We start from the raw sequence: 115,343 nt of genomic DNA on the forward strand, positions 1-115,343 counted from the left end.
CGATGCTTGGTTGCCAAATTGTGTTTCTACTGCATTGGAACCATCAGGAACTCAATGCGGCACGCGTCCGTTGGACCAACACATTGTCCACGTCTTTTGATCCGCGCAGGTTATAGACGCTCGACGCTAAAAATCGATTTCGCCAAGTCGGCGAGACATGATAATAATCCTCCAAGACGGCCGAACTGAATTTGTAATCGTGCGCGTTCTTGCCTTTCATGAAGATCAGCCGCCGCGCTTCGTCGATCAACGGTTTGACGGGTTGATCGGCGTCGAGGTATCCGAGAACTTTCTCAGCCGCCATGCCGCGATCACTGCTCACGTCGTTGAAGATTTGCGCGAGCGCCGATGAATCCCCCGGCACTGCCGCTGGTTGGAGTTGATCGATCCGCGTGTCGCCGACTTTGCCTCGCCCGTGCATCGCTTCGCGGAACAGCGTTAAGAACGCGGCATTTTGCAAAAGCAGCATCCGCCGGGTTTTGTCGCGGCTGCTGGTGCTAAACAGATACCGCAGCGCATTCGTCGAGGTGACTGCATGCAGCGCCACAATACCGGGTTGGCGGATCAACAGTTCACCCGCTCCGACGAGTAAGGCGTCGTAAATCGATTGCGGAGCAATTCCCTGATTGAGCATCTGCACGACAGCAGCACAAGCGTCGTCGGGTGTTCCGCTCCGCAAGCCTGATAACAAGTCGGTCGTCGCTGCCGAATTGACTTCGCCGCCGGTCCATTCAGCGCGGATGGTTTCGGCCAGTGCCGCGTTGGTTCGCCAAGGGCGATCGGGCGCCAGGTCGCTATCAGCGGGATTGGGTTCGTTGTGGTGGTTGAGCAACGCATACGCTAACGACCGCAACACTGGTTCGGCATTTTGCCAGCCGATACACTGCAGCGTCCGCCAACTGTTGGCGACGTAGATTGCCTTATGTCCGATGCTGCGAAAATCGCGAGCAGCATAGTGCGCGAACAATTCAAACACCTGGTTCGCACCGGCAGTCCGCGCCAAAGCGGCAACAGCGGCATCGGCCCCCGCGACGTCCCAACGATCCATCGCGGTCTTGAACGCTTTGCGGGCTTGGTGCGCAGGGGGAACGGCCGCTTCGTTAACGGCTGCCATCGTCCAGTCCCCTTCGGTGATGTCGCGCTGCTGCGAATCTTTGAATTCGTCCAGCGCCCAAAAAATCGGCAACCAGCGATCCTGAGCGGGAGAAGAGAGGCTTGCCAAGTGCGCCGAATTGACCACGAGCACGGCATGGAATTTAAATCCGACCGACGGCCGCGGTTGCACATTGCGGACACCGGCCAACAGCAGCGCCGCTAAGACTTCGCGATAACTGAGCCCGCCGTGAATCCTCGCCGCGACTTTCTCCAGCAACTGCTCGCGCGGCGTCTCTTCCAGCAATCGAACTGTCGGTTCAATCTCCGCCCCGAAATGAACCTTTGCCGCATCCAATTTCGCCTCAGCCGCAGAGACAGCCGGCAATTGCGCGAGAAACGACGTGCCCGATAATCCAAACAGCCCGGTCGCAGAGGCACCCCGTAAAAAGTCCCGTCGAGTAGCATGTGTAGACATGAGTCGGTCCTCCTGGGGAGAGTTACCGTGGTGGAAACAAAACGCGAATTTGATTGCCCGTCTGGATCATAGCAACGGTAACACTCCGGTCTATAGATTTAAGGATACAACTAAACTTGCCAGAGGAGTGGACAGTTGTATACAATAGGTTTACTCCGGCCGACGGGACGAATTTCTGATATTATGTGTAAACAATTCGTCGCGGAATTTAAAAGCGAGGAGGAGGTGGAGAATGATCGACAGTTCAACGAATGAGAAATTGGTCGTTTCCGGCGATGGCAACGATGGCCCCTATATCATGGTCCCCATCCGGCAGATGGGTGCCGTTTGCGCAGTGCTGGACGACAGCCAGATTTCCTACTGGGTCGATGAATTCGCTATTTCATTGGATGGGGAACCGGAGATTTCTGTGATTAATCTCGGTAAAGGAATTGATAAGCAAGAAGTCCAACGAATACTCGATTGCGCTGCCTAATTATTAGAATTGGATGCACGCATGCCTTTGGTGGATGATATCGATCAATTGCGCAATGACACAGTGGCAGCGCTCAATGACGCTCATGACTACTATTGGAATACATCAGCCGCGTGGCGGCTTGTGCAAAACATGGTTCATCAGGGGCGTTCCATTTTGATTAAAAATGCGCCAACGGGTTCTACGATTCGGGGACCGGAGCTTTCGCTGCTTGGACAAAAGTATGTCGCAAGTTACCTCTCGTCGGCGACCTTCCAACATTTCATCGCGTTGTTTGAATGGTTCGCAGTCGATTTTATGAAGCTGTGGCTTCGTGCCCATCCTGGCTCGCTGGGCAAACAGCAAGTCGATGTTGCCACGATTCTTACATGTCACGACAAATCGGAGATCGTTGAACGGGCCATCGAAAAAAGACTGCTTGACGTCGCCTACGGCCCCATTACAAAGTGGATGAACTACATCGAGCAAACCACCGGCATTTCTTGTCTCGATAGCAATCAAGTGCAACGCCTGTCAGAAATCAAAGCCTCCCGCGACTTGTTGGCACATAACAACGGGATCGTCAATTCGCTCTATCGCGAAAGAGCAGGAGACCATGCTCGCTTTCATGATGGTGACACTTTGGAATTGCCGGCGCATTACCACCGTGAATCGTGGGAATTTATTCGACAGACGGTAAACGACATCGCCGATGCAGGCATCGACAAAATGCAGTCCTAGCCAAAACCTTCACCGCACTCCGTGCCCGCCGCGGTAATCTTTGATAGCGCGGGTTATCGCGTCCAATTCTTCAGCGGTGGGTTTGCCCTGCTTGAGTGCGTGGGTGATGAGCGATGCGGCGGAACCGGAGAAGGCGCGGTTGAGGAGATCCTTAACCAGTCCGCCGTTGGTCCGCTCCCGGTCGATGCGGGCTTTGTAAAGATAGGCCGATCCATGTGCCTTGCGCATCAACAGGCCCTTGTCGGTCATCGTGTTTAGCAAATTCAACACGGACGAATAGGCTCGCGGCCGCCGTCGACCAAGTTGTTCCATCATTTGCCGGACCGAACACGGTTCTTCTTCCCAGAGCACTTGCAGAACTTCGAGTTCTTTGGGTGTAGGATAGGGAAGTTGGGCTCGGGCCATGGGTCTCAAATGCCATGAGGTAACTGACGCAACAACAAGAGCGGAATTCTACTGCGGGCAACGTTACTGTCAACGGCAATTCGTGCGGCGGACGATGCCGTCAGGCGCGTCCCGGCGGAGCTTCTGCCAGTGTAGGACAGTTTTGAATAGTTCTACAAACGTGTTGTAGGGGGAGATTCGTTGGTAGTGCGAAGACCCTCACCCCGGCCCTCTCCCAGAGGGAGAGGGAGAAAAGTTGTAACGATGCGCAGCACCGTAGGATGCGTCGCGACGCACCTTTCTCGCGTAGGACGATCAGTCCCCCTAACCAAGGCGACGCGGCAAAACTTTGTCCGAACATCGTACTGCGAGAATTCAAAAAGTGCACAAGCGATGTGTTGGTATGGAGAACCACTCGGCAGTGCGAAGACCCTCACCCCGGCCCTCTCCCAGAGGGAGAGGGAGGAAAGTTGTAACGATGCGCAGCGACCAACGGGAGCGGCCTATTAAAAACCGAGCGGAAGCTCGCACCAAGCGGCTGAGCCGCCTGAGCCGCCTAGGTGAGTTCGGAGATGATTCTGGCGCTGCCGGGCAGGATGGGGACGGTGGCTCCGCCGGCGCGGCGAATGAAACGGTGCGGGTCGATGCCCAGGTTGTGATATAACGTCGCCAACACGTCTTGGTAATGCACGGGACGGCTTTGTGCTTCGCCGGCGATTTTGTCGGTCGAACCGATCACCTGCCCCGTCGGCATATTGCCGCCGGATAGCAATGCATGGCTAACCCGCGCCCAGTGATCGCGTCCTGCTTTGTCGTTGATTTTCGGTGTGCGTCCGAATTCGCCCCAGACGACAACGGAGACGTCTTGATCCAGTCCGCGGTCATAAATGTCTTGCACGAGCGCCGAGACACCCGTATCGAACAGCGGCAGATGTTTTTTCAAGTGGCCAAAATTATTGCCGTGGGTATCCCAGAATCCATAGGCCACGGTGACGCAGCGGACACCTGCTTCGACCAGTCTGCGGGCGGCGAGTAGTTGATCGTTCCACATCGGGGCTCCGTCGCCCAGATGCTTTGCCGAGCCTTTGCCGTATCGTTCGCGAAGTCGCGGGTCTTCGTTTTCTACGTCGAGCGCGTCGACCAGTTTGCTGGAGGTCAACACGCTGAAGGCCCGTTCGTAATTCGAATCGACGCCGCTCAATTGTTCGTTGTCGACCTGGCGGCGATAATCATCGAGACTAGCAAGTAGTTTTTGACGGTTGTCGAAGCGGCCCCCTTCGATATACCGCAATTTCATACTGGCCAGATCTTCGCCATCGGCTTTGATGCCGGCATGCGTGGGGCCTAGGACTCCCGAACCGGGACTGTTGTAGGGACGGTGTTGCATCGTCGGAAACAGGTCGACAAACGCGGGCGTGACTCCATCGGCCGAGCCGACTTCGTGGGAGATGATCGAACCGAAACTTGGGTGGCCGTCTCGCTCGCTTTCCCCTTTGGGGAAGCCGGTTACGTTTTGAAAGCTGGAATGTTCGTCGCGGAGTCCGACGATCGAACGAATCACCGCGATCTTGTCCATCAGTTGCGCCGTTTTGGGCAACAGGTTTCCGACTTGAATCCCGGGAACGTTACTATCAATCGGGTTAAACTCGCCGCGAATCCCGTCGGGTGCTTCGGGCTTGAGGTCGAAGGTATCTTGGTGCGAAAGTCCCCCGGTCAGGTAGACCATAATCACCGAATGCTTGCGCGTTCCTGTTCCAGCGGCGTCTTCGGCGGCGAGGAGTTGCGGCAGGCTCAACCCACCGACAGCCAGACTGCCAATTTGTAGAAACGAGCGGCGCGACAATCCGTCACAATATGGCGCACTTGATCCCAACAGCGTTAACATCGAAGTCCCTTGAAAACTAGTCGCGGTACAAACGTGCACAACCAAGACAGCGTGCCCAATGCATGCAATATCTTTGATGCTTTCATTCTACGTCATCGGCAAGTTGGGGCATAGTCTACATAAAATGAATTCAGGCCGAATCCGGGTGATTTTGGGGTCGTAAAAGTCATCCTTTTTAAGAAATGACCGCAAGCCACGGACTGTGGATTTTCGGTCCTTGCCGATGTTGCCGCGCTGAAGCAATGGCTGCTTTAGTAATTGCGTTTGCGCAATGCTGAGGACCAACTGGCGCGGTTCTATCGAAGTTAACGTCTGTTCGGAGGTCCGACCCCATAGAAACCCTAAGTGAGCGAGCGAGCACTCTAAATTCGTGAACTATACTTGCAGCGATGATGCGTCGCACCGGATCCAGCCGTGGGGAAACAGGTTGGTAGAAGGCGGCATCACGCTAACGAGTGTGCCTTGCGGGCTGATTGATTCTCCTCGATTTCAGATGTTGGATTTCCTCATGGCGGATATTGCATGGTCGTCGATTCTCGACGATTCATTGGGAAGTTTTACGCTGGCTGAATTGCCGCCGACATTGGAACTCCCGGCGCTACCGCATGCGGTGACGCAATTCACCGAAAAAGCGGGCCAAGACGAAGTCGACTTACTGGAGTTGGCGAAGATCGTCGAGACCGATAACGGATTGACGGTTGAATTGCTGCGGCATGTGAATTCGACCTATGTCGGCCTGCGCAACAAAGCCAAAAACGTACATCAAGCGATGTCGATGTTGGGCCTGCGGCAGTCGAAAAACTTTGTGATCACCACCGGCATGCGAGGAGCGGTGCAGTCACGGCAATCGAAACTGATCAACCAATCGTCGTTCTGGAATGCGAACCTGCAAAAAGCCTTGTTCGCGCGGGAAATTGCCAAACTGCTCAAGACCGATGAAGACGTTGCGTTTTCCGGAGCGCTGCTACAAGATTTCTTGTTGCCGGTGCTTTCCAACGACCTAATGAATGAATACATGCAATTTATTCAAACCCGCGAGCAACAAACGCAAGGCTTGCCGGAATTTGAGCAAGCCGTGTTCGGTTGGGACCACGCCCTCGCCGGTGCTTGTTTGGCGCGGCGGTGGAAGCTGCCCGATGAACTCGTCTGCTGCATGCTGACTCACCATTTTGGACTGCGGATTCTCAGCCACGAAGTTCTAGGACGCTCACCCGCAGCTGCGGTCGCTCTCTCGGCCATGCTGCCCGATCAACTGCGTCAAAGTCGCCTGGGCTTGGATTTGCTGCAACGTCTGCAGACCAAGTGGAAAGCGTTTGATCTGGTGACCATCGCAGAAAGAGTCGACGCGTTGCACGAAGAAAATGCCATGGGTGTCAAAAATGACTTTCCCTTAGCGCGGCGCTGTCAAGCTGCGGCGAACAGCGCTGATGCTTACGCGGATGGAACCTTGACGCGGCTTGCGTCGTAACAATCTAGCTGACCATCTGGACTACTGGTCTCACTGGCGGCTATCCGCTGGCTGTCCGTGCTTTCACGCCGCGCCCATCACACTGCTGGGCAAGCCAGCAGTGGCACCCAAAGTTAAAATGCCGATTCCAGCTCTTCTTGCAATTCGCACCACCGCTCCTCTGCTGCGGCGAGCTTTTCTTCCAGCTCTTTCACTTCATTGTGCAATCGCAGAGCTTCGTCCGGATTGGTTTCGGTGAGCAGTTGTTTGCTGAGCGAGGTTTTCTCGTCATCGAGTCGGGCGATGGCTTTTTCGGTTTTGGATTGCTCTTTGCGAATTTTGCGTTCATCGCGGCGGGCAGACTTCGCGGCAGCCTTCATCGGTTTTCCGGGCAGCGCCTTGGCCATCGACGCATTGCGTTCCCGTTCGCCGTCGTCGATTTCCTTGTTCACCGCGAATAGATACGCATCGTAATCGCGGCCATAGTTGTTCACATGACCATCGCGGACTTCGATGATGCAGGTGGCGACCCGTTTCATGAAGTGCCTGTCATGGCTGGTGAAAATGACCGTTCCCTGATAATCGACCAGTGCCGTTGCCAGCGCTTCGATCGTGTCGACATCCAGATGGTTTCCTGGTTCGTCCAACACGAGCACGTTATGTTCGCCGAGCAACAGTCCCGCCATGCAGAGCCGGGCACGTTCTCCCCCGGAAAGCACCGACACTGTCTTATTGACGGCGCCGCCGCGAAACAACATCGAACCGGCAACTTTCAGAATCGCCTGTAGTGGTGTGCCGGGCAGCGCATGGTACTCCAGATATTGCTGAACGGTTTGATCCGGCGGCAAACTGGTATAAACATGTTGCGCGTAGACGCCCACGTCACAATGATATCCCCAACGCACGCTCCCCGCATGCGGTTTGAGCGAGTCGACCAGTGTGCGCAGAAACGTCGTTTTGCCTTGGCCGTTGTCACCGACAATCGCCGCCCGTTCACCGTATTCGATCTCGATGTTGATTCCCGTCGCCACGGTGTGATCGGGGTATCCGATGGCAAGGTTTTCGCAACGAATCGCTGCCCCCTTGCGCGGTTCGACGATCGGCGTGCGGATAAACGCGTTCGGCTCTTCGCTTTCAATCTCCGTAACCTGCAACCGTTCGAGTTGTTTGGCCTTGGAGCGCGCTTGCGATGCCGTGTTGGCGTTGGCGCGATTTTTGTCGATAAAACGCTGCAGTTGTTTTTGTTTGGAGACCACGGCGGCGTTGGTCCGTTCGTCACGTATCCGGGTCTCTTCGACCATGTCGAGATAGGCGTTGATCGGGCCGGGATACATTGTCAACTTGCCGCGGGTCAGATCCAGCGTGTGCGCGCAGGTGGCATTCAAAAATGCCCGGTCGTGCGAAACAATCAAACAGGCCTGTTTGTAATGCCGTAAAAAGTGCTCTAACAAAATCTGCGTACGGAGGTCGAGGAAGTTTGTCGGTTCGTCCAATAGCAGCAGATTCGGTTCGTGCAGCAGCAGCGCGGCGAGCTTGACCCGCGTTTGCCAACCACCGGACAGCTCTTTGACGGGGCCTTCGAGATAGGCGCCTTTTAACTCGAATTCGCCGGCGACTTCGCCGCACTTCCAATCGGGTTGCTCGCTATCGCGCATCAGAAAATCGAGCGCGGACTCGCCCGGTTCGAACGGATCATGTTGACGCAAATAGCCGAGTTTGAGTTGTGGATGGCGAATCACTTCACCGCTATCCAGCTCCTCATCCCCCAGCAGAATCCGCAACAACGTCGACTTACCGGCACCATTGCGGCCGACAAACCCGACTTTGACGTCGTCGATTATCGTCGCTTCGGCGCCGTCCAGGAGCGTCTGTTCACCATAACTCTTGTGAGCGTCTCTAATTTGCAGCAATACAGCCATTCGATCTCAGAGTATGCTTTCAAAATACGTTTTCGTGATTGTCTTTTCAGCGCAGCGGGAGGGCGAAGCTTCTGCTGAGCCGTTTTTTCCACTGAGCGTGAAGCGCCCTACTTGTTTTGGCAAGCGTCTTGGTCCATGGCGGCTCGGCAGGAGCCTTGCCCCTGCCATTTTGAAAAGCGATCTCAGTTCTCTACTTCACATCAGGGGGGCACGCGGCTGATAATAAAGGCTCAGGCGGCGGCGGTAAAGGCGGGAGCGGTTTGCTCTGAGTCCTCACCCTGTGCAGGATCAAGTCGGCTGGCTACCAAATTGCCGGGGATTTGTTAAAACAGGCTTTTGCTCGGCGCGGTTGTCTGCGCGCGGAGGCGGGCGGCAGAGGGTATGAATTCACCGATGTGCAACTGGCGGAGACCTTTCACGCGTGGCAAGGAAGAAGAAAACTGATCCCGGCAAGGCCGTCGAAGAGACGACGCAGCGGGTCGGTCGGCAAATATTCGCACAATTGGAGCGGCGGACGCCCTCGATTTTTGAGCGGCGGTGGTGGGACGACCGTATCCTCTCGTGGGCTATGTCCGACGAGTCGGTGAAGGTACAGATGTTCCGCTTCATCGACGTGCTGCCGATGCTGCACACGCGGGAATCGATCACGCGGCATCTACAAGAGTATTTCGACGAGGTCCGCACCCATTTCCCCAAAACGGTCCGCTTGGCGCTCGATGTCAGTCAACCCGATTCATTGCTGGGACGGGCATTGGCCTTTGGAGCACGGAGCAATGCGCGGCGGATGGCCGAGCGATTTATCGCCGGGACGACCGTCGATGAAGTCTTGACCTCCGTCAGCCAACTCCGCCGCCGTGGTTTCGCTTTTTCGCTCGATTTGCTGGGCGAAGCGGTCATCAGCGAGAACGAAGCGGAACTGTACCAGCAGGCCTATTTGGACCTGATTGCCGGTTTGGCGCCGACGGTCAATGAGTGGCAAGAGAATACAAAGATCGACGTCGATCCGCAGGGCCCGGTGCCGCGGATCAATGTTTCCCTCAAATTGTCCGCCCTGTACAGCCAATTCAAACCGATCGATCCGATTGGAACCAGTGCGGGGGTCAAAGAGCGGTTGCGGCCGATTTTGCGACAGGCCCGTGAAAACCATGGCTATGTGCATGTCGATATGGAGCACTATGCCTACAAGGATCTCACGATCGAGATCTTCAAACAGGTGCTGATGGAACCGGAGTTTCGCGACTATTCCGATGTGGGAATCGTGATTCAGGCCTATTTGCCTGATGCCGAACGGGACTTGGCCGATTTGATCAAGTGGTCCAAAAAACGGGGCACGCCGGTTTGGGTGCGATTGGTCAAAGGGGCGTATTGGGATTTCGAAACGGTGCATGCCCAAGCCGCCAATTGGCCGATTCCGGTTTATCAACAAAAATGGCAATCGGACGCCGCTTTTGAGCGCTGCACGCGGATCTTGATGGAGAATCACCAATATCTGCGTCCGGCATTTGGCAGCCACAACCTGCGGAGCTTGGCACACGCGATCGGCTGGGCCGAAGAGTTGGGCATTCCGAAAAACGCGTTTGAAATTCAAATGCTGTATGGCATGGGCGGCGAGCCGGCGCAGCTGTTTGCCGAGCAAGGCTATCGCGTGCGGGCTTATACGCCCTTCGGCGAGATGATTCCCGGCATGGCCTATTTGGTGCGGCGATTGTTAGAAAACACCTCGAACGATTCGTTCTTGCGGGCGAGTTTTGCGGAAGACGTTTCGGTGGAGAATTTACTGATGAAACCTGATGATGTCGGCGCCGCGGCGCCACCGCTGGAAGAGACCCCGATGCCGGAATTCGTGAACGAACCACTGACCGACTTTAGCCGCCCCGAATCCCGCGACGCCATGCAACAGGCGATCGATGAAGTGGAATCGCAATTGGGCGAAGATTATCCGTTAGTGATTGGTGGACGGCGGATAGATACACGGGAAATGATCATCTCGCGCAATCCTGCCGATAGTGCACAAGTGGTGGGTAAAGTCGCCTCAGCGACCGACGACGATGTGCTAAACGCCATCGATGCGGCCCGCGATGCTTTTCGCCTGTGGGCGGCGACCGAAGCGAATTATCGAGCGGAATATGTGGAATTGATCGCGGACAAAATGCGTGAGCGGCGTTTTGAATTGGCTGCCTGGATGGTGTTCGAATGCGGCAAACCATGGGCCGATGCGGATGCCGATGTCGCCGAAGCGATCGACTTTTGCAATTACTACGCCGGACACATGCGGACTCTGGCCGAGCCGCAGCAATGCGATGTGCCGGGTGAAGAGAACACCTATTTCTACAAGCCGCGCGGCGTGGTGGCCGTCATCGCACCTTGGAATTTCCCGCTGGCCATTTTGACCGGCATGACCGCCGCGGCCATCGTCGCCGGGAATACCGTGATCATGAAACCGGCCGAACAATCCTCGGTGATCGCCTCGAAGTTGATGGAGATCATTGAGGATGTGGGGATCGACCGCGGCGTGGTCAATTACCTGCCCGGCGTTGGTGAGGATATTGGTGCGGACTTGGTCGGCAGCCCCGATATTGCCCTGATCGCCTTCACCGGTTCTCAAGAGGTCGGTTTGGCAATCAACGAACAGGCCTCGGTCGCCGATGACCGGCAGCTGAGCGTCAAGCGGGTGATTGCGGAGATGGGTGGCAAAAACGCCATTATCGTCGATGAGGATGCTGACTTAGACGAAGCGGTCGTCGGCGTGATGCACAGCGCCTTTGGATACTCGGGCCAAAAGTGCTCCGCCTGTTCGCGAGCAATTGTGCACGAAGCAGCCTACGATGATTTTCTACAACGGTTGGTCGGTGCGACAGAGAGTTTGAAAATCGGCAAACCGACCGATCCGGCAACAGCGGTCGGACCGGTGATCGATGAAGAAGCACAGCAGCGGATCCTGGAGACGATTTCCGAAGCCAAGGAAGAGGAGATCGAAGTCGCGCTGGAATGCGATCTGGGCGATTTGGCCGAGTCGGGCTATTACGTGCCGCCCACCATTTTCTGCGACGTCGATCCCGACTCGACGTTGGCCCAGGAAGAAATCTTTGGCCCCGTGTTAGCGGTCATTCGCGCAGCCGATATTGACGAAGCACTCGAAATCGCCAACGGCACGCGGTACGCCCTGACCGGCGGCGTCTTTTCCCGCAGCCCGGAAACACTCAAACGGGTCCGGCAGCGGTTTGACGTGGGCAACCTGTATTTAAACCGCGGCATCACGGGAGCCATGGTCAACCGCCAACCCTTCGGCGGCTTCCGCATGTCGGGCATCGGCTCCAAAACGGGCGGTCCGGATTACCTGCAACAGTTTTTACTGCCGGTGAACGTGACGGAAAACACGATGCGACGCGGGTTCGCGCCGGAGCCGGATGCGGAGAAGTAGGTGGTGAGTGGCCAGTGGCCGGTGGTCAGTGGCCAGAAGCCCCCCCGGCAGAGCCGGGGGCTGAGGAAATTTTGACGCCCCATATTAGCCCCCGGCTTTGCCGGGGGGCGGGGTGGACGCTGGCGGAGTGGGCCATTTCCGATGCGGTCGGCAGAATTTGCCTTGGAATTCGCGTGTTAAAAGGGCCAGATGCCTTCGGCTTGCCAGCGGGTGATATCTTCGGGTCTGACGCTATCGAACGCTTCACCTGCTAATTCTCCATCATCATACCTAAATCGGTATTCTCGGTACCGAGGCGTCGCAAGCCCATCGACTTCAAGCAGGATGAAACGGGTGAGATGGGAATCACTTTTCAGGAATCGGAATTCTCGGAACTTAGCGGAAGGCGAGTCACCGACTGAAAAAGAACTTGCGAGCATGCCGTCTCCCACTTCGTAGACCCACCCCGACGTCGTATCAGAAATTAGGGCAACGACGTGTAAAGGGTCGACCGCAACGGTGGGGTCGTCCTGTGCATACTGTTCCAATATGTCGCCAGCTGAAGCGGGACTCAGGTCGATGATCTCTTGGATCAAGCGCGCCTTGTCTTCCGCCGAGGGGGCGCGCTTTAACTGCGACATCAAACGCCGTTGGCGATAACTGGGATGCATCGCTACGACTACCACCAACACGATCGCAATCGCTGCGGCGATGTAGATCCCCCATTGTTTCATGAGCGCTTGCCTTCGGTAGCATGAAAAACGGCCCGCGAATTTCACTAAAAAATCGCGGGCCGTTTTTGATTGCTGACGGGAATTAGTGTTGGAACAGGAATTCCTTCGAGTTCAACAGGGCCCACCCGACGTCTTCCAACGTCATACGGCGTTCTTTGTCCTTGGTGTCGCCGACATGTTTTATGGCGGCGGCCAATTCTTCTTCGGCAGGTTGGCGGCTGAGGGCAGCCAGGTACAACTCGGTGATGATTGTCGCATTGTCTTTGCCGGCGGCGATGGCTGCGGCGATGCGGCCTTTGTCGTCACGCAACTTGTTGTGCACGACCGGTCCGTTGATCATTTGCAGGGCTTGCGACAGGTTCGACTCGTTGCTGCGTTCGCAGGCACAGGCCATTTCGCGTTGCGGTTGGCCGAAGATCTTCAAGAAGTAGTGATCGGTGGGCGGATCAGGCAATTCGACGGCACGGAAACCGACCGGCAGGCCTTTGAAGTTTTCCGGAACCGAAGTCACTTGGCAAATCGCGTCGAGCAACTGTTCGGCGCTGAGCATGCGGGTGCCGGCGTGCGAGTTGTAGATTTCGTCGGTGTCGTTGAAATCGTTTTTCCGCGAACTGAGCTGGTACGTCCGGCTGTTCATGATCGTGCGAATCGCCCATTTGCGGCTGTAGTTGTTGGCAATGAAATCTTCAGCCAACTTGTCGAGCAGCGGCGCGTTCGAGGGGGGATTGGAATCGCGGAAGTCGTCGACCGGTTCGACGATGCCCCGTCCCATCAGATGTCCCCAAATGCGATTGACGGCCACCTTGGCGAAGAAAGGGTTGTCCGCAGCAGTCAGCCACTCGGCGAAGACTTCGCGGCGATCCTGGCCCTCGGGAACATCGACGTCTCCCTTGAGCAACAGGTGCGGCTTCATGGTTTGTCCGGTCCGCGGTTGTTTGACCTCACCGGAGTTGCTGACGAAGATGATTTCGTCGTCCTTCTCGAAACCGGTCTTGCGACCGACGCGAGCGAAGACGGCGCCAATGCCGTAGTAATTGTCCTGCGTCCACTTCTCGAAGGGATGGTTGTGGCATTTGGCACATTGAATGCGAATGCCGAGGAAAAGTTGGGCTGTGGTTTCGGTAGCGTCCAACGGATCGCGACTGGCCCGCCAATAGTTGGCCGGCGGGTTCTCAAACACGCTGCCCTGTGCGGTTAACAGTTCCCGCGTGAATTGGTCAATCGGTTTGTCGGTACGGACAGCATCGTAAATCCAACGGCGGAATTTGTGCACGCCTTTGGCATTCAGCTTTTTGCTATTGGACCGCAGAATGTCGCCCCATTTGAGCGTCCAATACGATGCGAAATCGTCGGTGTCCAGCAAATGGTCGATCAGCAGAGCGCGTTTGTTTTCCTCCGAACGGCTGAGGAAGGCTTGTGATTCCTCAATCGTGGGGAGCCGTCCCGTCGTATCCAGGTAGGCGCGGCGGAGGAATTCCTCATCCGAACAAAGCTCCGATGGCAGGATTTGTAGTTGGTTCAGTTTGGCGAAGACCAGCGAATCGACGAAGTTGTTTTCCGGAGGATTGTTCCAGGCAAACCCTTCGACGTCATCCAAGAAGGTGATGTAGGAGGTCTCCATTTTGTCCAAATAGCGGACCAGCACGGCGGACTCGCCGCGTGTGTGTTTCGAAACCAGACCCGCGTCACCCACCGTGGCGACCGATTCGTTGGACGAACTATAGACGGCAATGGCCGTGACGTCGCGGACAGTGCCATCGCTGAAATGGGCATCGACGCGGAGTTGTTGGCGGTCGCTGCCGGGTTGGAAGACGCGTTTGCTAGGGAAGACTTCGACCTTCACGACGTCTGGGACGGATTCGGCATCGAGCCGCAATCCTTCGCCAATCCAATCGCGGAGGATCTTGTAACCGGGGTCGGTTTTATGAAGTCGCCGTCCGCCGCCATGGGCGACTTGCATCAGCGGTTTAGTGAGAATCAGACTTTCTTCCGGAGCCATCGCATTGGTGCGGCGACCGAAGAATTCGGTGCGAAGCGTGACGATATCGAGCGCCGGATCATAGCCACGCAGCGACAACCGAAAACCAGCTTTGCCGGAGGGGGAACCGTGGCAGGCACCCATGTTGCAACCCGCTTTGGAGAGGGCGGCGATGGTGCCGTTTTTGAAGCTGACCGGTGAGGGCGTTTCCATCCCGGCGACTGTGACGGCGATCTTGGCGGTTTGCCCGCCGGCGGTTGCGGTGATTTCCGCCGTTCCGTTGGCGACCGGCAGAGCGACACCGTCGACGACTTTGACGATGGCTTCGTCGGACGACGTGAACTCGGCGGCTCCCGTCAAATCCCGGACGTTGTTTTCGGAGAGGATGCCCGACACCTGCAATTGCTGCGTCGCCCGGGTCCCGTTGAGTTGGACCTGCGCCGGTTCCAAAACGAGTTGGGACGGATTGCCGATCTCTTGTCCGCCCCAAGCCACAGGGCATGAGGCCAAAAGCAGAGCCATGCCACAGCACATGATCAGGGACGGAAACCGGAGTTTCTGTTCGGGCAGCCGCATGACTCGTATCTCCATGTGATTTGAACCTAAATTCGTGTGCGGGGATTCCGTACCGGGCGATTTCACAATTCTGCGATTCGTTGTTGCCGTCTTACTCTGTTACTGCACCGTCAATTCAAAGGCTGGGGATTTCCCAGGAATTTTGGTTTTGCCAACCAGACCTTCACCCTGACTTATCGTATTTTTCACAATTCCGACAGCAGCGTCTGCAGCGGCAGTCAATTCGACTTCCACCTCGTTTTTGCCAGCCTCGATTGTGGCCGGTGCTGCGGTGACCCCTTTGGGTAGATTAACAAATGTTAATATGATGGGGCCAGTGTAAGCCGGGTTTCGCACGGCGGTGACCTTCATTTTGGCTTTGGCACCGCGTGCAATCGTTATATTTTCCGCTTTGAGCGAATAGGGGGCCTGCAATCTGATGCGGATTCCCGGAGCGGCTTGTGAACTGCTGGCTTTGCCTTTTTTACCGGTTCCTTTGAGCACGATGGTGAATTCGCCCAGCGGCGCTTTGGTTTTGGCCGAGACAACGATGGCGATTTCGTTTTTGCCCTTCTCAATCGGCTTGGCTGCGACGGCAACTTCCGGGGGCAGACCAGCTTTGGCCGGCTCGACTGCCAGGGCGATTGCTTCGCCAAAGTCTTTGGTACGATTCGCCTTAACGGTCACCGTTGCACTGAGATCCGGGCCAAGGACGACCGTGGCCGGATCGCTGGTCAGAGTAAAGAAGTTTGGTGCAGGTGCTGCCGCTAGGGCGACTTTCTCCGACAGGTTGAGCGGAGGCCAGGGCATGGCACTGAATAGGCCTTGTTGGGCGGTGGTGGCGGTGGCAACGGCTCGGTAATCGGCGTTGCCAATCTTGGCTGTGCCGATGAGGCGAATCTCGGAGATTGCTCCAGCGGCGGTTGTGCCGTTTTGAATCGTGACGACCGCATTGGGTCGGCCGGGACCGATAACGGCTGGCGTTACGGTCACTCCCTCGGGCAGGTTTTCGCCGGAGATTTCAATCGGTCCGTTGTAGCCGCGGCGTGTGGCGGTCACAGTGACGAACGCGGTTCCGCTGGCCGGGACATTGATGGTTTCCCCAGAGGTCGACAAGTCAAAACCGGGCTGATAGGGGGCCGTGGTGATGCGGTAGGCGAACTCCGGTCCGCCGCGGCGATGCAGGTCTTGGACTTCCAAGACATAATCTCCATCAGCGGGAAAAGTGTGATTGATCAATGCGTCGTTTTTTCCGGAATCCTCGGCGATCGCCAATTGTTTGCCGGTCGCATCCAACAGACGGACGTGCAAGTCGGTTGGAGCTCCCTGGCGGCGGGTGATGCCGGTGAAGAGAAATCGCTGCCCTTTGGCTGCCTTAAAGATAAAGCGATCAATATCGCCGGGGGTTTCGAAACGCCCGTTGATGTTGGCTCCTAATTCGACGCGGGTCGCTTGCGACTGGTCGTTGTTCGGTTCTTGTTCGACTGCTTCATCCTGGGGACTGACAGCCAACACGGCGAAGCCGCTGCTTTGACCATCCGCAGATTTTGCAGCCACCGGGATCCACTTGATGGACGGGTCGGAGGGGACGTTGACGCTGACCGGTTGTGCGTCGCGGAGATGGCTGCCGGCAAATCCAATTGTGGCGGTCGTGCCCGCTTTGGCCCCCATGGGATAGGGTGCACTGACGCAAGGGAAATCGCCAATGCGCAAACGATAGCGATGTCCTGCGCCACCGGTGTAACTGATGTCGCGTAGCTCGACGAAATATTCACCGGCGTCTTTGAAGGTGTGGCAGAGACGGGCATCGCCCATTGTGCCGGCTGCGTCGTCGCTATAGGCCAACTCGCGTCCGGTGGCATCCAAAATGCGAATCAACGGGTCGAGCGGCGAACCGATGCGGCGGGCCAGGACTTCAAACGAAACTGTTTGTCCCTGCTCGACGGAGAACTTGAAGTAGTGCCGCGCGAGGGCATCGACTGTCCCATCGACCGCGATGGGTAAGCTTAACGGTTGAGCGGCACCGGTGGAGTTGTTTGGTTTTTTCTCAGCCACCGACGCCAAATCGTCGACCAGAAATAAGACCGGTTTAGAAACACCGGTGGGAGTCACGGCACGAATTGCATGGATCCCGGCGGGGGTTCCTTCGGGAACGGTGATGCGATAGGTCACTTGAGCGGCGTTGGTGCCGTTGTCTTTCACATCGGGAGATAAGGCAGCTTCGGCTGGAAAGCTGGTCCAGAGTTGCGTGGGACCGGCAAGGCTGCCTCCCTTGAGCACAACATCGACGGCAGCGCCCGGCATAGCCGCTTGGGGGGAGGTTGAGGTAATGGACGGTTGTTGAGCGGAGACAATTGAGGGCAGGGCGATCACGGCACAGAGCAGGAACCCGGTCATCGAGAAAAAACGGGCGGAAACCGTCATCGGCACATACTCCGGAATGAAAACGCGGGGCGTGATGGTGTTCGCTTTAGAAATCGTCGAAAACGATTCCTCGATCACGAACTTGGGGAGTCGACATCCGTCGCCAACACATCTGTGGGAAATCGCAACAAGAGGCTGTTGAGTGTCTAGGAACAGCCGACAAAGTCGCAACACATCATCCTATCATCATAAGTTGACGCAACCCCATTCGTCAAAGGAAAAACGGACTTTCAGGTCAATCTTACCCATGAATCTCAGCAACAGATATCTGGGGGTGTGAGCAAAACGGCGCGTGAAAACGCCCCCGCAGGTCAACTTTATTAGAGATGTGCATGATAAAAAATGCCGGAACGATAGCAAACTAGCGGGCCGACCAACGACTCCGATGCGGAACCGCTCGAAATTTACCGAATCGAATCACGATTGGATTTCAGGCAATTGCGACAGGGGGTTCCTTGCGTGTGAAGCAAATCCAGCAATAATAGCCAGCATTGATAAACAATGATGCGATTCTCCCGTCGGCAGCGTGATGCGACGGAAATCACCAGACAACCTATGATCCAGGAGCAGTGACCGGTTATGGCGGACGTGGCAAAACTGGCAAGTGATGCATTGACTGCGGGCGGCGGAATTTTTCGATTGGCACCGAACTGGGTTCCCCGGTCGTTTCTGCAGCCGGGACGCCGCTTGAAACTGCACCCGGCCGATTATTATGCACTGGGCATGAATCGCGGCGGCATCGACGAACGCTGGTTCGGCTCCACCACTCCCGCCGCCAACGAAGGGGCTCCCCCCGATGAAGGTTTGAGTTACATCGAATTCGAAGGCTCACGCTTCACGTTGCGTGATGCGGTCGCCGAATTGGGGGCCACGATCGTAGGTGATTCGATCTGGGACAAGTATTCCCGCTGGCCCGTCTACTCGAAGTTTTTCGACAACATGGGACCGATTCCGCACCACATGCACCAAAACGAGGAGCAAGCAGCGCTCGTCGGACAGGAAGGCAAACCGGAGTCGTATTACTTCCCGCCGCAAATGAACGCCATCGGCGATAATTTCCCGTATACCTTCATGGGCCTGGAGCCGGGAACAACCAAGCAGGACGTGATCGATTGTCTGTCCCGTTGGAATGATGGCGACAACGGCATTTTGGATCTCTCGAAAGCGTATCGCCTCAAACCGGGCACCGGCTGGTTGATTCCGCCATGTGTGCTGCATGCACCGGGAAGTCTGGTGACGTATGAGCCGCAATGGGGCAGCGACGTGTTTGGCATGTATCAATCGCTGGTCGAAGGCCGCGAAGTGCCTTGGTCGCTGTTGACGAAAGACTTCCCCGAAGAGAAGCACAACGACCTGGAATACCTGGTCGAGGCACTCGATTGGGAACAGAACGTCGACACACACTTTAAGGACAACCATTACCTAGAACCGATTCCGGTAGCCGACACTGCCGCCGACGGATATGTCGACCGCTGGATTGTGTACGGCGATGTGAATGGAAAACAGTGCTTCACCGCTAAAGAGTTAACCGTTGATCCCGGCGCGAAATTGACGCTCAAGGACACCGGCGCTTATGGCTGGATCACCGTTCAAGGAGAAGGCCACATTGGCAAACTGCGGTTGCAAACGCCGGCAATGATCCGGTTTGGGCAAATGACCGAAGACGAAGTCTTCGTCACCGCCTCAGCCGCCGCCGAGGGTGTCGTGGTAGAAAACACCGGCAGCGAGCCGCTGGTCTCACTACGCTACTTCGGCCCCGATGCTAACCCGACCGCTCCAGCCGTTGGGGATCACAAGAAACGCTAATCACGTCGGCCGACAGAGGTCATCGCGCACGACCGCAAGCGGTCGGTTTGGGAAATGTCGTTTACGCACAATTAAAAAAAGGGAACACCACATATGAAACGCACGTCAATCGGATCATGGGCCTACACGATCGGACCCTATGCCGACAATCCTGTCGACTTTGAGACCGTTTGCACCAAACTCAAGGAACTCGGATTCGACGGCGTCGAATTGGGTGGATTTCCCCCGCATCCCAATCCAGATGACTTGCCGGAAAAATCGCAGCGTGATGAACTCGTTGGCAAGATGAAAGAATGGGGACTCGACTTCAGCGGGTTGGCCGCCAATCTGTGGGGCGAGGAGCTGATCAATACGGCTGACCAGTCGAAATACATCGCCGAATTCGCCAAGAACGCCCAATTCTGCGAGGACGTGGGCATTAAAGGGATTCGTGTCGATTGCGTACAACCACCGACCATTCTGGATGACGTCGACTACGACACGGCGTTTCAGCGTGTGACCGAAACCTGGAAAAAGTGCTGCCCGATCGCCGCCGATCACGGTCTGTACATCACCTGGGAATGCGAACCGGGGTTTGCGTTTAATAAACCGTCGGATGCGGTGAAGATCCTCGATGCGATTCCGAACGAGAATTTCGGTCTGCAATACGATACCTGTCACGGTCAAATGGTGGCCGTCAACGGGTCGCGGCATTATGGTGAAAAAGAGATTTTGCCGGGCGGACAATTGGAGTTCATCAGCATGGTCTCGGGCCGGATCAATCACATTCACCTGATCGATTCGGACAACAAATGCCACAAGGACGACAACGGCGAAGACGAAACGAGCAGCCATCCGCCATTCGGCGACGGCGTGTTGGATTTCGACGAAATCGTGCCCGCCCTGGCGAAAGAAAAATTGCCACACGACTGGTGGACGATCGACCTCTGTTTCTGGCCCAACGCCTGGGACGCCACCGCCAAATGCAAAAAGGCACTGGACGAATTGGTCGCCAAATACGGTTGAGCACGGCTCAATCCATCACAGCGAGAATCCCCGTAAACGGGGATCTGGCCTCATGTCACGGTCACGTATACCCCGCCGTAAACGGCGGGGCTAATACCGCTGGCGCGGGCAAGCCCGGTGAACCGGGCTGTTGGCGGCCGGTGGCCTGAATTTGAAATCGTTAATACCGAATACATTCGTCAACCAATATTGATCGACAGGAGACGTCAGATACGCCGGGGATGTGTCTGACAACCTACGGATTTGACAACAGTCCCGTTTACGGGACTTGGCCGCGATAGCGGTCATAGCCCCGCCATTTATGGCGGGGTTGTCTGTGGACAGAACCATTCTGGGGAGCCTCGTTTACGGGGCTTCTCGCCGTAACGGCTTTAGCCCTTGCTCGCGGGGGAAATCGGCATGTCGCGGAATTTTTACAGCGAGATCAATCTGCACATCGTCTGGCATACGAAACAGAGTCGCCCATTGCTGTCACTGGAAATCGAAACCGCAACGCACGCATTTTTGCGAAAGCGCTTGGTCGATTCGGAGGGCGTGTACGTCCACGAGATCGGTGGAACAGAAAATCACGTACATATTTGTTTGACTGTGCTGCCGACGGTATTGGTTAGCGAATTGATCGGGCAACTCAAAGGGGCCTCGGCCCACGAGATGAATCAGAATCAGCCGACACGGGACAAGGTCCTGCAGTGGCAATCGGGCTACGGAGTCGTTAGTTTTGGAACCAAGGATCTGCCCTGGGTCCGCGAATATATACGGAATCAAAAACAGCATCATGCGGCAGGGAGCGTGCATGAGCGTTTGGAACGGATGACGCAGGATTGAGAGCACGGCTCAAGCCATCACAGCGAGAATCCCCGTAAACGGGGATCGAGGTACACGCCAAACCATCGATTACCCCGCCGTAAACGGCGGGGCTAATACCGCTATCGCGGGTAAGCCCGGTGAACCGGGCTGTAAAACGGATTATAACAGTGGAATCACTCGTTTACATTGACTGATTGTTTCAACAAACCTAGCACCACCACACAACGAGAGCACAGCCATGACCAAACCGTTGAATATTGGCCTGATCGGCTACGGATTTATGGGCCGGACGCATTCCAATGCGTATCGACAGGTCAGCAAGTTTTTTGATCTGGAGTATCAACCGGTTCTCAAAGCGTGTTGCGCCCGCAATGAGGAAAAGATCAAAGAGTTCGCGGAAAACTGGGGTTGGGAATCCTATGAGACCGATTGGCGGAAACTGATTGCCCGCGATGACATCGATGCGATCGACATCGGCTCGCCGAACAATACGCATTACGAAATGGCACTTGCCGCTGCTGAAGCGGGGAAAATGATTCTCTGTGAGAAGCCGCTGGCGATGGATGTGGCGCAGGCCGAAGCGATGACCGCTGCCGTGGAAAAAGCGGGCGTGGCCAATATGGTTTGGTACAACTACCGCCGCGTCCCGGCCATTACGCTCGCTCACCAACTGGTCAAAGAAGGCCGCATAGGTCGACCGTTTCATTATCGCGCGACCTATCTGCAGGACTGGACGATCGCCGAAGACGTTCCGCAAGGAGGAGCGACGTTATGGCGGTTGGATGCGGCTGTTGCCGGGAGCGGCGTGACGGGGGACCTGTTGGCCCACTCGATCGATACGGCGATTTGGCTCAACGGCCCGATCACCTCAGTCAGTGCTGCTACGGAAACGTTCGTCAAAGAACGGATGCATCAGGACACGGGCGAAATGCAACCGGTCAGCATCGACGATGCCTGCATGTTTCTGGCGCGTTTTGAAAACGGCTCGATGGGGACCTTTGAGAGTTCGCGTTATGCACGCGGCCGTAAGAATTACAACACGTTCGAAATGAACGGCGAAGATGGTTCGGTCTTCTTCGATCTGGAAGACCCGCAGATTTTGCAATTCTTCGAATACGCCAATCCCACCACCGGCAAGAAAGTCGAAGACCACTTGACCGGTTGGCGGCGGATTCACGTGACGAACTTTGAGCATCCCTACATGGACCGCTGGTGGGTGCCGGGTTGCACGATCGGCTACGAACACACCTTCACCAACGCCCTGTCCGATTTCCTCAAAGGTCTGGAAACCGGCGAACCAGCGCAACCCACCTTCCGCGATGCCTTGCAAACACAAAAAGTCTGCGATGCCGTGCTGGAAAGCGCCCGGGAACGGATTTGGATTGATATCAACTAGCGTGGGTATTCACCACGGAGGCGGAAAAAGGCTGTAGGCTTTAGTCCGTAGACCTTAGGAAAAAACAGAGGCAATTCTGCCTACAGTCTAAAGCCTAAGGTCTACAGTCTTTTTAACTCCGTGCCCTCCGTGTCTCCGTGGTGATTTTCAACGCTCAGTCCAATCGCTTGATCGCGATGTTGCGGAATTCGACGGGGTCCTTGTGGCCGGTTAAACCGAAGTAGCCCGTGGTGCGGTCTTTGCCGGGATGCTCGGTGTCGTCTTTGAACTCCGTGACTTGGCTGACGTCGCCGTCGACGATCACCGTACCGTTGAGTTCGACTTTGATCTTCGAACCCTTGACGGTCACTTCTTCATAGTTCCATTCGCCAACCGGTCGCAAGTAGCCGCGATGGGCGGGGATCATGCCGTAGACGGACCCGTTGTATTGCCGCGGGTCGAGTTTGGCGTATTTCTCAGCTGTATCATCCAGGATTTGAATTTCGGTCATCCCGACCGTCGAAGCTTGCCCTTTGCCCGGGTAGCGAATCGCCAAGCCATTATTGCCGCCGGGGGGGAGTTTGAATTCGATGCGGGCGACAAAATCGCCGTATTCCTCTTCGGTGAAGAGCACACTCCCCGCTCCTTCTTTGCAGCGTAGCGTGCCGTCGATGACTTCGTAGCTATCCAAAGCGCCGGTCCAACCGGTCAGGTCCTTGCCGTTAAACAGCGACGTAAAACCTTGGGCTTCGTCGTCGCCACGGAGGATTTCGTTGGCCTCTTCGCCGGGGATGTCCCGCACGGCGATATTCCGCCAACGGATTTCGCCACCATGAGTTTGCAGGTGAATCGGTCCGCGTGCGGGCAGCGGTTTTTTGCGGTCTTTGTCCCAATAGTTTTCCATGATGGCATTCTCGACGACAAGTTTGTCGTTGAGATACACCCAGGTGCGGCTGCCGATTTGCCGGATGCGGAACTGGTTCCATTCGCCGAACGGCCGGTCGGCCAACACGAGCGGAAGTTGGCCCGGTGTATTGGCGCGGTTGTTGAACAGCCCGCCGGAACCTTTGTCGGCATTACGATCCCACTTGCCACCCTCTTCGGTATAGTCCCAAATTTGCACCTGTGGAGCGCCGCGTAGATAAATGCCGCTGTCTGCCTTCGCCACGGTTTTGTAGTCGATTAGAAAATCGATGTCGCCATATTCCTCATCGGTGGTCGCGTACGGTCCGTGTCCGTCATTGACCAGTTCGCCGTTGTCCACACTCCAATGAGCGAGGAACTCCGCTTGTTGTGCCTCAATGGCTGCTTTTTTTTCCTCGGCGGGCGCTTTGGCCGTTTGGTGCGGATTGTCACCATGCCAACCGGTCAGATCTTTACCGTTGAATATTGCCCGGAACCCTTTGGGGGTGACCGGCTCAGCGGCCAATGCGCCGCCGCAAATGATTGCCGTTACGGCCAACACCGATGTCCATCCACTGAAACGTTTCATCTCAAACAGCCTTTCGAATTCTAGTTGCAGTACGTCCGCGTTTGTTTCGTCATCATCCGCAGATTGAGGAGGCGGATGTGTTCTATTGATTGCGCTTTAGGGTGAGCTATTTTCGGCAGGGACGTCTTTCGTCCTACGCGAGAAAGGTGCGTCGCGACGCACCCTACTTTTAGGTGAGGCTCCAGCCTTTGCGGTAGTCGCGATGGATATACCGTTCGGCTTCGGGGGCGTTGGTGGCTCGCATGTTCTCCGCGTCCCATTGCAATTTTTTACCGGTGCGGAAAGCGACGTTGCCTAAATGGTTGGCTTCGGTCAGCCAGCCGGCGTATTCGAAGTTGCAGGTCGTCGGCTCGCCCGTTTTGCAGGCGTGGATCCATTCACCGTAATGGCCGCGGGACTTGGGAATCGATTGTTCCGGCGGAGTAAAACCGGCGAACTGTTCTTCGGGAAGCAAGACATGCTTGCCGTAATCGGACAGCAGCATCCCTTTGTCTCCCACGAACAACACGCCGCTGCTCCAACGAGGGATTTGTTCCTCATGCCACATTTGCGGCTTGTAGGTGCCTTGATACCACGAGACCCGCACGGGTGGTAGATCGCCGCGTGCTCCGTATTCGTAGACCGCTTGCATCGAGGCGGGAGCGATTTCCGGATGCGGTTGGGGACCGCTGGCTTCGATTGTCAGTGGGTGGTCGAGATTTAAAGCCCAAAACGGCAGGTCGATCCAATGGCTCCCCAAGTCCGACATTGTGCCGTTTCCAAAGTCCCACCAGCGGTACCATTTGGGGCCGGGAAAATAGGTCGAGTGAAAATCGCGTTTGGGAGCCGGTCCCAGCCACAAATCCCAATTCAACCCCGTCGGCACTTCCTCGGTTGTGAGCGGCCGTTCAGCAATGGCGTAGGGATCGCCCGCTTCTTGCCCCGCTTCTAGGCTATCATGCCGCCCCCACGCCCGCGAAACCCAGACGTGTACTTCACTCACGTCGCCAATCGCACCGGTTTGGATCAACTCCACGACGCGGCGATAGTTGTCGCCCGCGTGGATCTGTGTTCCCATTTGCGTTGCGACATTCGCGCGCCCGGCCGCCTCGCGAATTTTGCGGGCTTCCGCGATGTTGTAGGTCAGCGGTTTTTCGCAATAGACATGCTTGCCCAGTTGCAACGCCGGCAGCGTGGCGAATGCGTGCGTGTGCTCGCAGGTGCTGACCACAACGGCATCAAATTTGTTGGGATCCTCGTAGATCTTACGAAAATCGGTGAACTTCGCCGCCTGCGGATGTTTCTTAGCGGCGGCGTTCAGGTTGTTTTCGTTCACGTCGCATAGGGCAACGATGTTTTCTGATTTGACGCCGTTCAGATTGGCACCGCCGCGACCGCCGGACCCGACGATGGCGATGTTCAGCCGTTCATTCAAATTCCGCGCCCGCAAAATGGCCGGGGCGGCAAATGTGGCGGCTCCGGTTGCGAGCGCTGTTCCTAAAAAACGCCGCCGCGTGACCGCACTGCTACCGGATTGTTGATTGTCTTGCATCTGTTGTATTCCCTCAAAAGCAAATCGTCGGGATGGATGGAGAGCTTGCCGGTCGTGAGCGGGATACAAACGAATGATCCGCCGAAAACCGATATCACAGCATAACCGACGTTGCTGGTCGAGACTACCTAACGGAGGCTTGAGGCGTGAGGGAATAGGCTTGAGGGTTTGTGGGGGGGACGTCTGTTGCCCTAGTTTTCGAACAGACTGAAAATGATTACGACAACAACGAGCAGGGAAAATATGAGGACCCCGGCGATTCCAAGACGAATTGCCATTCGGCGATCACCGTAACTGTCGTACTCAACGGCATCAAGATCTTCGAAGTTTGTCTCGATGCTATCGCGACATTTCCGACAGACTCTTAAAGGGCCGTATTCCTGTTTGAGAAAATCAACGTCGATGTCCGGCGAGTCGAGTTCAAACTGTTCCAGCCACTCTAACTCATCCATCTCACTGACGAACGCATCTCCAGCGGAGAGAGTTTCGCGGCAGAACGCACAACGATATACCTCGCCTTGACTCATGCTCGACACCTTGCCGCGACGCTATGGCGTTTTCGGTTGTTTCAATAATTCCAACAACGCACTGGTCATCGCCGTGACACCGGTGCGCAATGTTTCTTTGGGCTCTGGGTAATACTGCGCCGAATGCAATGAGGGGAGTGGGCGGCCGGCAGATTTGGCTTCGGCCATTCGCGCGGGGTCGATGCTGCCGAGGCGAAACATCATTATGGGAATTCCTGCGCGGCCGTAACGGCTGAAATCTTCACCACCCATCGAGCGGGCCGACTCCAACACGTTTTCCGCTCCCAATGCCTGTTGAAAGACTGGGACGATGCGGTCGACCAGCCGTTCGTTGTTGAAGAGCGACGGTGTGCCCATGTCGTACTTGATCACCGGTTCCGGCGCGCGAAAACTTTTGGCAACTGCCTGCGTTTTGCGGATGATGGCTTCCTTCAAATGTGCGCGGACCGTTTCGCTGTAGCTGCGAATCGTCAATTGCAGATGACAACTGTCGGGGATAATGTTGTGTTTGGTGCCCCCGTGAATCGATCCCACCGTGATCACCGCCGGTTCCAACGGTGCAATTTCGCGACTGACGATGGTTTGCAAATCGACGATCAGATAAGCCGCTAGCACGATCGGGTCGATCGTCCCTTGGGGATACGAACCATGTCCGCCGCGGCCGCGGACGGTGATGTCGCAGCTATCGACATTGGCCAATGAAAACCCGGCCCGGTAGCCAACCTTGCCGGTCTCTAAAAAACTATCGACATGCAGGGCCATCGCATAGTCCGGTCGGGGAAAATGCTTAAACAAACCGTCGTCCAGCATCGCTTTGGCGCCCGCCCCCTTCTCCTCAGCCGGTTGCCCGATCATGACGAGCGTTCCTTGCCACTGATCGCGGTGTGCGGCCATATACCGCGCCACGCCGATGAAATTCGTGATATGAATATCGTGCCCGCAGGCATGCATGACTCCCACCTGCTCGCCGTTTTCGTTCGTGGTTTTCACCTTCGAGGCATAGGGCAGTTCCGTCGCTTCGGTGACCGGCAATCCGTCGAGATCGGCGCGCAACATGACCGTGGGGCCTTTGCCGTTTTTTAGAATGGCGACGATACCATGCCCGCCGACTCCCGTTTCGACTTCTGCGCCGAGGGCTTTGAGTTCCTGGGCCAACTTGGCGGCGGTTTCTTGCTCTTCAAACGAAAGTTCCGGGTGCGCATGAAACTGTTTATAGAGCGCAACCAGTTCGTCGACATGCGCATCGGTCCACGTTTTGACGTCCTCTGCATTGGCTGTGGATGCAGTCGTTACGGCAACGGTCAGTAGTAAAACTGCCATGATCATTCGTTTGAACATGTCTCGTCTCCCTTCGACTCAGTTTGATGGCCCGAACTCGATCCCTTACCCAATATTGCCGCAGTCGGCACAGGTGGGATTGCGTAACAAATTGCGGCGGCGAAATGTCATATCTCGTAGGTCGTAGGTCACCATCCGTCCTGCGAGCGGTTCGCCCAAACCGGAAATGACTTTGATCGCCTCCATGGCGCCCATGCACCCGACAGTTCCTGAGACGGCGCCGAAGACGGGAAATTCCCGCTTCCAGGCCGGCGGTGGTTCGGGATGCAAGCAGCGGAGGCAGGGGGTTTTTCCGGGAATGATGGTGGTGATCTGTCCTTCTAGTTCATACATCGCGCATTCAATCAGTGGCTTGTTTTGCGCCAAGGCTTGCTGGTTCATGGCGAAACGTTCTTCGAACAGCGGCGCGCAATCGACGATCACATCGGCTTGCGCCACGATCCATTCGGCGTTTTCTTCGGAAATGTTTTCGCCAATGGGTTCGATTTCTAGCCGCGGATTGAGTTCCAGCAACCGCTGTGTCGCCGATTCCACCCGCGGTTTGCCCAACCAGTCGTGCGTCATCAACAGTTGTCGATTGAGGTCGCTGTGTTTGACGTTGCCGGCATGTGCCAACACCAACTTGCCAATCCCCGCCGCTGCCAGTTCATAGGCCACGACACTGCCCAGTCCCCCGACCCGGGAGACAAGCACCGAGGCCCCCCGCAGTTTCTCCTGCCCCGCTTCGCCGAAACCGGGCGTCCACATTTGCCACTGATAGGTGGCGCGTTCTTCATCGGTGAGTGGTTGGGATTTGATCATGATCAATGGGGGTGGTGAATTTTCGTGTTGTGCAGCGCGACCCCCCGGCAAAGCCGGGGGCTGGGGGATGCATGTCTCGAATGTGTTTTTTTCCATCAGCCCCCGGCTCCGCCGGGGGGTATGGTCAGACGCCCACCGGTTGTTCGGCGACGGCCGCCAAGTTTCCGTTGGCATCAAATTGCATTTCGCTGGGACCGTCGATGATTTCCAAATCGTCGCGGCTTTTGATCTCAGCCAGATAGGCTTCGCTAACCAGCACTTCGCCGACATGCAATGTGTTGGATATATGAATCACCCGCGCATCCGGCGCATCGGCCAGTCCCGTTGTTGGCAAGGCCGCATCGAGCACTTCGCGGTCGCTGTCATAATGCACCGGAATCATCGCTGCTGAGGGGTGTCCACCGGTGAGCGAGTTGATCGTCGTGATGTTCTGATCGACGCTCTGGACCGTGCGGGAATTCGTAAATTCTGCCAGCCCCAGACCGCAGGCATTGCCGTGCGTTTCGTAGGTTAGCCCCCGCACAAAAATGCGTTTCACGCTGACGTCGTCTTTGTCCGTCGCGCAGTGATCGCTGTATTTGCGGCCGATCACGTTGGTGTCCATGCCCGATCCGCTGATGTCCTTGCCGATTTCATCGATGATCAACAGGCCGACTTTGTCAAACGGCAAACGCGGCATCCATTGTTTGGCCTGTTTGAGCAATTCTTTTTCGCGGCTGACAAAATTCTCCGGCGCCACAGCGGCCAATAGCGCGGTTTGATCGTAGGCATTTTCCACAATCGCCAAACCGGCGACAATGCCGCACTTGTCTAACACCGAATCGGCGACAGCGGTGATGATCTCGCCGAAGCTATAATCCAAAATGGCCCGGTGATAGATCTTGGCTCCCGCATGTTTGCCCAGACCGATCAGCATCATTTTGAGCAATCCGCTCTCGATTTCACCGACAAACCCGGTATGCGGTTTCACGCGTCCGCAGACCAACACATGGTCGGCGTCGTAGGCGTGCTTGTCAAAATGTACGGGAATCCCTTGCGGCGTTTTGTCGACGATGACTGTTTCCATCGACGAGCGGATCTCTGCGCCCGTGTAATCCTCCGTGATCCCATACCCTTCGACGATGCCCCGCTGTCCTTCAGGCGTCCCGCCGCCATGGCTGCCCATCGCCGGCACGATAAACGGAACGGCCCCTAGTGATTTGATATGGTCGACGGCGGCTTTGATGATGACTGCGATATTCGCGATGCCGCGGCTACCAGCGGTAATGGCGACCGTTTCGCCCGGTTTGATTTTCTCCCCCAACTGCAGCGAGGCGAGTTGAGCTTCAACGGTCGCTGGAATATCCTCGACGCACGGGCCCTCAAAGTGTTGCTTAATGCGTAACATCCGCGGATAGGTCATCTGAGTTAACTCCAAGTGTACGAGGGTTGCTGGCAGTGGAGGCTTGGGGGGTAAGGAGTGAGGCTTGAGGGGACAGGCTTGAGAAGTCGTTTCGTCAAGCCTCAAGTCTCAGGACTCTAGCCTCAAGCCTGTCCGTATTGTGATCCCCGCACCGGAATCACGCAACTGATCGGCTGTTGCTGAGCGGATTTCTGATAATTCAGCCTACCTCGTGCGAATTCATCGTGACTTGGCCGGGGCGCTTCGCTTGTCAAACAATGGCCGGCTAGCAGCCCGTTGAAAAGCCGAATCGCATTCAAGAGTCTCGTGCCACGACGACCTTGCCAAGCACTGTTTTGCCGGGCGCACGTTCCGCACTGGCGGACAAGCCGCCAGTGGCACCCTTTTTCAACGTCAGGCTGCTTTGCGTGCGGATGGACGCGCAGGTCCGGCAACCGATTGCGGCGGGTGGAACGGTGATACCTCGTCGATTGCGGCGGAATGACTTCGCTCGATTGAGAGTCTGCCCGTGCGGGACAGCACCTCCGAAACGACGATCGTCAATAACAGCATCAACCGCCCGGACAGCATCATGGCTGAGTTTACGCGGTACGGCCAAAGCCCGACGCGGACGCCCCAACTCCAGACTTCGGATGTCATGAGCATGGGCAGGCACTGACACAACAGGCTCGCCACCAAGAGACTGACCACCAGCCGATTTTGTAGATAGGGTCGCAGATCGTCAAACTTTGCCAAGGCGTAACAAATCAGAATGGTTAGGACGAGGGCCGTTCCCAGCTTACCTGCTGACATATCCACTGAGCGGTACCAAAAGCAACCGGTCAAATAAATCAGCCAACGGTGAAATAAATCACCGCGCAACACCCAGCAGGTCGCCGCTGTCATAAACGATGTCGCAGCCAGTGCGGTAGTGAAGGGTAACAAGAGACTCGGCTGGCCTGCCGGCCAAAAGTAACCGTACAGACTGCCCATGGTGGAGGCGATGGCGATCGCCGGCACAACCAACACCCAGGGGGAGAAGTGCCGCATGACGGCTCGCAAGCGGAGCATGTGCGCGACGACCGAAAACAGGATTCGGCCAACAATGCTGGCTTGCACTTTCGATGCACTCATCCGCATTTTCCTTGCTGAGAACGTTTCCCGCAAAATTGCGTCAGCCGACGAAGTGGGCAGGACCTTGGCCACGGCGACTCGCCCATTCGACTCGCACCGGACACAGCAATCTCGGGGTCCACTGTCACGTGCTCGTAGGTGGGTCAATGATGATGCGGGGGAATCGTACCCGCGATTCCAAAACAGCGGAACCTCAATTGGCGGCCGCCATCTCAAATCCGCCTCCGCTCTAAGGAGCATAGTTGCGCCGCAACCAACATTTGTGCATAATGGGACCAATCCAAACCGCTGGGTGCCAAGCAATTTTCCCGTTTAAGAGCAACATTAGAAACGATGGCCATCCCACTTTTCACTGACGACGATGTGCGGCACAAGCTCGATATGCCGACCGCTATCGAGGTGATGCAGCAAGCCTTTGGGCGACAAGCGGCCGGAACTCTTGCTGCTCCTGCCCGTTTGCAGGCGGACTTGGAGGTGGGCAAGTTGGTCTTCACCACCGGCGCCGCCACCGACATCCCAACATGCCTGGGGTTTCGCGTGTACGATGTGACGCAACTGCATTCGCCCGGTCGCGCTGAATTGACTGCTGTGTTCAATACCGACGATGGCGGCTTGAAAGGCATGGTCGTTGGCCCGTTGTTGGGAGCGTTGCGGACCGGTGCCATTGGGGGCGTGGCGATCAAGTGGCTATCGCGTCCCGACGCGCGGGTCCTGGGCATCCTGGGGAGTGGGTACCAAGCACGAACGCAATTAGAGGCGGCGGTGTCGGTCCGCGAATTTTCGGAAATCCGCGTTTATAGCCGTTCCGCCGAACGCTGTGCTGCGTTTGCGGAGGAAGCGTCGAAAATGACGACCGCGAATGTGCAGCTCTGTCCCTCAGCCCGCGAGGTGGTTGAAGCAGCGGACGTTTTGATTTGCGCTACAGCTAGTAGCGTGCCGGTATTTGATTCCGCCTGGCTGCGCCGTGGCGTGCACATCAACACGATCGGACCCAAATTTCACTCAGCCAGCGAGGTCGAAGCGAGCATTGCGGGAAAATCACAGCGGCTCGTCACCGATTCTCTTGCGCAGGCAGCCGCGTTTGGTGAAGATTTTATTCTGTATGGGAGCGACGACTTCGCCCGATTGACGTCCCTCAGCGATATCATTTCCGGAAACAAACCGGCGCCGCGGGCCGCCGAGGAGATTTCGCTATTTTATTCACTGGGACTGGCGGGAACGGAAGTGCTGTTGGCTAACCGGTTGTTCGAGTTGGCTGCTGCTGCCGACGATTCGCCGCTGGAGTAATATCAACAAGTCACATCACACGATCCACCGCCCAGGCGTAACGGCGGCCCGTTTTGAATTCCTTGTAGTCGGCCTCGGTTGGTTCGTGGATCCGTTCCCGTTTATAAGCCGTGTTGACGGTATCGAGAATCTTGGTGATTTCGGGTTGCGAGTACCCCAGTCCACGAATCTCGAAGTAATCGCCGTTGATATCAAACAGGCAAAACCGGTCGTTCCAAACGCGGACCCTGCGCAGCATCCGCAGTTCACTCCGCGAACGTTTTAAAAACGCAAGGGCATCATCCAGCGTTCCGGATGCGAAATCGTAACTTGCCAACGGTGTGGTTTCGGCCATGGTTCTGCAACTGTGCTTCTCGGACGTTAACATTCCTCCAGGATGGCGAGGCGACCTCCACTACTTATTTTTCTTGTTTTTGTTCTTATTTTTGTTTCGCTTTTTAGCATCCCGTGCCGAGCGGATGATATTGATGACATCTTTGGCGGTCGATTCGACATCGATTTTCTTCACGCCGTCATCCTTTTTCTCGGTCAATCCTCCCACCAATTCGATGACGGAATTCCCGATTGGTTTGGGCTCCTCCAGGGGTTGATTCTTACCGTTGAGCCGACCAGCCAGTTCATCCAAGAGGTCTTGTCCCTCGGCGAATCCGACGATCGGCGCGTCCAAGGTTCCATGCACGACCAAAGTCAAAGGGCGTTGGGTTAATTTCTCCAGAACCGGGACACCGACTGTCATTTGGCTGGGAAGTGCGACTTCGATTTTCAGGTCCAACTGCCGATCCACGCCGACCAATCCGCTGGTGCGTATCACCAGTTCCTCGGAGATGTCCGGCAAGACAAACGCCATCCCTTCGTGGTACACCCCCTCTTTGGCAACGTGAAAATGGACGCGAGAATTTTCTAACACGCGAATCGTTTCCGGCGGCGGTTTGTTGAGCAGGCCGGCGACCAATTTCGTGATCTCGACTAAAATCGGATTTCGCAAATTCGACCGCACATGGTGTAGCGCCACGCTGCCGGTAATCCGCATACGATCATCCGCTTCATCCGTTTCAGTTTGTTCGACAGGAAGCAAAAACTCCTCGATTTCGACAGAGACTTCTCCTTCGACGGTTGCCGCATCGGCCAAAACCGGTGCAACCAGATGCAGGCCGCGGTCGCACAGTTCCGGCGTCAATGCCTGATGGTCCAACACCACGGCGGGGTCGATCACAAGTTCGCGTCCCGATTCCGATCGGCGGAGTCTCAACATCAACGTCACATTATCGACATCGACAATCGATTCGTCGGCATCCACCGTGCTGACCACAATCCCTGCCTTGCTCACAGCAGCCACAAACGTTGATTCTGGTGGATCTCTGTCCTTAACCGCGTCGGCCAAATCGTCGAGCGGTAACTCTTGGCTACCCTGCCGCAATGTGAATTCCAAACGTGGCTGTTCAATTTCAATGCCGCCGATATCGGGCAATGCGAGCAGCAGTCCGAGCAATGAGCGTTCAACCAGCACACGGTCGATCGTGACCAACATTCGATCGTCGTCGCGAACGACTTGCATCTGGTTCAGAGAGGCGCTCGAGGTCCAACCAAACGAAGCGGAACCGACGGAGGCCTGCAACCGTGGATCATCGATCGCGCGATTGACCAACGTATTGCGAAGCGGAGTATTGGCGACAATCGTCGGCAGGCAGGCTATCACCAACACAACCACACCGACAACAGCCAGTCCGATTCGCAACCAGCGTCTTTTCGGTTTTGGCGTCTCTTCGTTCATTGTACCCCATCCTCACAGCGACTTACGTTATTAATCAGGCAACGCACGATTGTAACAGATCGAGGAACCTGCTGGGAATCGTGCATGCGCCCGCCCAGTTACTTTGCCGTATAAGAAATGTTGTCGGAGAGAATTCCCAGCCCGTTAAGGTCGACGCAGTTTCCATAGCCGGACCGGTTTGCAGCGAGTAGCGGCTTTCCGGCATTTTCGTTTTGGAATTAGGTAGCGCCCCACTTTAGAAAAGAGACTGGCAATTCGGTCGGTCATCAAGGGGGGGGGGGCGGAGAGATGCGCAAGTTCATTGGCGAATTCGTATTGGTCTGTCTGATTCTGCAAATGGTGATCCTGGTTCAATTGGACACGCGAACCTCGGATACGAAATCAGGAGCTGGAGCTATCACCACTGCGCCCGCCCCCCGCTACGTCCAGCGCAGCATCGCCCCAGCGGCGGCCTCGTCGTGGGAGGGGAACGAAACATTGACAGATGCGAGCTTCAGTGAGGCGGAATTGCAATCGCACACACGCGTGGCTGGAGAACTCTCCCTGCAAAAGGTGTCGCTACCGGCGACGGTACCAGCCCCTTAAAACGATGCGCAGCGATCATCTGCCGTTGCAGCCCCCTACTGCTGCGGCTTCGAGGGACGGGGAGATTCTGGCCTCGGCTCCCTGCTTTTGGTAATCTATCCGACTCGGCGTCGACTTCACGCCCAATCGCGATAACTTCCCAGATCATGGCTGCGCATGCGTATGATGAAATCCAAACACAGGGTGTGGGCGGCATTATTATTATTGGCCCCCCTGACAGCAACAGCGGATGAACCGGCAGCGAAACCAACGGCCGAGGCGCCGTTTGGCTTGCCGCAACGTCAACAATGGACCACGTCCCGCATCACCGGTTCTCCCGAGCCGCCCCAACCGTACACCGTGGAGCGGGTCTTTCCGGAGTTGTCGTTTGAAAATCCAGTCGAATTGACGCCGGCGCCGGGTAGCGACCGTCTCTTCCTGCTGGAATTGCACGGCAAGATCTACTCGTTTCCCAACCGCGATGACGTCGAAAAACCGGACTTGGTGGTTGATTTGCACAAGACGCTCACCAAAGCAGGCAATTTCTACGGTTTGGAATTTCATCCTGATTTTGAGCAGAATCGTTACTGCTATGTCTGTTACGTCATTGGTTCAAACATTCCGGACGGCTCGCACGTTTCGCGGTTCACAGTGAGCGATACCGATCCGCCCACGATTGATCCGGCCAGTGAAAAGCCGATCATCACCTGGCCCTCGGGGGGACACAACGGAGGGTGTTTGAAGTTCGGTCACGATGGGTATCTGTATGTCTCCACGGGTGACGGTACGGGACCGAATCCGCCGGACATACTGAAAACCGGACAGGATATTAGTGACCTGTTGTCGTCGGTGTTGCGGATCGATGTCGATCAGGCGGCCGAGGGCAAGGGATATGCGATTCCGGCGGACAATCCATTTGTTGACATCGAAGATGCGCGGCCGGAAATTTGGGCGTATGGATTTCGCAATCCCTGGAAGATGAATTTCGACACGCGTAGCGGGCGATTGTGGATGGGCGATGTGGGCTGGGAATTGTGGGAGATGGTTTACCACGTCCGTCGCGGCGGAAATTATGGCTGGAGCGCCGTGGAAGGTCCGCAACCGATTCACACAAGCGTCGACCGCGGTCCGTCGCCGATTTCTCCGCCGACCGTTGCGCATCCGCACTCCGAATCCGCTTCGATCACTGGCGGTCATGTGTATCACGGCACGCGATTGGGGGAACTCTCCGGCAAGTATCTGTACGGCGATTTCGAAACCGGAAAAATGTGGGCTGTGGGATACGATGGCGAACGGGTCACCTCGCAAGAGGAGATCGCCGATACGACACTCAAACTGGTCTGTTTCGGAACCGATCATGCAAGTGAATTTTACGTCGTGGGATATACCCCCGGTGAGATCTATCGCTTGATCCCCAACCCGGCCGCCCGTTCGCCAGTCGAATTTCCGCATAAACTTAGCGAAACAGGATTGTTGCATTCGGTGGCCGACCATATTCCAGCGGAGGGGGTGATCCCGTATTCCATCAACGCCGAAGCATGGGCCGATGGCGCAACGGCACAGCGCTATGTCGCAATACCGGGCGACGGCACGGTCACCACCAAAAGCAGTCCGTGGGTTTTTCCCAAAGATTCCGTTTTGGCGAAGACAATTTCACTCGACATGCAACCGGGCAGTGACAATGGCCGCCGCCGCATTGAGACGCAGATTCTGCATTACGACGGCAGTGCCTGGCAGGGATACAGCTATCGTTGGAATCCGGAACAGACCGACGCAACGTTAGTCGCCGCTGAGGGCGTGGATGTGCCATTGGACATTCAGGACCCGACCGCTCCTGGTGGACACCGGCAACAGACGTGGCATTTCTCCAGCCGGACGGAGTGCATGCGCTGCCACAATCCCTGGGCGGGAAACGCGTTGGCGTTCAATGCGCCTCAATTGAATCGACAACATCATTATGAAGCGGCGGCTGATAACCAACTTCGCTCGTTCGCGCATGTGGATTTGCTCGACCAGGATTTGTCGGAGCCGACTGACAAACCTGTCCTCGTTAATCCCCACGATCCGGCGGCCGATCAGAATTTGCGCGCGCGGTCGTATCTGCATACGAACTGTGCGCATTGCCACCGTATGCATGCGGGGAGTTCAGTCCTCTCCAAAATGCAATACGATTTGGAATTGCCAAAGACGACCATGCTCAACGAGCGTCCCTCGCAAGGGACATTCAGCATACCGACCGCGCGGGTGATTGCTCCCGGTGATCCGTACCGGTCGGTCCTGTGGTACCGCATGTCCAAATTGGGACGAGGACGTATGCCGCACATCGGTTCCACGATGGTGGATGACGCTGGAGTGGAGCTGATCTACGATTGGATTTCACAATTACCAGCAACGACCGATAGCGAATCCCCCGCTACAGCGACGGATAATCTCCTGGCTGCTGTCAATAACAGTGATGCGACGACTGACCAACAAGCCGTCGCCGTGACGCAACTGCTCTCAACAACGACAGGCGCACTTCGCGCGCTGCGTGCGGTGCAACAGTCGTCGCTGGATGAAACGGTGCGCCGCAACATCATCGAACAGGCTCTTGCGCATTCCGACAGCCAAGTCCGCGATCTGTTTGAACGGTTTCTGCCGGAGGAACAGCGTGTGAAGCGGTTGGGGAGCATTATCAAACCCGAACAAATCCTCGCCCTAAAGGGGGATGCGAATCGTGGGCGCATGTTGTTTGAAAAAAATGCGAGTGTGACCTGTCGTAACTGCCACCGCATCGACAAAACCGGCGAAATGCTGGGGCCGGATCTACGCAAGGTCGCCCAGAAGAAGACCGCTGCGCAACTTTTAGAAGGGATGCTCAGTCCCTCGACCAAGATCGAACCTGAGTTTGCTACGTTCCTGATCGAAACAATAAAGGGCCGCGTGTTTACGGGAATTGTCGTCAGCAAAACGGACAGCGAAATTGTGCTAAAGGACGCCTCGCTCAAGGAAACGCGCGTGCCGGTCGAGCAGGTGGAATTGATGGAGCAACAGACGACTTCGCTCATGCCCGATCTTCTATTGCGGGACATGACCGCTCAAGAAGTCGCCGATTTACTGGCTTATTTTACGTCGCTCAAATAACCGAGGCGGACGACACCGCGCATTTCAGGGAACGATACGCATGACCGCCGAGATTCAAGTATTAACCGGTCCAGCGAGCAGCGGCAAAACAGGCCGCATGCTGGGGCGATACCGCGCCCATTTGCACGATGCGGCCGACAAGCTAGAAATCGGTCGCGGCCTGTGGCTGACGCCGACTCATTACAGCGCGGCGTTCATCCGCGAAAATCTGTTGGCCGACGATCTGGCTGCCTGTTTCAATCCGCAGGTGTTCACGTTTTCGGGGTTTGCGGACCGCGTGTTGCGCGACAGTCCCGCAGCGGTCACACCGATTTCTCGCATGCTGCAACGGGTGCTTGTCCGCGGCATTATCGAAAAGTTGAACGCCGACAATGCGCTGCGGCATTTCTCGCCGATTGCGGTGACGACCGGATTCATTGATCAGGTGTTGGCATTCATCAGCGAGTTGAAACAGGCGGAGATTTGGCCGGAACATTTTGAAGAGGTAATCGCCGGCGACAACCCGCATCCCCGCGATGCGGAACTGGCGATGATTTATCGTGTCTATCAACAGCACCTGCTGGCGCATGAATTGTACGACGGGGAAGGTCGGTTTTGGTCGGCCCGCGATCAACTCACTCAAGGGCATTGGGGAACATTTGCTGATTTGGACTTTGTGGTCGTCGACGGGTTTAGCGACTTCACCAAAACCCAATACGAGATTCTCCAGCTATTGGCAGGCAAGGTGACGGAGATGTTTGTCACCCTGCCGCTGGAGTCGCCGTTACAGCGTGCGGACCTGTTCGCCAAGCCGCTCGGTGCGTTAAAACAACTCGAGCTACACACGAACGTGCAGCGTGACAAATGTGTCGAGATCGACGAAAACTGTCCGGCTGCTTTTTCCCAAATCGCCGCGAAACTATTTCAAAATCCCCGTGACGTCGTGCCGTGCGGAACCGCTGCGGATGTTTCTGTGATCGAAGCAACCGGGCAACAGGGTGAGGTTCGCGCGATGGCCTCGCAGATCAAAACGCTATTGGCGGCCGGGACAGCGCCGATGGATATTGTTGTTACTTTCCGGTCAATGACGGATTATGCCGATTTGCTGCACGAAACGTTTACGAACGCCGGTATTCCTTACATCTGCAAGTCATCCGAGTCGTTGGCCACCAGTCCCGTGATCAAGGCCTTGATGGCGCTGTTGCAAGTCGCCACCGAGGATTGGCCGTTTGAACGGCTCTTGCCGCTGTTGCAGAACAACTACTTTCATCCCGATTGGCCCGAGTATGCGGAAGGGGAGGCAACGCGGGACGTGGCGGCGCAGTTGCGGCGGCTGCAATTGCGCGGGGGACGGCGCGAGATTCTCAAACGGATCTACCGTGCCGCTCAACCGTCAGAAACCGACGAATTGCTTTCCGGCTCGAAATTGGAAAAACGCCGCGTCCAACAGCAATCGGCCGCAGCGGCGGGAGATTTTTTGACGCGATTGGCGACAACTTTAGAACCGCTGCAAAAACAGCATACCCGCAGCGGTTGGGCGGAGATCCTGGTCCGGATCGGACGGGAAATGCGTTTCGACCCACGGACGCTGCCGGCGCTCACCGATGAGGGGGAGCGTGACATGCGTGCGCGGGATACGGATGCCTGGCAGGCGTTTGAGAACATGCTGTATGCGGCGGCAGGATTTGATGAGCGTGTCCATGAGAATGGTCACTCGATTGATTTCCCACGGATGCTCACTGAACTGACGGATCTGATTCATCAGACGGAACTTTTAAACCGTGACTCGGCCGTGGGTAAGGTGCGCGTGCTGGATGCGACGCAAGTCCGCAACCTGGACATTCCGATTTTATTCGTGGGCGGATTGACCGAGACGGGATTTCCGCAGCGGCGCGGGGACGATTGTTTTTTCAGCGAAGCGGATCGCCGTGATTTCAACGAACGGGGCCTGCCGCTCCAGCATCGCACATCGCGGACGCAGGACGAGATGCTGCTGTTTTACGGAGTCGTGACCCGCGCCCGCCAACGGTTGATCTTGAGTTATCCGGCGATGAATTCCACCGGACAACCGCTCCTGCCCAGCCCCTATCTGCTCACGCTGCAACATCTGTTCGACGAAGGGGCCGTCCCGATTCTGCGGCGGATGGAACTCGATCCGGTGCCCCCGATTTCGGAGATGCTCACCGAGGCGGACCTCCGCGTCGTGGCTGTTGAGCAAGCGCTGAACAAGGACGCCGGTCCGCTGCGTTCACTGTCTGAGTTACCGGGACACGAACCGCTGGTTCGTAATATTCTCGCAGCAGCAACGATGGCCGACCACCGCTTCCGCATTCACGGTTTCACGCCCTACGAAGGTCTGATTCCCAGCGCCAAGCATCAGATTCTATTAGGCAAACGGTATTCGATAGCCCACGAATTCAGTGCGACGGAATTGGAAGCATACGCGAATTGTCCGTTTCAATATTTCGCGGGACATATTTTAAACGTGAACACGCTCGATGCCCCGGAGGTAAAAACAGATTACAAGCAACGGGGAAATGTGGTGCACGATGTGCTTAAGAAATTGCACCAGCAATATCTCGCCGTGAGTACGGAAAATGGCGACGCCCCCCCATCGGACGAAGAGTTGTCCGCACAATTCGATGAGCTACTGCAGACGTTGTTGCGGCAACACGCGGATGATCCGAAATTGATGCAGACTTTAACCGAAATCGAAACGCGACTGCTGTCGGAATGGGGTGAGGAATACGCCAGGCAATGGGCCGAGTATTCCAAGGATTCGGAGAAGAATTGGGACGAACCGCCGCAACCGGTGCGATACGAGGTCGGATTCGGCGCTGCACCGGGGGGTGATCCGGCGACGGATGCTGCGGAAACGGCCGAATGTTTGGTGTTGGGCGTCGCACATCGGGCGGTGCGGATTCGTGGACGGATTGATCGAATCGACGTTGGAGAAATCGCGGGAACGCCGGCGTTTAACGTGGTGGATTATAAAACCGGGACCTCGACCAAATTCACAGCGAAAAAAATCTCGGAAGGAGGTTTGATTCAATTGCCGTTGTATGCGATGGCTGCTGAGCGGTTGGGAATGGTCGCCGCCGGCGCGCAACCGATGGAACTGGGCTATTGGTTCGTAAAGGAAACCGGATTCAAAAGTAAGCTCACCGCCGGGCAGGTCAACGAAGGGGAATTCACAGCCAGCGAAGTCTGGGAGCATTTGCAGGCGACGCTCGAAGAATCAATTCCGCAAATGGCAGCGGGAATTCGTCGCGGACAATTCCCGGTTTACAACGAGGACACAAATTGCACAACGAACTGTCCTTTCAGTACGACTTGCCGTGTGGGGCAAATCCGGCCGTTGGCCGACACGCTGCATAAAACTTGGAAACTCAGCGATCAATAAACCCGGTGCGGATAGCAAAATTATTTCTACAACGATGATGAGCTGGCAAATTCCATGACGGACGACGCTTCAACACTCACGCCGCAACAGGCCGCTGCGATTTCCATGCGCGACTATTCCGTCGGCCTCTCGGCGGGGGCCGGTTGTGGAAAAACCTTTGTACTCACGCGACGGTTTTTGTCGCACCTGGAACCGGGGCCGCACCAAACCGATTTGAGCAAGTTGGTGGCGATCACGTTTACCGATCGGGCCGCGAGCGAAATGCGCGGGCGAATTCGTGAGGAATGCCACCGACGGTTGCAAACCTGTCCCAGTGACGAGGTGCCGCATTGGCTGGACATCGTCCGCGATCTGGAAACGGCCCGCATCAGTACGATTCACGGATTCTGCGCGTCCCTGCTCAGAACGCACGCCGTCGAAGCAGCGGTCGATCCTGGTTTTACGTCGCTGGATCAAAATGCCAGCAACGCAGTGCTACGTCATGCAGTGAATGAATCGTTACTCACGCAACTGGAACAGGACGACGAAGATGCCAAGGCCTTTGTCTTGCAGCATGGCCTGGAGCGTGCTCGGACGATTTTGGAACGGTTCGTTACGCTAAGATTTCGCGTCGACTTCGAGCATTGGTCGCACGTGACGGTTGAGGAATGTCTCGACAACTGGACCACGCAGGCCAATGAGGAGTTGCGTGAAGCATTGGTCGAATTGCGATGCACACCGGAGGCGCGGGATGCATTGCAATTGATGACCGAATACTGTCCGCCTGACCAGAAATGGCTCGGGCCGCGGCGGACAATTTTGCTGGATGCCCTTCCTGAAGAGGCTTCCACCAAAAACCCGGCAGCGATGCTGCAGGCGATCGCAAAAAACGCGACGTTGAGCTATGCGACAACTGCGAAGTATTGGCCGTCGCCAGAGATTCATCAACGTGTCCGAGACACGTTGAAAGCCCTCAAGGATTTGGCGGGCGCCGGGGCAAAAATCAAGTTTGGCGACGAGGACGATCTGCAACAGGCCGCCACGTGCGGATTGTTGGCACTGCGTGTCGCCCGGTATGCGGTGGCTGCGTATGAACGCCAAAAACAGCAAGCCGGGGCACTCGACTTCGACGATCTGTTATTGCGGGCGCGGAATTTGTTGCGCGATTCGCCTCGCGTCCAGCGGAGTGCCGCGGCGGGGATATCGTTGTTGATGGTCGATGAATTTCAGGACACTGATCCGATTCAAGCGGAAATCGTCGAAGCGTTGTGCGGAGACCGTCTCATCAACGGCAATCTCTTTTTGGTGGGGGACAAGAAGCAATCGATTTACCGGTTTCGTCGCGCCGACCCGGCGGTGTTCACCGACTTACGCAACAAGCTGCACAAAGACGCGCAGTTACCGCTGAGCATGAATTTTCGCAGCCAACCGGCGATTTTGGATTTCGTCAACGCGCTGTTTGCTGATGAACTGGGAGACGATTACGAACCGCTCATCCCGCACGTCGAACAACTCTCACCAGCTCCTTCGGTCGAATTCCTGTGGGCGACGCCCGATGTCTCTGACGAAGAGCCTGCGAAAACTGCAGTGGAACAACGTCGCAGCATCGAAGCCGATTGGATTGCTCGACGTTTGCATCAACTACTCCACGACGGCGTGCCCCGGATTCGCACGAAGAACCCGGAAACGGGGCAGGCTGAACTGCGCCCGGTGGAACCGGGCGACATTTGTATTTTGCTGCGGGCGATGACTGATGTGCGGTACTATGAACAAGCGCTGCGTGAGTATGGATTGGACTATTACTTGGTGGGGGGTCGGGCTTTCTATGCACAGCAAGAAGTCTACGACATTGCCAATCTGTGCCAATTCCTGGGCGATCCCGACGACGACGTCAGTCTGCTGGGGATTCTACGATCGCCGTTTTTTGGACTGCGGGACGATACGCTGTTTGCGATGGTTCAAAATTCGGGGACGCTGTCGGCAGCCCTTGCCGCCGCACCGCCGGAGAATATCGAGGAACAACAACAAGAACAGGTCCGCAATGCCTCGACGGTGCTAGCGGAATTGCGCCGCGAAAAAGACCGCATCCCGTTGCATCATTTGTTGAGTCTGGCGCTGGAGCGGACCGGCTATGATGCGGCACTTCTCACGGAGTTTATGGGCCGCCGCAAATTGGCCAATTTGCGAAAACTGGTCGAGATGGCGCGGCAACACGAGCGGACGGGGCTGTTGACGATGGCTGATTTCGTGCAGCGGTTGCAACAAGCGGTCGCCGATGAGGAGCAAGAAGAACTCGCGGCCACGCATCCCGAAACCAGCGACGTGATCCGCATTATGACGATCCATAAATCTAAGGGGTTGGAGTTCCCGGTGGTGGTCGTTGCCGACCTGGACCGCGGCGCCGAGTCGCGCCTCGACACGGTGGAGTTTGATTCGCAATTGGGGCCGCTGGTTTCGGTTCCTCCTAAATTCGGCCGAAAGTTCGAGCATCTGGGCAAGAACCTATTCAAAGCTGAGGAATTGCGACAGGATGATGCGGAACGGAAACGGTTGTTGTACGTGGCACTCACCCGCGCCGCCGACCATTTGATTCTCTCCGCCAATCTGGAGGCCATCGACAAACTGTCGTCGCCCTGGATGAAGATCGTGGCAAAGTATTTCGATCTGGAAACCGGAAAACCGAGCCTCGACGAAGAAACCGGGGCGGCCATCATTCCCGCAGACTATTTGCTCGCTGTTCCCGAAGTAGCCGTCTGCACGTCGCAGCCGGAGATCCCCCACATCAAGAAAGAATCAGTCACCGGGTTGTTACCGCTGAACCAACTGGCTGACGAATTGGCACAAGCCGAAGCAATGGTCTTGCCGGACTCGTTGCGGAGATTTGCCCCCAATTCTTCCGAGCGGCGGCAGTTTAGTGTGTCGGAGTTGGAACAGATCGACGCCCAACTGCACTCTCGTCCGGCAGCCATGCTCGATCAGGTTCGTCGACAAGATGATGACGAACCGCCGATGACTGCTGATGCGGCAACCATTTTAGGAACGTTGGTGCATGCGGCGCTGGAACAGGTCAATTTCCAAAACTTCGGCGACGTCGCAGCTCTCGTCGAGGAGTGCAGTCTCACCTTGGCTGATGGGGCGACCGAAGAGATTCGTCATCGCGCGGCGGAGATGATTCGTGGTTTCGAGCAGTCACCACTCGGCCGTGAATTGAGCGCTGCCCGACGGATTTTCCGCGAATTGGAGTTTCAATGGCGCTGTTCCAGCGAGGGAGACAGCCCGCTGCGTTACATTGCCGGCTTTATCGATTGCCTGTTTGAATCCTCCGACGGAACTTGGACGATCATTGATTACAAAACCGGACGGACAACGCATCACGGGGACGAAGCGGCGCAATTGGCTGCCTATGAATTGCAATTGGGGACCTATGCGCTCGCAGCGCGGCAACTGCTGGGACGTCTTCCTGATCGTGTGGAGTTGGTCCTCTTAGCGGACGATTGCCGACGACTTTCGTTGGAGGTGACCGAAGATCGACTGACAGCGATCCAGCAGCGATTAAGCGCAGCCATGGCGGTGGTCATCAACGGGGCTGCCACCCATTGATGAGAAACGCCCCGGGAGGGCGAAGCTCCTGCTGAGCCGCATCGGTACGCTGGAGATGGTTTGCGAATTGGTCAGACGAATGACACGTTTCGATCGCGTGCGGCTCGGCGGGAGCCTCGCCCTCCCTTTTCGGTCAACGTGATTTGTTATCGCTTGCCATAGCGGATGCTGAGCGGGAGTTCTAAACCGTGCAGCTCCATGAGTCGCTGGTTGGAGAAGATGGTTGCCGGTTCACCGTCCGCTTGGATTCGTCCTCGGTCCAACACCATCACGCGGGTGCACAGGTCGAGAATCAACTCCAAATCGTGACTGGCAATGAGCTGAGCCGCGGGACAGTCTTCTAACAAACGCATGAAACCACGGCGGGCGCGGGGGTCGAGATTGCTGGAGGGTTCATCCAGCGCCAAGACGTTCGGCTGGCAGGCAAGGATCCCGGCTAAACAGACGCGTTTGCGTTCGCCAAAACTGAGCTGCATTGTGCTGCGGTTTTCCACGTCGGTCAGCCCCATCGCGGCAAGTTGTGTTGCCACGCGCTGGAGCACTTCTTCACGACTCAGGCCCAAATTCAATGGGCCGAAGGCGACGTCTTCGCGGACTGTGGAACAGAACAGTTGATCGTCGGGATCCTGAAACAGAAAGCCTACGTGTTGACGAATCGCCGGCAGGTTTTTCTGCAGCGCAGGCAGGCCGGAGACCCGTACTGGATAACTGGCCTCCGCTGATTGTCCATCGGCGACTGGAAGATCATACCCCGGCAACAGGCCGTTGAGGTGCAACAGCAGTGTGGTCTTGCCGGCGCCATTGGGGCCCACCAACCCGATGCGCTCTCCCGGCTGGATGTCGAAACTAATATCCGTTAGCGCCGCTTGCCCGTTGGGGTAGCGGTACGACAGTTTGTCGACGCTGAGCACGGGTGAATTTATGGACGGGTCGTCGGACATGAATCTTGTAAAATACCCTACTACACTATTGGCCCGCTATTACACAGTTGGCCCGTTACGAATCGAGCGTACGGATTTCGCCGTCGAATCCGCGGGCACACATCGCGCCATGGACCCGCTCAGCGCGGTTCATTGAGCGAATCAGCAACATGCCGATCAACTGCGCGTTTGTCTTCCAAGCGGCCAATAGGCCCTGCTTCGAAAACGTGCGTGCCCGGCGGCCTTCGCGCATCCGCTCGAGTTCGTCAAAGACGACGAAAATATACCGATACATGAATGCCAAGATCGCTGCGAGCATTTGCGGTAGCCCGAGTTGTCGCAGTGCCACCAACAACCGGTCAAACGGCGTCACATTCACCAGCCACAACACCCCCATGAATGACAACGTACCCCGCAGCAACACGGTGGCCATCACGTCCCAGCCTTTTGTGAAACCGGTCGAAGCGGGCACGGCGATGGCCAGGCCCATGATCATGGGGAAAAAAAACATCAGCCGCACCAGTAAATACCGCAGAGGAATCCCGGCCAATGTCATCGCTAAAAAGACCGCGGCCGCCATGCAGCCATGCACGGGCCAATTCTCCGGCGGAACGAACAACGCGGTGATGATCATTGCCAGAACGAGCAGTATCTTGAGGCGATCCGGCAAGCGGTGGCAAATGGAGTTTCCACGGCTGTACGGATCCAGGAAGTCACGTGGCATGGCCAGCCTCAGCGCCCGGTTTTAAGCCGCGCCCCAACAGCAGGGCGATCGCGAAGACTGCCAACGTCCCCCCGATGCCGGCAATCGAGACGGAGAGTTTGCTCATGAACCAGGACTCTTCGCTGCCCAACGGGACTTGATATTCATCCAAGACCAACACCTGTGGGTCGGCATCGACCTGCGCATCGAATCCCATTTTCTCGGCGACTGCTTCTAGGCCGTCGGAGTACCCCGAGGCAAACGGCGCCAAAAATCCCGCCACCGCCAATGCGATCATCAAACCGATCACAGCAGTCCGCAACGGAGTCGCCTGCCAAGAGCGCCGCGGTGGCTCAGTTTCCATAATATCGAGGCTCGGTTGGCCATACACCAAATCGGGCCGTTGATCGAGTACGACACTTAACACAAAGCCGGTGATCAGCGCTTCGCCCAAACCGATGAGGCTATGGAAGGTGGTCATCAGCGCAAATAGATTCGGCAAGCTATAGTCACGGTGTCCCGAGAGTGCGAATTCCAGGCAAAACATCGTCGATGCCGCCAAGACGCTGAGCCAAGCAGCAATGATTGCCGATGTGATTGTGCCGCGCGGACTGGGCATCCAACGTCGCAAACCGGCGTAGACCGCATAGCCCCCCAGCGCGCCAACCACGCCCATGTTGAAGACATTGACCCCTAAAGCGACCATCCCGCCATCGGCAAAAAGCGCCCATTGGACGACCAACACCAAAGTCACCACCAAACACCCGGCCCAGGGGCCGAGAATCACCGATGCCAACACCCCACCCAGCAAATGTCCGGAAACGGGAGCGACGACCAACGGAAAGTTGACCATCTGACCGGCGAATACCAAAGCGCCCATCATGCCGGTGAGTGGAATTGTCTTGGTGGTCTCGGTTTTTTTCAGTTGCCGCAGGCTGAACCCCACTGCACCGGCGGAGGCAACTGCCATACCGGCACAAACTTCGGGGCTTATAATTCCATCAGCGATGTGCATGATTCTTCGTCGGTTTTCTGGCAAGGAGGAGGTACTGGGACCTCAGAACAATCGTGTGCGAGGCTCAAACTAATCTAGCCGAGTGAATCATTGATTGCAATTCGGTATACTTGCCTCTGTGGTGCTAATCAAACCGTGGAGAGGTTCCCTATGTTCCAGCGAAACCTGACAATTTTTGCCCTGATATCGGCTCTCACGATTTCACTCGGCTGCGACGTGAATATGAAACGCCCCGACGATCTTTCTGCGGACGAAAAATGGCCGGGGAGACTGAGGGCCGGAATTGCCCTCCCTCAAACCTTGCCAGATGGCACGCAGATCGGATTTTCTGTGGATTACCGATTTCGGACCTACACGCCCGATCCCCAGGCACGGTATGTCTGGGAGATCCGTCAAGGGAACGGCAACATCGAACGGCTGGATGTGCAAATCACGGAGAAAAAGGGGACGCTCAGCCAGTTTCTGCCTCTCCAACCGCAGCAGGGGCCGTTTACTTCACGGATTTGTGTTATGGAAGAGCAGGAAGGGGCTGTGGAAGGGCAGGAGGGGCAATTGACGCCCTTGACCGATTGGACTTCGATGCAATGAGCGGGCGTACTCCGGAATTGGCTGACTGGCAACAATGGCAGTTGTTGCATCAATTACGGAGCCAACCCCACATCTTGGAAGCCGCCGCTGCTCAGACGGGCGATGCGATGCGGGTGCAGCAACAATTGCGGCGCGAGTTTCCCGCGGATTTGGTGCGTGCTGCATTGACGTTGATCGAATTGCGGCAGAAGGCGGCGGAGAAATTTACTGCCGCTGAGCAAATGTGGTTCGATCGCCAAGGCATGGAACAGGCGACCTCGGAAATTGTTGCCGCTCACAAAGCCCAGCGGTTTACCGGCGATGTCATTGATTTGTGCAGTGGCATCGGCGCGGATGCCATCGCGCTGGCGGCCCGCTGCAATGTCGTGGCCGTGGATCGCAATCCCTTGGCCTGTTTGCGAACGCAATGGAATGCGGAAGTCGCGGGGGTTGCCGACCGACTGCAACCACTCTGCGCCGATGCAGAGCAGACTCCGCTTGCTGGACAACTCGTGCACATTGACCCCGACCGCCGCGCTAAAGGACCGGCACGGTCGATTAAATTGGAGGACTATCGTCCTGATCTGGAGTTTCTCCAAGGTCTACCAGCGCATGCCCGCGGCGGGGCGATGAAACTCAGTCCGGCCTCGAATTTTGGTGGGAAGTTTCCCCACTGCGAAATCGAATTGATCAGCCTCAGCGGGGAGTGCAAAGAGGCCACCGTGTGGTTTGGCGAACTGGCCGGCCCCAAGTCATGGCGGGCGACGGTGTTACCCAGCGGCGCGACTTTGACCGGCAATGATTTGGAAGTTTTCGCCGAACAGTCTCCGTTGGGCGGGTATTTGTTCGATCCCGACCCGGCGGTCGTTCGCGCGGGGTTGATTGACTTGGCGGCCAGTGAGTTGGGGTTAGCGCGGCTGGATGATGCGGAAGAATACTTGACCGGGGAACAGCCGATTCAATCGCCGTTTGTACGGGGCTTTGAAGTGTTGGCCGATCTTCCGAACAACGACAAAGAGATTCGCCGGTATTTCCGGCAAGCAGACTTCGGTCAAGTCGAAATTAAATGCCGACACATTCCAATCCAAGCCGAGGCCATCCGCAAAAAGCTACCGTTGCCCGGCACGCAGGCCGGGGTGTTGATCTTTGCCCGTGTCGCGGGAAAGGCCCGAGGGATTGTCTGCCGACGTCTGGCGGATCGCGATTAGCGGGCCGGTCAAATACGAAAAACGGCCGGGCGTCCTGTTGGATGACACCCGACCGTTTCGAGACTCGTGAGTTTGCTGATCAAAATCGCCAGCTCGCCTATTGGACATCTGCCTGTCGGAAGGGGAACTGGGAGACCGGTGTCAACTCTTGGAGTGCGGCCTGACGGGTGGTCCGCTCCCACGAAAAGGCATAACTACGGACCATGCCGGAGGTGAGTTCGGCGATGTAGATGATGCCCGGAGCGGTCTGCACTCGAACGCCCGGTTTGTTCTGCAACTGTGCATACCCGGCCACGATCGCGAACTGAGGTTTGCCCCCCAAGTTTTGCAGATCGAAGTCCTGAGCGACATTGCGGAAATAAAATGCGGTGAACGTCGCCGCTTGGGGATCAAGCACGGCTCCCCGCACTTGGCCGGTGATGTGATCAAATACAAACACCCCTTCATTTCCTGCCGTTGCGGCGGGACAGGTGATCATCTCGAATTTTTCCGCGCGGCTATTGGTGATGGCCTGTGCCGGTTCGTGGGGCCAAAGATAGGAGACCGCCACTCCGAATATCAGCCCCAATCCCATCCAAGTTGTGCGTTGGTTCACAAGACGATTTCGCATAGCGGCGCCCTTTTAAGATAAATGTTTTAAACCGTGACGAATCCGCCTCTCGCGTTGAATTTTGGAGGCGAATCGAAAAAGTAGTTTCCAAAGCCCATTTCTGGCCGGATGAAGCCCTAATTTTCGGGACCGGCCAGTACGTTCTTCAAAGTTTTTGAACTGCGACCGTAGTGTATCGCAGACGTTTTTTTTCCGCTAGATGCAAATCGTTTTCTGAGGCGAGCATTGTGTTTTGAGATTTGGTACAACTGGTGCTTCCCAAAAAGATTACGAAAGGTCTAGCACCGAAATCTCACCCGATTCGGTAAGGATGACCCATTCACCGAAATCGTTAGCATCGGTTGGGCTCAGAATTGGATGCGCAACAATTCTCAGGCCACGACTAATCCGTCATCCACAGGGAACGACTTTTTTGCCAAGGATTCACACCAAACCAAAAATATTTTTGACAACCCAGCTTGATGGCAGGCAAGAGCCTGCCCTACGGCTACGCGGACTGTTCATCCGAGAGATTTTTTCAGGAGTATCAAGACGATGGCAACCAACGGAGATTTGAATCGCAAATTACGCATGGCTTTGGTCGGCGGGGGCGCGGGGTCGTTTATCGGCCGCGTGCATGCCACAGCCGCTGTGCTTGATAACCGGGCCGAACTCGTTGCCGGAGCGCTCTCCTCCGATCCTGAGCGGGCCAAAGCATCGGCGCCGGATTACGACATCAAACCCGACCGGGCGTATGGCTCGGTGGATGAGTTGCTCTCCAGCGAAGCGGCGCTGCCGGAAGACAAACGGATTGACTTTGTCTCGGTCGCCACACCAAACCACACGCATTTTGCGATTGCCAAAGCCGCACTCGAAGCGGGATTCAATGTCGTCTGCGATAAGCCGATGACGTTTGATCTTGAACAAGCCGAGGAGTTGGCGACGTTGGTGGAAAAATCGGGAGCGGTCTTCGCGCTCTCCCACAACTACACTGGTTACCCGCTGATTCGCCAAGCGCGGGAAATGATTCTCAGCGGCGAACTTGGCGAGATTCAAGCCTTCCGTTCCAACTACATGCAAGGTTGGTTGCGTTCGCGCTTGGAAGACGACGACCAAAAACAAGCTGCTTGGCGGACTGATCCGGCCAAGTCCGGCGCCGCGGGCGCGTTTGGCGACATCGGCACGCACGCCTACAATCTGGCCCGCTATATGACGGGACTGTTGCCCGAGGAAGTCTCGAGCCATCTAAAGATCTTCGCACCCGGCCGACGGTTGGATGACTACGGACACGCCGTCATTCGCCTCGAAAACGGCGGACTGGGAACCGTAACGGCCAGTCAAATCTCCCATGGCCGTGAGAACGACCTGTTCATCGAAGTCGATGGCACCAAGGGAGCCTTGCAGTGGCGACAGGAAGACCCGAACCAAATGATGGTCCGCCGCAACGGTCAGCCGCACCAAGTTTACACGCGCGACCCCAACGCCCCGTTTACGAACGCATCGGGCGCTGCCGCTTGCCGGTTGCCAGCGGGACACCCCGAAGCCTTTTTCGAAGCCTTCGCCAATGTCTATCGCTTTGCCTACGATGCGATGGCCGACCGTGCCTTGGGCAAGTCGTTTGAGAAGACCGACACCATTTATCCCAACGTGGCTGATGGCGTCGAAGGGATGTATTTCATCCAACAGTGCGTCGCCAGCAGCGCCGAAAACGGGGCGTGGTTGCCGCTCAAACATCCACTGGCTCGCAAGTAAAGTGATCGGCCGTTTCAGACGCTTTGCAACATTTCCATCCCGTTTAAAAAAACTCGTCAGGACCGCATTTTATGAAACGTCCGGCGCTGCACATTCAGATCCTCATCGCGCTGATCGTGGGCGCTTGTCTTGGCTTGGCCTTCAATCTGGGGTTTAGTTCGGGAGCCTCGAATCTTGAGCTACCTGATGCGGTGATACGTATCCGGCCGAATTTGGATGTGATCACGCTTTCGCTGCAGGAATTGGGACCTGAGGACAAGTTGGTCACCAAGACTTTGTTTCGCGACGAACTGGACGGGCTGTCTGATTTTCAAAAAACCTATCCGCATATCGCGGAGGAAATCAAAGCGGCGTGGGATGCTGATCCGGAAACGGCCCAGATTGAAGTCACTGACCGCCGGATCGATATCGAAGAAAATCTGGACAAAATCACCGCCACCTATTCGCGGCGCGAAGCAGGGGCGGAAGAGTCGACGACATTTACGGGAAAAAACGTCGCGGAGTTTCAAAAAAACGCGCCTGACTGGGTGTTTGACGTCTATGAGACAATCGGCGGTACGCCGTCGTTGACGGTGGCCGGTTGGGCCAAAGCGATCGGCGATTTGTTTTTGCGGCTGCTAAAAATGATCACAATCCCGCTGATTGTGACGTCGCTGGTGACCGGCGTCGCCGGTTTGGGTGATACCAGTCGGCTTGGCAAGCTGTTCACCAAAACCATGCTGTACTACTTCACGACCAGCGTGTTGGCCATTACCACCGGGATCATCATGGTCAACCTGATCCAACCGGGGGTCGGGGAGCAATTGCCGGGGAATGATCACGCGATCGTCGGCGGAGCGGACCAGTCACTCACCGGGGTGTTTGGCGGGTTGATCCAAAACATGATCCCGTCCAATCCCATCGAATCGCTCGCCTCGGCCAACTTTTTGTCGATCATCACGTTCAGCATTCTGCTGGGCGTGTTCATCATCAAGGCAGGAGAAAAGGGGGACGGGCTGCGAAACCTGTTTGCCTCGGCCTTTGAAGTGATCATGGGGATGACCATGTTCGTCATTTCATTGGCGCCGATCGGGGTGTGCGCATTCATGGTTTATGCCACCGCGTCGCAGGGGATCGACATTTTCATGACCTTGGCCAAATACATGCTGACCGTGTTTTTGGCCTTGCTGGTCCATGCTGTGATTGTGTTGCCTTTGATTGTGAAGTTTGTCGCGCGGCGATCTCCCTGGGAATTCGCGCGGGCGATGAGTCCGGCGTTGATGACGGCCTTTTCCACGGCCTCTTCCAACGGCACCTTGCCATTGACCTTGGCCAGTGTCGAGAATCGGGGCGGAGTCCCGAATCGTGTGAGTTCGTTTGTGCTCCCGCTGGGAGCGACAATCAACATGGACGGCACGGCGCTTTACGAAGCGGTCGCTGTATTGTTTATCGCACAAGCGACCCCGGGCTTCGATATGTCACTGCAATCGCAGATCATTGTGGCTGTGACCGCGCTGATGGCGAGCGTGGGGGCGGCGGGGATTCCGCATGCGGGGTTGGTGATGATGGCCATCATTTTGCAGGCGGTCGATTTGCCGATCGAAGCACAGGGCGTAATCATCGCCGTCGACCGTGTGTTGGACATGTGCCGCACGTCGGTCAACGTTTGGAGCGATTCTTGCGGCTGTGCCGTTGTGGCAAGATTTGACGCTCCCGACAACGATAGCGAAGCGGGCGGTTGAGGCACAGTTCCGGCGCGCAAACAGCACCCGAATCCTCGTTGAGGGATCGCCTTACGGCATCACTGATCGTTATCAACGGCGCAATCGATGCATGTTCGGGCGCCCTCATTGCAGTTGTGGGCATTGGTCGATGGTACTGAAACAGCACCCGCCTTGGGGGCTGCAATATCATTCCCCCTTAGAAATCGACACCTGCCGGACGTCACGTATTATGACCGCACTGGTGACAGATTATCGCCGACTCGTTTTGCTCATCTGCCGACAGTTTTCCGAAGCGACTGGCTGGGTATTGCGTTTCACCCCCGCCACGGAAGAGACGGCTGAAGCGGTGTTGGACCAGTTGAACACCGATGCCTGCTGCTGTTGGCATGCGGAGATTCGTGACGAATTAGCCATCGCCGGCTACTTACATCTCGATGTCCCGGAATTCAACGAGCCGAATTCGTCGCTGGAATCGGTGACAGCGCTAGGGCAAACGTTGGCGAACCTGATTTCGGAATTGGTCTCCGCCGCACACCAGATCGATGCGTCCTCACGCGATTTGTCGACATTGGTCGACTTAAAATGCGCAGTCCGCGAGGGCACGGACCTGCCACGCACGATGTCGGATTTGCTGACCGCTGCGGCCCAATTGACCGAATCGTGGGGAGCGACGTTCTTTCTGCTCAACCCCACCACGAACTCATTGCGCTTGCGGGCCGTTTATCGTCAAGGGGTAGAGACGATTCCGCTGAAGACCCGCGAATTACGATCGGGGCAACCGGACTTCCAAGCATTGATTCATGGGCCGATCGTAGTGCAACGGGACGATCCGCACGGTGAACGACTCTTGCCGTCCGATGCGCTTTCGGGATTGTGCGTTCCGGTGATGGCGGAAAATGTGCCGTTGGGGACGATGTGGGTCTATGACCGGCGACAGCGGGAATTTATTGACCGGCAGATCCATGTTTTGCAGTCGATCGCCATTCAAACCGCTGCCATTTTGGAACGTATGGTGTTGTTGCGGGAAAGCGAAGTGCAACACCGACTGTCGCGCGAACTGCAGGTCGCCTCGGAGAATCAACCGGATGATTTTGTCAATCACGCCATTGATGACCCGATGTTCGAAGTCGCCGCCTTTTGCATCAGCGCGCATGAACTGGGGGGAGATTTGTGTGAGTCGATTCCGCTGTCATCTAATCGCACGGGGATCGCCGTGGGCGATGCCTCAGGAAATAGCATCCCGGCCGCCATGGTGAAGGCGACCGCGCGGGGGGCGCTGCGCACTCAGCAAGTGGAAGATCCTGACGTTGCTGGCGTCATGCAGCGCGTCAATGCGGCACTGCACACATTGACACATTCGCAGCACTTTATGAGCCTGGTCTATGGTGTGCTCGATTCCGAAAAGCGAACATTCACCTACTCCAATGCCGGCCATTGCAATCCGATCTTTATTCGTGGAGACAACGTCACCACGTTGGAGTCACACGGTCTGCTGTTAGGGGTTCTAGGCGATACCGAGTACGGGCATTCGGTGGTCGATCTGCAACCCGGCGACGTGCTGGTCATCTATAGCGACGGCATTAGCGAAGCGATGAACCGTTCGCGGGAATTGTTCCGCTCCAAAGGCATCATCGCCGCTGTCCGAGAATGCCGCGAAGGGACGGCTGCTGAAATCCTGCAAAACATCTGGGGCCGCGCCGAAGCGCATTGCGATGGTGATTCGCTTCCCGATGACCGGACCTTGATGGTGGTCAAGATTCGAGAATAGTCCTGCAGGCGGGCCGACGCGTCAGCGTACTGACCAGGAGGATGCCTACCAAGGGGTTTCCATCATCTGCACGATTTCGCGGGCCATTTCGTCCAACGCCACTTGATAGGCGGTCGCTAACGATTGCCCGACTTCCGGGGCGAAATCGCCTTCGGACATCAAGTGCACCACGTCCGGCGCCAAGGCCACTTCTTGTTCCTGAAGCAGCTCGCCTGTTCGCTGATCGACCCAGGTGACATGGATCCGCAAATCGAGTTCCAATTGCCGCGCCTCGTCGTAACTGCTTTGCCCCAACGTATGTTTTCTGGAGCTGACAATCCGTCCCGACAGTTTGGTATCGGCATCCGCGCAACTTGCTAGGCGAAGCGGCGTCTGCGTTTGGACTTGCCGCTGAATCGCCTCGGTCAACTGAATCTCGATGCCACGGCGAAACAAATCGGTGTTGAAAGTTTCGACGTAGACCGTGTGGACTTCGTTGTCAAACGCCGGCCCCACCGCGTAGCCGCAACCGCTCAGCGTGAATGCCAGCAGCATTAACGTCACGGCGCCTACAGTTCGTTGAACGGTGCGAATCACGGTCTATTTTACCATTGGGTCAGGGGAGGGGACGGAACGAGTTTCATACGACGAACGTTTAAAAAGCTTTGTACTTCTCGCATTTATTGAAGTTTTATTTCGAAAAAGATAAACCACGAAAGACGCGAAACACACGAAAATGATGTAGTGAAACCACGAAGAATTGCGACGATTCTGTTGAATTCAAATCAAAAGATCGGATTAAAAAACGTATATTCTTTTTCGTGTCTTTCGTCTTTTTCGTGGTTAATTTTTCTGTAATTGCGACCGAAGGCCGCGCTAGGTTATTCCGTCGGTAAGTTTTCGAAGAGATCCGGGACGTCTGAGAAATCGGGCGGGGCAATCGTATCTTCGGATTCGACCGTTTCGCCCTCTTCACTATCCCCGATGTAAAATTCACCGACCTCGCCGTCATACGATTCCTCGTATTTGGGCAATTCCGGTTGGACCAATTCTTCTGAGGGATCGATACCGGAGCGTTGCAAACGTTCCGCTCGCAATTCTTCCATTGTCTGCTTCGCCAATTCGGCAAATGCTGAATCGGGATGCTCCTGCAACAACGCCACGCAGTTGATTTCGGCTGCTTCCCGTTGCCCTTTGCCTAAACGGTATTGAACCCGTTCCCAGGACTTGCGGGCCTTTTCGTGATTGATATAGGCCAATGATTTTTGCAGTCGCTCTCGATTGACCTTGTCCGGAAACAGACTCAGCGTGCTCTCGGTGAGCTCGATCGCCTTGTCCAGCCCTCTCCCGTCATAGGCGGGGCCTTGATAGATCAACTGCTCGACATGCGCTCCGAATTGATAGGCGTTCGCTGCGTGGGGGCTGTTGGGGTACTGTTCGCGAAGCATTTCGAAGAAATGGCCAGCTTCCAAATAGTTGCCGGTGCGGTAGTGATGCACACCTGACAACATCACGGCATCGTCCGCCAATTTACCGGTGGGGTGATTCAACCAAATCGACTTGAGCGCTTCCAGGGCGCGCCCGTCGGTATCGAACGCAGGACGTTTGTTGTCCGTGATATTCGGAATCAATGGGAACGGCCGTTTTTGTTTCTCAATTCTGACGACACCCGATTCGGGATTCTCGCCACCCGAGGCTTGAATGACTTCTTGCTCTTGAACCGGGGCGGGGCCATCCAACCAGTCCCGCGCAATGGTGAACAGGCGGAATGTGGCCTGGTCCATATAGCGCGAGCCTTCGTATTTGTTCAACAGACGGTTATAGGAATCTTCCGCCTTGGGAAACCGCTCCTGTTGAAACTGGCTTTCGGCCAGCATGAACAAGGCTTCTTCCTCGATGGGGCGGTCTTCATATTTTTTGGTGACTTTTTTGAACGCCTTTTCCGCTTCCTCAAAATTCTTGGCGGCATACAGTTTTTTTGCCGCATTGAATTCGTCCTGACCTTCCATGGGGGCCAGAGAACCGTCGGCCAACAGGCGTTCCTCAGCGGTCCGCGTGCTTGACCCGAACATGGTGCCGATTTTCTCGCGTCCCGATTCGACTGTGGAACATCCAGCCAGATAGGGCAACCCCATCACGGCCCATCCCACCATCAAAAAGAAATGCGGGAGCAAGTTTCGATTTTTTAGGTTTTTAGGCATGACAATCACGGCGGCGACAACGCCTGTTCTTATATCGTGCGGTCCAACGTCAAAGGCACTTTGGTTGCGACTGACGGAACTTCCGCCAGGGCAAAGCGCACGAAGAACGCCGGCCATACGAACATGGTGAGATTTGATAAATCGAGACGTGAGATGGGGAGAACAGGTTTGGGTCGCGGGGAGAGATGAGAGTGTGTCGCAAATCTGCGACGAAACGCTTTTTGGATTCGTGTATTAAGTGAACTTCAAAAACTTCAACGTTTTAGGTCGCCGTCCCAATGCTTGCCGAATGGCTGCGTCGAGAACGTGGCGAATTTCTGTGAACTGTTGACGTGTTACGCTGACGCGCGATTGTGGCGATGTTGTTTCTTCCGACAGGCGCCGCAAGACAGCCACCGCTCCGGCGGTTAACCGGTGAAAATATTCTTCTTGTGCCAGACAAGAACGGCAAACCACGCCGCCCAAACTGGATTTCATTCCATACCAAGCCGCTGGTTCCACCTGCCGACCGCACCGCACACAAATATCCCATGCGGGCAACTGGCCGATTTCACGCAGCAGGCCTAACTCAAAACGCAAAATAGCTGTCGCAGCATTTCCAGCGACAGAAAACGCTTCTAAGGTCGCGACCACATCGTCGTATAATTGAGGATGCGGATCGTATTCTTCATTCAGTCCATTCAGCAATTCCGCGACATAATACCCGCCGTACAGGCCGGTTAAGTCGCGATCGTTTGACTGAAATCGTCTTTTGAGTTGAGCTTCGGTCAGTATGTCCAACCCGCCGGACGATTTGCGGATGAACACTATATTGTAAACGCTTAACAGGTCAAGACCAGCCTCGAACGCGCTCTTCGCGCGCTTGGCACCTTTGGCGACCGCCGACAACTTGCCAAACTCCCGTGAAAAGCAGGTGACCACGCGGCTGCTTTCACTGAAATCGGCCAACCGAATCACAATCGCTTCCGTCTGTTCAGTCGACAAAGATCGGTCACCTTTAAGAACGTTGATTCCCCCACCAAGAGGAAGGGGCCACAAAACATTTCTCCCTCTCGCGCGGAGAAGGGCAATAACTGTTTTCTCCCTCTCCCCCTGGGAGAGGGCCGGGGTGAGGGTTTTCAAACCACCATAAACCCCATCACTCCTGCCGTTCATCCCCGGCCGGTCTATCCAATGCCTGCAGCGGCACAAACCCCGATGAGGATTCTTCCGCAGTTGAACTGCCGGATGGACAATCCCCACAACCGCCAGACTGGCAGCCTCCCGAGCGTCCCCGCGCTAACTGCACGAAATCGCGGGTCAGTAGATAAACCGCCCAGGCGACGATCACTCCGCACACAACAAATTGCCAGCCAATTTCCGGCATCAGTGGTTTCTCATCTCAGAATCAAAATCTGCAGTGTAATACTTTAGCCGTCTGATGCATTTTTGGCCGAAGGTCATTCTCGAAACTCCAGCCATTTTTGCGGGCAGCCCATTTGTGAATATGGCCTTCGGCCAAAGCCGCTTCGTGAGCCTCACCATCCAGGGGCGTTGCCCCTGGCTAAGATGAAACAGGCCTTCGGCCAAAAATGCTTCGAACGGCTAAATTGTGACCCTGCATTTTATTTTCAGCGACGTTCACAAATTGTGGCAGGCAACCTGGGACTGTCAATTGGACGCGGACGGAAATTCACGAATCTGACAGCGTATTCAGGAAAATCACTTGCCAGGATCGACACTCACCACGTCCGGTTTGGGGAAATTCTTTGGAATCGGCAACGTCACTTCGCCCGTCGCTGCCCATTCGCAACCGCGATTCATCACCGTTTGAAAGCCGATACAACGCAGCGACGTGATGTCCTCGCCGCCAACGTGTCCCAGCACCGTGGTGAAGACGCGTCCTTTGCCGTAGGGAATCACCCACACCATCGGCTCATGCGTGCCGGTGCCGCCGGTGGCCTTGTCGGAAAAAGCCGTTGCCAAAATTTGCATGTTCAGCGCCGGGCCGCGTTGGCCGTGATACAACTCGTCCTTGGTGTGCATCCATTCACGGGGCATGCCACGGGTGACGGGATGGTCCGGATCGCGCGTCACGATTGCATACTCGTGTTGCCGACCATGTCCCGCACCGGGGCCTTTGCCGGCAGAGACCCGCTGGATCTTGCCCTTGTCATCCAATGCAACCCGTTCACCAAACTCTTTACCGCGCCACCCCAGACCGATCATCTCATTCCATTGCGGCCATTTGGGAAACGCGTTATTTGCCGCATGGATAATCACCAAGCCCCCGCCCCCTTTGACGTAGGCGGTGAGATCTTTCTGTACCTGTTGTGGCCAAGGTTGACCGTTGTAATTGCTCAGCACAGCGTCGTATTTTGAGAACTCAGGCAGGAAAGCATCCCAAGCAGCCGCCGGCGCATTTTTGGGAGGAGTCGTGACAACGTCGACGGTAAACCGACCGGTGTTTTCCAAGACCTGACTCATGTAAGGCGTCATCACATGCCAGTCGTGATTGTTCTGGCCATCGACGATCAGAATGTCGAGTTTCTCTGCCGCACGCAATTCGGCATTGCCATTGCAGATTCCAGCAACAAACAAGACCACCAAAGCCAGCACCTGATTCAACCGATACCACATAACCAAGACTCCCCCACTCCAAGTAGGGCAGGCTCCCGCCTGCCGTGAATTCTACGAACCGTTACCTTCCCAAACGTCACGGCCAACCAACGTCGATGACGATGGTAGAGCCGTCGGTTTGGGAGAGGGTTTCTCCCGCCGCTTTGGTCGCCGCTGCGATCAACGATTCGGCAGCTCCGGAATCTGGATGTCGACCGATTTTAAAAAGCCGTGCCGTTCGACGAGCAATTCCAGTTGCGGCGTTTGATAAAACGCGTCGCCCCCGATCGTTTCGAAATCGGCGACCTCCCGTTCCCCAATTTTGTAGATTCGGTCGTTCAACCGCAACCCGGCTTGTCCTGCCGGTGAGCCGGGGACCACGCGCGTCAGAACCAGACAACCGGGATCGGCGGGATCGATCCGCCAACTGATGCCTAACCGCGTCGGTGTCCCGTCCAGTGCGACCGTGATCGTTTTCGGCTCAGGGTCTTCGCCGCGGCGAATTACAAAGTCCGTCGGACTGGCTGCTGCCAAGACAGCGACCAGGAAGTCGCTGCCTTTGGTCACCGCTGTTCCTCCCACCTCGACTATCACATCCCCCACAACTAGCCCTGCGCGGGCGGCGGCGGAGCCGGGGCGGATTTGGTCCACGCGTATGCCGGGTGAAGGGGCGTCGACTTCACTCCAGCGCACCCCCAGTCGACTGGGACGCGGCGGAAGTCCGCGTTCGGTTTGTTTTTGGACGGCGACGGTTTCACCCAGCACGGAGCGACGAAACGGGGTGATTTCTTCTCGATTGGCCAGGTCCCACGTGACGTGAAACATCAATCGCGTAATGTCGCGAATTCCGTCGTAATTCAGTTTGTCGAGATCGTCGGCCGGCGTGTGGTAATCGTTGTGCAATCCCGTGTGAAACATCATTGCCGGCACCTGCCGCTGAAGAAACGGCCAGTGGTCGCTGTTGTCGGGCAACTCCCAGGTGTAGTCCAACTTCAAGGACTCGACGTGGTTGTTGTCGCTGATGATCCGCCGTAGTCCGGGAATGGTGCGGGCGCCGTAACAGGTTAAGACGCCACGACGCAACCGGCCAATCATGTCGACGTTGATCAGCATTTTGACTTTGTCACGGGGCACCGTCGGCGATTTGATCCAATGCTCCGAACCCCACAATCCCTTTTCCTCAGCATCCCACAACGCGAACAGTATCGTCCGCCGCGGCGGTGTGTTGAGGTTGGAAATCGCTGCGGCCAATTCGATCAGCGCCGCTGTCCCACTGGCGTTATCGTCCGCTCCGTTGTGGATGTAGCCGGTCGGTCCGCGACTATTGCCGCTGTTGCCGTATCCCACATGGTCGTAATGCGCGCTGACCATGACCACCTCGTCCCCCAAGATGGGATCCGTACCGCGGATCACTCCCAGAATGTTGCGGTAGTTGCCGTTGAAGGATTGGTAATAGCGATTGTCTTTGGTACCGCCGGCCAGTTTGAGCTTTTGGTACTGTTCACCCAAATAAACCCCCGCAGCCATCCCGCCCTGTGAACCGGCTTCCCGTCCTTCGAACGTGTCGCTGGCCAGCACGTTGACATGCTCCTTGATGTCGGCGACCGTAATCGAATCTTCCGCCTGGGTTATCGAAAAATTCCCCGCTGCACGCGCGTCAGCTACGATGCCAAAGCAGAGGAAGAGACCAATCCAAACGTTGCGTATCAAGGTGGTGGACATAGACGTTGGCGGGACCTTGTGGAATGGGTGGGGCCACAGTGAATTCATAGATTCCAATTTAGCATCCGTAGGAACCTGCGGCAAAGCTTTAAGGCAACTCGTCTGCCGCGCAAGATCCCCAAACCGAAGAGGATGTCCAAACTATCGAGCATCCAGGGAGGGACTCAGCCAGCTTATCCATTTTGGGCTGCGTGACTTGCGTCATTTCGAGGGACAGGTGTTTTAACTTGGTCAGCCCTGATAAATGCTTTACGCCAGCATCGGATAACTGGTTGCAATCCAAACGCAATATCTGGAGCTCGGTGAACTTCGCCAGATGTGCGAGCCCCGCGTCGGTAATTTTTGTCCCCGAGAGGTTGAGTGTGACGAGGCTGGTCAACCCGGCAAGTTGTTTCAGACTGGTATCGGTGACGGGGCAATTCTCAAGACTCACATGCTTGAGGGGGGGTGAACCGTGAAAGTGGGAGAATCCCGTTCCCGTAATCTTCGTGCCGTTGAGCGACAAATGTTCCAGCGACGTCAGCGCAGCCAGCTGCGCCAACCCGGTATCCGTGACTTCAGTTTTATCTAGATCTAGCGATACTAAGCCATTCAACTGACGCAAATGAGTCATCCCCGCATCACCGACGCCGGTTTCTCTGAGCGATAGGAGCTCCAGGCCAAACAGTTCGCTGACATGAATCAGCCCGGCATCTGTTATCGGTGTTCGCCCAAGTCCCAGTCGTCGCAACTTGTGCATATCTTGCAAGCGTTTCAGTTGTTCCGCAGTAACCGACCGATGATTGAGAGACAGCACGTCGGCGTGAGAAAACGCCTGTATGTATTTTTCGTCCACTGCTTCCGGGATCAAGGCAGGACGTTCGAGCTCTGTGGATACAAATCCTTCAAACTCGGCAATCGCCTGTTGCTCCCGGTAGTGTGGCCACCAGATCGGCAATACGATGGCGATCACCAATAACACCAAGCCCATGAAAATCAACAGCCCGGTGCGAGGAACATGCGATTTGCGGGTGTCGGGATCGGACATCATTAGTGCTTCATTCTCCTCATAGTTTAAAAACATAAATGAGGTCGTCGCTGTTTGACGTGAGCTTACAGTATCACGTTTGGCAAAGGATTCTAGACGAAAATCAGTCCGTGCAAGCTGGTGCAGCGACTGCGAGAATGTTAATTTTTAGTGGAGTTGCCACATCTCCCCCAGCAAAAAGGCTCGACTGCCATGTTTTTGCGTGCCGCTTTGATCTTTGTTGTTGTCTCCCAGATCGCAGGCTGGACCGAGCCACTTTTGGCGGCGACGGACAAGCCGAATATTGTGTTTATTTTCGCCGACGATTTGGGTTGGACCGATCTGGGCTGCTACGGCAGCGGGTTTTACAAAACGCCCCACATCGACCGGCTGAGCGAGCAAGGGCTGAAATTCACCTGCGCCTATACAAATGCCCCGAACTGCGCTCCCACGCGGGCCTGTTTGATGAGTGGACGCTATTCGCCCCGGCACGGCATCTATACCGTCAGTACGGGCGCTCGGGGGGATGAAAAGTTCCGCAAGATGATTCCGGTCAAGAACATCACTGACCTGCCGCTCAACGAAGTCACCATGGCTGATGCCATGAAACAGGCGGGGTATGTGACCGGTATGTTCGGCAAATGGCATCTCGGTAAGGGGCCGAAACATCATCCGTCGCAGCGCGGCTTTGACGAAGCGATCTCGGCGTCGCGGGGACACTTTGGTTTCAAAACCACACCTCATGTTCCGGTCGACGAAGACGAGTATCTGGCTGATTTCTTAACCGACCAAGCGGTGTCGTTTATTGAGCGACATCAGGACGAGCCGTTCTTTTTGTATCTGCCCCATAACGCCGTCCACACTCCGATTCATGCCAAAGAGACTTCGACCGCCAAGTTCCAAGGCAAAGCACCCGTCGGCGGGCATCATAATCCGGTCTATGCCGGGATGATTGACAGTGTCGACGAAGGGGTCGGGCGGATTATGGCCAAGTTGGATGAGTTGAAGCTGGCCGACAACACGATTGTGATTTTCTATTCCGATAACGGCGGGTTGGGCGGATACGGAGAATTGGGCGGCTCCACCGGGCGGAACATCACCAACAATGCCCCGCTGCGCGGCGGCAAGGGCATGTTGTACGAAGGAGGCGTGCGGGTGCCGTTGATTATTCGTTGGCCCAAAACCATTCCGGCAGGAACGGTCTGTGACGAACCGGTGATCTCCATCGATTTCTATCCCACGTTCCTCGAAGTGGCCGCCGCCCAGCCCAATACGACACACGAACTCGACGGCATTAGTTTTTTGCCGCTGCTCAAATCGGGCGGGAAAGCCAAACTGGATCGCGACGCGCTGTATTGGCATTTCCCTGGCTATCTGCAAGCGGACGTTAAAGCAGGTACTTGGCGGACCACCCCCGCCGGTGCGATCCGCGTGGGGGATTACAAACTGTTGGAATTCTTCGAGGATGATCACGTGGAGCTATACAACCTCCGTGACGACCTCAGCCAGCAACGAGACTTGGCGGCCAAGCTGCCGGACAAGGCAAACGCGTTGCGCGACCAATTGCACCAGTGGCGAAAAAGTGTGAATGCTCCCATGCCGACGCCTAAATAGCCGGCATCTCACAGTTCAACCACTGCCGACCAGATCCATCTGCTCGCGGAACCTCTCCAACACGCGGATCTTGAGCGGCGCGTAATCGGGATCGTCGAATCGCCCGGAGTCGACCAATTGAAAGGCCACTTTGCGGGCTTCGCGGAGGACGGCTGCGTCGGTGGTGAGGTCAGCGACGCGGAGCGGGAGGTCGCCGTGTTGCCGCGTGCCCAACACATCGCCCGGGCCGCGGAGTTCGAAATCGGTCTCGGCAATCTCAAAGCCGTTCGCCGTGCGCTCCATCGCCTGCAGCCGACTGACCGCTTCGGGGTTGTCGGTTTCGGAAAACAAAAAGCAGTAACCGTCGAAACGGCCCCGCGCAATCCGGCCCCGCAGTTGATGCAGTTGCGACAGGCCGAATCGCTCGGCTTGATAAATCACCATCAGCGTCGCATTGGGAACATCGACGCCGACTTCGACCACAGTTGTGGAGACGATTGCCTGGATCTCTCCGCTACGAAACGCCTCCATCGCGGCTGCTTTGCGTTCGCGATCCATTTGGCCATGCACAAGCCCCACACGAAAGCCGCTCAGTTCGCCGTCGCTCAATTTGCGAAAGACCGCTTCGGCGCTGGCGTCTTCCGTTTCGGCATCCGATTCATTCGCTTGGACGCGGGGGCAGACGATGTAGGCTTGGCGGCCCGATTGCAGTTTGCGGCGGATGAACTCCCAGGCTTTCTTGCGCGCGGCGGCGGTATAGACGCGGCTCGATGTCACCTTGCAGCGACCGGGCGGCATGTCGGAGACGACCGACAGGTCCAAATCGCCGAATTGTGTCAGGCACAGGCTGCGCGGGATGGGGGTCGCCGTCATCACCAAGACATGGGGCACCCGATCGCCGCTGGAAAAATGCGCCCGCTGCATCACGCCGAATTTGTGTTGCTCATCGATGACCACCAGCCCCAGGTTGGCGAAGTTCACGTCTTTTTGAATCACCGCTTGCGTGCCGACGATCAATTGCACCGCGCCGGAAGAAATGTCAGCCAATGCCTGCCGCCGTTCGCCGGCCGTCAAGCTGCCAGTTAGTAGCAAGCGGTTTACGCGGCTATGGGCCAAGATGGCTTCGACGGTCCCCCAATGTTGCGTCGCCAACAATTCCGTCGGCGCCATCAACACCGCCTGATAGCCGGCGGCGATGGCGACCAACGTTGCATAAATCGCCACAGCGGTTTTTCCCGCACCGACGTCGGCTTGCAATAAGCGGTGCATGGCGTGTCCCGAATCGAGATCCTGCACGATATCGGCAACCGCCGAGTTTTGTCCAGCAGTGAATTCAAACGGAAACAACCGCCGAATCCGCGCATCGATTTTCGACGTCGTGGGCATCTTGGCTGAGATCGGCTGTTGGGTCCGCAATCGGCGACGCAGCGCCAGTCCCAATTGAAACTCCAACAAATCCTGAAACACCAACCGCCGCCGAGCCGCATCGCGCTGTTCGATCGTCTGTGGAAAATGGACGCCGTGCAGCGCTGCGGTGATTGGCATCAAATCCGTGTATTGGCGAAACTTTTCCGGCAATTCTTCCGGGACGAACTCCGCATGCGATTCCAAGGTCTGGCGTGTGATGCGACGCATGGCTTGCATGTTCAGCCCTTCGGTGAGGCGATAAATCGGCAACACCCCGCCACCCGCCTCCGCATCCTCCTCGTCGAGCCATTGAATCATGGGGTGCGACATTTCCCAACGTCCCGAGGCGCGTTTGACCTTGGCGGAAAAGAGCACCAGATCGTGGGGTTGAAATCGCTTGAGCACCCAATGCTGGTTGAACCACACGCCGCGAACGAAATCGCCGTCGCAATCCAACAACACCGCCGAGAGCGTACGATTGCCGGAGATTTTTTTGCCGTCGAGATCCACCACGCGACCGCGGACCGTCTGCACCTGCCCCTCTTCCAACTCCGCCACCGGCTTGACGACGGTCAGATCGAGATAATCCCGCGGCAAATCAAACAACACATCCTCAGCCGTCCGGACGTCCAGCTTTTCCAACAACTCCGCGCGCGCCGGCCCCACTCCTTTCAGGAATTGCACCGGAGTTTGCAGGGGATCATCGGACATGGTTCTCTGGAGGCGCGATGGACGGCGAGTTTGGGGAATATCTTCAGCATAACTTACCGGCAACGGCCGTTGGCGTCCAATGGGGGGGGATCCAGCAAAACGATGATCGCTTGGCAAATGAATTTCTACCATTCTACAATGCAGTCATGTCATGCTCTTCTTCATTGCCGACTCGGATCGAGATCAATGCCTTATGGACAGGGTTTGCGTCACCGCAGAGGTCAGGCCGGCTAGTCTTGCGGCAGGAGGAGGATGGTGATTGGACCTCGCATGATGAAGTCACGCTTGCGCTAAGTACTGTGACGCAGGGGCAGATTACTCGCTTCTTGAACGCGATTGATGACATCGCGACCGAACCTGACCCAATTCGGTTTGGTAGAACAACGGCCGAGCTTGATTATCATTTTGGTAGTCGCAGAACAAACGACTCGCCGACGATGCTGATCGAACTGCACAATAACGACCATGACCTCCGGCGCATAAGAACGACATCAAATCACGCGCATCTTCTGCCATGGACAATCGAAGGGGAAGATGGTTCTGACAACTTCAACCCTGAAATCAGTATTGCGATAGCGGCAATTCTGCCTGACGGTTGGATGTTCAAGGAAAGGCTTCAATCATCGAGTCGCATTTTCGATACTGAAAATGAAATTCGTGCCGAGTTCGAGAAACAAGAACAAGAGCAGGTGCCGGATGATCGCCCCACCGAGACGTACGAGCAACAGATGGCGAAGTTCAATGAGGCTATGAATCAGTTGGCCGATGCAACGATACACGGCGAAGAAACCGAATTTGTGAAAGAGAAGCGCGACTACACTGCGAACCAACTCAGACGATTGTCCGCGACAGAGCTATCTGAATTAGTGGCAGCTGGATTCGACCTTTCGACCAGTGACGAAACCGGACAAACTGCTTTAATGATGGCGGCATCTCCGCCTTTCAATCGCGAACAATTTGAAAAACTGATCTTCGCCGGTGCCGACATGAATGCGAAACGGGCCGATTCGATGACGGGAATTATGCAGGCTTGCGCCGGAGGCATGGAAAAAACGGTTCCATTCTGGATCAATGCCGGCGCGGATATCAGCCTGCGCGGCCCCCACGGTTGCACGGCACTCATGCTTGGTGCGAAAAATTCTGAAATCGTGCGAAGTTTGCTCAAATATGGAGCCGACGCAACTTACAAAGATAACGATGGGGATACGGCTCTGGATTATGCGATGGACGAACTCAACATCATGAGTGCTGGCAAACGGTTGCAATCGATCGACCTATTAGCTCACGAAATTGGTCGGGTGGATTTACCCTCATTGAAGCGTTCACTTGATCGTGCGATCGAGGCATCCCGCATCACGAGAGTTCATAACCAAGTATTGTCGAGCTTGGAAAGACGCCCAATGTCGGAAAATTTATTTGAGGGCCGAAAGAAAGCAGACCAAAGTGAAGCGATTCGGAAGTATTACGCTGACATGGATGAATTTATTGACCTAGAAATCACTGAAATCGAATTGGCTGACAGGATCGTCGCAGTCCTAAGAGAAGTTGTCACCGAGTTTGCAGCATCTGCAAACGGATAGTTCGATAAAGATCCAAGGGTAAAGTGGCCCAACTGCGGTCGACAGCGAATAGACAAAGGGAGGGAACCAGCCAACAGGCGGATTTGGGTCACGAGAATTCGCGTCGGTGCGTGTCGCTGAATCACGCGGGCTACAATTGACTTCGCATCTAGGACGCAGCTGTAACGCTTAAAGCTGTTTGAGGTAGATGTCCTTAAACTGCACGGTCATGGGCTTGCCTGCCCGCAGTTGTAATCCGAGGAAGCCTTTCAGGTCGAAGTGCCCTTTTTCCTGGTCGATCAGTTCGGAGCACTTCACGCCGTTGATCCGGAGTATGATGTGCTGGCCTTTGGCCGTGATGTGATAGTCGTTCCATTCTCCCTGCGGTTTCATGGTCGCCTTCGCGTCCAGGTTGGTAACCGTTCGTTTACCCGCTGCGTCGATGACGGTCTTTGTGCCATTGGCGGTTAACAGTTCGTGGCCTTTGCGATTGTGCATTTCATCGCAGACGCCGCCGAGATACGGTCCGCTTTGATAAATATCGGCCTGATAGCCGACTGCCAGTCCATTGGGCTTGAGTACACTACGAAACTGAACCCCCGAATTCCCGCCATTTCCCTCTACGCGGAATTTGAGTTTGAGTTCGAAATCGGCGACGTCGCCGCCTTGCCAGACCATGAATTGATTAGCGGTGCACGGGTTCTCCGGCGTCGATTGCCCCGTGATCGCCCCATCCCGCACCGACCAGTAACTCATCTCCAGCGCCTTCCAGCCTTTCAATGACTTGCCGTCAAAGATCGACTCAAATTCCGCCGCCGAAAGCGACCCGGCGGTCAAGACGACGGATAGGCATAAAACCAAACGCGTGAACAGAGAGATTGTTTTCATGATAAGCAACTTACTGAATTTCGAAATAGATTTCCCAGCGACATTGGCAATGATCTCAAGTCCTATCGCACATAGCAACACTACCCAATCCCGCAGCAATTCGATCGTGAGCAGTTGTGGGAGGTTGTGATTCATTGGGAAGATGTGAGCACCTACCGGAAAACGACTAACGCGTACCAAACCAACTCAGGCAAGATGGCTAGCCACTGGCGACGCCAGCGTCGATGGCTTTGACTACCCACCAGTCGTGCGGCCGCTATAATTGCTGCGGTCAGTCTCCGTTTGCCTGTGCGGCAGTCCCCACTGATCCTATTGATCCGCTGGAATCAGGCCTGCTTTTTCGTCCTGTGGGGCTGCCGAATTCATCCATGACTTGCAACACCGATGACTGCCGACGTTTCCAATTCTGATGCGCTCCTGCCGCGATTCAATGACCGGGCCGATTCTTATACTCAAGCGGCTGTGGTGCAGCGGTCTCTTGCCAAGTGGCTTGCGGAATGGATTGAGCCGATTGAGCAGACGCGCTGGCTGACGGCGCTGGAGTTGGGGCCGGGCGATGGCCTGTTCACGCGTGAGCTGGCTCCGCGGTTTGATTCTCTCACCGCTGTGGATAACGCGCCGCAAATGGTCGAACGGGGTCGCTGCGCATTGCCAGACGTGAAGTGGCTGGTCGGTGACGCATGGCAGATCGAGCGTCTTGGGTTCGACCGGGTGTACTCCGCTAGTTTTCTCCAGTGGTGTGACGACCCGCTGCCGGTGCTGAGCAATTGGCACTCTCTTGCTAAACCGGGGGCGCGCATGCTGCATGGGTTTTACGTCGCCCCCACGCTCAAAGAATGGCAAACGATTGCGCTGAGCCGCTCGCCCATTCGATGGCGCAGTGCGGAGGAATGGGTTGCTTGTTTTCGTGAAGCCGGTTGGAAGGTACTGCGAAGCGATTCACACAGTCATACACAACGGTTTCCCTCCGCCCTCGAACTGGTTCGCTTCTTTCATCGCACGGGAGCAACAACGGCGCGACAGACTTCTGCCAGCGGACTGCGGAAAATGATCTCAGACTATGAGACTCGATTCCCCGCCGCGGACGGATCTCCCGGAGTCGAGAGCCAGTGGACCTTCTTCCGCATCGAAGTGGCTAAATAATTGCCGACAATATGCGTTTATCGGTCCCACAAAAAAAGGGGACCACTGCTGGTGCCGCCGGATACGATTCCGGGCAGGCTCAGAAAAATTTGGTATCATGCCTGCAACCATCCATGATTCAGTTTTCAATTCTTTCGGAGGAGGGCACGATAATGACCGATTTGTCGGAAGCCGAAATGGTGCGTTTGTGGGAGTTGCATACGCAATTGGAATTTGAAACGAAAGATGCGGTTGCCACCGTCGCCACAATGGCGCCGGGCAACTATGTGAATCATGTCCCCACGATGACCGGCGGGCGTGGTCACGACGAGATGATTGAGTTCTACGGCAAACATTTCATTCCCAAGATGCCGGCCGATACCACGCAGCGGGTTCTCGCGCGGACGGTGGGCAAAGATCGGTTGATAGATGAGTTCGTGTTTTCCTTCACGCATGATATTGAAATGGATTGGATGTTGCCGGGTATTGCACCGACTCACCGGAAGGTCGAAGTGCCGTTGGTGGTCGTCGTGCAATTTGAAGGGGCTAAAATCGCCTGTGAACGAATTTATTGGGACCAAGCTTCGGTCCTCGCGCAGATTGGTCTGCTTGATCCGTCGGGCCTGCCGGTGGCCGGAGTTGAACAGGCGCGTAAATTTGAGGATCCTCAACTTCCGTCCAACGAATTGATGCAACGCAGCGATTAGCAGTTCGGACCGAGAGCGTTGCACCGTTTTCATTTTCTCATGGGCGCACAGCCCACACCCGCGTCATTAACAATCGAATACTGGAAAGAACAGTCATGCGCGTCGGTATCGCTACAGATCATGGAGCGTTTGAGTTGAAGCAATATCTAGCCGACCAACTCCGAGGAGCGGGGCATGAGGTGACCGATTTTGGCGCCCCCAGTCTGAACCAGGACGACGACTATCCCGACTTTGTCATCCCGCTGGCCCAAGCGGTAGCTGCTGGTACTATAGATCGTGGAATTGCCCTCTGCGGCAGCGGCGTCGGCGCCTCCGTCTGTGCGAACAAAGTCTCCGGGATCCGCGCCGCTCTGATTCATGATCACTTTTCAGCGCAACAAGGCGTTGAAGACGATCACATCAACATCCTCTGCATGGGGGGCCGGGTTGTCGGGATCGCGGTTGCGTGGGACGTGACGCGCACGTTCCTAGCCGCCGAATTCAGCCAAGCTGAACGTCATCAGCGGCGTCTGGGAAAAGTGTCGTCCCTGGAGACGGGGCTTCCCCCCGACTAATCTCTGTGCCGCCCCACGCCCGCAGATATTGTGAGCTGCGATAAACCTGGATCGGCAAATCCGAATTCACAGCGAAGATGTTCAGGGAAATAAGGAGCGCTCTGCATGACTTGGTTTGAATCGCTCACTGGATTTCCAGAAGAATCCGCTGAGCACGTTCGTGCGAACATCACGATCGACGGCACGACGATGACGTCGGCGGCCAATGGGCGACAGATGACCTTCGGTCGGCTGGAAACACCCACTTTGGCGGAACTTCGTTCACGCGCACAGTCGGTTCCGCGGTTGAAAGCTGGGCTGAAAGTGTCGGAGGTACTGGGTGATGTGCAAGAACTGCATCAGGAACCAGCTCATGCCGGCGCGTTATTCCAAGTCGCATCGCAATTCAACCTGTTAGAAATGGTCGGGCCCTCCGCAACGCCGGAATATGGAGTGGGCATTTACGAAAACGACCGAACACAGGGTCCCGCCTGCGCAATTGCTTGTGGAGCGGGAACGATCTATCGAAATTATTTCGCCGATGTCAACGGTCGCACAGGACAAACATCGGAGAACCAAATCGACTGCCTGAACGATTTGGGCCTCGCCCTTGGGAATACTGAAAATCAATTGTGGACGATGCGAAATGGCTACGCACTCGCATCGGAGAATGGACTGCAAGAGATTTCTGCTCGGTTGACGGCCTGTAGTGAAGCGGAACGCGATGCGTTGCGACAACGATTGCGGATTGGCATTCAATGGGAATCAGAAGTCACGCTGGGAAATAATCCGCAGACGGTCTCTCAAGCGTATTGCTCGGCGCTGCCGGTGGCTTATTCTGTTTTGCCAGCCGATCAGTGGGCTGGTTTTGCGCAGTTGGTCCTCGAAGCGGCCTACGAAGCCACCTTTTGTGCCGCTATTTTGAACGCGGAATTGACCGGCAACAAGCGGCTCTTTCTCACGTTGTTGGGTGGCGGAGCATTCGGCAATCGTGACGACTGGATCTTTGCCGCCATAAAGCGCGCGCTCGACCTCTATGCGGATTTCGATCTCGACGTTGCCATTGTCAGTTATCGTTCGCCGAGACCGGGTGTTCAAGAACTCATCGATCGTAGAGGATCGTAAGACTCTGAAACAAGGAAGGTGTGTTCCTCAACAGCGAAGATTCATGGCAATTCTCACGACTGCTTGCTTTCAAGGGCGACGCGAAGGGCGGGTGGATAAATCGCGTTGCTTCAACTCTCTCCAACCATCCCTAGTTGCTCGAGAAAACCATACTTATCCCAGTCGACCCAACTCTCTACGAGTTTGCCGCCTTCGTAACGATCGGTATGCACGCCAGTCCAACTGGTTGTTTTTCCGGTCGCCGCAAGCTCATTGAATGTCCCGGTATGCTTGGCGGTCATTCGCCATCGCGAACAGACGTAGTCCCCTTCGGCAACCTGCAGCAGAACTTCCATCTTCACGTCCGAGAAACCTGTATGGAAATCGGCGATCAGGGATCTCCATTCGGCAAGTGATTTCGTCGACACCCCGGCAGCGGCATCGGGCATTTGATGATTGACGTAATCGGCCGACAAGTAGTCGTCTGATTTGTGCAGAGCGTTGTCACCCCATAATTCCAGCAGATGTTTAGAGGTGCTTTTGTGGTTGGCCGACATGTGCTTTTTCCTCTGATAGGATGCTTTTGGAAATTCTGCGTGTGCAGAAACAATTCCGCTGAACGCTCGACTCCAGCCTGAAAGCCTAACAGAGTTCGTGTGCTATTTCGAATTTTTTATTTTCGAGTACCAATCACCCACCCGGGCCATTCCTATAAAAAAACGAAGGCCGATCATCGAGGATCGACCTTCGTCTCATTTCAGAGGGGATTCGTTACGACTCTCAAGCGGTTAGCGGGGCACTGCAAACCGGGTGGGATCGGAGAGGAATTCTTCTTGGTTTTGGGTCGAGCGAAACAAGTAGAAGCGTCCATCATAATCGCAACTGAACGACAGATAACCTTCGACGTGACGACCTGTGCGTCGCATTTCGATCACATCGATCCCTTGCAACACCGGGGCATATGGATCCGGGTTGCGGACGAACTCGTTCAGAGCTTCCTGGGAAGCAAACCGATAGGTACGGCCCAGATAGACAGTGCTGAACTCGGGCTTGCCTCGTTGGAATTTTCCAGCCCGTAGATTGACCGGGCAATACCCCAATAGGTGTTTGACTTCCGGCGCTGTCTCTTGCTGTTGAGCAGCACGGGTGATTTTGCGGGTCACCACGGGACTTGCGGCGGTCACAGCTGCATCGATCACTTTCCCAGCCGATTTGTCCAACGGCTCGTCGAAGTTGAAATCCGCGAACGGATTATCCGTCTCGATTTCGGAAGCGGCAGCGACCACTTTTTCGGCCTGCCGTTTCACATCGTTGAAGTCAACCTTGGTCTGCGGGATTTGCTGCACAGTTTGGGGCAATGATCGTTGCACCGTTTTGGGCAGAGAAATACTTGGCGCCGTTAAAGGCTGTGTCGATTTGCTAACGATCGCCCCAGCGGGACGCGGCGGCATAAAGGGATCCCGCGTGCGACGGGCGGTTTCATGGGCGATCCGCTGTTGATCAATCTGTTGCGAGACGACCGGCAAAGGAGCCTTCGGCAGTTCGGGCACGGGAGTGGCTTCCTCCTCGTCGCGGCCAAACAGTTTGGAGACGCCGCGCTTCAGGCCGCTGAAAATACGCTTGGGATGCAAACGTGATCGTTGTTCAGTTTCAGCCTGCTCCGGCTCTGCGCCGCTGACAATACTAGCGGTCGAAATCGTGATGAAAATCGCTGTCAGCACAAGCCCGGCAGCGAGAACCCGTCTGTTGAGTATGCGGAAGTTCATGGAACCCTCCTGGTTGCAAAACCTCGGCTGCAGCCGTCGTGGCGGCTGTAGTCCAGCAGTTTTTTCGTCAGCGCCGCAAAGTGCCCGCGGCGCAAAGTAATACGCATTGAGACATGGTCTGCGAGAGCGGCTTCGCGACTTCCTTGGCGAATCAGCCATCTCAGACCTAAGTTTCCTCAGTCCCACTGTTTCCGTGACAGCGCATAGGACGTAGAAACTTATGCCTCGTGGCGTTTGTCATCGTCGCACCTACTGTCCCGACTTTGCAGGTTCCAGCGGTTTGCGCGGAATAGGCGTTTGACCGGCCGGACTAGCCCGCATAACCGTTACAGACGATGCGTCCCTAACCGTATAGACCCGCAGATTCAGGAATACGAACGGTTCGCAATCAATTCCGGACGCGCGTCGATCCGTTTTGAGAGGCCGGTCGTTTAGGCTGTCGCTTGCGATCCGACGCCGGAAGAGACCAGATCCCTCGTTGTTCGCGTTTGGCATCCTGCTCTGCCTGGCGAAACAGCCGTTTCTTCGCCGCAGAAAAAGGGAAATGCGTAATCGCGCGGCCGTATCCCCCTCGGATCAACTCTTCGTTGAGCATCGCATCGTTGATGTAGACGTACGCTAAAATGCGGCCATGCCGGTCCTCGCGCTCTTTGTCGAATTCCAGCCGCACCCGTTTTCCCTCGACCCGGTTCCGCGTGTATTCACTCGCCTCGGGCCCAAAGGGTTGGACGGGAAGGTCGGGGTGTTTGGTTTCCGGTGTATCGACACCGATCAGCCGCACGCGATTGCCGTTGTCCAATAGCAACGTATCGCCATCGACAGCCCGCTTGACGACGAACTCGCCCGATGCAGCGGGTGGGAGTGGGGGAGCTTCCGGGGGGCGGGTCAACCAACGTCCGACGACCAACAGGATGATGATCACCACGGCCAGCAGCGGGGGGGTGGGACGGCGCCTAGAAAACCTGCGTGGCATGTCCGCCCTGCCTCCGGGACCCATCTAAGAACTGCAGTGGTTCGGACAAAGCTGCCGAACTGCTGATGAACACCTTACAAGTAGTTTCAAAACCCTCTGACGCGTCACGCAAACACTGGTATTATAGATTCCTGAACAGGCGCAACCGGGTTTTGAAACTGGTTCTAGTGAAATCTGTGCGTGGCTATTTCACCGTATATTTTCACCGTACATTCGCGACTTTAATTCTCACTGAATTTGAGTTGCCGCCAACTGTTTTTTCCCAAGGGATCTCGGCAGTATTTATCGCGACATTTCGGACACAAATCGTAACGAAAACCTTGCCGGTCTTCCTCAGTGGCAATGTCGTCGCCTGCGGCCAAAATTTCGGCGATCTGTTCCAAATGGTCGGCGTCTAAATCCGCTTCGCTAATGATCTCCGGGTCGATAGCGGGCGCAACTTCCACTTTGACCACGTAGCGTTGTTCGTCTAGCCGCACACCACAAGCATCGCACGTGTAGTGCAACATAAGGCCCGAGTCCTCTCAAGTATGACGATAGTGCTCCAACACATCTCAATACTCGATTTAACCACAAATCCCTCAGTCGGGAAAGCCCTTTGGTCAATTTTGCCCTGAACTTTTTGTCCCGGCAATTTTTTGCAGTTGCAAATAATGCTGAGAGGCGCTTGTTGCGCAAGGCCCTCAAAATTCGTGAGGCTGAACGTTACCGTTGCTCCATGGAGGCTGCCAGTTTCTTCATGTACCTCAAGAATTGTGCATCCAAAACGGCAAGGTTTTTCCCGAACGCCCCCTCAAAATCCTTGAGGCGTTCAGCGGCCCCGTACGGTTTCAGCGGATCGCGATGCGCCACAGCATTGAGAAAGCGGGCGTACGCTGACGAGCGGGTTTGGATCAAATAAAAGCTGAGTGCCCAGGCATGACTGTAGCCATCCAGCAAGGAGGCGTTGAATGCGTTGTCCCCAGCGACAAAATTGCGCAAGGCCCCTTTGGGTCGACGCGTTTGAGCATAATTCATGAACCAGACAAAGCGATCTCGATTGATCTGATCGGCCGTCTTTGTGTGCGAACCGCCGTCGCGAATTCCGGGCGCCTCGTAGACCGTCGCTAAGCCTTCGACAATCCATTTGGGATTTTCGCCGATTCGAGAATGCAATCCCGTATTGAATGCGATCTGGTGCGTTGCTTCATGAATCATGGTGTCGCGCAATCCACTCTCCGATGAACCCGTGCTCGCCGCGATTGCGCCGGTGAATCCCGAAAAGGATTGTTGCTCGCGGGGAAAGCCGGTCCATGCTGGTAACTGATAATCGTAGCCAGCATCGATCGCTGCAACGCTGTCTCCGGGATCAAACAAGGCGACGCGATTAGTATGGTGGTGGTAATACCCCATCAGCCCCCGCACCGCCCGGACGCCATCTCCCGCGGCATAGCGAGCGAAACTTGCGTGGTCGGGAAACACCAATGCGACAAGTGGAAACTCCGGCTGGGTCACTTTGAGTCTTCGCACGCGAAAGTACGAATAGAACCGGTTGTAGATTCCTTCGAACAACTTCGCATATTCTCGTGCCCGTCCTCGCGGTCCACAAACGACATAGTGCCCGTTGGCGGCGACTTCATATTTTCGACCGTACCGCCGTTTCAAATCATCGCGCACCTGAACAAGCGAATCGCTCTTGAATCGGGGTGATATCTTTTTGAATGAGCCAACTTCGCCGAACGACAACGCATTGAGTTCTCCGTCGGTGCTCATCAGCCAAAACTGGCGCTTGTCACTCGCAACAGCTTTCCCCTCGTAAGTATTTTTGCCGACTTTGACCCGCAACAGGGACTGCGTTTTTTGGCCGCCTTGAGCAGGGACCGCAGTCGTCAGCAGCGCGAAGACGAGCGACATAATCCAGAGAGGGTGGTGCATGATTGCGGGAGTCCGAATCGTAAAAGTCGAAGTACGGGCCCAGGGGAAAAACCCTGTCAAAACCATTCCACAATAAGTATAGGTCGCATCTCGCCTACAGGGGCTTCAACTTGCCGCATGTTGCATTAATGCAACATGGTTATCCCTAGCAATTCGCGAATTGACAGTTTTCCTGCGGTCGGTGGTCTCCTAAGATAGATCTGTGGGTAAAAATGTGTTCGTGGGCGAACTCCAAGCGTTTATTCAGAAAGAGCCAGTCGTGTCGCTTTGGACGAGAATACCGGTGTGGGTGCTCTGCGGTTGCGTTTGCCTCACGGTGATCCGCACTGCTGCGGGCGAGCCTCCGCCGACGGTCGATTTGGCGGCTGAGGTGAAACAAGCCATCGCCGATTTGGATGCGAACCGTCTCTCAGTTCGCCGTGCGGCGGAAGAGCGGTTGCTAAAATTAGGCCCCGCCGTGCTCCCGCACCTGCCGCCGCCGGAGTTGATCCGCCAACCGGGTGTCCGACAGGTCTTGAAACGTCTACGCATCCAACTCGAAAAACGACAGGCACGCCTCTCCGCAACCGCCTCGCAGGTAACGCTGCAGGGGAATTTACCGTTGAAGGAGATTCTGCGCGGGATTACTGACCAAACGGAAAATCAATTCGACCACTCTGCGCTTCCGACATCGCTGTTGGAAAGCACCATCGAGATTGATTTTCAAAAAACGCCGTTTTGGAAAGCCGTTGACCATCTGTGCAAGGAATTGCGACTGCGACACCGCCTCGAAGGAAAAATGGAGGCGTTGCAATTGCTGCCGGCCGAGGAGGATGCTGCGCCGGAGATTGCAGTGACATATGCCGGACCTTTTCGTGTGGCGGTCACATCCATCAAGCAGCGGCGCGAATACGATCAAGTGCGCGTGGGATTTGCCTTCACCGGCGAACCGCGAATTCGTTCTTTGATCGTGACCTACGCTGCAAAGAATTGGAATCTTCAGCTACCGGATGGCCTGCTGCTTCCCCCTGAAAATCCTGGAGCATTCTTGGAATTCAATCCCGCAGATGGTGGCCGCAAAATTCAGTTTTCGATCGATTTCGTTGACACTGACAAGCCCATTGACAAGATCTCATTGGATGGCAAATTTACCGTGACCACAGTCGTTGGGAATCAGCGGATTCGTTTTCGTGACCTGGAACGTGGCGGCGGAGTCGCTCGACGGCGGGGTGGCATCAGCGTACTTCTCCACAAAGCGACTGCAACAAAAACGCCGGCCGGGACCTATGATGCCCGGATCGATGCGGCTGTCGTGTATGATGCGCAAGGTCCAGCCTTTGAGTCGCACCGCACGTGGATCTACCACAATCACATCTATCTGGAGACAGCTGAGGGGAAACGCATCGAATTCGCGGGAAACCAGCGCACGTTAAATTCGGACGCAGGAGCCGTACTGATGGAATATCCCTTCCCGAATCTCGAGCATCCGTTGAGCGAATACGAGTTCGTCTATGTCGCCCCCACGCTGATTGTGGAAATCCCTGCCACAATTCATTTCGCAGACTTGCCGGTTAAGAACTAATCGACGACGATTGCGTGCGAGGTCTCGCCGAGCAGAAGTTGCCCGCACTGTTGAGGCCTGCCTTATTGTGAAAGCACTTCACGTACAATCAAATTTAGTCACACACGCAAATTAGCCATCACCAAAGGACACACACATGGACAGCCGTGCCGCTATTCGCCAATCGATTGAAACTGCCGATATGATTGCCGACGCGTATTTGGGCGATCTCGAAGACTCCGAACTTTTCATCCGCCCGGTCGACGGCGCCAACCATGCAGCCTGGCAATTGGGGCATTTGATCTGCTCCGAGCACAGTTTGATCAATGGTGTGCGTCCTGGTTCAATGCCGGACCTGCCCGAGGGATTCTTGGACAAATACTCCAAGGAAACCGCCTCGATCGATGACCCGGCGCAGTTTCACACCAAAGACGAATATATGCGGCTGCGGAAGGAACAACGGGCCGGGACGCTCAAAGTCTTGGACACACTGACCGACGAGGACCTTGACGCACCGGCGCCCGAAAAATTCCGAGCACATTTTCCGACGGTCGGAAGCATCATGGTTTTGCAAGGCATGCATACCACCATGCATGCCGGGCAATGGGCCGTCTTGCGGCGCAAGCTGGGCAAGCCGGTGACGATCTAAAGCCGGCACTTCAAACAAAACAACCGGGTTGCGGTCGACTCTTGCGAGGTCTCCGCAACCCGGTTGTTATTTTTTACGCGATCGATCGCGTCTGGTGATTACGGTTTAAGAACCACGAAAAACTTGCGGTCTCCGCGACGCACGTGTAACAGAACGCCCTTGTCGGTGGAGTTTTTCTTGACCGCCTGGGCAAACTCTTCAGGAGTTGACACTGCTGTCTGGCCCACTTTTTCAACAACGGTTCCGGGCCTTAGGTTTGCGTAATCGGCCGGACTGTCCGGTTTGACGCCGGTGATCACCACGCCGTGCGGATTCTCATCACTGACGCCAAGTTGCGTGGCCAGTTCGGGTGTCAATTTCTGAACGTCCATCCCGACGATGTTCTGCTCCGTCGATTCCGGTGCGGATTCCTGCTGATCACGAACCGGGACAATCCGCCGCTTGCCGAAATCTTCGGGCATAGCTTCGGCGACCATCGTCAACTCAACCTGTTTTCCGTCACGCATGACTTTCAACGGATATGATTTTCCGAGTTCCAACTCCTCAACAATTCGTTGTAACAGCGGAGTGCCGTTCACGCGGCGGCCATTGAGGGAGATGATCACGTCGCCCGGTTGGATTTTGGCTTTTTCGGCAGGTGTATCAGGCCAAACATCAGAGACCAACGCACCTTCACGGGTGGTGATGTTCAGCGTATCGGCCAAATCATTATCGACCGGCTGAATGGCAATGCCCAAATAGGCTCGCTGCACAGTCCCGTTGGCGATCAACTGCTGACTGACCCATTTGGCCATGTTGATCGGCACGGCGAAGCTCACGCCATCGTAACCGCCACTGCGTGACGAGATGGCTGCGTTGACGCCAACGACTTCACCATTGAGATTGATCAACGGTCCACCGCTATTCCCCGGATTGACGGCAGCATCGGTTTGCAGAAAATATTCGCGTTCCGCGATCTGTTGACCGCGGCCTTTAGCACTGATAATTCCCGCGGTCACGGACATGTCCAAACCAAACGGACTTCCGATAGCCAGAACCCAATCGCCCACTTGAATGTCTTCGCTATCTCCCAACGGTAGGGCGGGGAGTGGATGATCGGCATCAACTTTCAAGATTGCAATATCGGAACTGGGATCGCGTTTGATGTCGTGAGCCACGTATTCGCGGCCATCTTGGAAACGAACGACCACCTTGTCGGCATCTTGCACGACGTGGTTATTGGTCATGATGATTCCCGAGGGATCAATCACAAATCCCGAACCGCGCCCTTCACGGCGAGGCATCTGGCGTTTTCCGCCTTGTCCGAAAAACTGCCGATACCGCGGATCGTTTTTGAATTGCTCGCCAAACGGCGTGCCTTTGAACAATTCTTGAATATCGGCACCTTGCGCCACGCCTCCCTTAATGGTCGTTTCAATCGCCACGATGCTGGGCATCGATTTTTGAGAGGCATTACGAATGGCGACGGAAAAATTCTGTGCATGGGCCAACGGCGAATCCGCACCGGATTCACGTTGGGCCATTACGGCAGCTGCGCCCACCAAACAGGCCACACCAAACAGCGCTAGTATCCATTGTCCATTTCTTACAATTTTTGTCATGTTCATATCCTTGTTCTGTGCCAACCCGGATTCGGCCAAACCGGACTCGTCGATTCCGCCAATAGCAATGCTGCGCGAATCATTGGATTCGTCCAGCTCACCGGCGGATCGACATTATAGTTGGATGTCGATTATCAGCCAGACGATTTTGCCGGATCGACTGCTATTGGCTTGACGTCTATTTACTACGACGGTGACGGGGCGGGGTGTTGGGAATGTTTGAAAATTCTCAACCGAACGACACCCCCGTTTTATGCGGAAAAACCCGGGAAAATCTCATTTCCCAAGTGTCCCGCCCGCCCCAACGGAATTGAGATAACCCGGTCATTTCGTGACCCTCAACGCCGCTTTCATAGTGCCGTCAATACCCCCGCTGGATCAATTACCTTCCCCTGTTGGTGACTCCATCTAACGACTACCGGTTGATCGTAGAGCGTGTTTAAAATAAAGTAGACGAACAGCCACGCTCTATGGTTGTGTTGAGAGTCATGGACTTCGCCTGAAAATCCAGCGGATCAGAAACGCGAGTTCGATGACTTCAACTCTCATGCCAAACGGCAATCAACACAGTAGACCAAGCAAACGGTACAAGCGTCGCTTATCTTTTCAATGTTGGCATGGCGAACTCAAAAAGGTTTGCGATGTGAACGGCGAACGTAGCACTCAGACGCAACGACTTCTTGAGACCCTCCGTGCTGCTCGGACCGTATGACCCTACGTAGAACATCGATGCCCGCAAATCCAGAACCCTCTTTTGACGATGATCTCCTCGCCCGCTGCGAAGAGGTTTTGCAATACAAATTCCGCGATCGCGATATATTGCGCAACTGCTTAACGCACGCCTCGATCGCCACTCATCGATTGGCCTCCAACGAACGTTTGGAGTTTCTGGGCGACGCCATTCTGGGGGGTGTGGTTTGCGAGATGCTTTATTTGCAGTTTCCCGACTACCCCGAAGGGGAAATGACGCGGATTAAGTCCATTGTCGTCAGTCGGAATTCTTGCGCAAAGGTCAGCACCCAGTTGGGATTTCAAGACTTTTTATTGCTGGGGCGAGGCCTGAGTATTCATGACACCGTTCCCACATCGGTCATGGCCGCTGTGTTGGAATCAATCATCGCGGGGGTCTACCTCGACGGGGGTTGGGAGCCGGCGCATGCGTTGGTGGGACGCTTCATGGCGCCGGAAATCGCTTTGGCTTCCGAGTCGCATCACGGTCGCAACTTCAAAAGCCTGCTCCAGCAACACACGCAAAAGCTCATGGGCGCTACTCCCATCTATTCCTTGCTGGACGAACAAGGTCCCGACCACTCCAAAAGCTTCAAAGTCGCTGCCGTGATCGAAAGTCAAAACTACGCCGCCGCTTGGGGAGCGACGAAAAAGGAAGCCGAGCAACGGGCAGCCCGCAATGCGCTGCACGAGCTGGAAGGCAAGGACATTCCGCACGCCGCCGAATAACGGTCGCTTGACGCCACACGCGGCTGAAAACGTCGTTGCCGTTTTGTGGGACGCTTCACAGATATCGTCGGACCGCTCTGCGAGACTGCGCGGCGGTCGTTCGGGGAAAATGAAATTCCCGCAACACTACACACCCGACTAGGCCGTTGATACGATACGGACGCTCGTGAACCCTAGGACCAGTTTCAAAACCCGGTTGCGCTTGTTCTAGAAACGTTCAGAACAGTGTCAATGTGACGCGTCAGAGGGTTTTGAAACGACTTGTAGGAATGGGACGCCGGGCGGACACACATTTACCAGGTGAGGATCGAAATGAAACCATCGGAATTGAACCGCAGAGATTTCAGTAAGTTCACCGTCGCCGCGTTTGGTGGCATGGTGGCTGGGACAGCCATTGGTTGCGGCGGCAGCGAAGAGGCAGCGCCCAGCGGTAGCCAAACCGGCAGCCAAACCAGCAGCACAGAAACTCCCGAAACCGGGACGGAAGTCGCTGCATCAGAAAAACATGTCTGCCGCGGGTTGAACACCTGTAAAGGCAAAGGAGCCGACGGTAAAAACGACTGCGCCGGGCAAGGCACGTGCGCTACAGCCAAAGCACATACCTGTCACACGCAAAATGCATGCAAGAACCAAGGCGGATGCGGTGAGACGGCTGGCAAAAATGCCTGCGAAGGCAAAGGCGAATGCGCTGTCCCGTTGATGGACGGCACTTGGGAAAAAGTTCGCACGGCATTCGAAGCAGAACGCAAAGCTGCCGGTGAGCCGGTTGGTGCGGCACCAGCTAAAGGTTGATGGATCGGAGATTCAACGTGCGGCCCCCCGGCGAAGTCGGGGGCTGACGGATTAGCACGCCGCGCAACCGCTGTATTGCGGTTGCTCGGCGTTGATTTTTGGAGAGCATGATGAGCAGTCCGCGGCTGGGATATCCGAACCTCGGTTTTGGTGTGGGACTGCGGGCGGTACATTATCCCTACATTCTCAAACATCACCCCGACGTGGATTGGTTTGAGATCATCTCCGAGAATTACATCGACTCACAAGGCCGACCGCGGTACGTCCTCGATCAAATTGCCGAACGCTATCCGCTGGTGATGCACGGCGTCTCATTGTCGATCGGCAGCACCGATCCGGTCGATTTCGAATATCTGGCCAAACTCAAACGACTCGCGGCCGAAATCAATGCCGTGTGGATCTCGGACCATCTGTGCTGGACCGGTGTCGCCGGGCAAAATGCCCACGACCTGTTGCCGATTCCGCTCAACGAGGAAACGTTGGCGCACGTCACCGAGCGGATTCGCATCGTGCAGGATGTGCTTGAGCGGCCGATCGTGTTGGAAAATCCCAGCACCTACGTCACCTTTGCCGCCTCAACGATCAGCGAATGGGAATTCCTCACGCGCATGGCGGAAGAAACCGATTGTGGTCTGCTACTTGATGTGAACAACATCTACGTTTCCTGCTACAACCACGATTTGGATCCGCGGGAATACCTGCAGGCAGTTCCGCATGACCGCGTTGTCCAGTTTCATCTGGCCGGCCACACGAATTGCGGCACGCACATCATCGACACGCACGACGGTCATGTGATTGACTCCGTGTGGGAACTGTACCGCGAGGCACACCAACTGACCGGCGGGAGTTCGACGCTGCTGGAATGGGACGCCAACATCCCGGAATTCCCAATCCTGCACGCCGAGGTCCTCAAAGCACAACGGTTCATGGGCAAGGCGGAAGTCGCGACAGAACCCGCGGACCTGCCCGATGAGGCGCCGTGGGAGACATCCTCCCAGGCGGCTGCCGTGCCACACCCGCTCTCGTTCATCAATGCGGACGTGGAATAACCAACCGCAGCAATAAAAAAACCAACCCGCCGCGGTCAGCAACGGGTTGGTGGAATGGTCACGATAATTTCGTAAACGCAGTCTGCTTAAGCAGGCTTGTGGGCTTTGTGACAAGCACCACAGTTCGTCACCTTTTTTAAGGCGTCGACATTCTCGGGATCATCCGCCGCGTCGGCTGCCGCCACGACCAAACGGGATGTCAGGATTTTCCAATCCTTTTGGCTCCCTTTCGGCGCGTCGTTCTGGGCCATGGCGATGTACAATTCGACCAACTGGTCACGCTCTTCATCGCTGGCAGTCTTGCCCACGACTTTCTTGATGAGACCCGACTTGTGAGCATCCTTCATCACCTCTTTGGTGGAATGCTTGGCCACCGGCTTATCATCGTCGGCCGCGGTGGCCACGGTGATCAAACCGGCAACAATCATCGTCGTACTCAGTAACGCAAAGACTTTACTCATGAGGACTCTCCCGGAAACAGCTGAAGTCATTAACCGCCCGCGACCATCACGAAGCGCCATGACCGAAAACCAACGGAATCTTTCATCACTTGTGGACCGATCAGCGACAATGCTCATCAATTCCTCGCGTCGCTGAAAAACTAACTGTGCATATCTTGCCGCTGCGCGCCTCATGGCGTCAAGTTCATACCGGCCACTTCGCTGTGATTCGTGAAGTTTTCCTGCTGCTCAATTCCACCGGATCAGACCTCGGAGCGTATCTTTTCCCATTGCGCCTGCCCCAATTCTTTGATCCGCTCCTCCGGCCAGCGCTCCAGGGGGGAATACCGTGGATGATGGGATTCCTTATAGGGGTCGTTGCGGGCCATGTTGTAACAGGCGATCAGGGTCCACCGCGGATCGACACTTTTGTTCTGGTCCGAGCGATGCAACAAGTTGCTATGAAAAAACACGGCGGAACCAGGTTCGAGTTCCACGTAAACCAGTTCCAAACGTTCCAGCGCCACCGCAACACGTTCCGGATCGGCTCCGGTCTGGTCGCCGACAGTGATATGATTCACGCGTCCCATCAGATGCGAACCCCGCAACACCTGCAGGCAACCGTTGGCTTGCGTGGAGCGATCGACCGCCACCATACAACTGGCCATGTCCGGAAACAGACAGCCGTTGTTGTACCAATACCCATAATCCTGATGCCATTCCCAAGCGCCCCCGATCAACGGTTCCTTGAGGATCATCTTATGGTGGTAATGGTAAACCTCGCCGCCGAGCAATTGCTCCATCGTCCCGGCCAAGCGTGGGCAACGGACAAACGCCGCATAGATGTCCTCTTCCAATTCATTGGAGATTGCTAATTTGACCGTCCCGCCTTCCCCATCCCGACGCCCACTGGCGTTCGCCGCCATCAGCTGATCCGCGCGGGCGATTTTCCCCAACAGGTCGATCTCCTCGGTGTCAAATAGGTGCGGTATCACAATGAAGCCATCACGATGAAACGCCGCAATATCATCTGTTGTTATTGGTGTGTCGAGCATGGTTCTTAAGTCGTATTTGGAGTTCAATTTTCTGGTTCAATCGAAGACGGCTTGTTGATTCGATACCGCCAGTCTGTCTGGGGTCAATTCCACCAACTAAGCTGTCGCTGACGGGGCCAACGCGGCATACAGGGCGTGTAACTGCTCGGCGAATTCGTCGTCACTCAACACCGGCTCCGCTCCGTCGGTGGCGATGCTGTCCGGCAAATCGACCCAACTGCGACAGCCGGCGAAATGTGGTGAATCGGGAATCACGATTGGTTCAGGCAACTGATAAACACGGACCGGCAACACGAACAGCCCCGGAGTGCGATAGTGAAACCGTTCGTCCAGCGTGCGAGACGCGTACATATGCTGTCCCGAAAGGCGTGGCAAAACAGATTCGTCGCGGAGTTCAACCACGCTTTGCACCTCGGCCCACAGTGAGATGGCCCAGCCTCCTGCAGCAGGTTTAGCTGCCTGAGACATTTCCAGCAAGTCGGCTGCCTCGTCGGAGAGGCCTTCCGGAGATTGATGCTCATACGTCGGAAACATCCAAAAGGCATCATGCTCCACACGAAATCCTTCGCGCCCCTCGTGGATGCCTCCTTTGCGGAAAATGGCAATTTGCCGTCCAGCTTGCAGCGCCTGGCAAACCGCCGCCCATTCCTTAAAGGCTATCCGTCCCGTGGTCGTGGTGCTCATCAGCGACTTTTCTTTAAAGCGTCTCGATTCCATTTTGGCGAGGTCGGCCCCGTTACAAACTCGGAGCGGATTATCCAGCTATTTCTTAGTGGACCTCAGCTTGCTGGTCCGCAGAACTTCAGCTTTGGGCTCTATCAACGGAGCCCCCACTCCTTGTTCCTTGATCGATACCGATGCCGTTCCGGAGTTATCGGCGATTTCATTCCACTTGTCATGACAGCGCAGGTAAAGGTTGCCCGTTTCCGGGGCGGTGAACGTTCCGTAACGGCCCAAGTTGAACGGCTTGGACAGCCGGTATCCGGTATCTTCGTCATAGATCAAGACGATGCCAACCAACTGTCCTGGGGAGGGAACCGTATCGCTGTCGTTGGCATCGGCCGGCTTTTCGGGTGCGGGCTTGGCTGAGGCGATCACGTTGTCGTTTCCAGCGGGTTCGGCGGTCGGCGGGGGAAGGATCACGTTACCATCGGCATCGAGTTCTGGACCTTTTTTATCGAGCTTCCAATGCCCTTCGACGCTGTATTGGTACTCGATTTCGGCGTCCACCATCAACCCCGACGGTTGCCAGCCGCGGCCCGCCGAGATTTTAGCACGCACCCGCGAATTGCCGCGGCTTTTTCGGAATTTGCGTTTCCAATCAAAACTGATCAAGTCGGACCGCAGTCCTTGGTCGAGATGCTGGATAAAGAACTCGTATTCAAACAGGATCTCCTGGAACATCGCTCCATAGACCTGTTTGAAATCGACGTTTTGTTTGTTTAGCAACGCCAGCCCCAGCGGTCGAAATCGTTTGGCATAGTTCGGATTGTTGGCCAGCAGATGGCACAAGGCCCACCGCCATGCATACTCTCGCCAAGAGTCCCCACTGTTTTGTACGCCGTAGACGATCTCCTCCAGTTTTTTGATCTCGGAATTCTGCAGGTACTGGAGCACAATCGGTTCCAACTTGACACTGGAATCGTTTTGCCGCCAGTAATTGCCCATTTCCGCCATGCCTTCGGAATACCACGTGGGGCCGGTCCGACCGAAGGTTAACGCACAATAGGCATGCACCGCTTCATGCAGCGGTACGCCGCGTTCCGCTACGGCATATACGACGGCGTCGGCATCGATAATCTGATCGTTGGCCAGCAAGGCTTGTGATTGGCTAAGCGTCACGCCGCCGCCGACGGCAATACTTTGTACGCCCCGGGGATGCAATGAACCGGGCGGCCACTTTTGCAAGTCCTTGACGACGTAGCATTCAATTGTCTTGCGGCAGGGAGCTCCCCAATATCGGGAGATCAACCGCAACATGGTCTCCATCCGCTTGAGCAGGTCCTCCGCCTCCTTCTTAGGCAGATCGGTATGCATAATGAAGTTTTTGGAGCGATAATTGCGTGGTCCCGCTGCTTGTTCCGCAGCGGCCGCCCTGCGGGACTTGCGGCGGCGTTTCGTTTTTTCCTCGGCGGCACTCGTCGGTATGACCGAGGTGAAAGTGACCACTGCAATGAACAGGAGCACGATCAGTTGTCGCTGTGAGCGATTGCAGGACATCCGACTGAAATGATTCACGAATCCTGTGCTCCTTAATAGTCGGCAAGATGGGACCGGACATCGTGTCCACCGTTGGATCGACGCGGCCGTGACGCCTCCGGCATGGGGCTGTTGAGGCGCGCAGCTACCGTTGGCCCAACCGCCCACCCCACCGGGGGCGAACTTCCACTTTGACTACTATTTCTCACGAAAGCAATACAAATACTTTTGCCCCCGCACGATCATCTGATCCCCAACGATTGCGGGAGTCGAATCAACCGGCGAGTCGAGCTTATTTGTCGCCAAGACTTCGTACTCAGGGCTGAGTTTCAGCACCATCGTCGTCCCACTCCGTCCGGTGATGTAAACCCGGTCAGCAGCTCCCACCGGTGAAGCGTACACGCGTGAAATACTGGCCAGTCGTTTGTTGTCGTAATCGACTTCACCGGTCACCGCCGACATCCGCGTCAGGATTCCGTTGTACGACTTAAGAAAATACAAAGCATCGCCATATAGTAGCGGCGACGGGACATACGGCGTCCCCGCGCGATAATCCGAACTCCGGTCGTAGTACCAGTTGATTGTGTCGGTGCCGGAAATGTCTCCCTGGGCGGACAAGGGAATCGAAAAGATGGCCGTTCCCTTCCATCCCGACATGCAGATCACGTTGTCGCCCAAACGGACCGGTGCCGGGATGACATTTCCCGTTTGGCCGCCGCATTCCCAGATCACCTTGCCATTGTTGATATCGTAGCTCCGCACCCGATTGGCGCCGTTGACGACAACTTGTGTTTTGCCATCAAATTCGACGATCAACGGCGTCCCCCAACTGGAAGCCTCGTCGCGGTCGATTTTCCATTGAATTTCACCTGTTTTGGCGTTCATGCCGACAATAAACGAATCGGTCTCCTGGTCACAATTCACAATCAGCCAATCGCCATGCAGCGCGGGCGTTCCCCCTTCGCCGAATCCATTGCGCATGTGAAAATCGCCCAGGTCTTTTTCCCAAATCAGTTTGCCGTTCAGGTCGTAGCAATAGATGCCGAACGATCCGAACGAGGCATACAGGTATTTGCCGTCGGTGACTGGCGAGGCGGAGGCGAAACTGTTATCGCCGGGGCGGAACCCTTCGTGGGGAACCTGCGAGCGCGCTGTCTTTTTCCAGATCACCTCGCCGCTTTTACGATCGAGGCTCATCACGACAAAATCGTGAATGGTCGTCGGAGCCTCAGAGGGCCTACGTCCGCGTCCTCCACGACCACGACCGCGTCCTCTGGAGCGGTCGCCTGTGGGCTGTTGCTCCTTGGCCTGGGCAGTATCGGGCTTGGCCGTGGGTTGGCCCTTCTTTCCCGTGTCGACTGCGGTCAAAACGAACACTTGGTCGCCCCACACGATGGGTGAGGAATACCCGAGGCCGGGGATTTCAACTTTCCAGTCGACATTTTCCTCTTCGCTCCACTTGAGCGGCGGATTGCCGTGTGGAGCCACGCCGGTTGCCAGCGGTCCACGCCATTCGGGCCAGTTGAATTCTCGTTGCTGCGCGGGTTCTTCTGCCATTAAGTTGGTGGACAAACCGGCGAGAATCACCAGACATGGGACGAAGATTTTCATTGTCGCTTCCCCAGCGTAATTAACAAAAAATTGACAAGCACATTTCAACAGCGGCTCGCGGATTGTCGTGTCCCTGTTTGCAGGGAAAGCCTTTGACCGCCGCCCCTAAACAACCTTATGGGTTCGTTTCGAAGGAGACAACCGCTGGACGTACGCTCTCCGCTGAGCATAGCGCCCTCCCCAGTATCAACACCGCTCACACCGAATAGTTTCGCAAGACTGCTCCCGGTCTCTGTTGATTCGGCAGAGATTTCCCAATCGGACAAGCTTCAACTCGACGATGGTTGAGTGATTTGGTACACTCATATCAACGAACATCAATACTAACTTGCGGCTTTTTCGCAACCATGACCCAGGAGTATTTTGTTATGGCCGATGCTCTCAACCGGCGTTCCTTCCTCAATCAATCCGCTCTCACAGGAGCGGCCATCGGCGTCGCGGCTTCGACGGGAACAAGCTTCGCCGCAAACGCCGCCTCGGCTAAGGTCGTCGTCGGCGTCATGGGCATGAGTCGCGGTCGTTCCTTGGCACAATCATTCACCAAGCAGTCCGGTTGCGAAGTTAAGTATGTGTGCGACGTCGATAAGACGCGCGCCGAGGCCGCTGTCGGGGCCGTCGAAAAAGCAGGCGGACCGACTCCGCAAGCAATCGGCGATTTCCGCCAGATTCTTGACGACAACGAAGTTGACGCACTGGTCTGCGCCGCACCAAACCACTGGCATGCCCCGGCAACCATTTTGGCCTGTGCCGCCGGCAAGCACGTCTATGTCGAAAAACCGTGTAGTCACAACCCTCGCGAAGGGGAGATGATGATCGAAGCGGCGCGGAAACATAATCGCGCCGTACAAATGGGAACACAGCGACGCAGTTCCGATGGGATCATCGAAGGGATCGCAAAGTTGCACGAAGGGGCCATCGGTCGGGTCTATTGTGCCCGCAGCTGGTACGCCAGTGCGCGCGGAGAAACCGGTAAAACCATTCCTGCCGAAGTCCCCGCCCAGTTGAATTACGACCTCTGGCAAGGCCCCGCACCGCGAATTCCGTATGCGGAAAACCGAGTTCCTTACAAATGGCATTGGTTCTGGCATTGGGGCAATGGAGAATTAGGGAACAACGGAGTGCACGCCCTGGACCTTTGCCGCTGGGGATTGGGGGTCGACTATCCCATTCGCGTGACATCGACCGGTGGTCGGTACGTGTTCAATGACGACCAACAAACCCCCGACACCTCGTCTGTGGCTTTGGAATTCGACAACAAGCAACTGATCACCTGGGATGGACTGAGTTGCAATCGACACAACAATGTCGACGATTTCGCCACATTTTATGGCGAGAATGGTGCGCTCTCCATCAAGAGTGGCGGCGGGTATATCCAATACGACAACAAAGACAAGGTCGTCAAAGAAGTCGGGGGCAACCGAGGGGACAATGAACATATCCTCAATTTCCTCACGGCGATTCGCAACGATACGCCCTTGGCCCTCAATGCGGAAATCGAAGAGGGACACAAGAGCACCTTGCTGTGCCATCTGGGCAATATCGCTCAGCGGACCGGCCGGGCCATGACCTGCCGCAACAACGACGGACACATCGTGGGCGACGACAAAGCCATGGAACTGTGGTCGCGAGACTATGATCCGCAATGGGAACCGAAAGTTTGACGCAGATTTTCGGCAGCGTCATCTTAACGACGGTGACGCTTGCCGTGATTGCGCGATGTCCAAGGTAGGGGAATCAGGATGATCAACCTCAAGAAAATATTGTTGCCGACCGATTTCAGCGAGAACAGCGAACACGCACTGCAATATGCGCGCGAGTTTACTGAACTATTTGACGCCGAACTGCATATCCTCCATGTCTCGCACCAAATGGCCTTAGAGCATGGTATGAGCTTTCTGCCGCCGGGCGATTTGATGTTGGATATGCGCCCCGCGGCAAAACGCAAGTTGCATAAGATCGCAAACGACGACTGGGCTGCGGAACGGACAATTGTCCGCGAAATGCGCGAGGGCCGCCCGTTTGTCGAAATCATTCGCTATGCAGACGAAGTTGAAATCGATCTCATTATCATGGGAACACACGGCTGGGGGCCGATTTCGCACTTGCTAGTCGGTAGTGTGGCGGAGAGGGTCGTCCAAAAGGCACACTGCCCCGTCATGACGATTCGGCCCGCTGGGCATGAATTCATCATGCCGTGATCACAGCTTTGCGCAAGTCGCTATTCCTGTCGCCCTCCCTGCATGCCGCGCGGCCCCAAAGAGAATGTCGCGGCCAATAAAAAAACTCCGGAGGGTGCGCCCCCGGAGTCTGTGGTATTCTGCTAGTAATCGGCTCAAGAGGCTACAACGCCTTGAGACGGATCGCAAAGCTCATTGAGCGACTTCGACTTCCCCGCCAGCGGTCGTGGATGAGGCACGATATAGGTTGATGTCGATCGAATCATTCACAAAGCTGACGGACCCATCGCCGCGCAGGAAAGACGCTCCGCCGGTGTGATTGCTGCGAAAACCGCTGCAACGGTCGGATCCACCATCGAGACTGCTGGTACAGTCGGAGACAACTGCCGGGGGGGGCGGGTTCGTCGGATCATTCCAGCCGCCGATGACGGTATCGGTCACGGGGTTTTTGTTTAGTTTATGCACGGTCGTGCCATAAACATGGGTCCCGATGATTTCCAGCAGCGAGACATACCCGTCCGAGGATGGCTGTGCAATCAACCACGCATTGGCGGCCACATACTCTTCGCCAGACGAGTCGACCGCGGCCGTACAAGGATTTGAATTGGACGTACAAAGCTTCCATGGCTCGCCGCTGGTTCCTTCTCCCATGGCAAAGGTGTTGCTCGTTCCATCCACCATGTCCCGAAACCTGACGGTCAGATTGAAGTCAAACATTCCCCGCACATTCGATGATATCCCAGACGAGGGCAGGCACCAAGCATCGTGTGCCCCTTTGCACAATATGTAATCTGTCGTGCCATAGGTGTTGCCCACCGGCGCGCCGAAGAGCGCCAAAGCGGCGCCAAGTTTTTCTTCGGTGAACGGCTGGTCTAATGTTGATGACGGGCAGGTAAACGTATTGATGGGGGTTCGCGCCACTGCAGGGGTTTGTCGTTCCCAGTGTTCATTGAAGTCATACAGTTTTTGCAGGTTCCCTTGCTCAATGTAAGGCAGCATATAAGTCATGGCATTGGCCCAATAGCTGAACATCCTGGACTCAACGGCGGTCCCGATGGGAAACATGCGATGCACGTCATGGTAGTTGTGCATCGCAATTCCGAGTTGTTTCAAATTGTTGCGGCACTGAGTTCGTCGAGCTGCTTCACGAGCCTGTTGGACTGCCGGTAGTAGCAAGGCAATCAGGATCGCGATAATCGCAATGACTACCAACAATTCGATCAGCGTAAAACCAGAGGGGCGTTTTTTTGGCATCGCTAGATTCCCATTCAATTGACAAGAAAGAGCACAGTCTTAAGAGACTTTAAAGTCAACGATGCATTCAGAATGTCTAGTCCCCATCAGATAATCAAGAAAATTCTTGGTGTATTACACATTTGGATCAATTTACCGTTTTCCCATCACGTGCATATCCTGGCACAATTGGTATTGCACGATCGAATTTAGAGGTCACCCTAAGCGCACTGTAATCGATGCTTATGTATTACAACCCGCTGCCAACAGCAGAGAGATATCCTGCGCAAGTAGCCCAATCTTGGAGCACGAGCAGGTTCAGCTTACGGCAGCCAGAAGCGCTGGCTGTTAGAGAAGAGTCTGTGCTAGTGGTTTAAGATCGTGTTTCAAATTACGATTTACAACTTCAATCCAGCGGACCGGGAGGGCGAAGCTCCTGCTGAGCCGCATTATGGCATTTGATGTGGGGCAGTGTGAAGATTTCCATCGTCAATGCAAGCTGTCGGGTTCATCGCGGCTCGACCGGAGCCTCGTCCTCCCAGTTTGAAAATACGCTCTATGAATTGCCGTCAGCAGCGAGTTGGGAGGCTTTGATTTTCTCGATCGCTTCGGCAGCGGCCTTTTGATCGGGGTGTTCGGGACCGGACGGACCGTCAGCAAGTTTTTCCAAGGCGGGAAGAGCCTCAGCCGCCCGCGCGCCGGCTTCCCCAAGCTTAAAGGCAGAAAATGTTCGACTTCGAATATTCCGACTGGTGAGCGTTTTGATCTCGAGCGGAACATCAACCGAGGCTGCGTCTTTCAGCTTCAATGGGGCTGGTTCATCCGCCCCGCTTGCTCCACAACCAGTCAAAGAGAGGCAAGTCAGCGCCCCGACGAGAAACAGGTACTTCAGCATATCAATCCTCCGATTGGATTTGGTTTTGCAGACCTCGTTGACCATCCGCGCCACTATACCAAGGATTTATTCAATACGCGAAAACTCTTTGGCTGAAAACAAAAAACTCTGTCGGCGAATGTGCCCACAGAGTTTTTAATGACTACAAGTAGTTTCAATCCCCTCCGACGCATCTCGCTGACACGGAACTGAACGATCTCAGAACAAGCGCAACCGGGTATTGAGACTGGTTCTGGTACGCGAGAAATGACTTTCCCGTTCCGCTGAACACGTCAAGGACGTGTTAGCTCGATCACGCCCATGTCGATTGGATCACTGCCCGCGGGGACGGCTAACCTGAATTCGGACTTCTTCAGATCCGAGTATTTCCCTTTAAAGAGATCGGGTTTTTCACTTTCCCTTTGGAACGGCTGTGTGCGACCGCTATGGTCAATGAAAGTAATCGTGTAATCGCCGGCGGCAAGCCCGTCGTCTTTGCGATAGCTCCATGCCTGGAATTTACCGTCCACATCTGTCGTGGCTTTGGGAAAAATTCGGTGGCTGGTTTCCTTCTCGTCAGCATGAAAACTGATTTTGATGCCGGCTACCGGTTGACCGTCCACATGTACCACGCCAGAAACAGGAACGACTTCTTTCTCATTAACTGGCGTTCGCGGGCTTGAACAGCCTGCGGCCAGTAAGCACAAAACAACAGCGACACTAAATCGTCTCAACGGGCCAAACGGCGCCGATTGCATCTTATTCACGATTTCTTGATCTCCCGAGGTGGTCGACTGACACAGTGAATTCATTCGCTGGCCGTCAAATATTAAGGCAAGAAACAACGCACGCTTTTGATTCAGGCGGGCCAGACTCCGGAATAGAAAAGAAAAGCCCAACCGTGAACGAGTCACGGTTGGTCTTTTTCTCAGTGCAATGCAGGAAACCACTATGGATTCACAACTTCGCCACCGGCACGGGTATTCTGAGCAGCCCACACTGTGGTATCGATGCTCTCGCTGGTGGATTGGACGGAACCATCTCCCATCAAAGTGAGTGTCGCCCCGGTGTGGAACGAATAAGGTCCAGCAACGTCCGACTGTGAATCGACTGCGTTGGTGCAGTTGATCACACACGGTCCGCTGTTCTGCACACCGTTATCGATGAGACCAAACGAATTATACGGGGTCCCGGTGGCAAAGGCAGATCCCGTAAAGGCGCTGACCCAAATCCCACCGTTACTGCCCACACTCGAATTGGCAAACGTATCCGCTTTACCATCGGTAAAACCTTGTTCGCGATTCGCGTGTTCGTGAACGAAGTACGTGTTGGATGTTCCGTCGACCATGTCACGAATCCGGTTGCCGTCATTGTTATTAATAGCAACCATCGGTCCGGCTCCGACATCGACAAGGTATAAAGCGCCACGGATAGCTCCCGCGGTATTGGATCCCGGGTACAGTGCCTGATGATTTGCCTCAACGTCACCGTCGAGGTCAATGATCGTAATGTAGTCGCAAACGCCGCCCGTTTGAGTATTCGTTGAGGGAACACCAACAGCCGGAATGGGCGGATTGCTGGGGCCTCCGCCGGTCAGTACGGTGGCGGCGTGCGGGGCTGACGGGCATATGAAACCTGGAATCGCTGTCGATTGGGCCACGAGACTATTAGCAGCGGCAGCATCGACATCATCCAGGATGCCGCCAGCAGCTTTGACAGCTTTGTAAACATTGCCTTGATCGATGTAAGGCAACAAAGCAGTGGGCCAAGTCATGGATCCCGGCAAAGGAGTCACCGTCCCTGCAGTCAGGTCGGCATTCGAAATGTAGGTCTGTGGGAAGGTCAAATAGACATCGTGGTAGTTGTGAAATGCAAGACCGATCTGCTTCAGATTGTTACGACACTGCGTTCGGCGAGCCGCTTCGCGCGCTTGCTGTACAGCCGGCAACAATAAAGCGATCAGAATCGCAATAATTGCAATGACCACCAACAATTCAATCAGCGTAAAACCAGATCTACGTCGCGTTGCCATGGGCAAACTCCTTCATGAAATATGACGGGAACGGAAGAAAAATGACTAGCGTGAATACGCACAGAACTGCCGAGCAACAACCGACCAGTCGGTTGGTTTTCTAAAAGATGAGAAGAGGCACATCGTGCAGGATGTGCGTTTTATAGCCGTATGTCAAGGAAAACCCTTACATGACTTCCAGTTTTTGAGAAAATCGTGTAAAGATTTCAATAACTCTACTCCTCGGTCAACCATGCCCGCATTCGTTTGGTGACTAGATCAGGCTTGTCTTGTTGGATGAAATGCCCTGCACCCGGCACCGTAATCAACGTGAGGTCCTTGTCGACCCACTGCCATGTGTCATTCAGCGCCCCTGGCAATAACGCCCAATCGTCCAGGCCATGAAACATCAGCACCGGGCTTTGAATCTTGGGGTACGTGCGATCGCTGTCGTCATACGGCTCACGGGGGTAGTTGGCCTTGTAATAATTCAACATGCCTTCGATTGAGGAACGCTGAAATGCGGAGACATACTTCTTGCGGTCTTCTGGATCCTTGACCCACGCAGCCAGCGCTTCGGGGGTCAGCGCAGCAGCGGCACCCGGCTTTTGAAAGTTGCGGGCGTAGGCGCTGCTCTTGTGTTGGTCGGGATTGTCGCGCAATTCGCGCATCAGTCCTTGGGGGTGCGGTAAGTTGAGAATCACCAACTTATCCAGCATCTCGGGATGGGTCATGGCAAACATCCACGCCACCATTCCACCCCAGTCGTGCCCCACGACGATTGCCTTCTCTTTTCCTAAGTGCTTGATGACCGCACGGACGTCGCCCACGAGCTTGTCGGCCGTGTAATTCTCAACCCCCTCAGGCTGATCGCTTTTGTTGTAGCCCCGTTGATCGATCGCCACGACTTGAAAGTCTTGGGCCAAGACCGGCATTTGTTTCCGCCACGTGTACCAGTAGTCGGGGAACCCATGGATCATCACGACCAACGGACCTTTACCCATGGTGACATAATGGATTTTGACTCCGTCGGAATCCGCATAGCCATCTTCGCCGAACTCCGCCCCCTGTGCCGTCACTGAAATCGCCATCAAAACCAAGACACCTCCCAGGAAGTTCTTCATAACTGCTGTTTCCTATTCGCTGTGAATGCTGAGAAGGACAACCCACAGAGATCATCCGCAAGTTCTGGCCTAGTAATCCATTCAGTCCGGCAAGGTACCGTTCGATCCGTGTGATTATTTCGGGACCGTCCTCGATTTCGGTGCGGACGACTTGTCCGGTGCCTCTGCTCCGAGCAAATGCAACAAACGCACGGTTGCCGGTTCGTCCGGCGTGATCTTGATGATTTCTCGATAAATCGATTCTAGCTGTTGCCGTGTTTTGGGTGAGAGTTCGTGTAAATAACGGACATTGTGTTCGCGGATTTCGTCGCCGACCAAACACATGACCAGCGTGTTCACCGGATCAAAGCCCATCCGAAACGACCGCAAGTTTGCCTTGCCATCATTCAATTGAGGCCGCATGGCCGAATCGTTTTCCGGGCTATGCGTCGCTCCCAAATAGTGTCCCAACTCATGCAGCAAGACTTCGAGCCGTTCTGCTTCGCCCATGTTTTTTGACCATTCCCGGATGAGGATATGCTGCCGCAGCGGCGCAAAGGTCCCTCCTAATCGAGTCCGCTGCTGCAAGATGCGGGGCTGGCTGCTAAAGCCGATTGCCAATGCCGCCGGTTCAACGCGCGCCTCTCGCTCAAATTCGGCCAACATTTTCGAAAACTGCCGCACCTCGTTATCAGAATCCCAGGTATCGACGCCCACCACTTCAAATCGCACGCGGCAATGCTGCTCGAAGATTTTTGAAGCCCGCTCTAACCGCGCACGGAGCCGCGTCTCCCAGAGCTTGCGCACAAACGGCTCTTCGTCATCCACAAACAGTTTTACCGGAATCGTGCAGATCTTCGTATCCGGCGGATCGTTATTATTTTTGAGCGCCGCCGTCTCTTGCTGTTTGGGATCTGCGTCAGTCGCAGCGTGCGCAACGGCCTTGTTCGTCACGTCAGCGGCAAAGCCAATGCGATTTAATTCCAACGGTTTCTGATCGCTCTGGTGAAAAAAACAAACGCTATTCGGTTCTACCTGCAAGACCTGAGAGACGTCCGCAGAGCCAAATTGGACTTCCACCGCTGCGGTTACGGGAATCGAGACCAACTCCTTGACCGGAATTGTGTAGGAGATCTTCTCACCAGCTTGGTGTTTGACCTGGAACGAGACCGCTTTGCCAGTGCGATTCGTCAGTACGATGACGTCGGCCAGCAGCGGCGCGGGGAGACAACCGGCGATGAGGCAAGTGAAAATTGCGTACTTGAAATTCATAAACCGGATCTCGCCTTGATGCTGAGCCAGGGCATGGATCCGCTTGATTGATCAATCCCCCTTTAACACCATTCTACGGCGCTGGGACGCGCATGCAATCAGAAACTGTTACAGCGGGCGGTTATCTATTGAGACGGCGCAATCCCCTGCCAGCGTGCCGTACCGATGGCAAAGTATTTGTGGACAAACGGCGGTTTTTGGCGGCTGGCGTACCAAATCCGCCAACTCCCATCGGGCAATTGCCGTATCGATTGACTGGTCGTGTAGTGCGATTCCCATTCGTGCGACGGATCGGGACGGAAGACTGGGTTGTGCGGATTCTTCTGCCAATTGATACCGTCACTGCTTACGGCAAAACCAATCGCTGTCTTCCCCTCAAAGGCGGACCAATAACTGCCGTACCACATCAAGTACAAATCCCCCGACTTAATCACGGTCGGATAAAACAACCGCCCTTGTTCCCATTTTTGACCAATTCGCAGCACCGCTTCTTTGGTTTCTTTCCACTCTTGGCCATCGCTGCTTTGCGCATGCCGAATTTTCCAAGGTTCGGCGGAGACGTCGGTGTACCACATCTGATAGGTCTCACCGACCTTCAGGATCGTGGGGGCATAGACGCCGCTCAATTGTGGATCACTGGGGGGCGACCATTGGATGCCGTCGCGACTTTGGGTTTCGTGTAAATTGTGTACGCTCTTTCCAAACAAATGGCTGGCGCTAAACCACATCCGCAATTTTCCGTCTTCGCGAAGTACTGAACCATCGGCATTGCGCAAGAGCGTCGGCGTGAGTATCGAGGATTCGCCGTCGCCGAATTCAAAGACCGGGTTCGCGGGATATTTTTCAAAGGTGCGGCCATCCTTGGAGGTGGCCAGTCCTAATCGGAAAACCCGCTTGGCGACCTTGCCCTGCGATCCGCAATACCACATGCGGTACCGTCCCTCCTCCAGCGCAACGCATGGTGCAAAGACGTGCATGTCGTCAAACGCGCCGTGCTCGCCAAGTTCGATAATCGGCCCCTCGGTATCGCGTTCCCACTCCTGTGGCTGTAGCCAAGGGGCGAATTCCGGCGGGTCGGCTGGTTCATATGCGGCGACGAACGAACAATTTGCCAACACAATCCACAAAACGGCCAGCCAACTGCACGACCGTGAAACGATCAGCGACATGGGAGAACTCCCGATGTAAAGAGATGTGGCGGAACACAGTGCCTGAAAACAAACAACAGGATATCCAGACCGTGGTGAATGCCGCTTCAATGATTGAGACGGATCATATCACCGCGGATTGAACACAGTTCAAACACAGATTTGGAACCGCGACCCGGCAGACTTCCCCACCGACTGCTTGCAGTCAGGGTCGGCAAGGTAGGCCGAACACGGCATGATCGTAACATCGAGCGCTGACGCGACGAACCATCAAATTTGTCAGCAAGTTGTACGAGAAATGAATGATTGAAAAGCAAGTCATCTAGAAATGACTTCGTGACATTAACGATACAAAGTTTTTCTCAGTGTTCAATCTGTGTTTTCTGTGCGGCCAAGAATTCCGTAGAATTCCCCCTCATGAAAAGCGGGAAAAAACAGCCTCACTTTGCTGCCGGTTCCGGGAATTTGGGTTCGCGGTTGAAGCGTATATCGCGGGGGCCGAGAATTTTCATATAGAACTGATGCGCCCCGCCTTCGTTGACGATCTTCGCCAAGATCGGATTCCAACCTTGTTTGAGGCGAATGCTGACTTTGTCCTGATCGGGGCGTGCCGTGCGGCCGGCCGTTTGCTTGTGGACCAATTCCCCGTTGAGCCAAACGCGGCACTGGTCATTCGATCCAATCGAGAGAACCGCATCTTGATCCATCGGGGAATGCACATAGGTCAACGCATAGGCCGAGACGTCTGCCTGCTCACCAAAGATAGCGCCCAAATCCAACAGGCCGCTGGCCGAGACAAGTGTCGATTTCCATTGGAGCGGTTTGCCTTCGGCATCGTTCACCGGTTGCTGGGGATCGGGATTTTGCTCCGGCGGATAGGCCGTTTCCAATTCGCCCGGATACAACCCGGCGACCCACCAATGAAAATTGCGTGTCCGCAATGTTTCTTGGGCGTCACGATCCTTAAGAAATGCGACGAGGTCGATGAATTCTTGGTAGTTCAGCAGCGCGATCACGTTGTCCGGCATCAAGCTTTTTTCATCCGGCTCGAGAAACTCGATGTCAGTCTTGGCGATGCGCGTCTCCTTGCCCTGTGCATCGCGGATCACGACTTCTTGGTCATTGTCCAGCACTTTTAACCCGGTATGCACACGGCCTTGTGCTGTTTCGACGATGAACTTTTGATAGCCCTCTTTGATTTCCTTGGAGGGGTCGATCATCGATTCCAAAATTTTGGGGATCGAGTGCGTTTCCCAGATTTTTGTCAGGTCAGGCCCGGTGTTCCCGCCGACCCCTTCCAACGTGTGGCAACCGACGCAACTGACCTTATTTTTGTCTAAAAATACTCCCATACCGTTTTGCGGGCGGCCGACAGTGGCCACCATTTCTTCGACGCGTTTGACCTCCTGGGGATCCAACGACAACGCCAACCCGCCGGCAAGCACGCGTTTGAGGACGGCGGCAACTTGCGGGTCCTTGTCCGCATGTTTGCGGAGTGCTTCGGAGACCACCGGCAACAAACTGACCGGCAGACGGCGGTCCGCATACAGCGTGCCGGCAAACTTGGCCCGTTCCGGGGTACTTCCCAACACACGAATCGCGGCCGCTTGATAGGCCACATCTTTGGTGGTGGCAATCGTTTCACTGGAGACCGCCAAAGCGCGGCGGAAATCGACCTCGGTGAGTGCCTCTAATGCATCAGCGCGAAGCGGACCTTCTTTTTCGGTCCATTCCACCAGCAGGCCGATGGTTTCATTGGCGCGCAGCGCGCCGAAGGTTTTCAGGATTTCTCGTTTTTCTTCTAGTGTTGTTTGTTCAGACTTCAAATTGGCCGCCAGCGCATCGATGGCGGCGATTAGTCCCAGATCACGAATGCTTTGCATCACCGTCAGCCGCACGTCTGCTTCGTCGGAGTTGATTAACTTGAGAATCATCGCCTGCAACCGCTCCGGCGCGACTCCCCCCACTAGCGACACCGCATTGAGGCCCGCTAGCGTTTCGTCGACGGCGGCCGCTGGATGTTGTTCCAACCAGTTGGCGACCGCATCGCCGGTGATGGGCGGATTGAGTTGATAGTTGCGGTAGGATGCGAACAGGCGGATGCGTTGCTCACTCGTCAGTTTATCGGAGTGTTCTATGGCGACGGCCAACTCATGGGCTGCCTCGCGAGTCCGTAATGCTTCGAACACGCGAACGGCCGTTTCTCGTGCCGCTGGATCATCGGACTGCAGCCAACTGGTGAACTTTGAAATCCCCGCTCGCCCGGTATGCTCCAACGCGCGGATCAATCCGTCACGGTAATAGACATCGTTTGCGTCCTCGTGATACAAAGCGTTGGCAATCAACGGGGCGACGCGGGCCCCGTAGATTTTGGCCAGCGCCAGTGCCGTTTGACGTTTGACCGCCAAATCGGTCTCGGTACGGAATTGTAATTCCAACCCCCGGGAGACGGTCGTATCGGCCGGCAAATACCCGAATTGCGGCGTTTTTCCCTCCGGGGCATAGCGCAAGTGATTGCCCAATCCGTCAGCCGCCAACCGGCGGATGTTTGCATCTTTATTCTGCAGCGCCATCACCAGCGCGGTTTGTACGCTCGCGTTCCAGAATCGCTGCATGCCACCCAACGCGTGCAGTTTGGCATGGATCGGTGCTTTTTCGTCGGCAAGAATTTTCAAAAACGTCGCACGGTGTTTTTTGCCGCGTTTGACAAGTTCGTCCGTTGCGCGGCTGCGTTGTTCGAAGTCGCCGTTTTTGAGAATTTCGACCAACTGCGCATCATCGGCCGTTGCCAGCTTGGCCCAACTGTCGGCTGGCTGAAGTGGAATAGCCGGCATCTCGTCGGTGCCGGACCAACTCAGCCGATACAACCGCCCATGCACGCCGTCTCCCCACAATTTGCCCGCACCGCCGGAGTCGGTCCGCCAGTCGAGCACATAAATGGCGCCATCGGGTCCCATCGCTGCTTGGCAGGGCCGGAAATAATCGTCGTCCGACTGCATCAGCGTGAATTCTTTTGTAATGCGGAACGTCGCACCCTGTGGTTCGACGAAATACCCACGCACCGATTTGCGATAGACATCGGGATAAATGAATACGCCGCGAAACTCTTCAGGAAATGCCGTGCCGGTGTAATGCAACAGCCCCGCCGGCGCGCCGCGACCGGTTTTGATCATCGAAGGCAACTTGCCGGGTAACTCGCCATTAACGGCTCCACGTTGAAAGTCGCTGCGACAACATTCGACTTCGGGAAACAACCGCCATCCGTAATCGGCCCCTTCCACCACATGCATGATGCGGACGCCCATGAACTTTGACCCGTCCTCCTGGTCGTTGTCGACATGGAACATGTTGAAGTTTTCATCGAAGACCACGTCGCGATAAGGATTGCGAAATCCGCGGGCAAATTCCGTCAACTGCCGTCCATCCGGTGTGCTGCGGACAACCACGCCGCACCGCATGACATCGACGCGTGTGCCGTCGACCCCTTCGCCGCGATTGTCGTTGTCGCCGGAGGTGACATACATTCCCCCGTCATGGCCAAACGTTACGCCCGAGATTTGATGATGGTGAAATCCGCAAAACCCACGGAGGACTTCTTCTTGCAGATCAAACGGCCCGTCTGCTTTGGATTGCTTGCGACGAATCACGTGCCCCACCGACGGCAGATACGTCCAGCCATCATGAAAGGCCACCGACGAAGACAATTCGAGGTCATCCAAAACCACCTGCGCTGCATCGTACTTGCCGTCGCCGGTTGTGTCTTTAAGCGTTTTCAAGACATCGGGCACATCCTTAGTCATCCGCAAAATGCTCAGTTGCGTGCCATCCTGGAGGGTCACATCGTAGTAAGTTTGCTCGGCGGACTTGCCTTTGACCCATTCCAGGATGTAGAGCGTGCCGTCCGGGCCGAATCGCATGCCGACCGGATTGACGATTTCCGGTTCGGTCGCCACGATCTCGACTTTGATGCCTGCTGGCGTATGATAGCCGGCCAATTCGGGATTCAATGTCCCTTGATCAATCATCTTGACCCACCCCGGCGCCGGTTTGGGCGGGGCTTGGACATTGTTGTAGTCAAATTCTGGTTCTTGAGCGGTCGCGGCTATGCACGTCAGAAACTGTGTGGCAATAATAAAAAATAAGCAGGTCGCGTAGCGAATAATCACGGGTCGGTCATCTCCTCATTGGTTTCAATGCAGCTGGTCGCGATCGTTAGAACCGTTGATCGCAACCTATTCAGGTTACGTATTTCGCCGCATCGACGCAACAAGACCGCCGTGACAGCGACTCACTCGGTGGTGAGTTTCGCTTAGCATTCGGCGAATTCGCTGGCGGCGGCGGGGCTGGTTTTGCTACCTTGATAATCTCCAGCTGCGATCCCCTTAGAACTGCTGTCCCGTGCGAAAGACCGTGAAGATGCCCGCTGCCTCCCCCAAAGCTGCTGCCGAACAACCCTCCCCGCGGCTGATGTCGCTCGATGCCCTGCGCGGTTTCGACATGTTTTGGATCATCGGCGGCGCGGGATTTGTCGAAGCCGTTGCCGCTGCCATGAAACCTGAATGGGGCGAAAAGGTAGCATTCCTCACGGAACATCCCGAGTGGAATGGGTATACCGCCTACGATCAGATCTTTCCGTTGTTCATGTTCATCGTCGGCGTCGCCATGCCCTTTTCGTTGCTACGGCAACGAGATGCGGGGATACCCCCATCCAAACTGTATGCCCGCGTGATTCGCCGTGGGCTGTTGCTGGTACTGTTCGGCGCAATTTTCAACGGCATGCTGCTGCTCGACTTTGAAAATCAACGCTATGCCAGCGTGCTGGGGCGCATTGGGCTGAGCTACATGTTCGCCGCATTCATTGCCCTGAACACCAATATTCGCGGCCAGGTGATTTGGATCGTTGGCATTTTGATCGGCTATTGGGCAGCGATGCGATTTATTCCCGTGCCTGGATTTGGTGCCGGAGACTGGACACCGGGGCACACTTTGAGCGGATACATCGATCAGAAGATCATGCCGGGCGTACTCTACAAAGAGGTCCGCGATCCGGAAGGTTTGTTCTCCACGATTCCGGCCATTGCCACCGTGCTCACTGGGGTCTTGGCGGGACATTGGTTGAAGTTGAGCAAAAAGGAAGGCGAACAAAAAACGATCACACTCTTCGCCGCCGGAGTCGCCTGTGTCGCCTTGGCTCGATTGTGGAACCCTTGGTTTCCAATCAACAAAAACTTGTGGACTAGTTCGTTCGTGTTATACACGACCGGTTGGAGTTGTATTGCTTTGTCGATTTCATATCTGTTCGTCGATGTTTGGGGCTGGAAAAAGTTGGCGTTTCCCTTCATCGTGATCGGCATGAACGCGATTACGATTTATATGGTCCGCGAATTCGTCGACTTCCCCGCCATCTTTGAGTTGCTCTTCCAGCGAGGCCAACACAAAATCCACCCCGCCATTTGGGCCGGCGGCGAAATCTTTCTGGTCTGGTTGTTTTTGTATGTGCTCTACCGCAACAAGATTTTCTTGCGATTGTAATACGCGGCAATCGCCAACAGACATTACGCTGAAGGCATAATTCACCATAGCCTGGGGTTGCGAACGAAGTGAGCGGACCCCAGGTTGGCAATGGGATATTGCGACACAACCCTGAAAGGGTTGTTCACGCGCCCATCACCGGCATCGTTAGCCCCATGATTGATAAACCCTTTCAGGGTTTGTTTGACGTCGGCTTTCATTCCCAGGACGGCGCGGCTTTGCCGCTTACCCTGGGCTAACATGTCAAACCCCTTCGGGGTTTTTGTGTTGTGACGCTCGAAATGATTTTCCGCCCGTTTCGGAAATATGACCGCCAATTACGACGACAAGTCGTCGGTTTGGGATTTTTTATTTATGGCGTTCGCCGCGGATGTAGACGGCTTCGATGCTGCCGGGGAAGGTGACTCCTTCGAAGGGAGACCAGCCGCATTTAGTTTTGAGGTTCTCGCGGCGGATGGTTGTCGGGCGGGCGAGATTTAACACCGTCAAGGACGCGACATATCCCGGCTCGATGCGGCCGAATTTTAACGGTGCTGTATAAGGATTCACGAATCGTCCCGGGTTCTCCGCACAAAACGCGGCGACTTGCCGGGCGGTGAAACCTTGCTCGGCCATCAGCCAGGTGACGAATTCGCCGTAGGTATCCAAGTGCGGCTGCCCGGAAATGCCGGCGGCGTTTTCTTCCAGCGTGTGTGGTGCGTGATCGGTGGCCAGATAATCCAGCGTCCCGTCGTGGAGTGCTGCGAGCATCGCCTTGCGGTCGGCGATGTCTCGCAAGGGGGGATTCATTTGCATCCATCCGCGGTTTTCATCGGTGAGATCGGACACATCGTAATACAAATGGTGCGGCGTGACTTCGCACGTCACGTCCAGCCCCTTAGCGCGCGCTGCGCGAATCAACGGCAGCCCTTCGCCCACGGAATAATGGCACAGCTTGCCGCGCAGCTCGTACTTTTCAATCATCTGCAGCGCAAACCGCGTCGCTGAAAGTTCACACTCCGCCGGTCGTCGTTGTTCATGTGTCGCGGCTGACTTGTGCTGTTCGAGCAGTTCGGGATCCTCGCAATGAAAACTCACGCACTGCCCACGATAATGCGCGAGGGTCTCATCCAAATCCGCTAACGTCGAGAAAAACAAATCCCCCACACTCGGCCCCATGTAGGCCTTGTACGGCACAGCAAACGACAGCGGCCGCGTCCCGGGCCCGATTCCTGCGTAGAGCGTGACTTGTATCGGCACATTGCGCGCCGCCAGATGCTGCTGCTTCGCCCGATATGAAGCATCATCAATCGGCGCGACCGGATTGTTGGGCATATCGGCGACTTGCACGACCCCGCCGTTCACTGCCGCGGCCGCGGCGGTGCGGAAATCCTCTTTATAGGTTTGCGTCTCACTCTGATCATCGCGGGCGTGAATATGAATGTCCCCCATCCCGGCGAAGACATAACAGTCCTCACCGAATTCCACATCCGGCGACCCGAGTTGCTCGCCAACTTCGACAATCGTGCCGCCTTCAAGTCGGATTTGCCCGGTCCATTCCCGTTCGGGATTCACAAAACGACCGGCGATGATGGTAGATGACATACTGGTGGACCTTTAAGCCGAAAAACTATTGACTTGGTTGTGCGGTAAGCGGCGTTTGGATTGGGTTTGAATAAGAACCACGAAAGGCACGAAATACACGAAAAAAGAAAGGGGGTGATTTCTACAACTGGTATCAAAACCCTCTGACGCGTCGCACACGCACTTGTGTTCTAGATTCTCGAACAGGCGCAACCGGGTTTTGAAACTGGTTCGAGTCTTCTTTTTTTATCGTTTTCGTGTCTTTCGTTTTTTTCGTGGTTCCTCTTTTATTTTTTGTAGCGAAGCTGCCAGACGCTCAACCGTGGTGCGTTCACTCTGTTGGAAGTTCAAGAACTTGTCCGCGTTTCAGTAATTCTTTTTGCAGTTTTTCTGCGGAGACATCCTGCACGGTTAGTCCTTCGTCGATCGCCATCACCGCTGCTGTGGCGGTGGACTGGCCGAGGATCATGAAGACTGGTTCCATGCGAATGGAGCCGAAGGCGATGTGCGAACTGGAGACGCAGACCGGGACCAACAAATTGTCGCATTGGCCCCGTTTGGGGACCAGCGCGCGATAGGCGATTTGGTACGGCCCGCGAGTGGAGCGGCCGATGTCCCCTTCGTTTTGCACATGTCCGTCGGGTGTGACGTACCGCTGCACGTTGTGCGAATCCATGCCGTACGACCCCATGCCGACCGAATCGGGGATCGGTGGTTTGTTGAGCAGTTCATTTTCGGTAATCACAAAGTCGCCCACCATGCGACGGGCTTCGCGGACATAGATTTGGTGCGGCCAATGACCGTTGTCGACGAATTCGTCTTCTGCCAATCCCCATTGTTGCATCTCCTGTTGCACCTCTTTGGGGATGCGGGGATCGTGGGCGATGAAATACAGCCACCCTTTTTGGTAGGTTTCATGCTCGGCGATAATTTCGCGGCGTCGCTCATATGAGGCTTCCGGATAGTCGTAGTTGTAACCGATGTTGTCGGTGCTCATCGGGCCGTGATTGTTGGTGTCGGTTTTGTGGTTGGGGATGGGGTCGAATTTGTTAAACGTCTCACGCCAACCCGCATTAAAAATCCGCACGAGTAGTTCGTACTGCGCCGGGTCGTAGCCTTCCGGTTTGGGGAACGGCACACGGTTCTCAGGATCGTCCGTCAGGCACATGCGGAAGCAGTATGCTTGAATCTTTTTGTCTGCTGCCCCATATTCCCCCGGCGGCTCCGCACTGATCCGCGGGAGCAATCCACTCTGCGGATCGCCGGGCGTGCGGTATGGGCTGATTGGCGTTTTCACCGCACCAAAGTGATGTTTGTGATGCAGCACGCCGGTTTGCACGCCGTTCCACTGCTCGCCGTATTGGCTTTTCGCCTCGCGGCCGATGGTATATTCCACACCGGCGGCTGCCATCAGATCCCCTTCGTAGGTGGCGTCGATGAACATTTGCCCGCTGTAGGTTTTGCCACTGAGGGTGGTGATCGAGGTGATCTTCGCGCCTTCTTTTTTAACCCCCTTCTCGCGGTCGAGCCATTCATCGCGATGCACCGGGATTTCGTGTTCGCGAATCAGATCTTCAAAGACCGACTCGGCCACATGGGGTTCAAAAATCCACATGGTGCGCTGCGCGCCGTCGATGGCAGGGGTTCCCTGTCCGCGTCCGCCATACTCTTCGCGAGGTTGCCACTTCCAGGCCTCGGGGGTTTGATAATGCTTCCACACGCGGTGATAGAAATCGCGGGCCAATCCGCCGATGACCGCTTTGTTTCCGGTATCGGTCCAGCCCAGTCCACCGCTCGACAGCCCGCCCAGATGTTTATCCGGCGAAACCATCACCACCGATTTGCCCGATTGCTTGGCTTCGACGGCGGCCGTGACGGCGGCGGAGGTGCCTCCGTAGATGACCACATCAAATTCGGCGGCCGGCAGCGCCGTTGTCGTGAGACCCATGACCAACAAGGCAATCACGATAGGTTTGACACGCATAGTGAGAACGAATTCTATGAAAAAAGGTGGCTGAAATATTTATGACCATTTGTGCGGTGGGCGTCCGGCCCATTCTACTACGGTCGTGCAAAATTGCGACGTCGACCGGCGGCCTTCAGTCATCGGTTGGATTCATACGCCCGTGGATATAAACATCCCCGCCCACGATGGTCATCGATGGACTGTTCAGCGACGGCAGAGCGGGGATCTGTTCCAGGCCAATACCACCAACGGGGGTGACGGCGGAGAGGCCTCCCACAATTTTGGGAGCGACGAACACATGCACTTCATCGGCGAGTTGTTCATCGAACAACGATCCCAGCACAGTTCCTCCCCCTTCGAATAGCACATTGGTCATTTGCCGACGGCCTAACTCATCCAACAACGCACCGAGCGGTACCCCGGTTCCTGCAGGGGAGGCGAATTGGACTACTTCGACGCCGGCACTTCGCAGTTGTTCCACGCGCTCTGGCGAGGCTTCGTTGCGTGTTGCTAACAGCAAGGGAGCTTCGGAGATTGTTTTGACCAATTGCGAATCCAGCGGCATTTCCGCTTGCGAATCAACGACTACGCGGGTTGCCGTCCGCGGACCGACCGGGCGTGCGGTTAATAAGGGATCGTCACTGGCGACGGTCTTCGCACCCGCGACAATCGCATCCATCCGTCCCCGCAATTCATGCACAATCGCCCGCGATTCGGGGCTGGAAATCCATTGGGAATGCCCGGTTCGTGAGGCCAACTTTCCGTCGAGCGTCATAGCCCACTTGGCGTGTACATACGGCCGACCGGTTGTGAGCAGTTTTAGAAACGGGGCGATCGATGCGCGGGCGTCGGATTCCAGCAACCCCACCTCGACCTCGACCCCCGCTTCTCGCAACTGCTGCACCCCACGACCAGCGGTGTGCGGCGAGGGATCGAGCATGGCGACAACGACCTTAGAAAACCCCGCATCAATGACCGCTTGAGAGCAGGGGGGGGTTTTTCCGTGATGTGAGCAGGGTTCCAACGTCACAAACAGCGTTTGACCGGCGGTGTTTCCGCCAGCTGCGGCGATGGCGTTGACCTCGGCGTGCGGGCCACCGAATTGTTGGTGGTGCCCTTCACCGATCAGCGTTCCTTGCTCATCTACAATCACCGCCCCGACTTGCGGATTTGGTTCGACCCGCCCGGTCCCCCAGGCGGCGATTTCCAAGGCGCGGCGCATGGCGGCTTCGGCGTCAGAAAATGTTCTAGCTGGCATAGCGATTTCGCTCACATGGCGACTGAGGAGAGTTGGCGGAGGCAGCAGGCACTCCGCATCAAACCATTCCCCGTTTTTTCCTGAGAAACCATTCGGTCGACATCACACCGACAAAACAGACCAATAAGATCCAGTTGTCCCACAACGAAACCACCTTGTTTTGCGTCAGTTGACGATTGATGCCCTTGTCGATCAATTCCTCAAGAAAACCGCGAAAATCTTCCGGCAACAGAAACCGTCCTTGCGTGACCGACGAGATCTCTTGCAGCAACGACGGGTCGGCTGCCGGGTTGTACATTTCCAAATCTTGTTCGAAGACCACAAACCGCGCCTTGGCACTGTAACCCAACGGCTTGCCATTTCGCACGGCGCTGACTTCCACGCGATACTCGCCCGGCAAAGCGGATTCGGCGAATTCACCGAAATTCAAATCTCCGCTGCGTTGAGGAGCCACGGGATATCGTTTGTCCTCCGGGCCGACCACCTGTGTTTGAAATTTGACGTCGGTGAGCGGTTTACCCTCTTCGTCGCGGGCGCCGAAGGTGAAGGGGACTTTTTGTCCGGGACGAAACCGTCGTCCTTCTAGTTTGACCCACACCGAATCATCGCCTTGTGAGTCCTTGTTCGCCAACCACAAGATCACTTGCCGCCAGAACTGTTGATGTTCTTTGGCGAAGCCCGCCAGGTACCACAGATACGTGGTGTCGCCAGCAAACGCCATCACACGGCCGGGGTTGTATTCTTGGGCGATCAACAACGGTTGTTGCATCTCGGTTTCTGCTAGCACGCGGGCCAGTCCCAATTTTTTCGGCGTGAGTTTGGTTGCTCCCTCCAGTTTGGGAAGTTGTTCCCAACCGGTATTGTCGTCGCCGAGATTCCCCATCCGCATCACAAAATCGCCGCGGCCTTCGGCGGTCGGCAGCATTTGTACCGGATTCGAGATTTGCAAACTCTCATCGAGTTCGTCCTCATTGAGGATCTCCGTGGGATACATCACCACCGGCAGCAGATCTTGTAGCGGCGTCGTTGCATAGCCGCCGGCACCGAAACTGTGAAACCCGCCGGTCATGATCAAGCCAGCACCTTGACTGACAGCTTCAGCCAAACGCCGCAGGTTCCGTTCGCCGAAAACCTTGGCAGGGACGTCGCCGATGATGTAGACGTCATATCGGCCGGGTTCGAACCATTCGTCATTGATTTTCGTCGGCTCAGCTTCGCCGCGATACCGGACAATTTGACGGTCGATTTGAATATCGGGCGAGCGGCCAACCTCGGCCAGCTTTCCCATTTCCGGCCGCCAAACATCGAAGTAAGCGACGCTCAGCCCGCCTTTGAGAACCGTGACAAACGTGGTGAGCACATTGTTGGTGGTGATCAACTCGCCTTCGAGCGGCTCGACTTCGATCGAGATTTTGTATTCGCCCGCGTATTGCGGCGTCCATGTAAACTCGACCGGCAGCACGTCTTGTGTGCGGGTCGTGCGCAGCTTCTGCGCTGGTGCTGCCAATTTCATGTTGTTCTTGTTGGGATCGCGAATGCTGGGATCTTCGACCATCAACTTGACCGTCAAATCGCGATTGGCGACCCCCAAGGCGCGAATATTTGCTCCGACCAGCACTTGGTTTTTTTCAAACACCGTTGGATTGACCTTCAGGTCTTCAGCGATCTGGTCCATCGTCGAATCCGTAAGGCTCGACGAACCGACGCCGACGGTGTGTATCGGCGCATTGTGTGCTGCCCGGTATTGGCGGACTGCTCCACGGGGATCGATATCGAACGGCGGCAGCGCCCGTTGTGCTCCATCACTGAACAGAAACACACCGGTCACGACATCGGGTTGCAGGGTGCGGGTTAGGTATTCCAAGGCATGACCGATGGCCGTCATCTCCCCATCGGCGGCCGACGAGGGTTTGTCTACCTGGGTGATCTCACTGTTGAACTCGTAATGCACGACTTCAACTTTTTCTTTGATCTGGTCCAACAAGTCTTGATTGTCGGCCAAGATTTTTAGAATCGTCTCCCAGCGTGTCAGCCCCCCCGGGCCGTCGGCAAGATCCAAGCTCCGCGAGTTTTCATGCACGAGAACCAACTGCCCGGCGCGCTCATCGGTTTCAGTCAGAACCAACGACGGTCGGAACATCGCCCAGATCAATAGCAAGGCTGCTACCGTTCGCAGCCCCAACAACCAGAATCGCGTGCCCCGTGATAAATGCGCGACCCGTTGCCGATAGGAACGCAGGACGATCACCAACAACAGTACCGAAACCACGACCACCACCGGCCAAGGCCAGATGGGTTCAATCCGCGGTTGCAGGTTGTCGGGGAAGATGTCGTACATGGAGAATCCGCAGTAGGCCCCTAGGCGGCAGGTTGATCAGCGTTTGATGACATCCCGCGCGTGATATCTTCCGCAGCGGTCGTCTCTGTTTGGTAGAAATAATTGGCCACGAAATGCTCAGCGACAAAAATCCCAATCATGATCGCCAACACCCAAGGAAAAATTTCTCGTCCGACACGGCCTTGCCGGACTTGTCGTGTGAGGTTGTCGATATCACGGGCCGCTTCGTAACGTCCTTCTCCAAACAGAGCATTCAGATCACTGGTCCCCAGCCGCGAAAGATCGCTTTCCGAGGCGACGGCATTGATGCTGAAGCCTCGTTCGAAGTCAATGTCAGCGTTGCGAGGGATGAGGCGATAATTCCCCAGCAGCCGCGCATCGTCAATCACCACTTCGTCTGCTCCCGGCGGAAGGTCCTTGCCCGGTTGTGTGCGATCCGGCTTGCGGACCAGCAACTGTTTGATCTCGAATTCGTCGGAGAGTTTGATGACGGGAATTTGTCCGGCGGTATAGTTGTAACGCTCATCGTCGTGCCGGGAAACGTATTGGGCCAATTGATCGCTGAGCACCACGGCGACGTTTACGGAGGTCACTAGATTACTCCACTCGCTGCGGTCAAACGGCGTGGTGATCATGATAATCCGGCCTTGGCCCACGGTGCGTTCAATGATCGCAGCAGTTTCGTTCGCATCGGTGTACGGCACGATCACGGTCGCATCGTCGGCCGGTTTGGTCCGCCAGTGACGCGTGACGTTCACGCTCGCCAATTCGCTCGTGTCCCATTCAGCGAATGCCCGTAGCAGCGGATGCGTGAGGTTTCGCAAATCGAATTGTTCGTCCTCCCTGAAGGGGCGATTTGCCAATAAGTCCGCCGGCAGAATAGCCTGCGCGGTTTCATCGAGGTAACTGGCTTGGTTGACGTTCGGGCCTAAAAAGAGAATGGCCCCTCCTCCAGCTTCTAAAAATCGTTGCAGCGCTCGCCAATCGGCAAAACCGGGCTGCCCCACGTCCAGCCAACAGACCACATCGAAACGGCTCAAATCCTCAGCAGCGAACTGCGCCGAGTCGATGACTTTGGTGCGATACGGCGAATCCCCCGAGAGTTCCAATTCCTCCGGCGACAAGGCTGTCCGAAAGAAATTGGCTTTCGTCGCATAATTGTCCGAGACGATCAGCACTTGCTTGGGAGGCTGAACTTCGATGGTGAAAGAAATGGCATCGTCAAACGACAACGAATCGTCCGTCTCCAGTCGGACCTCTCCCTGCACCACCGGCCCGGTCAAGCCGCTGAGGGGAAACCGCACGCGGGTGGCGATCTGGTCGACCTGCACGTCGCTGCTCCCTTGGTCGATCATTTCACCAGCAGGACCTTGAATCGAAATTCCCACAGTCTTGGCGCCACTTCCGGTTCCAGTACCGGTCACCGCTGCATCGACCGTTACCACTCCCCCTTGCGGAACCGTTTGGCTGGACAACCGCAAGTCGGTCAAACTGGTATTCGAAGGTTCCTCGACACCAACGTCGATCAAATACACCCCTAGCGCCGCTAAGCGTTCCAGTTCATTTTGCAACAACCGCGCTCCTTCGGGCTGCCAAGCGTGCTGGGATAAGTCCGTGAAAATATACAATTCCCGGACAAATTGATCTTCGAATTTCTCTCCATCCGCAACCGCACCTTGCCCACGACTGATGTCGTCCACTTGCAGGTCGACCACTGCGCGAATGCGGTCATTGATCGCTGCGGAGATTGCTGACGATTTTAATTCTTGAATCTGTGTTTGCGCGATGGCACGGTCGGGGCTGAAATGGATCGGCTCATTCGATGCCGTGTCACTAATGGCGATGCGGCTCGATGCAGGGAGGTTGTTCAGATGCTGAGTGGCGATTTCCGCTGCCCGTTCCAACCGCGTCTTGTTTTCATATTTAAAATCCATGCTCAAACTGGTGTCGAACAGAAACACCGCCGCGACCGGCAGGTTTTCCGCCTGTTGAATGGTCGGTTGCGATATCGCCGCGGAAATCCGCCGTTGAAATGGCCAAACAACAAGTAGCAGAAACAGCACCAGCGTGCCGACAGCAACGCCCCCGCGTAAAAACGACCGCCGCTGGGCCAATTCATAGTCCGGCAATTGTTTGCGGCGCCAAAAACGCAGCATGGCCCAATACCCCCCCGCTGCGGCTGCGAGAATGACGAGCGTCGTCACGATTTCACTGATCGACGGCGTATAATTGGCCGAGGGAACCGTGGGCCGCGCCAGCCCGATCACAATCAGTGCAATCACAGCCATGCGCAATAACAACAGCAACAAATGCCGCAATCGCATCCGCCGCCGGTTGGCCCGTCGTTGCATCTGAATCAACCGCAATGCGGGAAACAGCAACTTTTTGGGTTTGGCCCGCAACAGAAAATGCAAAATCACCGGAATGGCGGCCAGCGCCAAGAAGTAGAGCAGTTGTGGATTCTGCGGTGACATTTACGGGAGGGGTTCGAGAATGAAATGATTCTTTGGATGAGCGACGGTTTTTACTGTGAGACAAGTTCGCGAACTAAAAACGGAGCATTGTGACCGCTATCGTCAAAGGACGTTGAATTGTGCTCCCCCTATCCTACAACAATCCAGTAGTCGGCGTCCAATGCGCAGCTTCAGTATCAGTCGACTATAACCGCTTGATGTCACCCGTCACGGCAGCCACAAACGGGCGTTTGATTCTCCCAAAGCTAAGTGCGGATTTCATGTTGCTGCTCCGTTCAATTTGCCAATTCACTGTCACTGTCTGTTCGTCCCGGCGGCATGAGTCCATGCGGCTCAATGACCGGGCCGTAGAGATGCGGGCGACGGTCTGCGAAACGGTCAATTTCATGTTTGCCGGGCACTCGAACATAATGTTTATTCCGCACGCGGGACAGGTCGATTTCGGCGTAGAGAATCGCTTCGTTGTCGTGGGGCAAAGTTGCTAATGTGGCTCCGGTCGGGTCGGCGATGCGACTGTGTCCGATAAACGGAAACCCATTTTCCTCACCGACACGGTTCACAGCGATATAATACACGCCGTTCTCCATTGCCCGCGTGTTGATCGCGCTGGCAGCGGCACACTCGGAACCGGGAGGCCAATTGGTCGGCAAGGCGATCAAATCCGCCCCCTGCAATGCCAAGCAGCGCGCCGCTTCGGGAAAGGAGGCGTCGTAGCAGATATTCATGCCAACGTTCAATCCGTCGGCAGCGTGGACGGCGAATGGACGATCGCCATAGCTGGTGAACCGGTCGATGCCCAGAAACGGCAAGTGTACTTTGCGGTAACTTCCCAAGACCCCTGCGGGTCCCACCAAGACGGCGGCGTTGTAGAGACTGTCGCCTGCCGCTTCCAACATGCCGACGACAGCAAAACTGTTGGTCGCGGCACACGCTTCGGCGAGACGTTGTGTCGACGGGCCAGGAATCGTCTCGGCATGTTCGAGCGCTTCCTCGCGACTGTCGAAACAATATCCCGTCAATACACATTCAGGAAACACGGTTAGCGTCGCGCCGGCGGCCGCGGTTTCTGTCAATTTTGAGATGATTTTAGCAAGATTCGCCGCGGGTTGTCCCAATGCGACATCCATCTGCACACCGGCAATTTTCATAGTCCCGACTCCACAGCATGTGTTTTGAGAGTGAACAGGGTCTGTACCATTTGGCAGCCCAAAGATCAACAATCGTCGCCGCTCTGGCCAACCTCGGCTGTGAGATGCCCAGCCGCCCTCAGGAAACATTCAATCCCAATGACTGTTACCGTCGATATAAACGTTATCCGCACGGTCCCAGCCGTGCGCGATTACAAAATGACCCAAACTCCCCCGCAGTCTCTCGTCCTCTCCCCAGGGATGAATTCCATGGAACGACCCTACCAGCGCCTGCGCCGCTTTGCGCTCAGTCTCCTCACCGCTGCTCCGTTGATAATGGCGTTGCCAGCAGGCGAACGAAACGCACAAGCCGAGGAACCGCTGCCCGGTCAAATCGATGCTGCACGGGCGGATGATTCGGGAGTGGTCCATCTTTCCAACGCGGATTTGTTTATCGATTTTTCCGAAGCC

87 protein-coding genes (1 of these 87 cut by a window edge) are annotated in these 115,343 nt (G+C 55.7%); 33 read left to right on the top strand and 54 right to left on the bottom strand.

The features are described 5' to 3' along the window. Positions 1-43: 43 nt before the first annotated feature. Positions 44-1,570, bottom strand: coding sequence for a hypothetical protein (locus Mal52_RS23725; protein ID WP_145378998.1), 1,527 nt, complete (start codon positions 1,568-1,570; stop codon positions 44-46). Between the two features lie 232 nt (positions 1,571-1,802). Here Mal52_RS23725 and Mal52_RS23730 point away from each other — a divergent pair, with 232 nt between their 5' ends. Both Mal52_RS23730 and Mal52_RS23735 read left to right on the top strand, forming a co-directional pair. Then, positions 1,803-2,045 carry a hypothetical protein gene (locus Mal52_RS23730; protein WP_145378999.1) on the top strand — a complete coding sequence of 81 codons (243 nt, stop codon included), beginning with the start codon at positions 1,803-1,805 and terminating at the stop codon, positions 2,043-2,045. Positions 2,046-2,066: 21 nt separating this feature from the next. After that, a complete protein-coding gene (locus Mal52_RS23735; protein ID WP_145379000.1) occupies positions 2,067-2,765 on the top strand; it encodes a hypothetical protein in 699 nt (232 codons plus the stop codon). Between the two features lie 9 nt (positions 2,766-2,774). Here Mal52_RS23735 and Mal52_RS23740 read toward each other — a convergent pair whose 3' ends face one another. Both Mal52_RS23740 and Mal52_RS23745 read right to left on the bottom strand, forming a co-directional pair. Beyond that, complete coding sequence (locus tag Mal52_RS23740; protein ID WP_145379001.1) at positions 2,775-3,170, bottom strand: BlaI/MecI/CopY family transcriptional regulator; 396 nt, start codon at positions 3,168-3,170, stop codon at positions 2,775-2,777. A gap of 535 nt (positions 3,171-3,705) precedes the next feature. Continuing rightward, entirely contained in the window at positions 3,706-5,034 is a 1,329-nt protein-coding gene (locus Mal52_RS23745) for a DUF1501 domain-containing protein (RefSeq protein WP_145379002.1), read from the bottom strand. A 508-nt stretch (positions 5,035-5,542) separates the two neighbouring features. Between Mal52_RS23745 and Mal52_RS23750 the strand changes: the two genes are divergently transcribed. Continuing rightward, on the top strand, positions 5,543-6,502 hold the full coding sequence (locus tag Mal52_RS23750; protein ID WP_145379003.1) for an HDOD domain-containing protein: 960 nt from the start codon (positions 5,543-5,545) through the stop codon (positions 6,500-6,502). Positions 6,503-6,615: 113 nt separating this feature from the next. On the opposite strand, the gene Mal52_RS23755 is transcribed toward Mal52_RS23750, so the two are convergent. Next, positions 6,616-8,400: an ABC-F family ATP-binding cassette domain-containing protein gene (locus tag Mal52_RS23755; protein WP_145379004.1), complete on the bottom strand. Its 1,785-nt coding sequence runs from the start codon at positions 8,398-8,400 to the stop codon at positions 6,616-6,618. Between the two features lie 421 nt (positions 8,401-8,821). Between Mal52_RS23755 and pruA the strand changes: the two genes are divergently transcribed. Then, complete coding sequence (gene pruA / locus Mal52_RS23760) at positions 8,822-11,821, top strand: L-glutamate gamma-semialdehyde dehydrogenase (RefSeq protein WP_145379005.1); 3,000 nt, start codon at positions 8,822-8,824, stop codon at positions 11,819-11,821. 176 nt (positions 11,822-11,997) lie between these two features. On the opposite strand, the gene Mal52_RS23765 is transcribed toward pruA, so the two are convergent. The 3 genes from Mal52_RS23765 to Mal52_RS23775 all read right to left on the bottom strand — a co-directional run bounded on the left by Mal52_RS23765 (position 11,998) and on the right by Mal52_RS23775 (position 17,491). Then, positions 11,998-12,534 (bottom strand): hypothetical protein, encoded by a 537-nt coding sequence (locus Mal52_RS23765; RefSeq protein WP_145379006.1) that lies wholly within the window; start codon positions 12,532-12,534, stop codon positions 11,998-12,000. Positions 12,535-12,616: 82 nt separating this feature from the next. Beyond that, positions 12,617-15,088, bottom strand: coding sequence for a DUF1553 domain-containing protein (locus tag Mal52_RS23770; RefSeq protein WP_231962428.1), 2,472 nt, complete (start codon positions 15,086-15,088; stop codon positions 12,617-12,619). Between the two features lie 99 nt (positions 15,089-15,187). Next, positions 15,188-17,491, bottom strand: a complete 2,304-nt coding sequence (locus tag Mal52_RS23775) for a hypothetical protein (protein WP_145379007.1) — start codon at positions 17,489-17,491, stop codon at positions 15,188-15,190. A 579-nt stretch (positions 17,492-18,070) separates the two neighbouring features. On the opposite strand from Mal52_RS23775, the gene Mal52_RS23780 reads away from it, so the two are divergent. The 4 genes from Mal52_RS23780 to Mal52_RS23795 all read left to right on the top strand — a co-directional run bounded on the left by Mal52_RS23780 (position 18,071) and on the right by Mal52_RS23795 (position 22,505). Next, positions 18,071-19,297, top strand: a complete 1,227-nt coding sequence (locus tag Mal52_RS23780; RefSeq protein ID WP_145379008.1) for a cupin domain-containing protein — start codon at positions 18,071-18,073, stop codon at positions 19,295-19,297. A gap of 93 nt (positions 19,298-19,390) precedes the next feature. Further along, positions 19,391-20,302, top strand: coding sequence for a sugar phosphate isomerase/epimerase family protein (locus tag Mal52_RS23785; RefSeq protein ID WP_145379009.1), 912 nt, complete (start codon positions 19,391-19,393; stop codon positions 20,300-20,302). 399 nt (positions 20,303-20,701) lie between these two features. Then, the gene (gene tnpA / locus Mal52_RS23790; RefSeq protein ID WP_145379010.1) at positions 20,702-21,127 is read left to right on the top strand and encodes an IS200/IS605 family transposase; all 426 of its coding nucleotides are present in this window, start codon (positions 20,702-20,704) and stop codon (positions 21,125-21,127) included. Between the two features lie 220 nt (positions 21,128-21,347). Continuing rightward, entirely contained in the window at positions 21,348-22,505 is a 1,158-nt protein-coding gene (locus tag Mal52_RS23795; RefSeq protein WP_145379011.1) for a Gfo/Idh/MocA family protein, read from the top strand. 154 nt (positions 22,506-22,659) lie between these two features. On the opposite strand, the gene Mal52_RS23800 is transcribed toward Mal52_RS23795, so the two are convergent. From Mal52_RS23800 to Mal52_RS23830, 7 genes are all read right to left on the bottom strand, one after another. Beyond that, positions 22,660-23,976, bottom strand: coding sequence for a 3-keto-disaccharide hydrolase (locus Mal52_RS23800; protein ID WP_145379012.1), 1,317 nt, complete (start codon positions 23,974-23,976; stop codon positions 22,660-22,662). A 169-nt stretch (positions 23,977-24,145) separates the two neighbouring features. Next, positions 24,146-25,507, bottom strand: coding sequence for a Gfo/Idh/MocA family protein (locus tag Mal52_RS23805; RefSeq protein WP_145379013.1), 1,362 nt, complete (start codon positions 25,505-25,507; stop codon positions 24,146-24,148). Between the two features lie 191 nt (positions 25,508-25,698). Further along, complete coding sequence (locus Mal52_RS23810) at positions 25,699-26,034, bottom strand: hypothetical protein (RefSeq protein WP_145379014.1); 336 nt, start codon at positions 26,032-26,034, stop codon at positions 25,699-25,701. A gap of 21 nt (positions 26,035-26,055) precedes the next feature. Beyond that, complete coding sequence (locus Mal52_RS23815) at positions 26,056-27,372, bottom strand: amidohydrolase (RefSeq protein WP_145379015.1); 1,317 nt, start codon at positions 27,370-27,372, stop codon at positions 26,056-26,058. A 45-nt stretch (positions 27,373-27,417) separates the two neighbouring features. Continuing rightward, positions 27,418-28,269 carry a HesA/MoeB/ThiF family protein gene (locus Mal52_RS23820; RefSeq protein ID WP_231962429.1) on the bottom strand — a complete coding sequence of 284 codons (852 nt, stop codon included), beginning with the start codon at positions 28,267-28,269 and terminating at the stop codon, positions 27,418-27,420. A gap of 28 nt (positions 28,270-28,297) precedes the next feature. After that, positions 28,298-29,575, bottom strand: coding sequence for a nickel pincer cofactor-dependent isomerase, group 22 (locus Mal52_RS23825; RefSeq protein WP_145379016.1), 1,278 nt, complete (start codon positions 29,573-29,575; stop codon positions 28,298-28,300). A gap of 393 nt (positions 29,576-29,968) precedes the next feature. Continuing rightward, positions 29,969-30,688 carry a hypothetical protein gene (locus Mal52_RS23830; protein ID WP_145379017.1) on the bottom strand — a complete coding sequence of 240 codons (720 nt, stop codon included), beginning with the start codon at positions 30,686-30,688 and terminating at the stop codon, positions 29,969-29,971. Between the two features lie 333 nt (positions 30,689-31,021). Here Mal52_RS23830 and Mal52_RS23835 point away from each other — a divergent pair, with 333 nt between their 5' ends. Next, positions 31,022-31,975 carry an ornithine cyclodeaminase family protein gene (locus Mal52_RS23835; protein ID WP_145379018.1) on the top strand — a complete coding sequence of 318 codons (954 nt, stop codon included), beginning with the start codon at positions 31,022-31,024 and terminating at the stop codon, positions 31,973-31,975. A 10-nt stretch (positions 31,976-31,985) separates the two neighbouring features. Here Mal52_RS23835 and Mal52_RS23840 read toward each other — a convergent pair whose 3' ends face one another. Then, positions 31,986-32,309 (bottom strand): hypothetical protein, encoded by a 324-nt coding sequence (locus Mal52_RS23840; protein WP_145379019.1) that lies wholly within the window; start codon positions 32,307-32,309, stop codon positions 31,986-31,988. A gap of 60 nt (positions 32,310-32,369) precedes the next feature. Continuing rightward, positions 32,370-33,746 (bottom strand): hypothetical protein, encoded by a 1,377-nt coding sequence (locus Mal52_RS23845; protein ID WP_145379020.1) that lies wholly within the window; start codon positions 33,744-33,746, stop codon positions 32,370-32,372. Between the two features lie 288 nt (positions 33,747-34,034). On the opposite strand from Mal52_RS23845, the gene Mal52_RS23850 reads away from it, so the two are divergent. The 4 genes from Mal52_RS23850 to Mal52_RS23865 all read left to right on the top strand — a co-directional run bounded on the left by Mal52_RS23850 (position 34,035) and on the right by Mal52_RS23865 (position 44,394). Continuing rightward, the gene (locus Mal52_RS23850; RefSeq protein ID WP_145379021.1) at positions 34,035-34,331 is read left to right on the top strand and encodes a hypothetical protein; all 297 of its coding nucleotides are present in this window, start codon (positions 34,035-34,037) and stop codon (positions 34,329-34,331) included. A 162-nt stretch (positions 34,332-34,493) separates the two neighbouring features. Next, the gene (locus Mal52_RS23855; RefSeq protein ID WP_197534422.1) at positions 34,494-37,433 is read left to right on the top strand and encodes a PQQ-dependent sugar dehydrogenase; all 2,940 of its coding nucleotides are present in this window, start codon (positions 34,494-34,496) and stop codon (positions 37,431-37,433) included. 40 nt (positions 37,434-37,473) lie between these two features. Next, the gene (locus Mal52_RS23860; protein ID WP_145379023.1) at positions 37,474-40,815 is read left to right on the top strand and encodes a PD-(D/E)XK nuclease family protein; all 3,342 of its coding nucleotides are present in this window, start codon (positions 37,474-37,476) and stop codon (positions 40,813-40,815) included. 54 nt (positions 40,816-40,869) lie between these two features. Continuing rightward, complete coding sequence (locus Mal52_RS23865; protein WP_145379024.1) at positions 40,870-44,394, top strand: UvrD-helicase domain-containing protein; 3,525 nt, start codon at positions 40,870-40,872, stop codon at positions 44,392-44,394. Between the two features lie 146 nt (positions 44,395-44,540). Here the strand turns inward: Mal52_RS23865 and Mal52_RS23870 are convergent, their stop codons facing one another. Genes Mal52_RS23870 through Mal52_RS23880 form a run of 3 tightly spaced genes read right to left on the bottom strand, consistent with a single transcriptional unit; the run spans position 44,541 to position 47,032 of the window. Then, on the bottom strand, positions 44,541-45,335 hold the full coding sequence (locus tag Mal52_RS23870; RefSeq protein ID WP_145379025.1) for an energy-coupling factor ABC transporter ATP-binding protein: 795 nt from the start codon (positions 45,333-45,335) through the stop codon (positions 44,541-44,543). A 55-nt stretch (positions 45,336-45,390) separates the two neighbouring features. Continuing rightward, on the bottom strand, positions 45,391-46,038 hold the full coding sequence (gene cbiQ, locus Mal52_RS23875; RefSeq protein WP_145379026.1) for a cobalt ECF transporter T component CbiQ: 648 nt from the start codon (positions 46,036-46,038) through the stop codon (positions 45,391-45,393). Then, on the bottom strand, positions 46,028-47,032 hold the full coding sequence (locus Mal52_RS23880) for an energy-coupling factor ABC transporter permease (protein WP_145379027.1): 1,005 nt from the start codon (positions 47,030-47,032) through the stop codon (positions 46,028-46,030). Before Mal52_RS23880 ends, cbiQ begins: the two co-directional genes overlap by 11 nt. Positions 47,033-47,182: 150 nt before the next feature. Between Mal52_RS23880 and Mal52_RS29965 the strand changes: the two genes are divergently transcribed. Together Mal52_RS29965 and Mal52_RS23885 are read left to right on the top strand one after the other, a co-directional pair. Next, positions 47,183-47,620: a hypothetical protein gene (locus tag Mal52_RS29965; protein WP_197534423.1), complete on the top strand. Its 438-nt coding sequence runs from the start codon at positions 47,183-47,185 to the stop codon at positions 47,618-47,620. Further along, complete coding sequence (locus Mal52_RS23885) at positions 47,617-48,807, top strand: THUMP-like domain-containing protein (RefSeq protein WP_197534424.1); 1,191 nt, start codon at positions 47,617-47,619, stop codon at positions 48,805-48,807. Before Mal52_RS29965 ends, Mal52_RS23885 begins: the two co-directional genes overlap by 4 nt. Before the next feature lie 97 nt (positions 48,808-48,904). Here the strand turns inward: Mal52_RS23885 and Mal52_RS23890 are convergent, their stop codons facing one another. Then, positions 48,905-49,417 carry a hypothetical protein gene (locus tag Mal52_RS23890; protein ID WP_145379029.1) on the bottom strand — a complete coding sequence of 171 codons (513 nt, stop codon included), beginning with the start codon at positions 49,415-49,417 and terminating at the stop codon, positions 48,905-48,907. Positions 49,418-49,951: 534 nt separating this feature from the next. On the opposite strand from Mal52_RS23890, the gene Mal52_RS23895 reads away from it, so the two are divergent. From Mal52_RS23895 to Mal52_RS23905, 3 genes are all read left to right on the top strand, one after another. After that, positions 49,952-51,148, top strand: a complete 1,197-nt coding sequence (locus tag Mal52_RS23895) for a Gfo/Idh/MocA family protein (RefSeq protein ID WP_197534425.1) — start codon at positions 49,952-49,954, stop codon at positions 51,146-51,148. Positions 51,149-51,219: 71 nt separating this feature from the next. Beyond that, positions 51,220-52,869, top strand: a complete 1,650-nt coding sequence (locus Mal52_RS23900; protein ID WP_145379030.1) for a dicarboxylate/amino acid:cation symporter — start codon at positions 51,220-51,222, stop codon at positions 52,867-52,869. A gap of 130 nt (positions 52,870-52,999) precedes the next feature. After that, complete coding sequence (locus Mal52_RS23905; protein WP_197534426.1) at positions 53,000-54,619, top strand: PP2C family protein-serine/threonine phosphatase; 1,620 nt, start codon at positions 53,000-53,002, stop codon at positions 54,617-54,619. A 45-nt stretch (positions 54,620-54,664) separates the two neighbouring features. On the opposite strand, the gene lptE is transcribed toward Mal52_RS23905, so the two are convergent. The 7 genes from lptE to Mal52_RS23940 all read right to left on the bottom strand — a co-directional run bounded on the left by lptE (position 54,665) and on the right by Mal52_RS23940 (position 62,071). Continuing rightward, on the bottom strand, positions 54,665-55,195 hold the full coding sequence (lptE, locus tag Mal52_RS23910; RefSeq protein ID WP_231961961.1) for an LPS assembly lipoprotein LptE: 531 nt from the start codon (positions 55,193-55,195) through the stop codon (positions 54,665-54,667). Between the two features lie 284 nt (positions 55,196-55,479). Next, positions 55,480-56,799, bottom strand: a complete 1,320-nt coding sequence (gene bamD / locus Mal52_RS23915; RefSeq protein ID WP_197534427.1) for an outer membrane protein assembly factor BamD — start codon at positions 56,797-56,799, stop codon at positions 55,480-55,482. A 234-nt stretch (positions 56,800-57,033) separates the two neighbouring features. Then, a complete protein-coding gene (recO, locus tag Mal52_RS23920) occupies positions 57,034-57,783 on the bottom strand; it encodes a DNA repair protein RecO (protein WP_197534428.1) in 750 nt (249 codons plus the stop codon). A gap of 154 nt (positions 57,784-57,937) precedes the next feature. After that, positions 57,938-58,165, bottom strand: coding sequence for a hypothetical protein (locus Mal52_RS23925; protein WP_145379034.1), 228 nt, complete (start codon positions 58,163-58,165; stop codon positions 57,938-57,940). A 335-nt stretch (positions 58,166-58,500) separates the two neighbouring features. After that, on the bottom strand, positions 58,501-59,418 hold the full coding sequence (locus Mal52_RS23930) for a ThuA domain-containing protein (protein ID WP_145379035.1): 918 nt from the start codon (positions 59,416-59,418) through the stop codon (positions 58,501-58,503). 159 nt (positions 59,419-59,577) lie between these two features. Further along, positions 59,578-61,119, bottom strand: a complete 1,542-nt coding sequence (locus tag Mal52_RS23935; protein ID WP_197534429.1) for a M20/M25/M40 family metallo-hydrolase — start codon at positions 61,117-61,119, stop codon at positions 59,578-59,580. 88 nt (positions 61,120-61,207) lie between these two features. Continuing rightward, a complete protein-coding gene (locus tag Mal52_RS23940) occupies positions 61,208-62,071 on the bottom strand; it encodes a leucine-rich repeat domain-containing protein (protein ID WP_197534430.1) in 864 nt (287 codons plus the stop codon). Between the two features lie 267 nt (positions 62,072-62,338). On the opposite strand from Mal52_RS23940, the gene Mal52_RS23945 reads away from it, so the two are divergent. Next, a complete protein-coding gene (locus tag Mal52_RS23945) occupies positions 62,339-63,739 on the top strand; it encodes a sulfatase (protein WP_145379038.1) in 1,401 nt (466 codons plus the stop codon). Positions 63,740-63,754: 15 nt separating this feature from the next. On the opposite strand, the gene recG is transcribed toward Mal52_RS23945, so the two are convergent. After that, positions 63,755-65,836, bottom strand: a complete 2,082-nt coding sequence (gene recG / locus Mal52_RS23950) for an ATP-dependent DNA helicase RecG (protein WP_231962430.1) — start codon at positions 65,834-65,836, stop codon at positions 63,755-63,757. A 17-nt stretch (positions 65,837-65,853) separates the two neighbouring features. Between recG and Mal52_RS23955 the strand changes: the two genes are divergently transcribed. Beyond that, positions 65,854-67,416: an ankyrin repeat domain-containing protein gene (locus tag Mal52_RS23955; RefSeq protein WP_145379040.1), complete on the top strand. Its 1,563-nt coding sequence runs from the start codon at positions 65,854-65,856 to the stop codon at positions 67,414-67,416. 168 nt (positions 67,417-67,584) lie between these two features. On the opposite strand, the gene Mal52_RS23960 is transcribed toward Mal52_RS23955, so the two are convergent. Next, positions 67,585-68,283 (bottom strand): 3-keto-disaccharide hydrolase, encoded by a 699-nt coding sequence (locus Mal52_RS23960; protein WP_197534432.1) that lies wholly within the window; start codon positions 68,281-68,283, stop codon positions 67,585-67,587. Between the two features lie 384 nt (positions 68,284-68,667). Here Mal52_RS23960 and Mal52_RS23965 point away from each other — a divergent pair, with 384 nt between their 5' ends. The 4 genes from Mal52_RS23965 to Mal52_RS23980 all read left to right on the top strand — a co-directional run bounded on the left by Mal52_RS23965 (position 68,668) and on the right by Mal52_RS23980 (position 71,770). Continuing rightward, the gene (locus tag Mal52_RS23965) at positions 68,668-69,426 is read left to right on the top strand and encodes a methyltransferase domain-containing protein (RefSeq protein ID WP_145379042.1); all 759 of its coding nucleotides are present in this window, start codon (positions 68,668-68,670) and stop codon (positions 69,424-69,426) included. Between the two features lie 152 nt (positions 69,427-69,578). Then, positions 69,579-70,112 (top strand): ester cyclase, encoded by a 534-nt coding sequence (locus Mal52_RS23970; RefSeq protein WP_231962431.1) that lies wholly within the window; start codon positions 69,579-69,581, stop codon positions 70,110-70,112. A gap of 95 nt (positions 70,113-70,207) precedes the next feature. Further along, positions 70,208-70,666, top strand: a complete 459-nt coding sequence (locus tag Mal52_RS23975) for an RpiB/LacA/LacB family sugar-phosphate isomerase (protein WP_145379044.1) — start codon at positions 70,208-70,210, stop codon at positions 70,664-70,666. Between the two features lie 105 nt (positions 70,667-70,771). Then, positions 70,772-71,770 (top strand): hypothetical protein, encoded by a 999-nt coding sequence (locus tag Mal52_RS23980; protein WP_145379045.1) that lies wholly within the window; start codon positions 70,772-70,774, stop codon positions 71,768-71,770. A 110-nt stretch (positions 71,771-71,880) separates the two neighbouring features. Here the strand turns inward: Mal52_RS23980 and Mal52_RS23985 are convergent, their stop codons facing one another. The 5 genes from Mal52_RS23985 to Mal52_RS24005 form a co-directional block, all read right to left on the bottom strand. Then, positions 71,881-72,306 carry an ester cyclase gene (locus Mal52_RS23985; protein WP_145379046.1) on the bottom strand — a complete coding sequence of 142 codons (426 nt, stop codon included), beginning with the start codon at positions 72,304-72,306 and terminating at the stop codon, positions 71,881-71,883. 231 nt (positions 72,307-72,537) lie between these two features. Continuing rightward, the gene (locus Mal52_RS23990; protein WP_145379047.1) at positions 72,538-73,515 is read right to left on the bottom strand and encodes an eL24 family ribosomal protein; all 978 of its coding nucleotides are present in this window, start codon (positions 73,513-73,515) and stop codon (positions 72,538-72,540) included. Positions 73,516-73,903: 388 nt separating this feature from the next. Further along, positions 73,904-74,488, bottom strand: coding sequence for a thermonuclease family protein (locus Mal52_RS23995; RefSeq protein ID WP_197533445.1), 585 nt, complete (start codon positions 74,486-74,488; stop codon positions 73,904-73,906). A gap of 221 nt (positions 74,489-74,709) precedes the next feature. After that, complete coding sequence (locus Mal52_RS24000) at positions 74,710-74,997, bottom strand: hypothetical protein (protein WP_145379049.1); 288 nt, start codon at positions 74,995-74,997, stop codon at positions 74,710-74,712. A 196-nt stretch (positions 74,998-75,193) separates the two neighbouring features. Next, positions 75,194-76,402, bottom strand: a complete 1,209-nt coding sequence (locus Mal52_RS24005) for a DUF1570 domain-containing protein (RefSeq protein WP_197534434.1) — start codon at positions 76,400-76,402, stop codon at positions 75,194-75,196. A gap of 259 nt (positions 76,403-76,661) precedes the next feature. Here Mal52_RS24005 and Mal52_RS24010 point away from each other — a divergent pair, with 259 nt between their 5' ends. Together Mal52_RS24010 and Mal52_RS24015 are read left to right on the top strand one after the other, a co-directional pair. Next, the gene (locus tag Mal52_RS24010) at positions 76,662-77,963 is read left to right on the top strand and encodes a hypothetical protein (protein ID WP_145379051.1); all 1,302 of its coding nucleotides are present in this window, start codon (positions 76,662-76,664) and stop codon (positions 77,961-77,963) included. A 136-nt stretch (positions 77,964-78,099) separates the two neighbouring features. Beyond that, positions 78,100-78,591, top strand: a complete 492-nt coding sequence (locus tag Mal52_RS24015) for a DinB family protein (RefSeq protein ID WP_145379052.1) — start codon at positions 78,100-78,102, stop codon at positions 78,589-78,591. 98 nt (positions 78,592-78,689) lie between these two features. Here the strand turns inward: Mal52_RS24015 and Mal52_RS24020 are convergent, their stop codons facing one another. Further along, positions 78,690-80,192, bottom strand: coding sequence for a Do family serine endopeptidase (locus Mal52_RS24020; RefSeq protein ID WP_197534435.1), 1,503 nt, complete (start codon positions 80,190-80,192; stop codon positions 78,690-78,692). A gap of 729 nt (positions 80,193-80,921) precedes the next feature. On the opposite strand from Mal52_RS24020, the gene rnc reads away from it, so the two are divergent. The 3 genes from rnc (at position 80,922) to bufB (ending at position 83,491) form a co-directional block, all read left to right on the top strand. Further along, complete coding sequence (rnc, locus tag Mal52_RS24025; protein WP_145379054.1) at positions 80,922-81,650, top strand: ribonuclease III; 729 nt, start codon at positions 80,922-80,924, stop codon at positions 81,648-81,650. Positions 81,651-81,962: 312 nt separating this feature from the next. Further along, a complete protein-coding gene (locus tag Mal52_RS24030) occupies positions 81,963-82,442 on the top strand; it encodes a hypothetical protein (protein WP_145379055.1) in 480 nt (159 codons plus the stop codon). Positions 82,443-82,552: 110 nt separating this feature from the next. Next, positions 82,553-83,491 (top strand): MNIO family bufferin maturase, encoded by a 939-nt coding sequence (gene bufB, locus Mal52_RS24035; RefSeq protein WP_145380768.1) that lies wholly within the window; start codon positions 82,553-82,555, stop codon positions 83,489-83,491. 86 nt (positions 83,492-83,577) lie between these two features. Here the strand turns inward: bufB and Mal52_RS24040 are convergent, their stop codons facing one another. The 5 genes from Mal52_RS24040 to Mal52_RS24060 form a co-directional block, all read right to left on the bottom strand. After that, positions 83,578-83,952, bottom strand: coding sequence for a hypothetical protein (locus Mal52_RS24040; RefSeq protein WP_145379056.1), 375 nt, complete (start codon positions 83,950-83,952; stop codon positions 83,578-83,580). Positions 83,953-84,194: 242 nt separating this feature from the next. Continuing rightward, positions 84,195-84,986, bottom strand: coding sequence for a phytanoyl-CoA dioxygenase family protein (locus Mal52_RS24045; RefSeq protein WP_145379057.1), 792 nt, complete (start codon positions 84,984-84,986; stop codon positions 84,195-84,197). A 96-nt stretch (positions 84,987-85,082) separates the two neighbouring features. Continuing rightward, entirely contained in the window at positions 85,083-85,670 is a 588-nt protein-coding gene (locus Mal52_RS24050) for a DUF1802 family protein (protein ID WP_197534436.1), read from the bottom strand. Between the two features lie 78 nt (positions 85,671-85,748). Further along, positions 85,749-87,224, bottom strand: coding sequence for a hypothetical protein (locus Mal52_RS24055; protein ID WP_145379059.1), 1,476 nt, complete (start codon positions 87,222-87,224; stop codon positions 85,749-85,751). Between the two features lie 159 nt (positions 87,225-87,383). After that, complete coding sequence (locus Mal52_RS24060) at positions 87,384-88,796, bottom strand: PQQ-binding-like beta-propeller repeat protein (protein ID WP_145379060.1); 1,413 nt, start codon at positions 88,794-88,796, stop codon at positions 87,384-87,386. A 368-nt stretch (positions 88,797-89,164) separates the two neighbouring features. On the opposite strand from Mal52_RS24060, the gene Mal52_RS24065 reads away from it, so the two are divergent. Next, positions 89,165-90,457 (top strand): Gfo/Idh/MocA family protein, encoded by a 1,293-nt coding sequence (locus tag Mal52_RS24065; RefSeq protein ID WP_145379061.1) that lies wholly within the window; start codon positions 89,165-89,167, stop codon positions 90,455-90,457. Between the two features lie 78 nt (positions 90,458-90,535). Then, on the top strand, positions 90,536-90,994 hold the full coding sequence (locus Mal52_RS24070; protein WP_145379062.1) for a universal stress protein: 459 nt from the start codon (positions 90,536-90,538) through the stop codon (positions 90,992-90,994). Between the two features lie 171 nt (positions 90,995-91,165). Here the strand turns inward: Mal52_RS24070 and Mal52_RS24075 are convergent, their stop codons facing one another. The 8 genes from Mal52_RS24075 to Mal52_RS24110 form a co-directional block, all read right to left on the bottom strand. Further along, entirely contained in the window at positions 91,166-92,227 is a 1,062-nt protein-coding gene (locus Mal52_RS24075) for a DUF1559 domain-containing protein (RefSeq protein ID WP_145379063.1), read from the bottom strand. A gap of 535 nt (positions 92,228-92,762) precedes the next feature. Further along, positions 92,763-93,101: a hypothetical protein gene (locus tag Mal52_RS24080; protein ID WP_145379064.1), complete on the bottom strand. Its 339-nt coding sequence runs from the start codon at positions 93,099-93,101 to the stop codon at positions 92,763-92,765. Between the two features lie 272 nt (positions 93,102-93,373). Then, on the bottom strand, positions 93,374-93,994 hold the full coding sequence (locus Mal52_RS24085) for a peptidase associated/transthyretin-like domain-containing protein (RefSeq protein ID WP_145379065.1): 621 nt from the start codon (positions 93,992-93,994) through the stop codon (positions 93,374-93,376). 35 nt (positions 93,995-94,029) lie between these two features. Beyond that, positions 94,030-95,112: a DUF1559 domain-containing protein gene (locus tag Mal52_RS24090; protein WP_145379066.1), complete on the bottom strand. Its 1,083-nt coding sequence runs from the start codon at positions 95,110-95,112 to the stop codon at positions 94,030-94,032. A gap of 215 nt (positions 95,113-95,327) precedes the next feature. After that, complete coding sequence (locus Mal52_RS24095; protein ID WP_145379067.1) at positions 95,328-96,215, bottom strand: alpha/beta fold hydrolase; 888 nt, start codon at positions 96,213-96,215, stop codon at positions 95,328-95,330. A gap of 114 nt (positions 96,216-96,329) precedes the next feature. Next, positions 96,330-97,466 (bottom strand): M12 family metallo-peptidase, encoded by a 1,137-nt coding sequence (locus Mal52_RS24100; protein ID WP_145379068.1) that lies wholly within the window; start codon positions 97,464-97,466, stop codon positions 96,330-96,332. Between the two features lie 125 nt (positions 97,467-97,591). Beyond that, a complete protein-coding gene (locus Mal52_RS24105) occupies positions 97,592-98,635 on the bottom strand; it encodes a glycoside hydrolase family protein (RefSeq protein WP_145379069.1) in 1,044 nt (347 codons plus the stop codon). Positions 98,636-99,054: 419 nt separating this feature from the next. Then, positions 99,055-102,780, bottom strand: coding sequence for a PVC-type heme-binding CxxCH protein (locus tag Mal52_RS24110; protein WP_145379070.1), 3,726 nt, complete (start codon positions 102,778-102,780; stop codon positions 99,055-99,057). A gap of 250 nt (positions 102,781-103,030) precedes the next feature. Between Mal52_RS24110 and Mal52_RS24115 the strand changes: the two genes are divergently transcribed. Further along, positions 103,031-104,146 carry an acyltransferase family protein gene (locus Mal52_RS24115; protein ID WP_145379071.1) on the top strand — a complete coding sequence of 372 codons (1,116 nt, stop codon included), beginning with the start codon at positions 103,031-103,033 and terminating at the stop codon, positions 104,144-104,146. Positions 104,147-104,494: 348 nt separating this feature from the next. Here Mal52_RS24115 and Mal52_RS24120 read toward each other — a convergent pair whose 3' ends face one another. From Mal52_RS24120 to Mal52_RS24145, 6 genes are all read right to left on the bottom strand, one after another. Beyond that, complete coding sequence (locus Mal52_RS24120) at positions 104,495-105,730, bottom strand: amidohydrolase family protein (protein ID WP_145379072.1); 1,236 nt, start codon at positions 105,728-105,730, stop codon at positions 104,495-104,497. Positions 105,731-106,040: 310 nt separating this feature from the next. Continuing rightward, positions 106,041-107,693 (bottom strand): FAD-dependent oxidoreductase, encoded by a 1,653-nt coding sequence (locus Mal52_RS24125; RefSeq protein ID WP_145379073.1) that lies wholly within the window; start codon positions 107,691-107,693, stop codon positions 106,041-106,043. Between the two features lie 115 nt (positions 107,694-107,808). Next, positions 107,809-108,933 (bottom strand): bifunctional diaminohydroxyphosphoribosylaminopyrimidine deaminase/5-amino-6-(5-phosphoribosylamino)uracil reductase RibD, encoded by a 1,125-nt coding sequence (gene ribD, locus Mal52_RS24130; RefSeq protein ID WP_145379074.1) that lies wholly within the window; start codon positions 108,931-108,933, stop codon positions 107,809-107,811. A 58-nt stretch (positions 108,934-108,991) separates the two neighbouring features. Then, the gene (locus tag Mal52_RS24135; protein WP_145379075.1) at positions 108,992-111,271 is read right to left on the bottom strand and encodes a glutamine amidotransferase; all 2,280 of its coding nucleotides are present in this window, start codon (positions 111,269-111,271) and stop codon (positions 108,992-108,994) included. Positions 111,272-111,291: 20 nt separating this feature from the next. Continuing rightward, positions 111,292-113,745: a vWA domain-containing protein gene (locus Mal52_RS24140; protein ID WP_145379076.1), complete on the bottom strand. Its 2,454-nt coding sequence runs from the start codon at positions 113,743-113,745 to the stop codon at positions 111,292-111,294. 275 nt (positions 113,746-114,020) lie between these two features. After that, positions 114,021-114,893, bottom strand: coding sequence for a carbon-nitrogen hydrolase family protein (locus Mal52_RS24145; protein ID WP_145379077.1), 873 nt, complete (start codon positions 114,891-114,893; stop codon positions 114,021-114,023). A 249-nt stretch (positions 114,894-115,142) separates the two neighbouring features. Here Mal52_RS24145 and Mal52_RS24150 point away from each other — a divergent pair, with 249 nt between their 5' ends. Continuing rightward, a protein-coding gene (locus tag Mal52_RS24150; RefSeq protein ID WP_197534437.1) for a TolC family protein crosses the window boundary here: on the top strand, positions 115,143-115,343 show its 5' portion. The gene runs 1,299 nt beyond the window's last position; the window shows 201 of its 1,500 coding nt (coding positions 1-201); the start codon lies at positions 115,143-115,145; its stop codon lies off the right edge, out of view.

The organism is Symmachiella dynata (assembly GCF_007747995.1).
Classification (GTDB): Bacteria; Planctomycetota; Planctomycetia; order Planctomycetales; family Planctomycetaceae; genus Symmachiella; species Symmachiella dynata.

Excerpts from the sequence above, each read along its gene's own strand:
- Mal52_RS24005 (WP_197534434.1), bottom strand. The coding sequence starts at position 76,402 with ATGCACCACCCTCTCTGGATTATGTCGCTCGTCTTCGCGCTGCTGACG.
- Mal52_RS24100 (WP_145379068.1), bottom strand. The coding sequence starts at position 97,466 with ATGAATTTCAAGTACGCAATTTTCACTTGCCTCATCGCCGGTTGTCTC.
- Mal52_RS23850 (WP_145379021.1), top strand. The coding sequence starts at position 34,035 with ATGCGCAAGTTCATTGGCGAATTCGTATTGGTCTGTCTGATTCTGCAA.
- Mal52_RS23900 (WP_145379030.1), top strand. The coding sequence starts at position 51,220 with ATGAAACGTCCGGCGCTGCACATTCAGATCCTCATCGCGCTGATCGTG.
- Mal52_RS23970 (WP_231962431.1), top strand. The coding sequence starts at position 69,579 with ATGACCGATTTGTCGGAAGCCGAAATGGTGCGTTTGTGGGAGTTGCAT.
- Mal52_RS24140 (WP_145379076.1), bottom strand. The coding sequence starts at position 113,745 with ATGTCACCGCAGAATCCACAACTGCTCTACTTCTTGGCGCTGGCCGCC.
- Mal52_RS24050 (WP_197534436.1), bottom strand. The coding sequence starts at position 85,670 with ATGAGCACCACGACCACGGGACGGATAGCCTTTAAGGAATGGGCGGCG.
- Mal52_RS24075 (WP_145379063.1), bottom strand. The coding sequence starts at position 92,227 with ATGCCAAAAAAACGCCCCTCTGGTTTTACGCTGATCGAATTGTTGGTA.
- Mal52_RS23955 (WP_145379040.1), top strand. The coding sequence starts at position 65,854 with ATGGACGGCGAGTTTGGGGAATATCTTCAGCATAACTTACCGGCAACG.
- Mal52_RS23995 (WP_197533445.1), bottom strand. The coding sequence starts at position 74,488 with ATGCCACGCAGGTTTTCTAGGCGCCGTCCCACCCCCCCGCTGCTGGCC.
- Mal52_RS23990 (WP_145379047.1), bottom strand. The coding sequence starts at position 73,515 with ATGAACTTCCGCATACTCAACAGACGGGTTCTCGCTGCCGGGCTTGTG.
- ribD (WP_145379074.1), bottom strand. The coding sequence starts at position 108,933 with ATGCCAGCTAGAACATTTTCTGACGCCGAAGCCGCCATGCGCCGCGCC.
- bamD (WP_197534427.1), bottom strand. The coding sequence starts at position 56,799 with ATGCCTAAAAACCTAAAAAATCGAAACTTGCTCCCGCATTTCTTTTTG.
- Mal52_RS23740 (WP_145379001.1), bottom strand. The coding sequence starts at position 3,170 with ATGGCCCGAGCCCAACTTCCCTATCCTACACCCAAAGAACTCGAAGTT.
- rnc (WP_145379054.1), top strand. The coding sequence starts at position 80,922 with ATGCCCGCAAATCCAGAACCCTCTTTTGACGATGATCTCCTCGCCCGC.
- Mal52_RS23985 (WP_145379046.1), bottom strand. The coding sequence starts at position 72,306 with ATGTCGGCCAACCACAAAAGCACCTCTAAACATCTGCTGGAATTATGG.
- Mal52_RS24125 (WP_145379073.1), bottom strand. The coding sequence starts at position 107,693 with ATGCGTGTCAAACCTATCGTGATTGCCTTGTTGGTCATGGGTCTCACG.
- Mal52_RS24120 (WP_145379072.1), bottom strand. The coding sequence starts at position 105,730 with ATGTCATCTACCATCATCGCCGGTCGTTTTGTGAATCCCGAACGGGAA.
- Mal52_RS23775 (WP_145379007.1), bottom strand. The coding sequence starts at position 17,491 with ATGACGGTTTCCGCCCGTTTTTTCTCGATGACCGGGTTCCTGCTCTGT.
- Mal52_RS23725 (WP_145378998.1), bottom strand. The coding sequence starts at position 1,570 with ATGTCTACACATGCTACTCGACGGGACTTTTTACGGGGTGCCTCTGCG.
- Mal52_RS23960 (WP_197534432.1), bottom strand. The coding sequence starts at position 68,283 with ATGAAAACAATCTCTCTGTTCACGCGTTTGGTTTTATGCCTATCCGTC.
- cbiQ (WP_145379026.1), bottom strand. The coding sequence starts at position 46,038 with ATGCCACGTGACTTCCTGGATCCGTACAGCCGTGGAAACTCCATTTGC.
- Mal52_RS23830 (WP_145379017.1), bottom strand. The coding sequence starts at position 30,688 with ATGAGTGCATCGAAAGTGCAAGCCAGCATTGTTGGCCGAATCCTGTTT.
- Mal52_RS23825 (WP_145379016.1), bottom strand. The coding sequence starts at position 29,575 with ATGACCTATCCGCGGATGTTACGCATTAAGCAACACTTTGAGGGCCCG.
- Mal52_RS24080 (WP_145379064.1), bottom strand. The coding sequence starts at position 93,101 with ATGCTGAAGTACCTGTTTCTCGTCGGGGCGCTGACTTGCCTCTCTTTG.
- Mal52_RS23810 (WP_145379014.1), bottom strand. The coding sequence starts at position 26,034 with ATGAGTCAAGGCGAGGTATATCGTTGTGCGTTCTGCCGCGAAACTCTC.
- Mal52_RS23980 (WP_145379045.1), top strand. The coding sequence starts at position 70,772 with ATGACTTGGTTTGAATCGCTCACTGGATTTCCAGAAGAATCCGCTGAG.
- Mal52_RS23925 (WP_145379034.1), bottom strand. The coding sequence starts at position 58,165 with ATGCCGGAAATTGGCTGGCAATTTGTTGTGTGCGGAGTGATCGTCGCC.
- Mal52_RS23785 (WP_145379009.1), top strand. The coding sequence starts at position 19,391 with ATGAAACGCACGTCAATCGGATCATGGGCCTACACGATCGGACCCTAT.
- Mal52_RS23975 (WP_145379044.1), top strand. The coding sequence starts at position 70,208 with ATGCGCGTCGGTATCGCTACAGATCATGGAGCGTTTGAGTTGAAGCAA.
- bufB (WP_145380768.1), top strand. The coding sequence starts at position 82,553 with ATGAGCAGTCCGCGGCTGGGATATCCGAACCTCGGTTTTGGTGTGGGA.
- Mal52_RS23885 (WP_197534424.1), top strand. The coding sequence starts at position 47,617 with ATGAGCGGGCGTACTCCGGAATTGGCTGACTGGCAACAATGGCAGTTG.
- Mal52_RS23845 (WP_145379020.1), bottom strand. The coding sequence starts at position 33,746 with ATGAACGAAGAGACGCCAAAACCGAAAAGACGCTGGTTGCGAATCGGA.
- Mal52_RS23860 (WP_145379023.1), top strand. The coding sequence starts at position 37,474 with ATGACCGCCGAGATTCAAGTATTAACCGGTCCAGCGAGCAGCGGCAAA.
- Mal52_RS23835 (WP_145379018.1), top strand. The coding sequence starts at position 31,022 with ATGGCCATCCCACTTTTCACTGACGACGATGTGCGGCACAAGCTCGAT.
- Mal52_RS24045 (WP_145379057.1), bottom strand. The coding sequence starts at position 84,986 with ATGCTCGACACACCAATAACAACAGATGATATTGCGGCGTTTCATCGT.
- Mal52_RS23780 (WP_145379008.1), top strand. The coding sequence starts at position 18,071 with ATGGCGGACGTGGCAAAACTGGCAAGTGATGCATTGACTGCGGGCGGC.
- Mal52_RS24105 (WP_145379069.1), bottom strand. The coding sequence starts at position 98,635 with ATGTCGCTGATCGTTTCACGGTCGTGCAGTTGGCTGGCCGTTTTGTGG.
- Mal52_RS23870 (WP_145379025.1), bottom strand. The coding sequence starts at position 45,335 with ATGTCCGACGACCCGTCCATAAATTCACCCGTGCTCAGCGTCGACAAA.
- Mal52_RS29965 (WP_197534423.1), top strand. The coding sequence starts at position 47,183 with ATGTTCCAGCGAAACCTGACAATTTTTGCCCTGATATCGGCTCTCACG.
- Mal52_RS24135 (WP_145379075.1), bottom strand. The coding sequence starts at position 111,271 with ATGTACGACATCTTCCCCGACAACCTGCAACCGCGGATTGAACCCATC.
- Mal52_RS24095 (WP_145379067.1), bottom strand. The coding sequence starts at position 96,215 with ATGAAGAACTTCCTGGGAGGTGTCTTGGTTTTGATGGCGATTTCAGTG.
- Mal52_RS23750 (WP_145379003.1), top strand. The coding sequence starts at position 5,543 with ATGGCGGATATTGCATGGTCGTCGATTCTCGACGATTCATTGGGAAGT.
- Mal52_RS23800 (WP_145379012.1), bottom strand. The coding sequence starts at position 23,976 with ATGAAACGTTTCAGTGGATGGACATCGGTGTTGGCCGTAACGGCAATC.
- Mal52_RS23880 (WP_145379027.1), bottom strand. The coding sequence starts at position 47,032 with ATGCACATCGCTGATGGAATTATAAGCCCCGAAGTTTGTGCCGGTATG.
- Mal52_RS23895 (WP_197534425.1), top strand. The coding sequence starts at position 49,952 with ATGGCAACCAACGGAGATTTGAATCGCAAATTACGCATGGCTTTGGTC.
- Mal52_RS24000 (WP_145379049.1), bottom strand. The coding sequence starts at position 74,997 with ATGTTGCACTACACGTGCGATGCTTGTGGTGTGCGGCTAGACGAACAA.
- Mal52_RS24065 (WP_145379061.1), top strand. The coding sequence starts at position 89,165 with ATGGCCGATGCTCTCAACCGGCGTTCCTTCCTCAATCAATCCGCTCTC.
- Mal52_RS23945 (WP_145379038.1), top strand. The coding sequence starts at position 62,339 with ATGTTTTTGCGTGCCGCTTTGATCTTTGTTGTTGTCTCCCAGATCGCA.
- Mal52_RS24090 (WP_145379066.1), bottom strand. The coding sequence starts at position 95,112 with ATGGCAACGCGACGTAGATCTGGTTTTACGCTGATTGAATTGTTGGTG.
- Mal52_RS23820 (WP_231962429.1), bottom strand. The coding sequence starts at position 28,269 with ATGGAAAAAAACACATTCGAGACATGCATCCCCCAGCCCCCGGCTTTG.
- Mal52_RS23935 (WP_197534429.1), bottom strand. The coding sequence starts at position 61,119 with ATGTCCACCACCTTGATACGCAACGTTTGGATTGGTCTCTTCCTCTGC.
- Mal52_RS24020 (WP_197534435.1), bottom strand. The coding sequence starts at position 80,192 with ATGACAAAAATTGTAAGAAATGGACAATGGATACTAGCGCTGTTTGGT.
- Mal52_RS23795 (WP_145379011.1), top strand. The coding sequence starts at position 21,348 with ATGACCAAACCGTTGAATATTGGCCTGATCGGCTACGGATTTATGGGC.
- Mal52_RS23865 (WP_145379024.1), top strand. The coding sequence starts at position 40,870 with ATGACGGACGACGCTTCAACACTCACGCCGCAACAGGCCGCTGCGATT.
- Mal52_RS23765 (WP_145379006.1), bottom strand. The coding sequence starts at position 12,534 with ATGAAACAATGGGGGATCTACATCGCCGCAGCGATTGCGATCGTGTTG.
- Mal52_RS23770 (WP_231962428.1), bottom strand. The coding sequence starts at position 15,088 with ATGCGGCTGCCCGAACAGAAACTCCGGTTTCCGTCCCTGATCATGTGC.
- Mal52_RS23965 (WP_145379042.1), top strand. The coding sequence starts at position 68,668 with ATGACTGCCGACGTTTCCAATTCTGATGCGCTCCTGCCGCGATTCAAT.
- Mal52_RS24115 (WP_145379071.1), top strand. The coding sequence starts at position 103,031 with ATGCCCGCTGCCTCCCCCAAAGCTGCTGCCGAACAACCCTCCCCGCGG.
- Mal52_RS23930 (WP_145379035.1), bottom strand. The coding sequence starts at position 59,418 with ATGTGGTATCGGTTGAATCAGGTGCTGGCTTTGGTGGTCTTGTTTGTT.
- Mal52_RS23805 (WP_145379013.1), bottom strand. The coding sequence starts at position 25,507 with ATGCAAGACAATCAACAATCCGGTAGCAGTGCGGTCACGCGGCGGCGT.
- Mal52_RS23905 (WP_197534426.1), top strand. The coding sequence starts at position 53,000 with ATGGTACTGAAACAGCACCCGCCTTGGGGGCTGCAATATCATTCCCCC.
- Mal52_RS23745 (WP_145379002.1), bottom strand. The coding sequence starts at position 5,034 with ATGTTAACGCTGTTGGGATCAAGTGCGCCATATTGTGACGGATTGTCG.
- Mal52_RS23855 (WP_197534422.1), top strand. The coding sequence starts at position 34,494 with ATGATGAAATCCAAACACAGGGTGTGGGCGGCATTATTATTATTGGCC.
- Mal52_RS23840 (WP_145379019.1), bottom strand. The coding sequence starts at position 32,309 with ATGGCCGAAACCACACCGTTGGCAAGTTACGATTTCGCATCCGGAACG.
- Mal52_RS24070 (WP_145379062.1), top strand. The coding sequence starts at position 90,536 with ATGATCAACCTCAAGAAAATATTGTTGCCGACCGATTTCAGCGAGAAC.
- tnpA (WP_145379010.1), top strand. The coding sequence starts at position 20,702 with ATGTCGCGGAATTTTTACAGCGAGATCAATCTGCACATCGTCTGGCAT.
- Mal52_RS24015 (WP_145379052.1), top strand. The coding sequence starts at position 78,100 with ATGGACAGCCGTGCCGCTATTCGCCAATCGATTGAAACTGCCGATATG.
- Mal52_RS24040 (WP_145379056.1), bottom strand. The coding sequence starts at position 83,952 with ATGAGTAAAGTCTTTGCGTTACTGAGTACGACGATGATTGTTGCCGGT.
- Mal52_RS24030 (WP_145379055.1), top strand. The coding sequence starts at position 81,963 with ATGAAACCATCGGAATTGAACCGCAGAGATTTCAGTAAGTTCACCGTC.
- recG (WP_231962430.1), bottom strand. The coding sequence starts at position 65,836 with ATGTCCGATGATCCCCTGCAAACTCCGGTGCAATTCCTGAAAGGAGTG.
- Mal52_RS23890 (WP_145379029.1), bottom strand. The coding sequence starts at position 49,417 with ATGCGAAATCGTCTTGTGAACCAACGCACAACTTGGATGGGATTGGGG.
- Mal52_RS23730 (WP_145378999.1), top strand. The coding sequence starts at position 1,803 with ATGATCGACAGTTCAACGAATGAGAAATTGGTCGTTTCCGGCGATGGC.
- Mal52_RS24145 (WP_145379077.1), bottom strand. The coding sequence starts at position 114,893 with ATGAAAATTGCCGGTGTGCAGATGGATGTCGCATTGGGACAACCCGCG.
- Mal52_RS23735 (WP_145379000.1), top strand. The coding sequence starts at position 2,067 with ATGCCTTTGGTGGATGATATCGATCAATTGCGCAATGACACAGTGGCA.
- Mal52_RS24060 (WP_145379060.1), bottom strand. The coding sequence starts at position 88,796 with ATGAAAATCTTCGTCCCATGTCTGGTGATTCTCGCCGGTTTGTCCACC.
- Mal52_RS23755 (WP_145379004.1), bottom strand. The coding sequence starts at position 8,400 with ATGGCTGTATTGCTGCAAATTAGAGACGCTCACAAGAGTTATGGTGAA.
- Mal52_RS23815 (WP_145379015.1), bottom strand. The coding sequence starts at position 27,372 with ATGTTCAAACGAATGATCATGGCAGTTTTACTACTGACCGTTGCCGTA.